The sequence below is a fragment of the Rhodanobacter umsongensis genome (assembly GCF_042654965.1).
GTDB classification, from domain to species: Bacteria; Pseudomonadota; Gammaproteobacteria; order Xanthomonadales; family Rhodanobacteraceae; genus Rhodanobacter; species Rhodanobacter umsongensis.
Genome location: NZ_JBHSMK010000002.1, coordinates 952,748 through 1,063,852, shown reverse-complemented (window position 1 = coordinate 1,063,852; position 111,105 = coordinate 952,748). Strand labels below are relative to the sequence as shown.

The 111,105-nt window shown below is 66.6% G+C and carries 106 protein-coding genes, 1 tRNA gene and 1 riboswitch (1 of these 108 running past the window's edge); of the genes, 65 read left to right on the top strand and 42 right to left on the bottom strand.

The window, feature by feature from the left end; all coding sequences use genetic code 11:
* Positions 1–256 precede the first annotated feature (256 nt).
* Together ACFPME_RS05110 and murA are read left to right on the top strand one after the other, a co-directional pair.
* Positions 257–496, top strand: a complete 240-nt coding sequence (locus ACFPME_RS05110; protein WP_377302855.1) for a BolA family protein — start codon at positions 257–259, stop codon at positions 494–496.
* 43 nt (positions 497–539) lie between these two features.
* Positions 540–1,799, top strand: coding sequence for a UDP-N-acetylglucosamine 1-carboxyvinyltransferase (gene murA, locus ACFPME_RS05105; RefSeq protein ID WP_377302672.1), 1,260 nt, complete (start codon positions 540–542; stop codon positions 1,797–1,799).
* 73 nt (positions 1,800–1,872) lie between these two features.
* Here murA and ACFPME_RS05100 read toward each other — a convergent pair whose 3' ends face one another.
* The 3 genes from ACFPME_RS05100 to purM all read right to left on the bottom strand — a co-directional run bounded on the left by ACFPME_RS05100 (position 1,873) and on the right by purM (position 4,473).
* Positions 1,873–2,586 carry a DUF3108 domain-containing protein gene (locus ACFPME_RS05100; RefSeq protein ID WP_377302670.1) on the bottom strand — a complete coding sequence of 238 codons (714 nt, stop codon included), beginning with the start codon at positions 2,584–2,586 and terminating at the stop codon, positions 1,873–1,875.
* A gap of 35 nt (positions 2,587–2,621) precedes the next feature.
* Positions 2,622–3,290: a phosphoribosylglycinamide formyltransferase gene (gene purN / locus ACFPME_RS05095; RefSeq protein WP_377302668.1), complete on the bottom strand. Its 669-nt coding sequence runs from the start codon at positions 3,288–3,290 to the stop codon at positions 2,622–2,624.
* Between the two features lie 139 nt (positions 3,291–3,429).
* A complete protein-coding gene (gene purM / locus ACFPME_RS05090) occupies positions 3,430–4,473 on the bottom strand; it encodes a phosphoribosylformylglycinamidine cyclo-ligase (RefSeq protein ID WP_377302666.1) in 1,044 nt (347 codons plus the stop codon).
* Positions 4,474–4,631: 158 nt separating this feature from the next.
* Between purM and ACFPME_RS05085 the strand changes: the two genes are divergently transcribed.
* The 3 genes from ACFPME_RS05085 (at position 4,632) to hda (ending at position 7,595) form a co-directional block, all read left to right on the top strand.
* Positions 4,632–5,615 carry a DUF2066 domain-containing protein gene (locus tag ACFPME_RS05085; protein ID WP_377302664.1) on the top strand — a complete coding sequence of 328 codons (984 nt, stop codon included), beginning with the start codon at positions 4,632–4,634 and terminating at the stop codon, positions 5,613–5,615.
* A gap of 103 nt (positions 5,616–5,718) precedes the next feature.
* Positions 5,719–6,891: an AI-2E family transporter gene (locus ACFPME_RS05080; protein ID WP_377302662.1), complete on the top strand. Its 1,173-nt coding sequence runs from the start codon at positions 5,719–5,721 to the stop codon at positions 6,889–6,891.
* Positions 6,888–7,595, top strand: a complete 708-nt coding sequence (hda, locus tag ACFPME_RS05075) for a DnaA regulatory inactivator Hda (RefSeq protein ID WP_377302660.1) — start codon at positions 6,888–6,890, stop codon at positions 7,593–7,595. Before ACFPME_RS05080 ends, hda begins: the two co-directional genes overlap by 4 nt.
* 53 nt (positions 7,596–7,648) lie before the next feature.
* On the opposite strand, the gene ACFPME_RS05070 is transcribed toward hda, so the two are convergent.
* Positions 7,649–8,452 carry an inositol monophosphatase family protein gene (locus tag ACFPME_RS05070; RefSeq protein WP_377302658.1) on the bottom strand — a complete coding sequence of 268 codons (804 nt, stop codon included), beginning with the start codon at positions 8,450–8,452 and terminating at the stop codon, positions 7,649–7,651.
* A gap of 112 nt (positions 8,453–8,564) precedes the next feature.
* Between ACFPME_RS05070 and ACFPME_RS05065 the strand changes: the two genes are divergently transcribed.
* Complete coding sequence (locus ACFPME_RS05065; protein WP_377302656.1) at positions 8,565–9,326, top strand: RNA methyltransferase; 762 nt, start codon at positions 8,565–8,567, stop codon at positions 9,324–9,326.
* Positions 9,327–9,378: 52 nt separating this feature from the next.
* Here ACFPME_RS05065 and ACFPME_RS05060 read toward each other — a convergent pair whose 3' ends face one another.
* Positions 9,379–10,701 carry a hemolysin family protein gene (locus tag ACFPME_RS05060; protein ID WP_377302654.1) on the bottom strand — a complete coding sequence of 441 codons (1,323 nt, stop codon included), beginning with the start codon at positions 10,699–10,701 and terminating at the stop codon, positions 9,379–9,381.
* 148 nt (positions 10,702–10,849) lie between these two features.
* Between ACFPME_RS05060 and ACFPME_RS05055 the strand changes: the two genes are divergently transcribed.
* Together ACFPME_RS05055 and ACFPME_RS05050 are read left to right on the top strand one after the other, a co-directional pair.
* On the top strand, positions 10,850–11,479 hold the full coding sequence (locus tag ACFPME_RS05055; RefSeq protein WP_377302652.1) for a DUF47 domain-containing protein: 630 nt from the start codon (positions 10,850–10,852) through the stop codon (positions 11,477–11,479).
* Between the two features lie 91 nt (positions 11,480–11,570).
* Entirely contained in the window at positions 11,571–12,683 is a 1,113-nt protein-coding gene (locus ACFPME_RS05050) for an inorganic phosphate transporter (RefSeq protein WP_377302650.1), read from the top strand.
* Positions 12,684–12,698: 15 nt separating this feature from the next.
* Here ACFPME_RS05050 and ACFPME_RS05045 read toward each other — a convergent pair whose 3' ends face one another.
* Positions 12,699–13,103, bottom strand: a complete 405-nt coding sequence (locus ACFPME_RS05045; protein ID WP_377302648.1) for a hypothetical protein — start codon at positions 13,101–13,103, stop codon at positions 12,699–12,701.
* Between the two features lie 95 nt (positions 13,104–13,198).
* On the opposite strand from ACFPME_RS05045, the gene ACFPME_RS05040 reads away from it, so the two are divergent.
* The 5 genes from ACFPME_RS05040 (at position 13,199) to ACFPME_RS05020 (ending at position 20,240) form a co-directional block, all read left to right on the top strand.
* On the top strand, positions 13,199–13,543 hold the full coding sequence (locus tag ACFPME_RS05040; RefSeq protein ID WP_377302646.1) for an MGMT family protein: 345 nt from the start codon (positions 13,199–13,201) through the stop codon (positions 13,541–13,543).
* 126 nt (positions 13,544–13,669) lie between these two features.
* Positions 13,670–15,487, top strand: a complete 1,818-nt coding sequence (gene recQ / locus ACFPME_RS05035; protein WP_377302644.1) for a DNA helicase RecQ — start codon at positions 13,670–13,672, stop codon at positions 15,485–15,487.
* A gap of 334 nt (positions 15,488–15,821) precedes the next feature.
* Entirely contained in the window at positions 15,822–17,246 is a 1,425-nt protein-coding gene (locus tag ACFPME_RS05030; protein WP_377302642.1) for a sugar porter family MFS transporter, read from the top strand.
* 183 nt (positions 17,247–17,429) lie between these two features.
* Entirely contained in the window at positions 17,430–18,452 is a 1,023-nt protein-coding gene (locus ACFPME_RS05025) for a LacI family DNA-binding transcriptional regulator (protein WP_377302640.1), read from the top strand.
* Between the two features lie 114 nt (positions 18,453–18,566).
* Complete coding sequence (locus ACFPME_RS05020) at positions 18,567–20,240, top strand: NAD+ synthase (RefSeq protein WP_377302638.1); 1,674 nt, start codon at positions 18,567–18,569, stop codon at positions 20,238–20,240.
* 181 nt (positions 20,241–20,421) lie between these two features.
* Here ACFPME_RS05020 and ACFPME_RS05015 read toward each other — a convergent pair whose 3' ends face one another.
* Positions 20,422–21,288, bottom strand: a complete 867-nt coding sequence (locus ACFPME_RS05015) for an outer membrane protein assembly factor BamD (RefSeq protein ID WP_377302637.1) — start codon at positions 21,286–21,288, stop codon at positions 20,422–20,424.
* A gap of 70 nt (positions 21,289–21,358) precedes the next feature.
* Between ACFPME_RS05015 and rluD the strand changes: the two genes are divergently transcribed.
* Positions 21,359–22,333, top strand: a complete 975-nt coding sequence (gene rluD / locus ACFPME_RS05010; RefSeq protein ID WP_377302635.1) for a 23S rRNA pseudouridine(1911/1915/1917) synthase RluD — start codon at positions 21,359–21,361, stop codon at positions 22,331–22,333.
* 69 nt (positions 22,334–22,402) lie between these two features.
* The gene (pgeF, locus tag ACFPME_RS05005; RefSeq protein ID WP_377302633.1) at positions 22,403–23,146 is read left to right on the top strand and encodes a peptidoglycan editing factor PgeF; all 744 of its coding nucleotides are present in this window, start codon (positions 22,403–22,405) and stop codon (positions 23,144–23,146) included.
* Between the two features lie 5 nt (positions 23,147–23,151).
* Here pgeF and otsA read toward each other — a convergent pair whose 3' ends face one another.
* The 3 genes from otsA to otsB form a co-directional block, all read right to left on the bottom strand.
* Positions 23,152–24,516: an alpha,alpha-trehalose-phosphate synthase (UDP-forming) gene (gene otsA, locus ACFPME_RS05000; RefSeq protein WP_377302631.1), complete on the bottom strand. Its 1,365-nt coding sequence runs from the start codon at positions 24,514–24,516 to the stop codon at positions 23,152–23,154.
* 127 nt (positions 24,517–24,643) lie between these two features.
* Positions 24,644–26,497 carry a glycoside hydrolase family 15 protein gene (locus ACFPME_RS04995; RefSeq protein ID WP_377302630.1) on the bottom strand — a complete coding sequence of 618 codons (1,854 nt, stop codon included), beginning with the start codon at positions 26,495–26,497 and terminating at the stop codon, positions 24,644–24,646.
* 9 nt (positions 26,498–26,506) lie between these two features.
* A complete protein-coding gene (gene otsB, locus ACFPME_RS04990) occupies positions 26,507–27,298 on the bottom strand; it encodes a trehalose-phosphatase (protein WP_377302628.1) in 792 nt (263 codons plus the stop codon).
* 146 nt (positions 27,299–27,444) lie between these two features.
* On the opposite strand from otsB, the gene clpB reads away from it, so the two are divergent.
* Positions 27,445–30,036 carry an ATP-dependent chaperone ClpB gene (gene clpB, locus ACFPME_RS04985; RefSeq protein ID WP_377302626.1) on the top strand — a complete coding sequence of 864 codons (2,592 nt, stop codon included), beginning with the start codon at positions 27,445–27,447 and terminating at the stop codon, positions 30,034–30,036.
* A gap of 184 nt (positions 30,037–30,220) precedes the next feature.
* On the opposite strand, the gene ACFPME_RS04980 is transcribed toward clpB, so the two are convergent.
* Positions 30,221–30,952, bottom strand: coding sequence for a CsgG/HfaB family protein (locus tag ACFPME_RS04980; RefSeq protein WP_377302624.1), 732 nt, complete (start codon positions 30,950–30,952; stop codon positions 30,221–30,223).
* Between the two features lie 437 nt (positions 30,953–31,389).
* Positions 31,390–33,834 carry a TonB-dependent receptor plug domain-containing protein gene (locus ACFPME_RS04975; RefSeq protein ID WP_377302622.1) on the bottom strand — a complete coding sequence of 815 codons (2,445 nt, stop codon included), beginning with the start codon at positions 33,832–33,834 and terminating at the stop codon, positions 31,390–31,392.
* A 284-nt stretch (positions 33,835–34,118) separates the two neighbouring features.
* Between ACFPME_RS04975 and ACFPME_RS04970 the strand changes: the two genes are divergently transcribed.
* The 19 genes from ACFPME_RS04970 to ACFPME_RS04880 all read left to right on the top strand — a co-directional run bounded on the left by ACFPME_RS04970 (position 34,119) and on the right by ACFPME_RS04880 (position 49,982).
* Positions 34,119–34,445 carry an FmdB family zinc ribbon protein gene (locus tag ACFPME_RS04970; RefSeq protein WP_377302620.1) on the top strand — a complete coding sequence of 109 codons (327 nt, stop codon included), beginning with the start codon at positions 34,119–34,121 and terminating at the stop codon, positions 34,443–34,445.
* 101 nt (positions 34,446–34,546) lie between these two features.
* Positions 34,547–35,191: a DUF3011 domain-containing protein gene (locus ACFPME_RS04965; RefSeq protein WP_377302619.1), complete on the top strand. Its 645-nt coding sequence runs from the start codon at positions 34,547–34,549 to the stop codon at positions 35,189–35,191.
* A gap of 147 nt (positions 35,192–35,338) precedes the next feature.
* A complete protein-coding gene (gene aspS, locus ACFPME_RS04960) occupies positions 35,339–37,111 on the top strand; it encodes an aspartate--tRNA ligase (RefSeq protein WP_377302617.1) in 1,773 nt (590 codons plus the stop codon).
* 37 nt (positions 37,112–37,148) lie between these two features.
* Positions 37,149–37,778: an esterase/lipase family protein gene (locus tag ACFPME_RS04955; protein WP_377302615.1), complete on the top strand. Its 630-nt coding sequence runs from the start codon at positions 37,149–37,151 to the stop codon at positions 37,776–37,778.
* Positions 37,779–37,883: 105 nt separating this feature from the next.
* Positions 37,884–38,618 carry a YebC/PmpR family DNA-binding transcriptional regulator gene (locus ACFPME_RS04950; RefSeq protein ID WP_377302614.1) on the top strand — a complete coding sequence of 245 codons (735 nt, stop codon included), beginning with the start codon at positions 37,884–37,886 and terminating at the stop codon, positions 38,616–38,618.
* Between the two features lie 37 nt (positions 38,619–38,655).
* Positions 38,656–39,177, top strand: a complete 522-nt coding sequence (gene ruvC / locus ACFPME_RS04945) for a crossover junction endodeoxyribonuclease RuvC (protein ID WP_377302612.1) — start codon at positions 38,656–38,658, stop codon at positions 39,175–39,177.
* A gap of 58 nt (positions 39,178–39,235) precedes the next feature.
* On the top strand, positions 39,236–39,832 hold the full coding sequence (gene ruvA / locus ACFPME_RS04940; protein WP_377302611.1) for a Holliday junction branch migration protein RuvA: 597 nt from the start codon (positions 39,236–39,238) through the stop codon (positions 39,830–39,832).
* 17 nt (positions 39,833–39,849) lie between these two features.
* Positions 39,850–41,736, top strand: a complete 1,887-nt coding sequence (locus tag ACFPME_RS04935) for a potassium transporter Kup (RefSeq protein ID WP_377302853.1) — start codon at positions 39,850–39,852, stop codon at positions 41,734–41,736.
* 78 nt (positions 41,737–41,814) lie between these two features.
* Positions 41,815–42,864, top strand: a complete 1,050-nt coding sequence (ruvB, locus tag ACFPME_RS04930; protein WP_377302609.1) for a Holliday junction branch migration DNA helicase RuvB — start codon at positions 41,815–41,817, stop codon at positions 42,862–42,864.
* Complete coding sequence (gene ybgC / locus ACFPME_RS04925) at positions 42,857–43,276, top strand: tol-pal system-associated acyl-CoA thioesterase (protein WP_377302607.1); 420 nt, start codon at positions 42,857–42,859, stop codon at positions 43,274–43,276. Before ruvB ends, ybgC begins: the two co-directional genes overlap by 8 nt.
* Positions 43,277–43,309: 33 nt before the next feature.
* Positions 43,310–43,996 carry a protein TolQ gene (gene tolQ / locus ACFPME_RS04920; protein WP_377302606.1) on the top strand — a complete coding sequence of 229 codons (687 nt, stop codon included), beginning with the start codon at positions 43,310–43,312 and terminating at the stop codon, positions 43,994–43,996.
* A 14-nt stretch (positions 43,997–44,010) separates the two neighbouring features.
* The gene (tolR, locus tag ACFPME_RS04915; RefSeq protein WP_377302605.1) at positions 44,011–44,475 is read left to right on the top strand and encodes a protein TolR; all 465 of its coding nucleotides are present in this window, start codon (positions 44,011–44,013) and stop codon (positions 44,473–44,475) included.
* The gene (gene tolA, locus ACFPME_RS04910; RefSeq protein ID WP_377302604.1) at positions 44,462–45,406 is read left to right on the top strand and encodes a cell envelope integrity protein TolA; all 945 of its coding nucleotides are present in this window, start codon (positions 44,462–44,464) and stop codon (positions 45,404–45,406) included. The genes tolR and tolA overlap by 14 nt, the downstream gene beginning before the upstream one ends.
* Before the next feature lie 8 nt (positions 45,407–45,414).
* Positions 45,415–46,731, top strand: coding sequence for a Tol-Pal system beta propeller repeat protein TolB (gene tolB / locus ACFPME_RS04905; protein ID WP_377302603.1), 1,317 nt, complete (start codon positions 45,415–45,417; stop codon positions 46,729–46,731).
* 252 nt (positions 46,732–46,983) lie between these two features.
* Positions 46,984–47,490, top strand: coding sequence for a peptidoglycan-associated lipoprotein Pal (pal, locus tag ACFPME_RS04900; RefSeq protein WP_377302602.1), 507 nt, complete (start codon positions 46,984–46,986; stop codon positions 47,488–47,490).
* Positions 47,490–48,359 (top strand): tol-pal system protein YbgF, encoded by an 870-nt coding sequence (gene ybgF / locus ACFPME_RS04895; protein WP_377302601.1) that lies wholly within the window; start codon positions 47,490–47,492, stop codon positions 48,357–48,359. Before pal ends, ybgF begins: the two co-directional genes overlap by 1 nt.
* A 10-nt stretch (positions 48,360–48,369) precedes the next feature.
* Positions 48,370–49,059: a 7-carboxy-7-deazaguanine synthase QueE gene (gene queE, locus ACFPME_RS04890; protein WP_377302600.1), complete on the top strand. Its 690-nt coding sequence runs from the start codon at positions 48,370–48,372 to the stop codon at positions 49,057–49,059.
* A 96-nt stretch (positions 49,060–49,155) separates the two neighbouring features.
* Entirely contained in the window at positions 49,156–49,842 is a 687-nt protein-coding gene (gene queC, locus ACFPME_RS04885) for a 7-cyano-7-deazaguanine synthase QueC (protein WP_377302599.1), read from the top strand.
* 64 nt (positions 49,843–49,906) lie between these two features.
* Positions 49,907–49,982 (top strand) — tRNA-Lys (locus ACFPME_RS04880).
* A gap of 39 nt (positions 49,983–50,021) precedes the next feature.
* Here the strand turns inward: ACFPME_RS04880 and ACFPME_RS04875 are convergent.
* The 3 genes from ACFPME_RS04875 to ACFPME_RS04865 are packed head-to-tail and all read right to left on the bottom strand — an operon-like array spanning position 50,022 to position 53,103.
* A complete protein-coding gene (locus ACFPME_RS04875; protein ID WP_377302597.1) occupies positions 50,022–50,738 on the bottom strand; it encodes a TVP38/TMEM64 family protein in 717 nt (238 codons plus the stop codon).
* On the bottom strand, positions 50,735–51,295 hold the full coding sequence (locus tag ACFPME_RS04870) for a nucleoside deaminase (RefSeq protein WP_377302595.1): 561 nt from the start codon (positions 51,293–51,295) through the stop codon (positions 50,735–50,737). Before ACFPME_RS04870 ends, ACFPME_RS04875 begins: the two co-directional genes overlap by 4 nt.
* Positions 51,296–51,324: 29 nt before the next feature.
* On the bottom strand, positions 51,325–53,103 hold the full coding sequence (locus ACFPME_RS04865; protein ID WP_377302593.1) for a glutamine--tRNA ligase/YqeY domain fusion protein: 1,779 nt from the start codon (positions 53,101–53,103) through the stop codon (positions 51,325–51,327).
* A gap of 116 nt (positions 53,104–53,219) precedes the next feature.
* Between ACFPME_RS04865 and ACFPME_RS04860 the strand changes: the two genes are divergently transcribed.
* Both ACFPME_RS04860 and ACFPME_RS04855 read left to right on the top strand, forming a co-directional pair.
* Entirely contained in the window at positions 53,220–53,495 is a 276-nt protein-coding gene (locus ACFPME_RS04860) for a putative signal transducing protein (RefSeq protein ID WP_377302591.1), read from the top strand.
* A 49-nt stretch (positions 53,496–53,544) separates the two neighbouring features.
* Complete coding sequence (locus ACFPME_RS04855; RefSeq protein WP_377302589.1) at positions 53,545–54,063, top strand: adenine phosphoribosyltransferase; 519 nt, start codon at positions 53,545–53,547, stop codon at positions 54,061–54,063.
* A gap of 78 nt (positions 54,064–54,141) precedes the next feature.
* On the opposite strand, the gene ACFPME_RS04850 is transcribed toward ACFPME_RS04855, so the two are convergent.
* The 4 genes from ACFPME_RS04850 to ACFPME_RS04835 form a co-directional block, all read right to left on the bottom strand.
* Positions 54,142–54,741: a hypothetical protein gene (locus ACFPME_RS04850; RefSeq protein ID WP_377302587.1), complete on the bottom strand. Its 600-nt coding sequence runs from the start codon at positions 54,739–54,741 to the stop codon at positions 54,142–54,144.
* Between the two features lie 2 nt (positions 54,742–54,743).
* Positions 54,744–55,727: a LysR substrate-binding domain-containing protein gene (locus ACFPME_RS04845; RefSeq protein ID WP_377302585.1), complete on the bottom strand. Its 984-nt coding sequence runs from the start codon at positions 55,725–55,727 to the stop codon at positions 54,744–54,746.
* Positions 55,728–56,087: 360 nt separating this feature from the next.
* Positions 56,088–57,986, bottom strand: a complete 1,899-nt coding sequence (locus ACFPME_RS04840) for a S8 family peptidase (RefSeq protein WP_377302583.1) — start codon at positions 57,984–57,986, stop codon at positions 56,088–56,090.
* Positions 57,987–58,036: 50 nt separating this feature from the next.
* Positions 58,037–60,439: a YadA family autotransporter adhesin gene (locus tag ACFPME_RS04835; protein WP_377302581.1), complete on the bottom strand. Its 2,403-nt coding sequence runs from the start codon at positions 60,437–60,439 to the stop codon at positions 58,037–58,039.
* Positions 60,440–60,648: 209 nt separating this feature from the next.
* Here ACFPME_RS04835 and ACFPME_RS04830 point away from each other — a divergent pair, with 209 nt between their 5' ends.
* Positions 60,649–62,430 (top strand): sensor histidine kinase, encoded by a 1,782-nt coding sequence (locus tag ACFPME_RS04830; RefSeq protein ID WP_377302579.1) that lies wholly within the window; start codon positions 60,649–60,651, stop codon positions 62,428–62,430.
* On the opposite strand, the gene ACFPME_RS04825 is transcribed toward ACFPME_RS04830, so the two are convergent.
* A complete protein-coding gene (locus tag ACFPME_RS04825) occupies positions 62,412–63,128 on the bottom strand; it encodes a response regulator transcription factor (protein ID WP_377302577.1) in 717 nt (238 codons plus the stop codon). The two genes, ACFPME_RS04830 and ACFPME_RS04825, sit on opposite strands and share 19 nt — an antisense overlap.
* 151 nt (positions 63,129–63,279) lie before the next feature.
* On the opposite strand from ACFPME_RS04825, the gene ACFPME_RS04820 reads away from it, so the two are divergent.
* Positions 63,280–65,982 (top strand): M1 family metallopeptidase, encoded by a 2,703-nt coding sequence (locus tag ACFPME_RS04820; protein WP_377302575.1) that lies wholly within the window; start codon positions 63,280–63,282, stop codon positions 65,980–65,982.
* Between the two features lie 88 nt (positions 65,983–66,070).
* Here the strand turns inward: ACFPME_RS04820 and ACFPME_RS04815 are convergent, their stop codons facing one another.
* Entirely contained in the window at positions 66,071–66,541 is a 471-nt protein-coding gene (locus tag ACFPME_RS04815) for a hypothetical protein (RefSeq protein ID WP_377302573.1), read from the bottom strand.
* Positions 66,542–66,779: 238 nt separating this feature from the next.
* On the opposite strand from ACFPME_RS04815, the gene ACFPME_RS04810 reads away from it, so the two are divergent.
* Positions 66,780–67,742 carry a hypothetical protein gene (locus ACFPME_RS04810; RefSeq protein ID WP_377302572.1) on the top strand — a complete coding sequence of 321 codons (963 nt, stop codon included), beginning with the start codon at positions 66,780–66,782 and terminating at the stop codon, positions 67,740–67,742.
* Between the two features lie 111 nt (positions 67,743–67,853).
* On the opposite strand, the gene ACFPME_RS04805 is transcribed toward ACFPME_RS04810, so the two are convergent.
* The gene (locus ACFPME_RS04805) at positions 67,854–68,570 is read right to left on the bottom strand and encodes a hypothetical protein (protein WP_377302570.1); all 717 of its coding nucleotides are present in this window, start codon (positions 68,568–68,570) and stop codon (positions 67,854–67,856) included.
* 121 nt (positions 68,571–68,691) lie between these two features.
* On the bottom strand, positions 68,692–69,705 hold the full coding sequence (locus ACFPME_RS04800) for an NADP-dependent oxidoreductase (protein ID WP_377302568.1): 1,014 nt from the start codon (positions 69,703–69,705) through the stop codon (positions 68,692–68,694).
* A 217-nt stretch (positions 69,706–69,922) separates the two neighbouring features.
* On the opposite strand from ACFPME_RS04800, the gene ACFPME_RS04795 reads away from it, so the two are divergent.
* Positions 69,923–74,080 carry a hypothetical protein gene (locus ACFPME_RS04795; RefSeq protein WP_377302566.1) on the top strand — a complete coding sequence of 1,386 codons (4,158 nt, stop codon included), beginning with the start codon at positions 69,923–69,925 and terminating at the stop codon, positions 74,078–74,080.
* Complete coding sequence (gene prmC / locus ACFPME_RS04790; protein WP_377302564.1) at positions 74,073–74,894, top strand: peptide chain release factor N(5)-glutamine methyltransferase; 822 nt, start codon at positions 74,073–74,075, stop codon at positions 74,892–74,894. Before ACFPME_RS04795 ends, prmC begins: the two co-directional genes overlap by 8 nt.
* Positions 74,895–75,049: 155 nt before the next feature.
* Here the strand turns inward: prmC and ACFPME_RS04785 are convergent, their stop codons facing one another.
* From ACFPME_RS04785 to dxs, 3 genes are all read right to left on the bottom strand, one after another.
* Positions 75,050–75,337, bottom strand: coding sequence for a hypothetical protein (locus tag ACFPME_RS04785; RefSeq protein ID WP_377302562.1), 288 nt, complete (start codon positions 75,335–75,337; stop codon positions 75,050–75,052).
* Positions 75,328–76,536 (bottom strand): DUF6861 domain-containing protein, encoded by a 1,209-nt coding sequence (locus ACFPME_RS04780; RefSeq protein WP_377302560.1) that lies wholly within the window; start codon positions 76,534–76,536, stop codon positions 75,328–75,330. The genes ACFPME_RS04785 and ACFPME_RS04780 overlap by 10 nt, the downstream gene beginning before the upstream one ends.
* A 259-nt stretch (positions 76,537–76,795) precedes the next feature.
* Positions 76,796–78,685: a 1-deoxy-D-xylulose-5-phosphate synthase gene (dxs, locus tag ACFPME_RS04775; protein WP_377302558.1), complete on the bottom strand. Its 1,890-nt coding sequence runs from the start codon at positions 78,683–78,685 to the stop codon at positions 76,796–76,798.
* A 137-nt stretch (positions 78,686–78,822) separates the two neighbouring features.
* Between dxs and ACFPME_RS04770 the strand changes: the two genes are divergently transcribed.
* Positions 78,823–79,329: a low affinity iron permease family protein gene (locus tag ACFPME_RS04770; protein ID WP_377302556.1), complete on the top strand. Its 507-nt coding sequence runs from the start codon at positions 78,823–78,825 to the stop codon at positions 79,327–79,329.
* Here ACFPME_RS04770 and ACFPME_RS04765 read toward each other — a convergent pair.
* A complete protein-coding gene (locus ACFPME_RS04765; RefSeq protein WP_377302554.1) occupies positions 79,326–79,943 on the bottom strand; it encodes an HNH endonuclease in 618 nt (205 codons plus the stop codon). The genes ACFPME_RS04770 and ACFPME_RS04765 overlap by 4 nt on opposite strands.
* Before the next feature lie 238 nt (positions 79,944–80,181).
* Here ACFPME_RS04765 and ACFPME_RS04760 point away from each other — a divergent pair, with 238 nt between their 5' ends.
* Positions 80,182–80,964 carry a SapC family protein gene (locus ACFPME_RS04760; protein ID WP_377302552.1) on the top strand — a complete coding sequence of 261 codons (783 nt, stop codon included), beginning with the start codon at positions 80,182–80,184 and terminating at the stop codon, positions 80,962–80,964.
* An 83-nt stretch (positions 80,965–81,047) separates the two neighbouring features.
* Here the strand turns inward: ACFPME_RS04760 and ACFPME_RS04755 are convergent, their stop codons facing one another.
* On the bottom strand, positions 81,048–81,521 hold the full coding sequence (locus ACFPME_RS04755) for a GNAT family N-acetyltransferase (protein ID WP_377302550.1): 474 nt from the start codon (positions 81,519–81,521) through the stop codon (positions 81,048–81,050).
* Positions 81,522–81,686: 165 nt separating this feature from the next.
* Between ACFPME_RS04755 and ACFPME_RS04750 the strand changes: the two genes are divergently transcribed.
* Positions 81,687–83,129, top strand: coding sequence for an RNB domain-containing ribonuclease (locus tag ACFPME_RS04750; RefSeq protein ID WP_377302548.1), 1,443 nt, complete (start codon positions 81,687–81,689; stop codon positions 83,127–83,129).
* Positions 83,130–83,147: 18 nt separating this feature from the next.
* On the opposite strand, the gene ACFPME_RS04745 is transcribed toward ACFPME_RS04750, so the two are convergent.
* The 3 genes from ACFPME_RS04745 to ACFPME_RS04735 are packed head-to-tail and all read right to left on the bottom strand — an operon-like array spanning position 83,148 to position 85,724.
* On the bottom strand, positions 83,148–83,438 hold the full coding sequence (locus tag ACFPME_RS04745; protein ID WP_377302546.1) for a hypothetical protein: 291 nt from the start codon (positions 83,436–83,438) through the stop codon (positions 83,148–83,150).
* Complete coding sequence (locus tag ACFPME_RS04740; RefSeq protein WP_377302544.1) at positions 83,429–83,641, bottom strand: YbdD/YjiX family protein; 213 nt, start codon at positions 83,639–83,641, stop codon at positions 83,429–83,431. The genes ACFPME_RS04745 and ACFPME_RS04740 overlap by 10 nt, the downstream gene beginning before the upstream one ends.
* A 10-nt stretch (positions 83,642–83,651) precedes the next feature.
* The gene (locus ACFPME_RS04735) at positions 83,652–85,724 is read right to left on the bottom strand and encodes a carbon starvation CstA family protein (RefSeq protein ID WP_377302542.1); all 2,073 of its coding nucleotides are present in this window, start codon (positions 85,722–85,724) and stop codon (positions 83,652–83,654) included.
* Between the two features lie 170 nt (positions 85,725–85,894).
* On the opposite strand from ACFPME_RS04735, the gene ACFPME_RS04730 reads away from it, so the two are divergent.
* Complete coding sequence (locus ACFPME_RS04730; RefSeq protein ID WP_377302540.1) at positions 85,895–86,695, top strand: DUF4197 domain-containing protein; 801 nt, start codon at positions 85,895–85,897, stop codon at positions 86,693–86,695.
* A gap of 123 nt (positions 86,696–86,818) precedes the next feature.
* Entirely contained in the window at positions 86,819–87,358 is a 540-nt protein-coding gene (def, locus tag ACFPME_RS04725) for a peptide deformylase (RefSeq protein ID WP_377302538.1), read from the top strand.
* A 31-nt stretch (positions 87,359–87,389) separates the two neighbouring features.
* On the opposite strand, the gene ftrA is transcribed toward def, so the two are convergent.
* Positions 87,390–88,409: a transcriptional regulator FtrA gene (ftrA, locus tag ACFPME_RS04720; protein WP_377302536.1), complete on the bottom strand. Its 1,020-nt coding sequence runs from the start codon at positions 88,407–88,409 to the stop codon at positions 87,390–87,392.
* A 67-nt stretch (positions 88,410–88,476) separates the two neighbouring features.
* Between ftrA and ACFPME_RS04715 the strand changes: the two genes are divergently transcribed.
* From ACFPME_RS04715 to ACFPME_RS04700, 4 genes are all read left to right on the top strand, one after another.
* Positions 88,477–88,884, top strand: a complete 408-nt coding sequence (locus tag ACFPME_RS04715; RefSeq protein ID WP_377302534.1) for a rhodanese-like domain-containing protein — start codon at positions 88,477–88,479, stop codon at positions 88,882–88,884.
* 114 nt (positions 88,885–88,998) lie between these two features.
* Entirely contained in the window at positions 88,999–89,454 is a 456-nt protein-coding gene (locus tag ACFPME_RS04710) for a GNAT family N-acetyltransferase (RefSeq protein WP_377302532.1), read from the top strand.
* 75 nt (positions 89,455–89,529) lie between these two features.
* A complete protein-coding gene (locus ACFPME_RS04705; protein ID WP_377302530.1) occupies positions 89,530–90,726 on the top strand; it encodes an acyltransferase family protein in 1,197 nt (398 codons plus the stop codon).
* Between the two features lie 61 nt (positions 90,727–90,787).
* Positions 90,788–91,018 carry a hypothetical protein gene (locus ACFPME_RS04700; RefSeq protein WP_377302528.1) on the top strand — a complete coding sequence of 77 codons (231 nt, stop codon included), beginning with the start codon at positions 90,788–90,790 and terminating at the stop codon, positions 91,016–91,018.
* A gap of 31 nt (positions 91,019–91,049) precedes the next feature.
* On the opposite strand, the gene pyrF is transcribed toward ACFPME_RS04700, so the two are convergent.
* The 5 genes from pyrF to ACFPME_RS04675 all read right to left on the bottom strand — a co-directional run bounded on the left by pyrF (position 91,050) and on the right by ACFPME_RS04675 (position 95,723).
* A complete protein-coding gene (gene pyrF / locus ACFPME_RS04695; protein WP_377302526.1) occupies positions 91,050–91,868 on the bottom strand; it encodes an orotidine-5'-phosphate decarboxylase in 819 nt (272 codons plus the stop codon).
* Positions 91,869–91,971: 103 nt separating this feature from the next.
* On the bottom strand, positions 91,972–93,639 hold the full coding sequence (gene ettA, locus ACFPME_RS04690; protein ID WP_377302524.1) for an energy-dependent translational throttle protein EttA: 1,668 nt from the start codon (positions 93,637–93,639) through the stop codon (positions 91,972–91,974).
* Between the two features lie 97 nt (positions 93,640–93,736).
* On the bottom strand, positions 93,737–94,354 hold the full coding sequence (locus ACFPME_RS04685; RefSeq protein ID WP_377302522.1) for a TetR/AcrR family transcriptional regulator: 618 nt from the start codon (positions 94,352–94,354) through the stop codon (positions 93,737–93,739).
* The gene (locus ACFPME_RS04680; protein ID WP_377302520.1) at positions 94,351–94,665 is read right to left on the bottom strand and encodes a Rossmann-fold NAD(P)-binding domain-containing protein; all 315 of its coding nucleotides are present in this window, start codon (positions 94,663–94,665) and stop codon (positions 94,351–94,353) included. Before ACFPME_RS04680 ends, ACFPME_RS04685 begins: the two co-directional genes overlap by 4 nt.
* Positions 94,666–94,718: 53 nt before the next feature.
* Positions 94,719–95,723, bottom strand: a complete 1,005-nt coding sequence (locus tag ACFPME_RS04675; RefSeq protein WP_377302518.1) for an aldo/keto reductase — start codon at positions 95,721–95,723, stop codon at positions 94,719–94,721.
* A 169-nt stretch (positions 95,724–95,892) separates the two neighbouring features.
* Between ACFPME_RS04675 and glyA the strand changes: the two genes are divergently transcribed.
* The 4 genes from glyA to ribD all read left to right on the top strand — a co-directional run bounded on the left by glyA (position 95,893) and on the right by ribD (position 99,562).
* Positions 95,893–97,146 (top strand): serine hydroxymethyltransferase, encoded by a 1,254-nt coding sequence (gene glyA, locus ACFPME_RS04670; RefSeq protein WP_377302516.1) that lies wholly within the window; start codon positions 95,893–95,895, stop codon positions 97,144–97,146.
* A 9-nt stretch (positions 97,147–97,155) separates the two neighbouring features.
* Positions 97,156–97,854, top strand: coding sequence for a CTP synthase C-terminal region-related (seleno)protein (locus ACFPME_RS04665; protein WP_377302514.1), 699 nt, complete (start codon positions 97,156–97,158; stop codon positions 97,852–97,854).
* A gap of 2 nt (positions 97,855–97,856) precedes the next feature.
* On the top strand, positions 97,857–98,369 hold the full coding sequence (nrdR, locus tag ACFPME_RS04660) for a transcriptional regulator NrdR (RefSeq protein WP_377302512.1): 513 nt from the start codon (positions 97,857–97,859) through the stop codon (positions 98,367–98,369).
* A 131-nt stretch (positions 98,370–98,500) separates the two neighbouring features.
* A complete protein-coding gene (gene ribD / locus ACFPME_RS04655; RefSeq protein WP_377302510.1) occupies positions 98,501–99,562 on the top strand; it encodes a bifunctional diaminohydroxyphosphoribosylaminopyrimidine deaminase/5-amino-6-(5-phosphoribosylamino)uracil reductase RibD in 1,062 nt (353 codons plus the stop codon).
* 1 nt (position 99,563) lies between these two features.
* Here the strand turns inward: ribD and ACFPME_RS04650 are convergent, their stop codons facing one another.
* Both ACFPME_RS04650 and ACFPME_RS04645 read right to left on the bottom strand, forming a co-directional pair.
* Positions 99,564–99,701 (bottom strand): hypothetical protein, encoded by a 138-nt coding sequence (locus tag ACFPME_RS04650; protein WP_377302508.1) that lies wholly within the window; start codon positions 99,699–99,701, stop codon positions 99,564–99,566.
* A 31-nt stretch (positions 99,702–99,732) separates the two neighbouring features.
* Positions 99,733–100,743: a zinc-dependent alcohol dehydrogenase family protein gene (locus ACFPME_RS04645; protein ID WP_377302506.1), complete on the bottom strand. Its 1,011-nt coding sequence runs from the start codon at positions 100,741–100,743 to the stop codon at positions 99,733–99,735.
* 97 nt (positions 100,744–100,840) lie between these two features.
* On the opposite strand from ACFPME_RS04645, the gene ACFPME_RS04640 reads away from it, so the two are divergent.
* The 9 genes from ACFPME_RS04640 (at position 100,841) to ACFPME_RS04600 (ending at position 108,020) form a co-directional block, all read left to right on the top strand.
* Positions 100,841–101,752, top strand: a complete 912-nt coding sequence (locus tag ACFPME_RS04640; protein ID WP_377302504.1) for a LysR family transcriptional regulator — start codon at positions 100,841–100,843, stop codon at positions 101,750–101,752.
* A gap of 107 nt (positions 101,753–101,859) precedes the next feature.
* A riboswitch (FMN riboswitch) is annotated at positions 101,860–102,028 on the top strand.
* Positions 102,029–102,158: 130 nt separating this feature from the next.
* Complete coding sequence (locus tag ACFPME_RS04635) at positions 102,159–102,800, top strand: riboflavin synthase (protein WP_377302502.1); 642 nt, start codon at positions 102,159–102,161, stop codon at positions 102,798–102,800.
* A 65-nt stretch (positions 102,801–102,865) separates the two neighbouring features.
* A complete protein-coding gene (ribBA, locus tag ACFPME_RS04630) occupies positions 102,866–103,957 on the top strand; it encodes a bifunctional 3,4-dihydroxy-2-butanone-4-phosphate synthase/GTP cyclohydrolase II (protein ID WP_377302500.1) in 1,092 nt (363 codons plus the stop codon).
* Positions 103,958–104,040: 83 nt separating this feature from the next.
* Positions 104,041–104,991, top strand: a complete 951-nt coding sequence (gene ldcA / locus ACFPME_RS04625) for a muramoyltetrapeptide carboxypeptidase (protein WP_377302498.1) — start codon at positions 104,041–104,043, stop codon at positions 104,989–104,991.
* Between the two features lie 45 nt (positions 104,992–105,036).
* Positions 105,037–105,501, top strand: a complete 465-nt coding sequence (gene ribH / locus ACFPME_RS04620) for a 6,7-dimethyl-8-ribityllumazine synthase (protein ID WP_377302496.1) — start codon at positions 105,037–105,039, stop codon at positions 105,499–105,501.
* Positions 105,498–105,944, top strand: coding sequence for a transcription antitermination factor NusB (gene nusB, locus ACFPME_RS04615; protein ID WP_377302494.1), 447 nt, complete (start codon positions 105,498–105,500; stop codon positions 105,942–105,944). Before ribH ends, nusB begins: the two co-directional genes overlap by 4 nt.
* A complete protein-coding gene (locus ACFPME_RS04610; protein ID WP_377302492.1) occupies positions 105,944–106,489 on the top strand; it encodes a GNAT family N-acetyltransferase in 546 nt (181 codons plus the stop codon). Before nusB ends, ACFPME_RS04610 begins: the two co-directional genes overlap by 1 nt.
* A gap of 41 nt (positions 106,490–106,530) precedes the next feature.
* Positions 106,531–107,499, top strand: a complete 969-nt coding sequence (thiL, locus tag ACFPME_RS04605) for a thiamine-phosphate kinase (RefSeq protein WP_377302490.1) — start codon at positions 106,531–106,533, stop codon at positions 107,497–107,499.
* Complete coding sequence (locus ACFPME_RS04600; RefSeq protein WP_377302488.1) at positions 107,496–108,020, top strand: phosphatidylglycerophosphatase A family protein; 525 nt, start codon at positions 107,496–107,498, stop codon at positions 108,018–108,020. The genes thiL and ACFPME_RS04600 overlap by 4 nt, the downstream gene beginning before the upstream one ends.
* 109 nt (positions 108,021–108,129) lie before the next feature.
* On the opposite strand, the gene ACFPME_RS04595 is transcribed toward ACFPME_RS04600, so the two are convergent.
* Together ACFPME_RS04595 and ACFPME_RS04590 are read right to left on the bottom strand one after the other, a co-directional pair.
* Positions 108,130–108,363 carry a hypothetical protein gene (locus ACFPME_RS04595; RefSeq protein WP_377302486.1) on the bottom strand — a complete coding sequence of 78 codons (234 nt, stop codon included), beginning with the start codon at positions 108,361–108,363 and terminating at the stop codon, positions 108,130–108,132.
* Positions 108,360–109,004 (bottom strand): class I SAM-dependent methyltransferase, encoded by a 645-nt coding sequence (locus ACFPME_RS04590; protein WP_377302484.1) that lies wholly within the window; start codon positions 109,002–109,004, stop codon positions 108,360–108,362. The genes ACFPME_RS04595 and ACFPME_RS04590 overlap by 4 nt, the downstream gene beginning before the upstream one ends.
* Positions 109,005–109,165: 161 nt before the next feature.
* Here ACFPME_RS04590 and ACFPME_RS04585 point away from each other — a divergent pair, with 161 nt between their 5' ends.
* Positions 109,166–109,741 (top strand): TetR/AcrR family transcriptional regulator, encoded by a 576-nt coding sequence (locus ACFPME_RS04585; protein WP_377302482.1) that lies wholly within the window; start codon positions 109,166–109,168, stop codon positions 109,739–109,741.
* A 158-nt stretch (positions 109,742–109,899) separates the two neighbouring features.
* Here ACFPME_RS04585 and ACFPME_RS04580 read toward each other — a convergent pair whose 3' ends face one another.
* Positions 109,900–111,105: the 3' portion of a methyl-accepting chemotaxis protein gene (locus tag ACFPME_RS04580; RefSeq protein WP_377302480.1), read on the bottom strand. It continues 387 nt past the right edge of the window; 1,206 of the gene's 1,593 nt are visible here — the last part of the coding sequence; the start codon falls outside the window, past its right edge; it ends in the stop codon at positions 109,900–109,902.

Below are 111,105 nucleotides of genomic sequence, written 5' to 3'. Positions count from 1 at the left end.
GCATCCGGGTCCAGGTCGATCGGGGCAGGCGGGGCGATACGTGCGTTCATGGACACTCGGGAAAGGGGGCGGATACCGCTGAAGCCGGGGCGAAAATGATGCCGGTGGCAGTGATCAGGAACCGCCGTCATTTCTGCGCCAGCGGATTTCCATTACCATGGCATGTCCGCATTTTAACGTCATAAGTCAGCGCAATGGATTCCGGCGACCGGGAATCCACCTCGCTGCCGACGGAAGCTCCCGCATGGAACACCCGATGGACCCAGCCAGCATCCAGGCAATGATCGAAAATGGCCTGCCCGGCGCGCAGGCGGAGGTCAGCGGCGCCGATGGCGTGCATTTCGAGGCCACCGTGGTGGCCAGCCAGTTCGCTGGCAAGTTGCCGCTGGCGCGGCATCGGCTGGTGTATGCCACGCTGGGTGAGCTGATGGGCGGCGCGATCCATGCGCTGGCGCTGAAAACCCTGACACCCGAGGAAGCCACGGCGCGCCGTTGATGGCTGCAGCCGCACTTCCCCCTCCTGTTTACCAAGGACAACGATGGCCAAGATCCTGATCAGTGGCGGCACGCCGCTCCATGGCGAGGTCGGCATTTCCGGCGCCAAGAACGCCGTGCTGCCGATACTTGCCGCCTGCCTGCTGGCCGATGAGCCGGTCAGCATCGGCAACGTGCCGCACCTGCACGACGTCACCACCTTCATCGAGCTGCTCGGCCAGATGGGCGTGCAGCTGGTGCTGGATGACCGCATGAAGATGCATGTCGACCCGCGTACCACCAGCACCTGCGTGGCGCCCTACGACCTGGTGCGCACGATGCGCGCCTCGATCCTGGTGCTCGGCCCGCTGGTGGCGCGCTTCGGCCAGGCCGAGGTGTCGCTGCCGGGTGGCTGCGCGATCGGTTCGCGTCCGGTCGACCAGCACATCCGCGGCCTGCAGGCGCTGGGTGCCCAGATCACCGTCGAGAACGGCTACATCAAGGCGAAGGCGTCGCGGCTGAAGGGCGCACGCATCGTGATGGACATGGTCACCGTCACCGGTACCGAGAACATCATGATGGCCGCCACCCTGGCGCAGGGCACCACGGTGATCGAGAACGCCGCGCAGGAACCCGAAGTGGTCGACCTGGCCCACTGCCTGATCGCGATGGGTGCCCAGATCGAAGGCGCCGGCACGTCGACCATGGTGGTCCATGGGGTCGAGCGTCTGCACGGCGCCGAGTACGAAGTGCTGCCCGACCGCATCGAGACCGGCACTTTTCTGGTGGGCGCGGCCATGACGGGCGGCAAGGTGCGCACGCGGCACGCGCGGGCCAACACGCTCGACGCCGTGCTGGCCAAGCTGGAAGAAGCTGGTGCGCACATCTCCACCGGCGACGACTGGATCGAGCTGGACATGGGCGGGCGTCGACCGAAGGCGGTCAACATCAGCACGGCGCCGTACCCGGCGTTCCCCACCGACATGCAGGCCCAGTTCACTGCACTCAATTGCGTGGCCGAAGGCACCGGCATAGTCACCGAGACGGTGTTCGAGAACCGCTTCATGCACGCGCACGAACTGCAGCGGCTCGGCGCGGACATCCGCCTGGAAGGGAATACCGCGATCGTGCAGGGGGTCGCCCAGATGAGCGGTGCACCGATCATGGCCACCGACCTGCGCGCCTCGGCCTGCCTGGTGCTGGCCGGCCTGGTGGCCAAGGGCGACACCATCGTCGATCGCGTCTACCACATCGACCGCGGCTACGAGAACATCGAGGAAAAACTTGGCGTGCTCGGCGCGAAGATACGCCGCCTGCCGAACTGAGCGGGTCAACGCCAGGAAGGAGAAAGCCCGGCATCGCCGGGCTTTTTCTTGTTGAGCGGGAGCAAGTCCGAGGTCAGCCGGAGTTGGCTTGGTAGCTCACCAGCTCCATCGTCAGATCACCGCCATCGTGCTGCGACAGTTTCACCGGCAGCGGATAACGAGCCGGCACGTACCACGCGCTGAAGCCGCGCTCGGCGTCGGTGCGGTCGATCCGGTCGGCGTTGAAACTGCCGGCGGGGACCTTGATGGTTTCCTTGCCGGTGACCTTGAAACTCTGCGTCTGTACCTGCTGGCGCACGGCGACCGGCAACGTGACCTGCTGGCTGCCATCACGCAGGGCCAAACCCAGCGCCAGCGCCGTGGTATTGCGTTCGACCATGCCGGGGCTGGCCGGATAGGCTTGTGCGCCCTTGCCCTCGTCGACGGTCACCTGATGCGTGGTCCAGTCCACCGACAAGTGCCGCTGCTTGTTCTTGATGCCTGTCTGCAACTGGTAGTCGTAGCCGATCGCTTCGGGCACATCGCCTTTCCAGCGGAAGCGCGAAGTCTCCTTCATGCTGGCGCCGAGCATGGCCGCCAGTCCGCCGGTGCTTTTGACGTCCTTGCTGTAGATCCATTCGCCATTGCCGGCGGCGCGCAGCGTGATGGTGGCAACGCCCATCGGTTCGCCGCCCTGGGACACGTTGTAAATGGCGGTGAAGGCAGGGGGAGTCGTGGCGATGGCGGCCTGCATCGAGAGCAGCAGGCCGAGGCCGAGTAGCGGGGCAAACGCGGTTCGGATAGTCATGCGCCGAGTCTGCCGGTGGCGGGCTGAACCGCGGATCACTTCGTCGACAGCTGACCGTCGTCGCCCAGCGTCAGCGGCCTCAGCAGGGGCTGGCCGTCGAAAAGCGGCGCGTGCTCGTGCCATTGCAGCCGCTGGCTGACCAGCAGGCCCAGCACGGCGGGCAACAACCGGTGCTCCAGCGGCAACAGGCGCTGCGCCAGTTGCTGCTCGTCGTCGCCGGCTTCGATCGACAGGCGCGCCTGCGCGATCACCGGGCCGCCGTCCAGCTCGGCCGTGACGAAGTGCACGCTGGCGCCGTGCTCGCGGTCGTTCGCTTCGAGCGCGCGGCGATGGGTATGCAGACCGCGGTATTTGGGCAGCAGGGAAGGATGGATGTTGATCATCCGGCCGATCCACGGCGTCAGCGCCTCGCCGTCGAGGATGCGCATGAAGCCGGCCAGCACCAGCCATTCGGCCCCGCTGGCGGCGAGACGGGCGAACAGGTCATGGTCGAACGCGCGACGGTCGGGATAGCTGCGCGGATCGAGCGCCAGCGTGGGGATGTTGGCCGCCTCGGCCAGGCGCAGTGCGCCGGCGCCGGCCTTGTCGCTGGCAACCAGCACGAAATCCACCGGCAGGTCGCCGCGTTCGCGCGCGGCGAGCAGCGCGGCGAGGTTGCTGCCGCGGCCTGAAGCGAGGACGGCGATGCGGGAGGGAGATGACATGGGGTGGTTCTCTGTCGTTCGCCCTGAGCGTAGATCCGCTGGATCGGAGTCGAAGGGCCCGGCACGGCGGTGCCTTCGGCCTCGCTGCGCCTCGCTCAGGGTGAACGATGTCCGGCGCAACGCGGGTTGGCACGATGCCTCAGCCGATATGTACGCGCTCGTCGCCCTGCGCCGGCACCACTTCGCCGATCACCGCACTGGCCAGGCCATGCGTGGCCAGCAGCGCCGATGCGGACGCCACGGCGTCCTGCGGCAGGATCACCGTGAAGCCGATGCCGCAGTTGAAGGTGCGCCACATTTCCTCGCGTGCCACGTTGCCTTCGCGCATCAGCCAGTCGAACACCGGCGGCAGCGTGATGGCGGATGCGTCCAGCGCGATGCCGAGGCCGTCGGGCACCACGCGGATGATGTTTTCCTTGAGGCCGCCGCCGGTGATGTGGGCCATGCCGTGCACGGTTCCGCTCTTCAGCAGGTGCAGCATCGACTTCACATAGATGGTGGTCGGCGCCATCAGCGCATCGACCAGCTTGACCCCGTCGAGGTCGAGATCCAGCCCGCCGTTGTCCGGCGTGCAGCCGGCGCGATCGAGGATCTTGCGCACCAGCGAATAGCCGTTCGAATGCGGACCGGATGAGGCCACGCCGAGCACCACGTCACCGGAAACGATCGCCGCACCGGTCAGCATCTGCGACTTCTCCACCGCGCCGACGGTGAAGCCTGCCAGGTCGTACTCGCCCGGCGGATACATGTCAGGCATCTCGGCGGTTTCGCCGCCGATCAGCGCGCAACCGGCCAGCTCGCAACCCCGGGCAATGCCGCCGACCACGGCCACGGCGGTGTCGACGTCCAGCTTGCCGGTGGCGAAATAGTCGAGGAAGAACAGCGGCTCGGCACCCTGCACCAGCACGTCGTTGACGCACATGCCGACCAGGTCGATGCCGATGGTGTCGTGCCGGTTCAGGATCTGCGCCAGCTTCAACTTGGTACCGACGCCATCGGTGCCGGACACCAGCACCGGCTCCCGGTAGCGGCCGCTCAAGTCGAACAGGCCGCCGAAACCGCCCAGGCCGCCCATCACCTCGGGACGAACCGTGCGCTTGACCAGCGGCTTGATGCGTTCGACCAGCGCATTGCCCGCGTCGATGTCGACGCCGGCGGCGCGGTAGGTGAGGGCGTCAGACATGGCGAAAACCGGCGTGGATGAAACGCGCAAGTTTAGCAGTATGCGGCGCCGGTGCCGGGGCGGGCCCCGGTTTGCGTCGTCGCAGTCTTGCTCCGATGGACGCTGGGAGCGCGATTGGGCAGACTTCCCGGGAGTTTCTTTCGAAGAATGCCACGTCCATGCGCCTGTCCCGCTTGCTGATCGCCACCCTGCTGCTGGTTTTTGCCGCACTGCCCCCGTTGCATGCCCAGGCTTCGGGTTCGCCGTATTCGGTCGTCGTGCCGGTGGCCGATACCAGCGATGCCCAGCGCGACCAGGCGTTCGCCACCGCGCTCGGGCAGGTGCTGACACGGGTGGCTGGCGGGCAGGATCTGCGCAGCAACCCCGGCTATGGCGATGCACTGGGCAAAGCCGGCTCGATCGTGCAGAAGTTCCAGTACCAGCGCGCCGCGACCGGCCTGATCCTGGACGTGGAGTTCGAGCCGGGGTCGGTGCGCCGGCTGGTATCGAAACTGGGCGTGGCCAGCGCAGGCATCAAGCCGCCGGTTCTGCTGCTGGTTCAGGGCAGCGACGGGAGCCTGTTCGACCAGGCGGCACTGGCAAGCCTGGCCGCGGCCGCCGCCGCACGCGGAACCAACGTGGTGTACCCGGACGCCGCCAACCCGCCAGACCCGGCCAAGGTCGCCGCGGTGGATTCTGCGGCGCTGGCGGCCATCAACCGGCAGTACCACACGGGCCTGGTGCTGCTTGGCAAGCTGCACGGCAGCAGTGCCGACTGGACCCTGATTTCCGGCGGCCAGCCGCAGCGCTGGAGCAGCCACGGCGCGACCGAGGATGCCTTGCTCGGCGATGCAGCCGGCGGCATGGTCGACCGCATCGGCAAGCAGCTCAACGTGGTTGGCGCAGGTCCCAGCGAGGGCAAACTGTGGATCAGCGGGCTGGCTTCGGCGGCGGATTACGCCAATCTGCTGAACGCGTTGCAGGCCGATCCTGCGGTCAGACAGGTGACGACCGTGGGCGCCGAGAACGACGCCGTGCTGCTGTACGTCAAAGCCTCGTTGCCGATGACCGGGCTCGCGGCGAACCTTGCCGCCGGTGGCCATCTGCTGCTGCAGGGTGAGCCGCACGCAGGCGCCGACGCCAACCTGCGCTGGCTGCATTGAGCCGGCCTCCCGCAGCGAACCCGGAAGCTGCCCGACGCGCCGAACGTCGCGGGCGTCGATGTCACCGGTCGAGCCGGACCACTTCGTTTCCATGAGCACGCCCATGACGTCTGATACTTCACGCCGCTGGCAGCTGTTCGCCATCACGGCGGTCATCGTTTACCTGCTCTGGCTGCTGGCGCCGGTACTGATGCCCTTCGCGGTGGCGGCCATGCTGGCCTACCTCGGCGATCCGCTGGCGGACCGACTGGAGCGGCTGGGGCTCAACCGCGCCTGGGCGGCCACCATCGTCTTCGTGGTGCTACTGGTGGCGGTGTGCGGCGTGCTGCTGCTGCTGATACCGCTGATTGCCCGCCAGGTCGAAAATCTCATCGAGAACCTGCCGCGTTACGGCGACTGGGCGCAGAACGTGGCGTGGCCGTGGCTGCAGGCGCGCCTGCATCTGGATCCGCACACCTTCGACAGCGACCGACTGCTGACCGGGATCAAGGAACACATCGGCTCGATCGGCGGCGTCGCCACGGCGGTGCTGGGCAGGGTGTCGCGCTCGGGCCTCGGCATCGCGATGTGGCTGACCAACCTGGTGCTGATCCCGGTGGTGGCGTTCTACCTGCTGCGCGACTGGGATCGACTGGTGGCCACGATCGACCGTACCCTGCCACGCTCGATTCAGCCGACCATCGCGCATCTGGCCCACGAATCGGACAAGATCCTCGGCGCGTTCGTGCGCGGCCAGCTGCTGGTGATGCTGGCACTGGGCGTGTTCTACGGCGCCGGGCTGGAACTGGCCGGCTTGTCGGTGGGGCTGTTGATCGGCCTGGTCGCCGGCCTGCTCAGCTTCGTGCCGTACCTGGGCTTCATCATCGGCTTCGTCGCCGCGATCATCGCCGCGCTGGTGCAGTACGGCGACTGGGCCCATGTGCTGGTGGTCTGCGGCGTATTCGTGATCGGCCAGTTGCTGGAAGGCTACGTGCTGGTGCCCAAGCTGGTCGGCGACAAGATCGGTCTGCATCCGGTGGCGGTGATTTTCGCGGTGCTGGCCGGCGGCTATCTGTTCGGCTTCCTCGGCGTGCTGCTGGCGTTGCCGGCGGCGTCGGTGATCATGGTGCTGCTGCGCTACCTGCTTGAGCGCTATCGCATGAGCGAGCTGTACAACGAAGCGGGGCCGGACGATCCTGTGATTGCCGAAGCGGACGTCACGGTGCATCGCGATGGCGAGGTCGACGCGGTCACTACGGTCGCGCCAGCTCCGCAGGGCGACCGAGCCGAGCCATGATTCCGCAGTTGCCGCTGGCCCTGCGCTGGCCACGTCGCCAGCGCTTCGAACATTTCCATGCGGGTGCCAATGCCGCTGCGGTGGCCGCGGTGCAGGTACTCGCGCTGGAACCTGCTGCGCCATGGGTCTACCTGCACGGCGCCAGCGGCAGTGGTCGCAGTCATCTGCTGATGGCGGCCTGCCAGGCGGCCAGTGCTGCCGGTCGGCGCGTGCAGTACCTGCCGCTGGCGGCATTGAGCGACCACGCAGCAGCCCTGCGCGGGGTCGGCGGCAGCGAACTGCTGGCGCTGGACGATCTCGGCGCCATCGCCGGCAACCGCGAAGCGGAACATGCACTGTTCGACCTTTACAATCGCGCCCGCGCCGAAGGCAGCGCGCTGCTGTTCGCCGCCGATGCCACACCGACCCAGCTCGGCATCGAACTGCCCGACCTGCGCTCACGCCTCGGTGCCTGCACCCAGTTCGCATTGAAGCCGCTCGACGACGACGAACGCCGCACCGTACTGAAAGCGCAGGCCGCCGCGCGCGGCATCGAACTGGACGACAGCGTGCTGGACTGGCTGTTCGCACGTCGCGCGCGCGATCTCGGTGCGTTGCTCGACCTGCTGGACAAGCTGGATGTGGCATCGCTCGCCGCGCAACGGCGGATCACGGTGCCGTTCCTGCGCGGGTTCCTGCGTGAAGGCGGCGAAACGGCGCCCTGAGAACAGCGAAGGCGCCCAGGAGCGCCTTCGTTCATTGCTCGTTGAAACACCGCTCAGGCCTTGAGCAACCCCGGCGTCGCCTGCTGCCCGATCGCATCGACCATCGCCTTGGCTACGTTGAGGTTGCCGGCGATGATGTTGCCGCTGGCGGGGATGCCATCGCGGCCGGCGAAGTCGCAGTAGCGCCCGCCGGCTTCGTGCACCAGCAGCACGCCGGCGGCCATGTCCCACGGCTTCAGGCCGATCTCGAAGTAGCCGTCGTAGCGGCCCGCGGCGACGTAGGCCAGGTCCAGCGCGGCGGAGCCGGAGCGGCGGATGTCCTCGGCCTGGCCGAGGATCGCGCGGGTCATGTCCAGCTGCGGCACCAGGTGCTCGCGCTGACGGAACGGGAAGCCGGTGGCGATCATCGCGCCGCCCAGGTTCTCGCGTTTGGATACGCGCATGCGGCGGTCGTTGAGGTAGGCGCCGTCGCCCTTGCTGGCGGTGTACAGCTCGTCGCGCAGCGGGTCGAATACCACCGCGTGGATCGGCACGCCTTTTTCCAGCAGCGCGATCGACACGCAGAAGTGCGGGATGCCGCGCAGGTAGTTGTGGGTGCCGTCCAGCGGGTCGATCACCCAGGTCAGCGGACCCTTGCCGGTCGCGCCGCTCTCCTCGGCGAGGATGGCATGGTCGGGGTAGGCGCGGCGCAATTCCTTGATGATTTCCGCCTCGGCCAGCTTGTCGACCTCGGAGACGAAATCCAGCTGCTGCTTCTCGACGATGTTGAGGCCGTCGATGCGGTTCATGTAGCGCAGGATCACATTGCCTGCAGAACGCGCGGCGCGCGCCGCGATCGTGACGTGTGGTCTGGCCATGGTTTCGACTTTGGAAGAGAGCGGGGTTGCGGCCGGCCATTCTAGCAGAGGCGGGCCTGAGCCGCCCCGTGTCCACTATCCTTGGGGCTCCAGCCGCCAAGCCGTTCTCCGCATGACCGATCTCCACAACCTCGCCGCCCGCGTCCGCTACGTGCTGGTGCGCACGTCGCATCCGGGCAACATCGGCAGTGCGGCGCGGGCGATCCGCACGATGGGATTCGAGCGGCTGGAGCTGGTGGCGCCGGCGCGCTTCCCCGACCGCGAAGCCAGTGCGTTGGCAGCCGGTGCCGACGACGTGCTGGCGCATGCCCGGATTCATGAAGAACTGATCGATGGTCTTGCCGGCAGCAGTCTGGCGCTGGGTCTATCGGCACGTCGGCGTGGAGTGAATCTGCCGGAGATATCTCCACGGGAGGCTGCGCAGCAGGCGCTCGCGGCCACGGCGCGCGGCGAACAGGTGGCGCTGGTATTCGGCAACGAGCGCACCGGGCTCGAGAACGAGGAGCTCGCGCGCTGCCACGCGATGGTGCGGATTCCCAGCGTGGACGATTTCAGCTCGCTCAATCTGTCGCAGGCGGTGCAGGTGATGGCCTATGAACTGCGTGTGGCGATGCTCGGCGACGCACCTGCGCCCACGCCGACCGTGCGCGACGACCCCCCGGCGGACGCGGCGCGCATGGAGCAGTTCTACGTGCATCTGGCGCAGACGCTGGACGATATCGAGTTCCACAAGGGGCGCGAGCCGACCACGATCATGCTGCGCCTGCGCAAGCTGTTTCAGCGCGCGCAGCCGGACGAACGCGAACTGCGCGTGCTCCACGGGATTCTTGCCGACGCGCAGCGGATGGCAGGATTGGCGAAGAACGACAGGTAACCAGGCTCCGCCCTCTCTCCCTTGTGCAGGCAGGGGAGGAGTCGAGGCTCGACTACTGCTCGTCGTCCGACAGCTCCATCGATGGTGCCGGGGTGACCAGCAGCTTGTCGATGCGCGCGCCATCGAGATCGACCACCTCGAAGCGGATACCGCGCCAGGCGAATACTTCGCCGGTCTGCGGCACGTGACCCAGGGCGGTCATCACCATGCCGGCGACGGTGCGGAAATCGTGTTCATCCTCGCCCGGCAGCTCGCTGATCTGCAGCAGTTCGCGCAAGTCGTCGGTGGACAGGCTGCCGTCGATCAGCCAGCTGCCGTCGGCACGCTGCATGATCGGGCTGTCCTCGGTGCCGCCGCCGTGACCGATCTGGCTGGCGCCGACCACCGCCGCCAGCAGGTCGTTGACGGTGACCACGCCTTCGATGTCGCCGTACTCATCGACCACCAGCGCCAGTGGCGTCTCGGCGTCGCGAAACTCTTCCAGGAGATCCAGCGCGCGAGCGGTGGCAGGCACGAACAGCGGCTTGGACAAATGCTCGAACAACTCCAGCTTGCCGTCGGCAAAGCTGTGCAGCAGGCGCTTGACCTCGACCACGCCGACCACGTCGCTCTCGTCGCCGCGATAGACGGGGTAGCGCGAGTACGGCGTCTGCCGCAGCACGTCGATGTTCTCCTCGAGGGTGCCGGCGGTGTCCAGCCAGGCGATGCGCATGCGCGGGGTCATCACGCTGTCGACCGTGCGGTCGCCCAGCCGCAGCACGCGGTTGACCATATTGTGTTCGTCGGGATCGAGCACACCCTGTTCGGCGCTTTCGGCCACCAGCAGGCGGATCTCGTCTTCGGTCACCACACCGCGGCCGTGCTGGTTGACCCGCAGCAGCCGCAGCAGCAGGTTGCTCGATACGTTCAGCAGCCACACGAACGGCGCGGTGATGCGCGACAGCACCAGCATCGGAATCGCCACGTACGACGATACTTTTTCAGGCGCCGACAGCGCCAGCCGCTTGGGCACCAGCTCACCGATCACGATCTGGATGAACGAGATCAGCACGAAGCCCAGCACGATCCCGAGAATGCGGGTGTACGGCAGCAGCCAGGCCAGCTGGCCGCCGCGCAGGGCATCGGCGATATGGCCACCCAACGCATCGCCGGCGACGGCGCCGGTAATCAGCATCACCAGGGTGATGCCGACCTGCACGGTGGACAGGAAATGCTCCGGCGCCTCGGCGTGGCGCAGCGCCAGCGCGGCCCTGCGGCTGTTTCTGGCCATCTGCTTGAGGCGGCCTTTGCGCGATACCACCAGCGCCATCTCCGACAGGGCGAAGAAGCCATTGCACAGGGCCAGCACGAGGACGAGCGCGATTTCGGTCAGCATCGCGGTGTTGATGGAGGAGGGCGCATGGGCACAGTGTAAGGGCAGCGGGGCCCTCAACTCACGCACGGCGATGCCGGGGCGGTGATGCAGGGCAGCACGGCGGTCCTGTAACATCCCTGCCATCCCGTTCTCTCAGGCATGGCACCGCATGTTCTCACTGCAGACGATCTTCGGCAAAGGCGACAAGTTCTACGGCCTGCTCGAACAGAGTGCCGCTACCGCCCATGAAAGCGCCAAGGCCCTGCACGAGTTGCTGACCAAGCCCGGCGGCGGTTCGGTGATGGCCGCGTTCACCGCCACCCGCGCCCGCGAAAAGGAACTGGCCGCCCAGATCAGCGAGGGGCTGGTGAACACCTTCGTGACCGCGCTCGACCGCGAAGATATCGAAGCGTTGAATTCGGCGCTGTACAAGATTCCCAAGACCATCGAAAAGTTCGCCGAACGCTACGAGATCGTGGCTGACCGCCTGACCGGGGTGGATTTCGCCCAGCGCGCGCGGGTGCTCGAGCGTTCCAGCGAGGTCGTTGTCGAGATGATCGGCGAGTTGCGCCGCGGCCTGCGCATCGACCCGGTCAAGAAGCTGCAAGATCGCCTGCAGGCACTGGAGTCGGAAGGCGACCGCATGCTGCTGGCACCCTATCGCACGTTGTATGTCGAAGGCGGGGACGTGATGCGCGCGGTGCTGGCCAAGGATCTGTTCGAGCTGATCGAAAAGGCGATCGACAAATGCCGCGACGTCGGCAACATCGTCTATTCGATCGTTCTCAAGAATTCCTGAGGCCGCGCCCCGTGACCCTGCGCATCCCGCATTCGCCGGCCATCGTGCTGCCGGCACCGCATCTCCGCGTGCGCCCGACCGGGGGGCGCGCATGAGCATCGTCATCGCCGTGGTGGTGATCGCGCTGGTCTTCACCTACATCAACGGTTTTCACGACACTGCCAATTCCATCGCCACCGTGGTGGCGACCAAGGTGCTCACCCCCGGCCAGGCCGTGTTGCTGGCGGCTGGCACCAACCTGGTCGGTGCGTTCATGGGCACTGCGGTGGCGGCCACGATCGCCTCCGGGCTGATCAATGCCGGCGTGATCGAGATGAGCTCGCAGTTGCTGATCTGCGCGCTGCTCGCGGCGATCGTGTGGAACCTCATCACCTGGTGGCTGGGCCTGCCGTCCAGCTCCAGCCATGCGCTGGTCGGTTCGCTGGTCGGCGCGGCACTGGCCGCGTCGGACAACAACTTCTCTTCGGTGATCTGGGTCGAGGGCAGCTGGCTGAAAGGCCATGGCGTGATCCCCAAGGTGATCATTCCGATGGTGCTGTCGCCGGCCGCAGGTTTCATCATCAGTTTCCTGCTGATGGGCGGGTTGTATGCGCTGTTGGCGTGGTTCGCGAACCGGCAGGGCTGGTCGCGCCGGTTCGGACGCACGCCATTCGTCAACTTCTTCTTCGGCAAGGCACAGATCGTGTCGGCCAGCGCGATGGGCGTGGCACACGGCATGAACGACGCGCAGAAGAGCATGGGCATCATCGCGCTGGCGCTGGCCGGCGCCACCGCGGCGCATCAGTTCGATCACTTGCCGGCCTGGCTGGGCTTCCTGCGCATCGCCGAGAATCCCGCCGGCGGTTTCGCCATCCCGGTCTGGGTGAAGGTGGTCTCCGCGCTCACCATGGCCGCCGGCACCGCCGGTGGCGGCTGGCGCATCATCAAGACGCTGGGCCACAAGATGGTCAAGCTGCATCCGATCAATGGCTTTGCGGCCGAGACCAGTTCGGCGCTGGTGATCCTCACTGCCTCTGCGTTCGGCATTCCCGTGTCGACCACCCACAATGTCTCGGCGTCGATCATGGGCGTGGGGGCGGCCAAGCGCTTCAACGCGATCCGCTGGTCGGTGGTCGAAAGGATGGTGTGGGCGTGGATCCTGACCCTGCCGATCACCGCGCTGCTGGCCTACGGGCTGGTGATGGTGTTCCGGCTGGTGTTCTGACGGAGCCCGTTTTTCCTACAGCGAGTCGCTGCCGTTGGCGATCACCTGTTCCAGTTGATCGCCGAGCACGCCCAGTTCGCGCACCACGCGCTGCAGCTCGGCGGCATCGAGAAACTCGTACGGACGGTTTTCGCACAGGTGCAGATAGGGTGAACCGTCCAGGTCGGCAACCGCCAGAAAACCGGTGCGCTGCTGCCAGTTGAAGCGCAGGCAGCGGTTGGGATCGGTGCCGGAGAGCGGTCCGATTGGCGTGGATATGCGCAGGTAGCGCCGCCCCGATTCGTCCTCCAGTTCCGCCAGATAGATGCCCTGGCAACGGTCCTGCGCCAGGTCAAGATCGAAACTGATCAGATACGGATCGTTGTGACGCAGCTCGTGCTGGCTGCCGATGTGGGAACGCACGGCTTCGAAGTGACGCATGCGGCGGCTTCCGCTGGCGGGGGCGCTGCTACTCTGCCACGTCTGCCTGCCTGCGTCGCGTCAAGTTCGAATGAATCCAGTCGGAATGAATCGGCATGAACCCTGAGGTCGCCAACCGCATCTACGCCGCCATCGCCGCGATTCCACCCGGCCGTGTGGCCAGCTACGGCGCCATCGCGGCCCGTGCCGGCGTGCCGGGCCGGGCGCGGCTGGTGGGGAGGCTGCTGGGCGAGGTTCCCGAAGGTTTGACGTTGCCGTGGTACCGCGTGTTGCGTTCGAGCGGGCACATCGCGATGCCGCCGGGCAGTCGCGGGTTCCGCGAGCAGTCCCGCCTGCTGCGCGCCGAAGGGGTCGAGGTCCGGAACGGCCGCGTGCCGCTGTCGCGCTTCGGCCTGGACGGTGATCTCGACCGTGCGCTGTGGGGCATGCCGTCGTTCTGATCACGCGCCTCACCACGGGTGAGGGTGCTCGCGGTGAATCCACGTACGGCGTGCAAGCCCATCGGCTACTGACGAATGGGCGCCGCGCCGACGGCTGTCTGCATGTGGTTTGTTACCATGTTGCCGATGAATGCTACCGCCCTCGACCTGCTTCAAAGCGTTTTCGGTTACCCCAGTTTCCGCGGCCAGCAACAGGCGGTCGTCGAACATCTGCACGATGGCGGCGACGCGCTGGTGCTGATGCCCACCGGCGGCGGCAAGTCGCTGTGCTACCAGATTCCCGCGCTGCTGCGCCAGGGCACCGGCATCGTGGTGTCGCCGCTGATCGCCCTGATGCAGGATCAGGTCGACGCCTTGCGCGAAGCCGGCGTGGCCGCTGCGTATCTCAACTCCAGCCTGGGTGCCGAAGAGCAGCGCGAGGTCGAGCGACAGCTGCTGGCGGGTGAGTTGAACCTGCTTTACGTGGCGCCCGAGCGGCTGCTCACTTCGCGCTTCCTGAACCAGTTGGAACGTACCGAGGTGGCGCTGTTCGCGATTGACGAAGCGCATTGCGTGTCGCAGTGGGGACACGATTTTCGCCCCGAATACCGCGAGCTGGCGATCCTGCACCAGCGCTTTCCGCAGGTGCCGCGGATTGCGCTTACCGCCACCGCGGATCCGCGTACGCGCGACGAGATCGTCGAGCGGCTGTCGCTGCAGGCTGCCCGTCAGTTCGTCTCCAGCTTCGACCGGCCCAACATCGGCTACCGGGTCGGCCTGCGCCACAACGCCAAGCGTCAGCTCACCGAGTTCCTGCAGGGGCATGAGGGTGAATCCGGCATCGTGTACTGCCTGAGCCGCAAGAAGGTGGACGACACTGCCGAATGGCTGGCCGAGATGGGTGTCGAGGCCCTGCCGTATCACGCCGGTCTCGATGCGCCGACGCGGGCGAAGAATCAGAAGCGTTTCCTGCGCGAGGATGGCGTGGTGATGGTTGCCACCGTCGCGTTCGGCATGGGCATCGACAAGCCTGACGTGCGTTTCGTGGCGCACCTGGACTTGCCGCGCAGCATCGAGGGCTATTACCAGGAGACCGGTCGCGCTGGCCGCGACAGCCTGCCGGCCGAGGCGTGGATGATCTACGGCCTGTCCGACGTGGTCACCATGAGCCAGATGATCGCGCAGTCCGAATCGGCCGACGACCGCAAGCGGGTCGAGCGGCAGAAGCTGGAATCGCTGCTGGCCTACGCCGAGGCCACCGATTGCCGTCGCCAGCTGCTGCTCGGGACGTTTGGCGAGATCTATGCCGGCCCTTGCGGTCATTGCGACAACTGCGTTGCGCCGCCGAAAACCTGGGACGCCACGGTGCCCGCGCAGAAGGCGTTGTCGGCGGTGTATCGCACGGGTCAGCGCTTCGGTTCCGGTCATGTGATCGACGTGCTGCGCGGCGAGGAAACCGAGCGCGTGCTGAGTCTGCATCATCATCAGCTCAGCACGTTCGGCATCGGTGCCGAGATGGACGAGAAGCAATGGCGCTCGGTGTTTCGCCAACTGCTTGCCGCCGGCCTGCTGGAAGCCGACGCCGAGGGTTACGGCACCTTGCGCCTCACCGCCGCCAGTCGCGCCGTGCTCAGCGGCAGCAAACCGGTGAAGCTGCGCGAGGATGCCCGGCCCGAGCGCGGCAGCCGCCGTCGCCGTGACAGCAAGGTCCCCACCGGCGGCAGCCTCGGCATCGAAGCCTACGAGCAGTCGATGTGGGATGAACTGCGCGCCCTGCGCGCGCAGCTGGCCAAGCAGCAAGGTGTGCCGCCGTACGTGGTATTCCACGATGCCACCTTGCTGGCGATGTTGCGCGCGCTGCCGGCGGACGAGGGCGAGCTGGCCACCATCAGCGGCGTCGGCGAAGCCAAGCTCAAGCGTTATGGACGCGATTTCCTCGCGGTGATCAACGCGCCGGCGGGATGACTCTCGCCTTGTGGCCGGCTCTCCTGCTCAAGCTCGGGTCGTTCACCTCAAGCGCGGGTCGGCCGGGTTGAGGTCGAAGGGCTGCGCACTTCGGGCCGCGGCCTTCCGGCTTCTTCGCTGCCGAACGAGCAGCCCTCCACTTGGCTGCTGCCCGTGCGCTTGGCCATGCTCTGGGTGAACGGAGCGGGATGAGGGGCAGTTGCTGGAAGCGGGACGGGTTCTGCGATACAAGACGTACCGGCGCGGCCGCTGCATACGTATTCAGCCGGACAGTGGAAAGACCACAGTGCAGACTCGGACGCACATCTTCGATGCCATGACGTGGGGAGACGCAATGAGCACAGTAGACGCGACAGGTGATGGGCTGGGCCAACGCGCCACCGTGCGGGTGGTGCTGATTTCGGCAGCGGCGGCGCTGGGCGGCTTCCTGTTCGGCTTCGATACGGCAGTGATCAATGGCGCCGTCGACGCGATCCGTGGCGGCTTCGCGCTGGATGCGGCGCAGACCGGTTTCGCAGTGTCGTGCGCCCTGCTCGGTTCGGCGCTGGGCGCATGGTATGCCGGCATGCTGGCGAACCGCTTCGGCCGCGTGCGCACCATGCAGGTGGCGGCCGTGCTGCTGGTGGCTGCCGCGCTGGGTTCGGGCCTGGCCTGGAGCGTGTGGAGCCTGATCGCATGGCGGCTGGTCGGCGGCATCGGCGTGGGCGTGGCTTCGGTGATCGCACCGACCTACATCGCCGAGGTATCGCCGGCGTATATCCGTGGCCGGCTGGGCTCGATGCAGCAGCTGGCGATCGTGCTCGGCATCTTCGCCGCGCTGCTCAGCGATGCGTGGCTGGCCGGCGTGGCTGGCGGCGCGGCGGCGCCGTTGTGGCTGGGGTTGGCGGCGTGGCGCTGGATGTTCCTGGTGGCGACGCTGCCGGCGCTGATCTACGGCACCTTGGTGCTGGGCGTGCCTGAATCGCCGAGGTACCTGGTGGCCAAGGGCTGTCTGGCCGAAGCGCGGGCCGTGCTGCGCAGCGTGCTGAACATGCACAGCGAGGCGGCGCTGGACACCAAGTTGAGCGATATCGAAGTCAGCCTGCGTTCGGAGCACAAGCCGCGCCTGAGCGACCTGCGGGGCAAGGCGGCGGGCCTGCTGCCGGTGGTGTGGATCGGCATCCTGCTGTCGGTGTTCCAGCAGTTCGTGGGCATCAACGTGATCTTCTACTACTCGTCCACCTTGTGGCATTCGGTCGGCTTCAGCGAGGCCGATTCATTCACCATCACCGTGGTCACCTCGATCGTCAACGTGCTGGTGACCCTGGTGGCGATCGCGCTGGTCGACCGCATCGGGCGCAAGCCTCTGCTGGTGGTCGGCTCGGCCGGCATGGCGATCACCCTGGGCGCGATGGCGTGGTGCTTTTCGCAGGCCACCGGCAGCGGTGCCACGTTGAGCCTGCCCGGCGCGACCGGCATGGTCGCGCTGGTCGCCGCGAATGCCTATGTGGTGTTCTTCGGCGTGAGCTGGGGGCCGGTGGTGTGGGTGCTGCTGGGAGAGATGTTCCCGAACCGGATCCGCGCCACCGCGCTGGCGGTGGCTGCGGCGGCGCAGTGGCTGGCGAACTTCGCCATCACCAGCACGTTCCCGGCGCTGGCCGAGCTGGGCCTCAGCTTCGCCTACGGCCTGTACGCAGGCTTTGCGCTGCTGTCGCTGCTGTTCGTGCTCGCCGGGGTGCGCGAGACCAAGGGCATCGAGCTGGAGGACATGCGCGCGTGAGGACGGTGCACCACCCGGCCTGCGCCAGTGCTGCCGGCGTGGTGCCCCATCACTGGCGTTGCACCGGGCAGCGCCGGACGGATTGCGACAGCCGCCGCGCAAAGCGGTTAGGATTCGGAGTGACCGGTCAGCTGCCGGCTGGTGTCACGTTGTCCGATCAGACCCTCCCGGATCAGGCCACCGATGAAGGTAAAAGCCACATCGATCGACATTGCCCACCTCACCGGGGTGTCCCAGGCCACGGTGTCGCGTGCATTGCGGGGCAGTCCGCTGGTCAATGAGGAAACCCGGCGGCGCATCCAGGCTGCCGCCGAACAGCTGAACTACAAGGTCGACAAGAACGCCTCCAATTTGCGCCGGATGCATGCAGGCACGCTGGCGCTCTTGTTTTTCGAAGACCCCACCGCCGACGAATCGCACATCAACCCATTCTTCCTGTCGATGCTCGGCTCGATCACCCGCGCCTGCGCGCTGCAGGGTTATGACCTGCTGATCTCGTTCCAGCAGTTCTCGCATGACTGGCACGCCGACTTCGCCGACAGCAAGAAGGCCGACGGCCTGATCCTGCTCGGCTACGGCGACTATCTGGCGTATACCGACAAGCTGGAAAAACTGGTTGCCCAGGGCACGCGCTTCGTACGCTGGGGCGCCGTGCTGCCGGACCAGCCCGGCGTGTCGATCGGCTGCGACAACTTTCGTGGCGGCCAGGCGGTAGCCGAGCATCTGTTGGAACGGGGCTGTCAGCGCATCGCCTTCCTCGGCGATGCATCCAGCCACTATCCGGAGTTCTTCGGCCGTTATCGCGGCTACGTGGATGCCCTGCAGCAGGCGCGCGTGGAGGTCGACCCGGCGTTGCAACAGAACGCCGAAAGCACCGAGCGCTCCGGCTACGAGGCGATGCGCATGCTGATCACCCGTGAGGTGGGCTTCGACGCCGTATTCGCCGCCAGCGACCTGATCGCGATCGGTGCCATGCGCGCGCTCAGCGATCACGGTCTGCGCGTGCCGCAGGACGTCGCGCTGGTCGGTTTCGACGATATCGCCACCGCCAGCTTCGTCAACCCGCCGCTTACTACCGTGTTGCAGGACACCCGGCAGGCCGGCGAAGTCCTCGTCGACAGCCTGCTTGCGCTGATCCGCGGCGAACCGGTGGACAGCGAAGTACTGCCCGTGAAGCTGATGGTGCGGCGCTCAAGCCTGCGCTAGGCGGATGCTTCGCGGGAATGGCTCCCCGTTCGCCTGGCGCGCCCCTGAAAGCAGGCGCCGTGCCCGAAGATTCCATGCCCATTATCATGGGCAATTCCCCTCGGCATTGCGCCCATGACTACTCCATTCCGCTTCGCGCTGGCCCAGTTCGATTTTCCCGTCGGCGCCGTGGCCGCCAACGCGGCCAGGGCGCGCGAGCTGATGGCGCAGGCCAGCGCCGGGAGCGCGGCGTTCATCGCCTTTCCGGAGCTGGCCCTGAGTGGCTATCCGCCGGAGGACCTGCTGCTGCGCCCGAGCTTCCTTGCTGCCTGCGCCAGTGAACTGGCCGCGCTGGCGACCGCGGCGCACGGCATCGTTGCGCTGATCGGCCATCCGCACAGCGAGGGCGAGGTCTACAACGGCGCCAGCGTGCTGCGCGACGGTCGGGTGGAGTGCACCGCGCACAAGCAGGCGTTGCCGAACTATGGCGTGTTCGACGACAAGCGCTATTTCCGCCCCGGACATGAAACGGTCACGTTGCTGGTCGACCACGTGCGCATCGGACTGCTGATCTGCGAGGACGTGTGGCAGCCGGAGCCCGCGGCGCAGGCCGCGGCGGCGGGTGCCGAGTTGCTGCTGGTGATCAATGCGTCGCCTTGGGATGGGGCCAAGCAGGCCGATCGCGAAGCCGTGCTGGTCGCGCGCGCGCTGGAAACCGGTTGTGCAATCGCCTACGTCAACATGGTCGGCGGGCAGGACGAGGTGGTTTACGACGGCGCCTCGCTGCTGGTGAACGGGAATGGTTCGATTGCCGCGCGGGCACCGGCATTTGTCGACGCGTTGCTGTGGGCCACCTTCGATCCGGCCACCCGTACGCTGCATGCGGACAACTGGCCGCTGGCCGCCGACAGCTCGGTCGAAGCCACGCTGTATGCCGCGCTTGTGCGCGGCATCCGCGACTACATCGACAAGAACGGTTTCGGCGGCGTGCTGCTGGGGCTCTCCGGCGGCATCGACTCGGCGTTGACGCTGGCGCTGGCGGTCGATGCGCTGGGTGCGCAACGCGTCACCGCGGTGATGATGCCGACACGCTACACCTCGCAGCTGTCGCTGGACGGCGCACGCGCGCAGGCGGACATGCTTGGCGTGGACTACCACGTGATCTCGATCCAGCAGACCTGCGAATCCTTTCTGGCCGCGCTGGCGCCGGCGTTCGGGGGCAAGGCTGTCGATACCACGGAGGAGAACCTGCAGTCGCGCACCCGTGGCGTGATGCTGATGGCGCTCTCCAACAAGCACGGCCGCCTGCTGCTGGCGACCGGCAACAAGAGCGAGATGGCGGTGGGCTATGCCACGTTGTATGGCGACATGTGCGGCGCCTATGCGCCGCTGAAGGATGTCTACAAGACGGTGGTGTACCGGCTGGCGCGCTGGCGCAATCAGGCCGCGGGCAGGGAAGAGGGAACGGGCAACCAAGACCCCGATGCCCATGGTGCGCCCGTGGGGTTCCCGATTCCGATGGAAGTGATCGACCGCCCGCCGTCGGCGGAGTTGCGCGACAACCAGACCGACCAGGACTCGCTGCCGCCGTACGACGAGCTGGATGCGATTCTCGAACGCTTCATCGAGGGCGAGCAGTCGCAGGCCGACATCGTGGCGGCGGGCCATGACGCCGGCACTGTGCAGCGTGTGGTGCGGCTGGTGCTGCTGAACGAGTTCAAGCGCCGGCAGGCGGCGCCCGGCCCGCGGGCGACAACCCGCGCGTTCGGCCGTGAGCGGCGCTATCCGATTACTTCAGGGTGGCGTTGACCCTCGAAGCAGAGGGTTGCCACGAGGACAACGAGGCCATCCGTAGGGCGCGTTGGCCTCTTTCCCCTGAGCGTGGGGCCGGCCGGTCCAAGAAAAAAGCCGGCCATAAGGCCGGCTCTGTTGCGTATCCACGCGGGCACCTTCCCGCACCGTCATCGTCCCGGAGGGACGCCGGCGCCGCTCAATGATGGCCCGAGAACGGCACCAGCTTGCGCAGGGTGGACGGCGCATGCGGCCACTTGGCGTCGCTGAGATAGGGGTGGTTCGGGTAGTTCAGCGCGAGCACCTGGCGGGACTGGTCGGCCAGGGTCTTCTGGTCCAGCGCCAGGTAGCTGCGGGTGAGAATCGCCAGCGCGTCGCCGGTCTGCGGCGCCTGCTGGTAATGCTCGATCACATACTGCGAGCGATCGGCCGCGGCGATGTAAGCCTTGTTGCGCAGGTAGAACTCGGCCACGTTGATCTCGAACTGGGCCAGCACGTTGCGCAGGTAGATCATGCGCTGGCGTGCATCGGCGGTGTACGCACTGTCGGGGAAGCGCCGCGACAGCTCGGAGAAGTCGTCGAACGCCTGCAGGTTGTAGCCTTGGTCGCGGCGGGCTTCGGAGCCGCCGCGGCCGATGAAGCGTTCGATCACGCCGCTGGTGCGATCGAAATTGATCAGGCCGCGCAGGTAATAGGCATAATCGACATGTTTGTTGGTCGGATACGTCTTGATGAAGCGGTTCACGGTCGACAAGGCATCATCCGGCTGGTTGTCCTTGTACTGCGAGTAGGCCAGGTCGAGCTGGGCCTGTTCGTTGTACTCACCCGACGGGAAGCGCGCGATCAGGCGCTGGTAGGCCTTGCTGGCGGCGGAGTAGTCGGCATTTTCCATCGAGGCATGCGCGTTGTTGTACAACGCGTCCACCGGCATGTTGTCGATGGTGTCGTGTTTTGCCTTGAACATCGAACAGGCGCTCATCGCCACGGCGAGCACGAGCACGGCAAGCACCTTGAGGGCAGGCAATTTGAACATCGGCAGCTTGGACAAGCCCATTGGTAGGCGCATAGGAATGAATTCGGATGTTTGAACGAAAAGGCATGATAGCCGAAACCGGCCGCGGCCCGCGGAGCATGGCATGACCACCATCCGGCACGAGGCCGAGGTGCCGCTGGCCGCCGCAGGACGCAGGTTCGACCAGGCTTTGGCCGAGATGTTCCCGGACTATTCGCGTTCGCGGCTCAGCGGCTGGATCAAGTCCGGGGCGGTCACCCTCGACGGCGCGCAGGCGCCGCCGCGGCAACTGCTGCGCGGTGGCGAGCAGGTACGGCTGCAGGTCGAACTGGAAACCGAGGTGACCAGCGCGCCCGAGGACATTGCGCTGAACATCGTGCACGAGGACGAACACCTGCTGGTGCTGAACAAGCCGGCCGGGCTGGTGGTACACCCCGGCGCCGGCAATCCGGCCGGCACCCTGCTGAACGGGTTGCTGCACCACTATCCGAAGCTGGCCGAGCTGCCGCGCGCCGGTATCGTGCACCGGCTCGACAAGGACACCTCCGGCCTGATGGTGGTGGCGAAGACCTTGCCGACCTGTACGGCGCTGATCGACCTGCTGTCGCGGCACGAGGTCGAGCGCCAGTACGAGGCGGTGGTGCTCGGCACGATGGTGTCCGGCGGCACGGTGGACGAGCCGATCGGCCGCAGCATGGGCGACCGCCTGCGCCAGGCGGTGCGTGACGAGGAGGACGGCAAGCGCGCCGTAACCCACTATCGGCTGCGCGAACGGTTCCGGGCGCACAGCCTGCTGCAGTGCCAGCTGGAGACCGGCCGCACGCATCAGATCCGCGTGCACCTGGCGCACGTGGGCCATCCGCTGATCGGCGACCCGTTGTACGGCGGCGGCCTCAAGTTGCCGAAGGGCGCCAGCCCCGAGCTGATCGCCGTGCTGCGCGGATTCCGCCGGCAGGCGTTGCATGCCGAGAAGCTGTCGTTCCTGCATCCGGCCACTGGCGAGGCGCTCTCGTTCACTGCCGAGCGGCCGGCCGATCAACTGGCGCTGATCGAGGCGCTGCGCGCCGATCTGGCCGAGCACGGTTCGGATCACTATTGAGGCAGCGGCAGAAACCGGAGCAGCGCGTATGCGATGCTTTCAACTCCCCCTTTCCGATTTCCGGATCTGATGACCGAGACCTGGATTTTCCCCGACTGGCCAGCGCCGCCGCAGGTACATGCGGCCGTCACCACACGCCAGGGTCCGGGAATCTCCGCGCCGCCGTACGATCGCTTCAACCTCGGCCTGCGCAGCGGGGAGGCGGCGGATGTGGTGGACGCCAACCGCAGTGCGTTGCAGCAGGCGCTGGCCTTGCCGGCGGCGCCACGCTGGCTGCGCCAGGTGCACGGCGTCAACGTGGCCGAGCTCGGGCCGCTGCGCAGTGCCGACGAACCGCAGGCGGATGCCGCGGTGTCACACATTCGCGGCACCGTGCTTTCGATTCTCACCGCGGACTGCCTGCCGGTGTTGTTCTGTGCCGATGACGGCAGCGAGGTCGCCGCGGCGCATGCCGGCTGGCGGGGCCTGGCCGAAGGCGTGCTGGAAGCCACGGTGCAACAGTTGCAGACGCCGGCCGCGCGCCTGCTGGCCTGGCTGGGTCCGTGCATCGGCCCGGCGTCATACGAGGTGGGCGATGAAGTGCGCGCCGCGTTCATGGCGCGCGGCGCGAACGCAGCGGCCTGCTTCATGTCGACCCGCCCTGGACACTGGCGCTGCGACCTGGCCGGACTGGCGCGCCAGCGTCTGGCGGCGACGGGCCTCACGCGGATCCACGGCGGCGGTTTCGACACGCGCGCCGATCCACGTTTCTATTCCTACCGCCGCGATGGTGCCCGCAGCGGCCGGTTCGCCAGCCTGATCTGGCTCGCGTAGGAACCTCAGCGCCCCAATGCCTGCAGAAACGCAACGCGCCACGCGGTGATGTCGTGCTTCTGCAGCACCGTCATCATCGCGTTCCAGCGCTGACGGCGTTCGGCCAGCGGCATGTCGAGCGCACGCTGCAGCGCGTCAGCGACTTCCTCGGTGTCGGCGGGATTCACCAGCAGGGCATCGGTGAGTTCTTCCGCGGCACCGGCGAAGCGCGAGAGCACCAATACGCCGGGATCGTTCGGGTCCTGGCAAGCCACGTACTCCTTGGCGACGAGGTTCATGCCGTCGCGAAGCGGGGTCACCAGGCCGACCCGGGCGCTGCGGTAGTAGCCGGTCAGCAAGCGATGCGGGAACGACTTGTTGATGTAACGGACCGGCGCCCAGTCCGGCGCGGCGTACTTGCCGTTGATGTGGCCGGCGCTGCGCTCCAGCTCGCGGCGGATCTGCCGGTATTCCCGCACGGCACCACGGGAGGGTGGTGCAATTTGCAGGAAAGTGATGTGCCGATGCAGCGCGGGCTCGCGTTCGAGCAGCCGCGCATACGCCTGGAATCGCTGGGGCAGCCCCTTGGAATAGTCCAGCCGGTCGACGCCGATGATCAGCAGGCGGCCTTCCAGGCTGTCGCGCAACTGGCCGATCTCACGGTTCGACAAGGCGGCGCGCGCCATCTCGGCGATGCCATCGGTGTCGATGCTGATCGGAAACGCCGCAGCACGGAACAGACGTCCGTTCGCGCTGCGCATGCGACCGTCGCGGCGCATCGTGGCGCCTGCTTCGTGCAGAAAATAATCCTCCAGTGCGCGCAGGTCGCGGGCCGCATGCACGCCGATCAGGTCGTAGCTGGCCAGCGTTTCCAGCAGCTCGCGATGGTTAGGCAGCGCGATCAGCAGGCCAGCGGCGGGGAGCGGCGTGTGCAGGAAGAAGCCTATGCGGTTCCTCACCCCGCGTTTGCGCAGCATCGCGGCCAGCGGAATCAGGTGGTAGTCGTGCACCCAGATGACGTCGTCGGGTGCAATGAGCTGCCGCAGGCGGTCGGCGAAAATCTCGTTGACCCGCAGATAGCCTGCCAGATGGCTGCGCTGATAATCGACCAGGTCAGGCCGGTAGTGCAGGATCGGCCACAGTGCGCCATTGGCGAAGCCGAGATAGAAATCGGCATGGTCGGCGCGCGACAGGTCCACGGTGGCGTAGTCGACCATTCCGTCGCGCAACCGGTGCACCTCGGCGGCGGTCTCGGCGGCCAGCTTTCCGCTCCATCCGAACCACAGGCCGCCGTGTTCGCGCAGGGCCGCCTGCAGTGCCGAGGCCAGGCCGCCAGCGGCGGCCTGGCGCGGCAGGGCGACGCGATTGGACACCACGATCAGGCGACTCATCGGGAGGGCTCCCGGCGCGGCGCGCCACCGACGGCGCTGCCCTGATCTTCAGGCCGACCCGGATCGCGCGGCCGACGGACTCGCTGCGGAGTCCCGATGCCCGACTCCAGGCTACCCATTGGCCGCTTCACAACGCATCCTCCCAGCGTCGAGACAGCCGCATTGCGGCCTGGATCAGGCCGACCATCGAATAGGTCTGCGGGTAGTTGCCCCAATGCTCGCCGCTGGCTGGCGCAATGTCCTCGGACAGCAGTCCCAGCGCATTGCGCTGCTTCAGCATGTGCTCGAACATCGCCCGCGCCCGTTCCTTGCGGCCGGTGGCGGCGAGTGCCTCGATGTACCAGAACGTGCAGATGTTGAAGCTGGTTTCCGGCGCGCCGAAATCGTCCGGTGCGAGGTAGCGGAACAGATAGTCTCCCCGGCCCAGAGCGGCGCCGATCGCATCGACGGTCGCGATGAAGCGGGGGTCGCTGGCTTCGACGAAGCCGATGTCGGCCAGCAGCAGCAGGCTGGCATCCAGGTGTTCGCCGTCATAGGCATCGACGAAGTGGCCCAGCTCTTCGTTCCACGCCCGCGCCTCGATTCGCGCGTGCAGTTGCACCGCCTCCTCGTGCCAGTAGCGCGCGCGGTCGTCCAGCCCCAGTTCGGTGGCGATGTGCGCCAGCCGATCGCAGGCGGCCCAGCACATTGCGGCGGAGTAAGTGTGCACGGCGACGCGGCCGCGATATTCCCACAACCCCGCATCGGTCTGCTCGGCCATGCGCAGCGCCATCGTGCCCATCCGTTCGAGCCGGCGAAACGTCACCTCGTCGCCGCGATGCTCCAGCCGGCAGTCGAAGAAAAGCTGCGCCGAGGCGAGCACGACCGAGCCGTAGACGTCGTTCTGCCGTTGCCGCCAGGCATCGTTGCCGACCCGAACCGGGCCCATCCCCCGATAGCCCTGGAGGGTATCCACCTGACGTTCGGGCAGTTCGCTTTCGAAGGTGATGCCGAACACCGGGCCAAGCTCGGTCAGTTCCTTGCTGGCGACCAGGTTGAACGCGAAGCGGATGTACTCCTCCATCGTGCGCGTGGCGCCCAGCCGGTTGAGCGCGCGCACGGTGAAGGCGGCATCGCGCAGCCAGCAGTAGCGGTAGTCCCAGTTGCGCACGGTGCCACCGGACTCCGGGATCGAAGTGGTCAGCGCCGCCACGATCGCGCCGGTGGCCTCGTACTGGCACAGCTTCAGCGTGATCGCCGCGCGGATCACCGCGGCCTGCCATTCGTAGGGAACCGACAGGTAGCGCACCCATTCGCGCCAGTAGTCCAGCGTGCGCTCCAGCGCCAGGTGGACGAAGTCGGCGACATTGTCGTTGAGCGTCTCGTCGGGGCCGAACACGAAATGCGCGGGCCGGTCGAGGCCGAAAGCCAGGCCGCGCTCGATCAGCGGCGTGGCCACGTCGCTGGTCAGGCGTTGCACCACGTCGCTGAGCAAGTAGCGGATGTGGTTGCAGCCCGAGGTGGTTTGCGCCACGCGTGCGCCGTAGTCGCATAGCGGGCGCATCCGCACGCGTATCCGGGGCGATCCGCTGAGGGGCGCCACCCGGCGGACAAGCATCTCGGGATGATATAGACGTCCATATGAGCGGTACCGCGGCGCGAAATCGGTGATCTCGATCGCGCCGCCATGGTGATCGAACAACCGTGTCACCAGAACCGCGGTATTGACCAGGTAGAACTGTTCGGTGCGTTCGAGGTCCTCCAACTCGATCACCCAGTCGCCGCCCCCGCGCGTGGGCGAAAGCAGAGAGCAGAAGCTGGCATCGGCATCGAAGCGCGGCAGGCAGCACCAGACAATGCGTGCTTCGCGATCGATCAGGGCGGCGACGCTGCCATTGCCGATCACGCCCAGCTCGAGGCTGGCGCGCAGCGGAATCTCCGTCGGTGCACGCTCCTTCGGCGCGCTATCCGTTCGCGTACTCTCCTGCGGGAAATCGGGCATGGGCGGGGCTCAATGTGTGAGCGCGTCGAGGACGCGGGACAGCCAGGCTTCCGCCGCGGCGGGACCAGGCAAGGTGAACTCCGCCAGGCTGGGCTGACGGGTGCCGATCCGGACGCTGAGTCCGTGCCGGCTGTTGATGCTGGCGAATGCGTGTTCATCGGTGAGGTCGTCGCCCAGGTAGACCGGCCGACGACCAGCAAAGGGCGCGCGCTGCAGCAGCTCGAGCACGGCGTGGCCCTTGTCCATGCCGACGGGCTTGAACTCCAGCACCAGGTTGCCCGGTTGCAATTCGTAGCCGGGCAGCTGTGCCACCAGTGCCGCTGCCGCTTCGTGCAGCGACGCCCACTGGGCTGGCGCGCGGCGGCAATGCAGGGCGATTGCTGCCTGTTTATCCTCCATCTGCACGCCTTCGAAATGCCCGGCCAACGCTCGCGCGGCCTCACGCATGTGCGCCTGATCCGCGGGGACGACCGCGAAGTTCCTGCGGCCGCCATCGGCGTGGCGCAACTGCAGCCCGTGCAGCCCGGCAGCGGCCCAGTGCGAGGCGGCGAACATGCGATCGAGGTCGGCCAGTTCACGCCCGCTTACCAGCGCCAGCGCGCCATCGAGCGCCTGGTGCAGTGCATGCAGCAGCGCCAGCAGCGAGGCGCCGGGGCGGACCGACAGCGGGTCGTCCGCAAAATCGAGCAAGGTGCCATCGACGTCCAGAAATACCGCCCAGCACGCGCCGGCGTCGGGCAAGGGGGGCGGTGGCAGCGGGTCGCGAGGTGCGCAGGCGATAGCGGGGATGGCCGTTGACATCGTCATCACCCTAACAAACCGAATGTGAAAATCGTCTCTGTGCGCGCGCGGTGAGCTTGATTCGCCACGCAGCGACCGCACTTTGCTGGCAGTGACGGGGCGGCAGTCGGATCCTCAGGCGCAAATCACCAGACGGAATCATCACCATGCGGATGGACAAACTCACCTCGCGTTTCCAGCAGGCGCTGGCTGACGCGCAGTCGCTGGCCGTGGGCCGCGACAACAACATGCTGGAACCGGCCCACGTGATGGCCGCATTGCTCAGCCAGCAGGGCGGCTCGACCGCTCCGATGCTGACCCAGGCTCAGGTCAACGTGCCGACGCTGCAGCAGCGCGTCAACGACATGCTGGAGCGGTTGCCGAGGGTCAGCGGGCAGGAGGGCAACATCAATCTGGGCAACGACCTCAACCGACTGCTCAACCTTACCGACAAGCTGGCGCAGCAGCGCGGCGACCAGTTCATCGCCAGCGAGCTGTTCGTGCTGGCGGCGCTTGACGACAAGGGTGAGCTGGGCGCTGCGCTGAAAGCGGCAGGTGCGACGAAGCCAAATCTCGAAGCGGCGATCGAGAAACTGCGCGGCGGCGAGAAGGTGCAGAGCGAGAACGCCGAGGAGCAGCGCCAGGCGCTGGAAAAATACTGCATCGACCTGACCGAGCGTGCCGAGCACAACAAGCTGGACCCGGTGATCGGCCGCGACGAGGAGATCCGCCGCACCATCCAGGTGCTGCAGCGGCGCACCAAGAACAACCCGGTGCTGATCGGCGAGCCAGGCGTCGGCAAGACCGCCATCGTCGAGGGCCTGGCCCAGCGCATCATCAAGGGCGAGGTGCCCGAGGGCCTGCGCGACCGCCGCGTGCTGGCGCTGGACATGGGCGCGCTGATCGCCGGTGCGAAGTTCCGCGGCGAGTTCGAGGAGCGCCTGAAGGCGGTGCTGAGCGACCTGTCCAAGCAGGAAGGCCGGGTGATCCTGTTCATCGACGAACTGCACACCATGGTCGGCGCCGGCAAGGCCGAGGGCTCGATGGATGCCGGCAACATGCTCAAGCCGGCGCTGGCCCGCGGCGAGCTGCACTGCATCGGCGCCACCACGCTGGACGAATACCGCAAGTACGTCGAGAAGGACGCCGCGCTGGAGCGGCGTTTCCAGAAGGTCTTCGTGGGCGAACCGTCGGTGGAAGACACCATCGCGATCCTGCGGGGGCTGAAGGAACGCTACGCGGTGCATCACGGCGTCGAGATCACCGACCCGGCGATCGTCGCCGCGGCCACGCTGTCGCACCGCTACATCGCCGATCGCCAGCTGCCGGACAAGGCGATCGACCTGATGGACGAAGCCGCTTCGCGCATCCGCATGGAGATCGACTCCAAGCCGGAGGAGCTCGACCGACTGGAGCGCCGGCTGATCCAGCTGAAGATCCAGCGCGAGATGCTGAAGAAGGAAAAGGACAGCGAATCGAAGCAGCGCCTCGCCGACCTGGAAACCGACATCGGCAAGCTCGAGCGCGAGTTTTCCGACTTGAACGAGATATGGAAGTCCGAGAAGGCCGCGTTGCAGGGCACGACGCGGGTGAAGGAGCAGATCGAGCAGGCGCGGCAGGACCTGGACGCTGCGCAGCGCCAGCAGGACTACGCCAGGATGAGCGAGATCCAGTACGGCAAGCTGCCTGAGCTGGAGAAGCAGCTGGCCGCTGCGCAGGCCGCCGAAGCGCAGGATTTTCAACTGGTGCAGACCCGCGTCACCGCCGAGGAGATCGCCGAGGTGGTCAGCCGCTGGACCGGTATCCCGGTCAACAAGATGCTGGAAGGCGAGCGCGAGAAGTTGCTGAAGATGGAGGACGCGCTGCATGCCCGGGTCGTCGGCCAGGACGAAGCGGTGCATGCGGTGTCGGATGCGATCCGCCGCTCGCGCGCGGGGTTGTCCGATCCGAACCGCCCGAACGGCTCATTCCTGTTCCTTGGCCCCACTGGCGTGGGCAAGACCGAACTGTGCAAGGCGCTGGCGGAGTTCATGTTCGACACCACCGACGCGATGGTGCGCATCGACATGAGCGAGTTCATGGAGAAACATTCGGTGAGCCGGCTGGTGGGTGCGCCGCCGGGCTATGTGGGTTATGAAGAAGGCGGCTACCTGACCGAGGCCGTGCGCCGGCGGCCGTACAGCGTGATCCTGCTCGACGAGGTGGAGAAGGCGCATCCGGACGTCTTCAACATCCTGCTGCAGGTGCTCGACGACGGACGTCTCACCGACGGCCAGGGCCGCACCGTGGACTTCCGCAACACCGTCATCGTCATGACCTCGAACCTCGGCTCGCAGATGATTCAGGACGCGGCCGACAGCGGCGGCGATGCGGAGGAGCAGTACACCCAGATGAAGGCGTCGGTGATGGGCGTGGTGCAGGCGCACTTCCGGCCTGAGTTCATCAACCGGCTGGATGAGATCGTGGTGTTCCGTCCGCTGGACAAGACGCAGATCCGCGCCATCGCTAGGATCCAGCTGGCCTATCTGGAGAAGCGCCTGGCCGAGCGTCAGCTGAAGATGGAGGTCAGCGACGATGCGCTGGCTCTGCTTGGCAACACCGGCTTCGACCCGGTATATGGCGCACGGCCGCTGAAGCGGGCGATCCAGCAGCAGTTGGAGAACCCGCTGGCCAAACAGATTCTCGAAGGCCGTTTCCAGTCGGGCGACACGGTCGAGGTCGCCGCCGAGGGCGGGCAGCTGGTGTTCCGCAAGGGTTGAGGTTGGCCGCGCGCGAATGCGCGGCTTCGATCAGGGAAGTACGCAGTCCGCGAAGCGGACCCATCGGGGGCAGCATGGAGCTGCCCCGCGGCCTGCTAAGAGCCAAAGGGACGCCGCCGTGTCCGCCATGCTGTACGGCGCCGGGGACTGCCCCCGGTTCGCCGCACGGCTTCGTCGCAAGCCGTCAGTCGAGGTCGAGCGTGTCCTTGCTGCTCTGGCGCCGACGCTGTTCCTTCTGCTCGTAGCGGGCTTCGCAGCCGTCGCGCTTGACCATCGTGCAGTCGAGGTAGTCGGTGGCCTCGATCAGCGCCGCCCGCACCGCCTTGCTGGCGGGGGTCTTCTTCGCATGGGCAAAGTCGCCGCCGACCCCGCTGATGTAACCGCGCAGGTTCATGCCGCCGCTGGAGCTGCGGCCTTCGACGGTGCGCGCATACACCACTTCGGACGTCTCCGCGTCGACCACGCGTAGGTCGATCGCGATATATGCCTCCGACTTGCCGCCGCCCACCCGGAAGCCGGCGATATTGAGGCCGCCGCCGGTGTTGGAGGTGTCCTCGGTATAGGCGCTGACGCTGCCGGTGACCAGGTACTGGGCACCGGTGATGTTGCCGGTGTGCGGGCTGCTTCCCGGTCGCATGCGGGAAGAGGCGGCCAGGTCCTGCTCGGCCAGCACGGCGTCGATCTTCTGCCGCTCGATCACCTTGAAGTCGCCGGTGGCGCTCAGCTCGTTGCTGAGCACGTCGGCAAGCTGCCTGCCCACATCGCCGTTCCACCAGTTGGCGGAGCTGGTCTCGTTCGTGAAGTCGATCACGGCGACGGTCATCGTCGGCGCCTCGCGGGCCATGGAGGCACCGCCCATGGTCAGTGCCAGGGCCAGTGCCACGCCCAGCATGCTTGTACGGTTCACAGGTTTCATGGATTCCCTCCAGTTGATGGCGTGGTGCTGTCCCCAATCAGTTGCCGGTCCTGCACTGACGCCGGCGCTGTTGCGCCGTGCCAAGTCGTGTACTGGATCCCCCTGGTGCCGGATGGCGAGTGTCGCGCGGGTGGCGAGGGCGAGGATGCCGTCGCGCGAACACGGGGGGATGCTGTCCATGCTGGATTGGCGTTGTCAAGTGACGGCCCGTCTGGGCCGTCACTTGACGCTGGGCGGGGCGATTATCCGGAGCTGCCGTCCTCCCGGCTGTCAGCGCGGGAGGCATAAGCTGTCAGCGAAATCCGTCAATGGCTGGCGGCGGGGATGACATGGAGCGGCGGGAGCCGGTGTCTGCGGCGCCGTCGGCGCCTGCCGATGGCGCCGGCAATGAAAAGCCCCGGTCCGGCCGGGGCTTTTCTCCTCCCCGCCGCAGGGGCTTACCAGCGGTACGCCACCTTGCCGTAGACATAGGCGCCGTTGAAGCCGAACGGCGAGAACACCGAGTAGGGGAAGGTGCCGTTGTTGTCGTTGTTGAGTGCGGCGGAGGCCTTGTCCGGATAGGTGTCGAACACGTTGTCGGCACCGAGGCTGAAGGTCCAGCGGTCGAGGCTGTAGTTCAGCGCCAGGTCCAGCAGCCATTTGCTGCCGTAGGTCTGGTCGAAGGTGGGGTTGGATGAGTTGTAGGCGGTGAACTTGTCGTAACGGGTCAGCGTACCGTTGAGGCTCCAGTTGCCCACGCTGTACAGGCCATTGAGGATCAGCTTGCTGCGCGGCGTGGTGTCGGCGAGCAGGCCGTACTGGTCGCGGCGGTCGATGCGCTTGAGGTTCAGGCCCAGCGAATCCAGGATCGCGGGATTCGGCTTGACGTCGGTGACCTTGTTCTTGTTGTAGTTGTAGCTCAGCGTGGTCTGCAGCGTGCCGGCCTGGCCGAAGTCGAACAGGTAGCTGCCGACCAGATCGACGCCGCGCGTGCGCGTGTCCACCGCGTTGGTGAAGTAGGCGATGCTGCTGTAGTTGGTGTTGGTGATGCCGTTCGCCGCCAGATAGGCCTGTACGGCCGGTGCGGTGATCGCCAGGTTGCTGGACAGGGTCACCCGGTTGTCGATGGTGATCTGATAGACGTCCACGCTGAGGGTCAGCGGATCGACTGGGTTCCACACCAGGCCGGCGGTGTAGTTGCGCGACTTTTCCGGCTTCAGCGGTTGCCCGCCCAGCAGCAGCGCGATCGGGCTGGTGGCGCCGACCAGGCCGGTGTTGTAGATGCCCGGGGCCAGGCCGGGAGGCGCATTGCCCGGGCCGTAGTACAGCGATTGCGTATACGCGTAGAACTGCTGCGCCAGCGAGGGCGCGCGGAAGCCGGTGGAGGCGCTGGCGCGCAAGGCGAAGCGGTCGGTGAAGTCGAAGCGACCGGCCAGCGAGCCGGAGGTGGTGGTGCCGAAGTCCGAGTAGTCCTCGTGGCGCACGGCCAGCGACGTGCCCAGGCGGTCGGTGAGATTGGTTTCCAGGCTCAGGTATTCGGCCACGCTGTGCCTGGCATGCGAACCGGCGTTGGCCGGCTGGTAGCCGCCGAAGCCCTGCGCGCCGCCGGATACGCCGGACGTGCCGACGTAGTAGGAAGCGGGGTCGCCGGCGACGATCTCGTAGCTCTGGCGCAGGTACTCGGTGCCGAAGGCCAGGGTGACCGGGTTGGGCAGCCAGCCCACCGACAGCTCCTTGGCGAGGTCGATGTCGAAGGATTGCTGGGTGGCTTTCAGGATGCCGTCATGGAAGCGGGTGGGGCTGCTGCCGAAATCATTCAGGAAGGCGCGGTTCACGCTGTTTTCGGTGGCGTACGAGACCCGGTTGGCGCCGTAGTTGCCGCTGATGTCCCAGCGCCACCCGCCGCTGGTCTTGCCGCGCAGGCCGGCCACCAGCGACTGGTCGGTCGAGTCCGAATTTTCCAGCGGCAGGTAGCCGTCGGGGTAGATCGTGGGAGCGGAGTTGCTGTTGGTCACGCTGCGGAAGAATGCCGTGGACGTGCTGTCGCGCTTGCCGTAATGCCCGAACGCGTATAGCTGCACGCCCGGGCTGAGGTCGTACTGGCTGTTCAGGAAGAGGTTGTGATCGCGCACGGCGGGGTCGCCGAAGCGCTGACGCACGCCGTCCTGCGGGCGCCGGCGATCCACGCCGGCGCGATTGGTGATGTTCTGGTGGCCTTCCTGCAGGCTGAAACGCAGCCAGCCCTTGTCGTTGTTCAACGGCAGGCCGAAGTTGGCCGAGCCCTGCCAGATCTGGCCGTCGCCGGCCGAGTACTGCCCGCCGCTGAGTTCCACGTCGCCGCCGGTGGCGCCCTTCTTGAGCACCACGTTGATCACGCCGGCGATCGCATCGGAGCCGTACTGGGCCGAGGCGCCGTCGCGCAGCACTTCGATGTGGTCGATCGCTGCCATCGGGATGGTGTTGAGGTCCACCGCCTGCGAGCCGCGCCCGAGTACGCCGTTGGTGACGATGATCGCGCCCGGATGCCAGCGCTTGCCATCGACCAGCACCAGCACCTGATCGGGCGAAAGGCCGCGCAGTTGCGCGGGCCGCTGCGAATCGGCGGTATCGGCAGCCGATGGGCGCGGAAAGGTCAGCGACGGGATGATCCGCGCCAGCGCGGTGGACAATTCGCTGGTACCGGTCTGCTGCAGTACCTTCGCCGACACCACATCGATCGGCGTCAGGGAGCTGCTCTCGGTCCGATTGTCGGCGCGCGTGCCGGTGACGATCACCGCGCTGAGCTGCTTAGCCTTGGCTGGCGGCGGCGCGCCGGTGTCCTGCGCCACGGCAGGGCCGGCCAGGGCCAGCAGCAGGGTGGCGGGCAGCCAGGCCGGCGCGACCGGGTGGGGACGTTTGCTCATGAATGAACTCTCCGGGGTCAGGGGCTGTTGCGTCGCAACAATCGCAGCCTAGTGAGGTGAGCCGTCCACGTCAATGGACGTATAGACGGCTATATCGATATGCCTGGTCGGATGACAAAGTGCCGCTCATTGCGATTCGCCGGCCCGGTCCATCCTTGCAGGGCCGCAGGCTACTCCCGCGGCAGGCCCGGCGCGACAGGATGGATGGGACGTTGAAATCCGGCCAGACGGGCCGATAATGACCAGCTGCCAACCCTCCGCGGGCTGGACTGTCTGGAGTTTCCATGCCCATCTACGAATTCGAATGCAGCAGCTGCGGCCACCGTTTCGATCGGCTGCAGAAATTGTCCGATACCGATCCATCCATTTGCCCGGCGTGCGATGCGCCACATCTGCGGCGCAAGGTCAGCGCACCGTCGTTCCGGCTGGCCGGCAGCGGCTGGTACGAAACCGACTTCAAGAAGGACGGCGACAAGAAGCGCAACCTGGCTGAAGGCTCCAGCGTTGAAGCCAAGCCGGAGGCTCCCGTGGCCGCCACGCCAGCGCCGCCCGCCGCGACGCCGGCACCCGCACCCGCGCCTGCAGCCAGCAAGGCGACCGGCAGCGACTGAATGGCGGCTGGCCGCAGGCGCAAACCGACGGCCGCGACCGGTGATGGTTCGGGTACGGTTTGTCAGCCGCGGTGACGCGGTATCAACCTTGGAGTCAGGCCATGCATGCATTACAAAGGATTCTGCTGGGCGCGGCGGCGGGCCTGCTGGCCGCGCTTTCGGCGACGGTGCCCCGGCCTGCACAGGCTCAATCGCAACAGGCGATCCGCTGCGAGAGCATCGATGGCCGGTTCAACCGCTGCGCCGTGCCATGGAACGACGCCGAGCTGGCGCGGCAGGAATCGAAAGGCGCGTGCATCCGCGACCAGAGCTGGGGCGTTGACCGGCAGGGGCTGTGGGTCGATCGCGGCTGTCGCGGGCAGTTTGTCGAGGCTCGCCGGGGCTGGAACGATCGCGACGACCGCGGCGGCTATCGGGGCGACGATCGAGGCGACTATCAAGACGGCTATCAGGGCAGCCGTCGGGACGACTATCAGGGCAACTATCAAGGCGGCCATCGAGGCGAGGACCGCGGTGGCTGGCGCCCCGGCCCGGGTTGGGATCGCCAGATCCGCCTGCAGTGCGACAGCAACAAGAAGCGCTATCAGATGTGCGAGGTCGATGTCGGCCGGCGTGGTCACGTCCAGCTGGTGAATCAGATGTCCGACACGCGGTGCACCGAAGGTTACAGTTGGGGTTGGAACCGCGCCGGGGTATGGGTGAATCACGGCTGCCGCGCCCAGTTCGTGATCGATCGACGCTGGTGACGACCCGCCTGCCGGTAGCCGCGGAGCGTCCCGCGGCGCCGCGCAGGACCCGTCTGCCAGCATCGCGGTGGTAAGATTCCGGGCCTTTTCCATCTGATTTTTCCATCTGAATCGGCCGCCTTGCGGCCCGCCCGGAGTTTCAAGCGCATGCGCACGCATTACTGCGGCCTCATCGATGAGTCGCTGGTCGACCAGACCGTCACCCTGTGCGGCTGGGTCAACAAGATCCGCCTGCAGGCCCATGTCGCCTTCGTCGACCTGCGCGACCACGAAGGCCTGGCGCAGATAGTCATCGAGCGCGACAACGTGGCGGGGTTTGCGGCCGCCGGCGACATCGGCAACGAGTACTGCCTGCGCGTCACCGGCACGATTCGCCGCCGGGTGTCGGTCAACGACAAGCTGAAGACCGGCACGATCGAACTGGTAGCCGACACGGTGGAGGTGCTCAACTCCGCGAAGGATCTGCCGTTCGCGCTGCACGAGAACCCGAACGAGGACATGCGGATGACCTACCGCTACCTCGACCTGCGCCGTCCCGAGATGCAGGCGATGATGCGCAAGCGCATCCGACTGGTGCAGGCGCTGCGCCGCTACCTCGACGAGCGCGGCTTCCAGGACGTGGAGACGCCGATCCTGACCAAGGCCACACCCGAAGGCGCGCGCGATTACCTGGTGCCCAGCCGCGTGCATCCGGGCCAGTTCTACGCATTGCCGCAGTCGCCGCAGCTGTTCAAGCAGATCCTGATGGTGGCCGGCTTCGACCGCTACTACCAGATCGCCCGCTGCTTCCGCGACGAGGACCTGCGCGCCGACCGCCAGCCGGAGTTCACCCAGCTCGACCTCGAGTTCGCCTTCGTCGGGGAAAAGGACGTGCAGGACTTCGTGGAGGAACTGATCCGCCACGTGTTCAAGGAAGTGCAGGGCGTCGAGCTCGATGCCACGTTCCCGCGCATGACCTGGGCCGAGGCGATGCGTCGCTTCGGTTCGGACAAGCCGGACCTGCGCATCGCGCTGGAGCTGGTCGACGTCGCCGACGCGGTGAAGCACATCGAGTTCAAGGTGTTCGCCGAACCGGCGAACGACGCCGGCGGCCGTGTTGCCGCGCTGCGCGTGCCCGGCGGCAGCACGCTGTCGCGCAAGGACATCGACGGCCTGGCCGAATATGCCGCGCGCTACGGGGCGAAAGGCCTGGCCTGGCTCAAGGTCGAGGACCTGGCGAAAGGCCGCGAGGGTATCAACTCGCCGGTGGCGAAGTTCCTCGACGACTCGGCGCTGGACGGCGTGCTCCGGGCGACCGGTGCGCAGACCGGCGACATCGTGTTCTTCGGCGCCGGCGGCTGGAAGACCGTCACCGACTTCATGGGCGCGCTGCGGCTCAAGCTCGGCAAGGATCGCGGCCTGGTCGAGAACAGCTGGAAACCGCTGTGGGTCACCGATTTCCCGATGTTCGAGTACGACGCCGAGGCGCAGCGCTTCGTCGCCTTGCATCATCCGTTCACCGCGCCGAAGGTGGACGACGCCGCGCAGCTGCGCGCCGACCCGCACAACGCGGTGAGCCGCGGCTACGACATGGTGCTGAACGGCAACGAGATCGGCGGCGGCTCGATCCGCATCCACCGGCCGGAGATGCAGAGCACGGTGTTCGACCTGCTCGGCATCGGTGCCGAGGAGGCCGAGATGAAATTCGGCTTCCTGCTGAAGGCGCTGAAATTCGGTGCGCCGCCGCATGGCGGGCTGGCGTTCGGGATCGACCGCATCGCCGCGCTGCTGGCCGGCACCGAGTCGATCCGCGACGTCATCGCGTTCCCCAAGACCACCAGCGCGCAGGATCTGATGACCGACGCGCCGTCGCCGGTGGGCGAGCCGCAGTTGAAGGAATTGCACGTACGCGTGACCGCCAGCAAGGAGGTCGCCGGCTGATCCGGCGATTGCCCGTGCGGACTTCCGGCGGCATGCCATGAGCGAGCACGTGATCCTGCTGCATGGCCTGTGGATGCGCGGCTTCGCGCTGTCCATGCTGCATCGCCGGCTGATCGAGGCGGGCTTTCGGGTGCATCGCTTCGACTACCTGAGCGTCGCTGCCACCCAGCAGCGCATTCTCGACCGCCTGCAGGCACGCATGGCGGCGCTGGGGGCGGAGGGCGAAGCGGTGCACCTGGTCGGTCACAGCCTGGGCGGCCTGCTGGCCTTGCGCGCCTGTCTGGAGGGCGAGTTGTTGCCCGGGCGGATCGTCTGCCTCGGTTCGCCGCTGAAAGGCAGCGCCGCCGCCCGCGGTTTCGCCGCCTGGGGGCGTGGCGGCGAGGTATTGCTCGGACACAACCGCGAGCTGCTGGAGCAGGGTTTCGAGCGCTGGGACGGGCCGCGCGAGGTAGGCATGATTGCCGGCTGCACGCCGCTTGGTCTCGGCGCCATGCTGGGCCATTTTGCGGGCGAGCACGACGGTACCGTGGCGGTGGAGGAAACCCGCCTGGCCGGGCTGACCGCCCATTGCGTGGTCGAGGTGAATCACACTGGCCTGCTGTTTTCCGCCGAGGTGGCGCAGCGCGTCGCCCGGTTCCTGCGCCAAGGCCGATTCGAGGCCGAATGAGCGGCAGGAGCTGCGCTCTTTCGCCTCATGCCGGGATTCCGGCACGCGAGCCGAAATCAGGTAAAATTCCCGGTTCGTTCATCGGAACCAGGCGCAGGCACTGTCATGGGTAGAGGCCCGTCCATCGAAGGTCGCAAGAATGCCGAAGACGCCAAGCGCGCCAAGGTGTTCACCAAGCTGATCCGGGAAATCACCGTAGCGTCGCGTTCTGGCATGGCCGATCCCGCGCTCAATCCACGCCTGCGCGCCGCGGTCGACAAGGCGTTGGCGGCGAACATGACACGCGACACCATCGATCGGGCGGTCAAGCGCGGCTCCGGCGCCGACGACGGCGCCGACATGCACGAGCTGCGCTATGAAGGCTACGGGCCGGCCGGCATCGCGCTGATCATCGACTGCGTCACCGACAACCCGGTGCGCACGGTGGCCGACGTGCGCCACGGGTTGACCAAGCATGGCGGCAATCTGGGCACCAGCGGCTCGGTGGCATTCCAGTTCAGCCGTTGCGGCGAGCTGGTGTTCGCCTCCGCGGGCGATGCGGCGCTGGAGGAAAAGATCCTCGAAGCCGCGCTGGACGCCGGCGCCGAGGACGTGATCAACGAAGCGGGCGAGAGCAGTGTACTGTGCGCGCCGGAGAACTTCGAGGCTGTGCAGAAGGCGCTGCTCGGCGCCGGGCTCAACCCGCTGCGCGCGGACGTGGTGATGCGTCCGGCCAATCGTGTGGAGATCCCCCCCGAAGCGCAGGAGACCTTGCTCGATCTGCTCGACTGGCTGGAAGAACTCGACGACGTGCACGAGATCTATCACAACGCCGTGTTGCCGCCCGAGGCCGCCGAATAAGTCGCGAGGCCAGGCGCCTTTCGCATCGCATCGGCAGATGACCCGCATTCTAGGTATCGACCCGGGCAGCCAGCGTACTGGCGTGGGCATCATCGACGTGGATGGTGCGGGCAAGCTCACGCACGTGTTCCACGGTGCGCTGGTGGTGGCCGGTGAGGCCACGTTTCCGCTGCGCCTGAAACGCATCTTTGACGAGCTGTGTGACATCATCGCCGCGCATCAGCCGGCCGAGTGCGGGATCGAGCGTGTGTTCATGGCGCGCAACCCGGACTCGGCGCTGAAGCTGGGCCAGGCACGAGGCGCCGCGATCTGTGCGGTGGTCAGTCGGGGAATCGCGGTGCATGAATACGCAGCAACCGAAGTGAAGCAGTCCGTGGTTGGCAGCGGCCGCAGCGACAAGACCCAGGTGCAGCACATGATCGGCGTGCTGCTCGGCCTGAAGGGGCCGCTGCAGGCCGATGCCGCCGATGCGCTGGCCATCGCCGTCACCCACGCGCACACCCGCGCCAGCCTGGCCCGCGTCGGCATCCCGCGCACGGCCTGGAGGCGGCGGCGGTGACCACTGACATGAAGACGGCGCCGACCAGGCGAGCGTCGACCAAAGGAAGACAGGGCCGATGATCGGACGTTTGCGCGGCATTCTGGTCTCCAAGCAGCCGCCATCGCTGCTGGTGGAGGTCGGCGGCATCGGCTACGAAGTCGAGGCACCCATGTCCACGATCTACGACCTGCCGGGACTCGGCAAGGAAGTGGTCCTGCTCACCCATCACGCGGTGAAGGAGGACAGTGTCACGCTGTACGGTTTCCTGCATGAGAGCGAGCGCGCGCTGTTCCGCAGCCTGCTGAAAGTCAGCGGCATCGGCGCAAAGATCGCGCTGGCGGTCTTGTCCGGCGTATCCACCGATCATTTTGCGCGGCTGGTGCACGCAGGCGACATCGTGGCATTGACCAAGATTCCAGGAATCGGCAAGAAGACCGCCGAGCGCATCGTCGTCGAGCTGCGCGACCGCGTCGACGGCCTTTCCGGTCCGCCTGGCGGATCGATGCACGCCGCCGGCGCACCGCTGGATGCCGCCGGCGAAGCCGCCGTGGCGCTGCAGCAGCTCGGTTACAAGCCAGTCGAAGTCAGCCGGCTCGTGCAGAAGGTCGCCGCCGAAGGCGACACCGCCGAAGCGATCATCCGCAAGGCATTGCGCGCGGCACTGGGGAGCTGACCGTGACCCAGGAGCATATGCAGGCCGAACTGCCGTCGGAAGCCCGTCGCCGATTGACGGCGCTGGCGCTGGGCGCGATCGGCGTGGTGTTCGGCGACATCGGTACCAGTCCGCTGTACACGATGAAGGAAACCCTGGGCACGCACGGCATGACGCCGACGCCGCCGGCCGTTCTCGGCGTGCTGTCGCTGGTGTTCTGGTCGCTGATCATGGTGGTGTCGCTGAAATACGTCACCTTCGTGATGCGCGCGGACAACAAGGGCGAAGGCGGCATCATGGCGCTGATGGCGCTGGCCCAGCGTTCGGTGAGCGGCTCGGCGCGGGCGCGCTGGGTGCTGGCCGCATTCGGCATCTTCGGTGCGGCGCTGTTCTACGGCGATGGCGTGATCACCCCGGCGATTTCGGTGCTCGGCGCGGTGGAAGGCCTGGAAGTGGCCGCGCCCGGGCTGGGCAAATATGTGGTGTGGATTGCGCTGGCGATCCTGCTGGCGATGTTTGCGGTGCAGCGACATGGCACGCACAAGGTCGGCAAGGCTTTCGCGCCGGTGATGACGTTGTGGTTCGTGGTGCTGGCGGTGCTCGGCGTGCGCCAGATCATCGCCAACCCGCAGGTGCTGTATGCGATCAATCCGTGGCATGCGGTGCGCTTCTTCGTCAGCCACGGCGATACCTCGTTCATCGCGCTGGGTGGCGTGGTGCTGGCGCTGACCGGGGCCGAGGCGCTCTACGCGGACATGGGCCATTTCGGCAAGAAGCCGATCCGGTTCGCCTGGTTCGGTTTCGTGCTGCCCTCGCTGCTGCTCAATTATTTTGGCCAGGGCGCCCTGCTGCTGGGCAACCCGCGGGCGATCGAGAGCCCGTTCTACCTGATGGTGCCTGAGGCGCTGCTCTATCCGATGATCGCGTTGTCGGCCGCTGCCGCGGTGATCGCGTCGCAGGCGGTTATCTCAGGTGCGTTCTCGATGACCCGCGAGGCGATGTCGCTGGGTTACTCGCCGCGCATGGCGGTGGTGCACACCTCGCGCGAAATGTCCGGGCAGATCTTCGTGCCATGGGTGAACCGGCTGCTGATGGTGCTGGTGATCCTGGCCGTGCTTGGCTTCCGCAGCTCCGACAACCTGGGCGCCGCCTATGGCATCGCGGTGACCGGCACGATGACGATGACCACGCTGCTGGCGCTGGTGGTGGCGCGCAAGCGCTGGAAATGGAGCCTGCCGGCGGTGATCCTGGTCGGTGTGCTGTTCCTGATCATCGACCTGTCGTTCTTCGGCGCGAACCTGCTGAAGATCGCCCGCGGTGGTTGGTTCCCGCTGGTGCTGGGCGTGGTGATCTTCACCGTGATGACGACCTGGCGTCGCGGTCGCGAATTGGTGGTGCGCGAGATCAAGCAGGGTGGACTGGCGCTGACGCCGTTCATCGAGAACATTGCCGAGCACCCGCCGCTGCGCGTGCCGGGAACTGCGATCTTCCTCACCGCGAACCAGCACGCGGTGCCGCACGCGCTGCTGCACAACCTCAAGCACAACAAGGTGCTGCACGAACGCAATGTGCTGTTGACGGTGGAGACGCTGGAAACACCGGTGGCGGATGCCGACGAGCGCATCGAGATCACGGCGCTGGAAGGCAACTTCTTCGGGCTGGAACTGCGTTTCGGTTTTGCCGAGGATCCGAACATCCCGCTGGCGCTCACCCTGTGCACGCGCGAGGGCCTCGGCTTCGACATGATGGACACCACATTCTTCCTGTCGCGCGAAACCATCGTCGCCGACGCGCGCCGCCCCGGCATGGCGCTGTGGCGCGACAAGCTGTTTGCGTTCCTGTCGCGCAACGCGATGCCGGCCACCGCGTTCTTCCAGATACCGGGCAACCGGCTGATCGAGCTGGGGGCCCAGGTGGAGATCTGAGTTGTCGAGCCTCGTGTATCGTGGGCCTGCGCAGTGGCTCGCGCGCTTCCCGAATCCCGATCGACGAATCCCGACACCATGACCGAGCACCGCATCATCACCGCCGCCGCCCAGTTCGACGACGACGCGCTGGAAGCCACCATCCGGCCGAAGCGGCTGACCGAATATCTCGGCCAGCAGGCGGTGCGCGAGCAGCTGTCGATCTATATCGAGGCTGCCAGGAAGCGGGGTGGCGCGCTGGATCACGTGCTGATCTTCGGACCGCCAGGGCTGGGCAAGACCACGCTGAGCCATGTGATCGCCAATGAACTGGGCGTCAACCTGCGCTCCACCTCCGGTCCGGTGCTGGAGCGCGCCGGCGACCTGGCGGCGCTGCTGACCAATCTCGAAGCCAACGACGTGCTGTTCGTCGACGAGATCCACCGCCTGTCGCCCGTGGTCGAGGAAGTGCTCTATCCGGCGATGGAGGATTTCCAGATCGACATCATGATCGGCGAGGGCCCCGCCGCACGCTCGATCAAGCTGGACCTGCCGCCGTTCACCCTGATCGGCGCGACCACCCGCGCCGGCATGCTCACCGCGCCGTTGCGCGACCGCTTCGGCATCGTGCAGCGGCTGGAGTTCTATACCGCCGACGAACTCACCGCGATCGTGCGTCGCGCCGCGAAGATCCTCGGCATCGTCTGCGCGCCGGAAGGTGCGCAGGAGATCGCCCGCCGTTCCCGTGGCACACCGCGTATCGCCAACCGCCTGCTGCGCCGGGTGCGCGATTACGCCGAAGTGCGCGCCGGCGGGGAGATCACGCTGCCGGTGGCGCGTGCCGCGCTGGACATGTTGAAGATCGACCCGGAAGGTTTCGACGAACTCGATCGGCGCCTGCTCACACTTATCGTCGAGAACTTCGATGGCGGCCCGGTCGGCGTAGAGTCCCTGGCCGCCGCGCTGAGCGAGGATCGCGGCACGCTCGAGGACGTGGTGGAGCCGTACCTGATCCAGCAGGGCTACCTGATCCGCACAGCCCGCGGACGCATGATCAGCGCCAAGGGATGGCGCCATCTCGGGCTGGCGCCGCCGGCGCGTCAGGTACAACCGGCGGACCTGTTCGATGCGGGCTTGGGCGATGTCTGAAGTCTCCCCGAGCCCTGCTTTCAGCTGGCCGGTGCGGGTCTACTGGGAGGACACCGATGCGGGCGGCGTGGTCTATCACGCCGGCTACCTGCGTTTCATGGAGCGCGCCCGCAGCGAGTGGATGCGCGCGCTGGGCGTCGACCAGATGGCGTTCAAGCAGGCCACCGGGCTCGCCTTCATGGTGCGCGACATGCACATCGATTTCCTCAGGCCCGCCCTGCTGGATGATGAACTGTCGGTAACGGTGGAAGTTAAAGAATGGCGAACAGCCAGTATCCTGTTCACCCAAACGATCATCGGGATGGACGGCAGTTGCCTGATCCGCGCAAGCGTGCGGGTGGCTTGCGTCGATCTGCAGCGCATGCGGCCGGCACCGATTCCAGCCGACCTGATCCCGCAACCTGCACCCTAGACAACCAAGCGAACGGCGGAGAACCTTCAAGCAATGAACGGTGGACTGAACATTTTCACGCTGATCGCGGATTCAAGCGTGCCGGTGCAGCTGGTGCTGCTGGTGCTGCTGGTGTTCTCGTTCCTGTCCTGGGTGATCATCATCCGCAAGTACACCCAGACCAAGGCAGCGATGGAAGACGCCGAGGCGTTCGAGGAGCGCTTCTGGTCTGGCGGCGATCTGGCCCAGCTGTTTCGCGAGGTGAGCAATCGCGGCGGCAACAACGGCGGCATCGAGAACATCTTCGAGTCGGGCTTCCGTGAGTTCGCTCGCCAGCGTCAGCGCAAGACTTCCGATACCCGCAGCGTGATCGAGGGCTCCGAACGCGCCATGCAGGTGGCGGGCACGCGCGAGATCGGCCTGCTCGAACGCAACCTGGAGTTCCTCGCCAATGTCGGTTCGATCAGCCCGTATGTGGGCCTGTTCGGCACCGTGTGGGGCATCATGGGCGCGTTCCAGGGTTTGGGTGAAATGAAGGACGTCACCATCGCGGTGGTCGCGCCGCACATCTCCGAGGCGCTGATCGCCACCGCGATGGGCCTGTTCGCCGCGATCCCGGCACAGTGGGCGTACAACCGCTATGCCACCAAGGTGGAGCGGATTGCTTCGCGCTATGACGTGTTCCAGGAGGAGTTCTCCTCCGTGCTGCAGCGGCAGATCCAGACCGACGACGTCGCCTGAGCGGAGCAGCAGCCATGCGAACCTCCGGGCGCCAGCGGCGCTACAAGCTGAAATCCGAAATCAACGTCGTGCCGTACATCGACGTGATGCTGGTGTTGCTGATCATCTTCATGGTCACCACGCCGATGATGAAATCCAACGTCGACGTGAACCTGCCGCAGGCCGACGCCAAGTCGTTGCAGGACAAGAAGGACCCGGTACTGGTGACGGTCAAGCAGGACGGCCAGCTCTTCCTCACCCTGCCCGGCGCCGAGAAGGAGCCGCTGGACACCGATGCGCTCAAGCTCAAGGTGGGCGCGTTCGTGCGCCAGAATCCGGGCGTCAACGTGCTGGTGGCCGGCGACGACCAGGGGCACTATGGCGGAGTGGTCAAGGTGCTTGCCGACCTGCAGCAGTCAGGCGTCACCAAGGTGGGGCTGATGGCGCAGCCCGTCGCCTCCGATCGTCAGGACAAGAGCACGTCCAATGGACGAAAGTAAGGCGACGCCGAAGGCGGTCGTACTTTCCGCCATCCTGCATATTGGCATCGTGGGTTTTCTGTTCCTCGCGATCCTGCCGTGTTCGAGTTACGAGAGCGCCTTCCAGGCGCTGCACCTGCCGACGTGGATGAATCCGATCACCTGTTCCAAGCCGCTGGAACTGCAGGGCCCGATCATCGAGGCCACCCTGATCGGCCCCACCGGCAGTCCGCCGCCGAAGGCCGTGAAGGCCAAGCCGGTTCCCAATACCGTGCCACCACCGCCCGCCGTGCCACCGCCCACACCGCCGCAGCCTGAAACGCCCGTGGTCAAGACGCTGCCGCCGCCGCCCGAGCATGTCGATGTGGTGGACCAGGAGCGTGTGGTCGAGGATGCGGCACTGAAAGCGGAGGATGCCAAGAAGCTGCAGGAAGAGAAGGAACGTCAGCGGCAGGCCGAGCTGGATGCACAGGCGGCCAGGAAAAAAGAGGAAGAGAAGAAAAAGATCGATGCGCTGTTCGCCAAGATGGATGCGGCTTCGGCGCAGACCAAGCAGCTGGACAGCAAGGCGAGGCAAGCCAAACAGCAAATGGAAGACCTGAAGAACGCGCAGGACGACGGTCAGCCCGATCTGCCCGCCGCGGCCCAGCGCCAGACCGGCAACAACAGCCTAAACAGCAATCTGGCCGACGAATATGCGGCGGCCATTCAGAATGCGGTCACGCCCAACTGGCTGCGGCCGGATAACATACCGGCAGTTCCGTGTCAGGTTCATATCGTGCAATCGCCCGGTGGCGACGTGATGAGTGCCACCGTCGATTCGAGCTGCCCGTACGACGATGCCGGCCGGCGTTCGGTCGAAAATGCGGTGCTGCGAACCAAGACCCTGCCTTACAAGGGTTTTGAAAGCGTGTTCCAGCGCAACCTTACCTTCACCTTCAGGCCGCAATGATCAAGCCCATGCGCAAACTCAGCTCAAGCTTCGCCGTCATCCTGCTGGCCATCGCGGCGTTGCTCGCCGGCCCCGCAACTGCCCAATCCCTGAATGTCGACATCGTCGGTGGCGTGAAGACCGCCACGCCCATCGTGGTGGTGCCGTTCGCCCAGGCCGGCGGTGCGCCGCTGTCCACCGATGTCGCGGACGTGATCCGCAACGATTTCAACCGCTCCGGCAAGTTCCGCTCGCTGGCCAAGAGCGACATTGTCGAGTTCCCCGCCAAGGGCGCGGACATCAAGTTCGCCACCTGGCGCCTGCTCAAGCAGGACTACATCACCGTGGGCCGCATCAGCGATGCCGGCGGCGGCATGCTGCGGATCGAGTACGAGCTGTGGGATGTCAACAAGCAGCAGAGCCTGCTGGCACAGGCATTCACCGTACCCGCCGGCGACCTGCGAGGCGTGGCGCACCAGATCGCCGACCAGATCTACCAGAAGATCACCGGCGTGCGCGGCGCGTTCTGGACCCGCATTGCGTACATCACCGCTGTCGGGCTGGGCAACAACACGACGTATTCGTTGCTGGTGGCCGATTCGGATGGCTATAACCCGCAGGTGGTTGCGCGCTCGAAGGAGTCGCTGCTGTCGCCGTCATGGTCGCCGGACGGCAGAAAGATCGCCTACGTGTCCTTCGAGAGCGGCAATTCTAATATCTACGTACAGGACATCACCACCGGATCGCGCCAGCTGGTGGAATCGCATCGCAAGGGCATCAACGGCGCGCCGGCATGGTCGCCCGACGGCAGCAAGCTGGCGGTGGCGTTGTCTTACGTCGGCAACCTCGAACTGTTCGTGCTCGACCTGGCCAGCCATCAGGAAACCAGGCTGACCAACAGCCTGTCGATCGACACCGAGCCGGTATGGGCGCCGGACGGCCAGAGCATCTATTTCACCTCCGACCGCTCGGGCCGGCCGCAGATCTATCAGGTCGCCTCCAGCGGCGGCTCGGCGCAGCGGGTGAGCTTCCAGGGCCAGAACAACGCCGAGGCCTCGGTGAGCTACGACGGCAAACAGATCGCGATGGTACAGGGCAACGGGAACGTGTATCGTATCGTGGTCATGGATCGCAGCCTGGGTGACCAGGTGCGACCCCTCTCGCCGGGTCCGATCGACGAATCCCCGAGTTTTGCGCCAAATGCCAGCATGCTGTTGTACGCCGCTACCGAAGGACGTCGCGGCGTGTTGTATGCCGTTTCAGCCGATGGTCTGGTTCGCCAGCGCCTTGTACTTTCCGATGGCGATGTGCGCGAACCTGCCTGGGGTCCGTACCGACAACATTGATTTTTTTTACATGCTGCTGCGCGCAGGCGCGGCGGCAAGATGCCCAGGGATAGGGCCCGAACAGCGCCTGCCGGCGCGTTTCGGTTTCCGGTTGTGGCGCTTTGCCGCGCCATCGCCAGTCAGAACGGTCGTGCAGCGGCACGCACGGCCGTTCTTTCAAGTGTCAAAATAACAGCCGGTCAACCGGCGTCAGCTGTCCCGTAATCCCATCGTCATCGTTTGTCGGAACTCAACTCGTTAAGGAACGTCACCATGAATAAGACCGTTCGCGTCGCCCTGGTTGCCCTGCTTTGCGTAGGCGCGGCCGCTTGCTCCAAGAAGCAGGAAGTCAAACCGCAGCCTGCCCCGGAGCAGACCACCCAGACCCAGGCTCCTGTGTCGGATGGCAAGTACACCCCCGCCGATCTCGATACCGATGCCTGCCTGCGTCAGCGCGTCGTGTACTTCGATTTCGACAAGACCGAGATCAAGCCGGAGTTCCAGCAGATCATGGCGTGCCACGCCAAGTACCTGCAGGATCGCCCGACCTCGCACATCCGCCTCGAAGGCAACACCGACGAGCGTGGCACGCGTGAGTACAACCTGGGTCTCGGCGAGCGTCGTGGCAACGCCGTTTCCAGCGCGCTGCAGGCAGCCGGTGGTTCGGCCAGCCAGCTCGAGACGATCAGCTACGGCAAAGAGAAGCCGGTGTGCCGTGAGCACAACGAGGACTGCTGGGGCAAGAACCGTCGCGTCGAGATCGTCTACACGGCGCAGTAATGATGAAGCGACTGGCTAACAGCTTTGCGGCCAGGATCGGCATGGCGGGCGCGATTGCGTCCGCCATGCTGTTCGCGTTTCCGGCATTCGCGCAGGACTCGCGGCTGAGTCTCGCCGACCGTGTCGCGCGGCTGGAGCAGCAGGCACAGAACAAGGACCAGTCCGGTATCGGCATGGTCAACCAGATGCAGCAGTTGCAGGCCCAGGTGCAGCAACTGCAGGGTCAGCTCGAGGAACTGCAGCACCGGATGCAGACCCTCGAGGACAAGAACAAGGCCCAGTATGGCGACCTCGACTCCCGTCTGGGGCGTCTTGAAGGTGGCAATGCGGGCACCGGTGCCGCAGCGGCCAACGGCTCGCCGCCGAAGGCCCCGGCCGTGCAGCCGGCCACTCCGGCGGGCGGTGCGGCAGGGTCAGCGGCGGCAAGCAACCATGCGGCCCAGCCGTCGAAAGGTCAGCCGACTGCCGCAGGCGCGGCCGACCCGGCGGCAGCCCAGGCAGCCTACGACGTGGCGTTCAAGGCCATCCGCGCGGGCAACTACGTGGAGGCATCCCGCGGTTTTCGCAGCTTCATCCAGCAGTATCCGAACCACCCGCTCGCGCCCAATGCCTGGTACTGGCTGGGTGAGTCGTACTACGCCACCACCAACTATCCGGTGGCGCTGGAATCGTTCCAGCGGCTGTTGAGCCAGTTTCCGCAGAGTGACAAGGCAGCCGACGCGCTGCTCAAGGTCGGCTACAGCCAGCTTGAGCTCAAGCAGGGTGACGCGGCCAAGGCGACGTTGACGAAGGTCACCACCCAGTATCCGGGTTCCAAGGCGGCCAGTCTGGCCCAGGAACGGCTGCGCCGCCTGCAGTCGGGCAACTGAGCTGGTAACGATGAGCGGCAATGACGCACGCGTGGCGTCCACCACGCCTGCAGCGGTCGCTGAGCGCCTGCGCATCACCGAGGTATTCCACTCGATCCAGGGTGAGGCCGATGCGATCGGCTGGCGCACCGTGTTCGTGCGCCTCACCGGCTGCCCGCTGCGTTGTGTCTGGTGCGATACCGAGTATTCGTTCTACGGCGGCAATTGGCATGCGATCGACGACATCCTCGCCGAGGTGGCATCGTACGCCGCCCACCACGTCTGCGTGACCGGTGGCGAGCCGCTGGCGCAGAAGCGCTGCCTGATCCTGCTGCAGAAATTGTGCGATGCCGGTTACGAGGTATCCCTGGAAACCTCCGGTGCGCTGGATGTTTCCGCCGTCGATCCGCGCGTGCGCAAGGTGATGGATCTCAAGGCCCCGGACTCGGGTGAGAGCGGGCGCAACCTGTGGTCGAATCTCGATCATCTGCTCCCGCATGATCAGCTCAAGATCGTGATCGCCAGCCGCCGCGACTACGATTGGGCGCGTGCGATGCTGGCCGAACATGCGCTGGCCGAGCGCTGCATGGTGCTGTTCTCGCCGGTACATGGCGCGGTGCTGCCGCGTGAACTGGCCGAATGGATCATTGCCGACCGCTTGCCGGTACGGTTTCAGATGCAGTTGCACAAGCTGCTTTGGAACGACGCCGCGGGGCACTGAACGGCCGATGCAAAAGAAGGCGTTGAATGGCGCGCCGGCCTGTGTTGCCGGTGGCGTTTGCGGCTGGTGACCGGTCACTTCCGAGTGGAATACAACATGTCCAAAGATGGGTTGCGCAAGGCTGTCGTACTGGTTTCCGGCGGCATGGATTCGGCCGTCACCATCGCGCTTGCGCGCGAGCGGGGCTACCAGGTGCATGCATTGAGCGTGGCCTATGGACAGCGGCACAACTCGGAACTGGCGGCGTCCAGTCGCGTATCGCGCATGCTCGGCGCGGTGGAACACAAGATCGTCGGGATCGACCTGCGCAGCATCGGCGGTTCGGCGTTGACGGCTGACATCGACGTGCCGCTCGACACCTCCGACGGCAATGACATTCCCGTGACCTACGTGCCGGCACGCAACACGATCATGCTGTCGATCGCGCTGGGCTGGGCCGAAGTGCTGGGTTCCAGCGACATCTGGTGTGGCGTCAACGCGGTCGACTATTCCGGCTATCCGGATTGCCGTCCGGCGTTCATCGAAGCGTTCGAGGTCCTGGCGAATGTCGCCACCAAGGCCGGCGTCGAAGGCGCGGGCATACGCATCCATGCGCCACTGATGCGCATGAGCAAGGCAGACATCGCTCGCGAGGGCCTGCGTCTGGGCGTGGATTTCTCAGCCACGGTCAGCTGCTATCAGGCCGACGATGACGGCCGGGCGTGCGGTCATTGCGATGCCTGTCGATTGCGCGCGCAGGGTTTCCGCGAAGCTGGCCTGATCGATCCCACGCGTTACATCTGAGCTTCACGGATGCGGTTGCTTGTGCCGCTGTCGCGCAGCCCGTAAAATTGTCCGCTTGCTTGATGGGTCGTTAGCTCAGTTGGTAGAGCAGTAGACTTTTAATCTATTGGTCCCGGGTTCGAATCCCGGACGACCCACCAGTTTTCCGGAGCGCCCGTCGGGCGCTCTTTTTTTTGCCGCTACTCCGAGTGGCTGCCGGGTTGCCGGTAGCGGCGGGTAAGGCGGCCGATCAACAACGGCAGCAGCGCCAGCAGCGCGATGGCACCCATCGGCAGCAGAACGTCGCGGTGCATGAACAGGCCGACGCCGAAGCTGTCGCTCTGGCTCATCGCATCGCCCAGGCCCGCGCCGATCGACGTTTCGAAGATCAGCGTGATGGTACCGCCGAGCCAGCTGGCACCCAGGAACAGCCACAGCGGACAACGCAGCCAGGCCAGCGCGATGGTGACCGCGCCGAATGGCACCACCGGCACGAAGCGCAGAAACATGGTGTAGCTGACCGGATGCCGTTCAAAGCCATGTCGCAGCCGCGCCACCAGCGCAGGCGGCTGGCGGCTGCCCGCGCCGAACGCGTAACGGCTGGCGAGGTACAGGATCAGCGAGCCCAGGGTCAGCCCGACCGACGAAGAGAGGGTGGCGTCGAAGACTCCAAACGCGAAGCCGCCGGCAAGTATCACCACGATGGTGCCGGGTATGCCGGTGCAGACGGTGAGTGTCAGCAGGCCGATATAGGCCAGCCGGCTCAGCCAGGGGTGTGCGGCGATCTGCAGCTGCAATTCCGCTTGGTGCACCACCAGCTGCCGTGGGCTCAGCTGGTCCAGCGAGCCGGAGGCGAACAGCACGATGCCTGCCAGTATCAGCAGGACCAGCGGCAGCGCGGCGCGCCAGCGGCTCAATACGATGGACCGCTGGTGCCATAGGTGGCCAGCACGCTGCGTGCCTGGCCGCGCAGGATATCGCGGCGCACGGCGATGTGGCGGCGTTCCAGCTGACCGATCCAGTCGGCCGGCAGCGGGCCTTCATCGAACTCTATGAGCTCCTCGACATCCTCGGCTCGGGCGCCGATCAGCAGCTCATCGATCCCCGCCCATACGCTGGCGCCATAGCACTGGCAGCAAGGCTGCGAACTGGTAGCCAGCACGTAATGGCCGCCATCCTCGTTCAGCCGATGCCGGCCGAGCCGCGCCTGGGCGATCATGATCACCATCATTTCGGCGTGCGCCACCGAGCAACTTTGCGGCACAACGCGATTCACGCCCACGGCGACCAGCCGGCCACTGTGGCTGTTGAACACGGCAGCGCCGAACGGGCCGCCGCCGCCGCGCTCCACATTCTGCCGCGACAGCTCGATCGCCAGCCCGACCCGTTCCTCGTCGGTCTGGTAACGCCGGTTGCTGTCGGCAACATCGCCGATCCACGGTGGCAGGGTCAGATGAATTTGCAGCGGCAGCATGTGCTTGCTCCGTTCGTGGCGCGGACCGGCTACTGGCCGGCCGGCTTGGTCCATGCGTCGCGCAAGGTGACGGTGCGGTTGAACACGGGAGACCCAGGGCGATGGTCGGCACGGTCGGCCACGAAGTAGCCCAGTCGCTCGAACTGGAAGCGCTGCTCCGGATCGACGTTGGCGGCGGCCGGCTCCAGCCATGCCTGCACCACGCGCTTGGCCAGCGGGTTGACATGATCCAGCCAGCTCTTGCCGTCTTCCTCGCTGTCCGGCGCGGCCACGTTGAACAGGCGGTCGTAGAGGCGCACCTCGGCGGCGATGGCGTGCTTCGCGCTGACCCAGTGGATGGTGCCTTTCACCTTGCGGTCGGCGCCGGGCATGCCGTGGCGTGTTTCCGGATCGAGCGTGCCGTGCAGCTCGATCAGGTTGCCGTCGGCGTCCTTGATGATCTGCTCGCACTTGATGATGCCGACGCCGCGCAGGCGAACTTCACCATCCGGCTTCAGCCGATGAAAGCCCTTCGGCGGCACTTCGGCGAAATCCTCGCGTTCGATCCACAGCTCGCGCGCAAACGGCACCGCGCGCGTACCGAAACTGTCGTCCTTCGGGTGGTTGGCGAAGGCCAGGTTTTCCTCGTGGTCCTCCGGCAGGTTCGTCAGTACCAGTTTCAGTGGATCGAGCACCGCCATGCGCCGCGCCGCCGTGGCGTCCAGGTCTTCGCGGATGCAGCCTTCCAGCACCGCGTAGTCGATCACGCTGTTCTGCTTGCTGACGCCTACGCGGTCGATCAGCAGGCGCAACCCGGCCGGGGTGAAGCCACGCCGGCGCAGGCCGCGCAGCGTATTCATGCGCGGGTCGTCCCAGCCATCCACAAAGTTCTCGTTCACCAGCTGCGCCAGCTTGCGCTTGCTGGTGATGCAGTAGCTGAGGTTGAGCCGCGAGAACTCGATCTGGCGCGGCTTGGCCGGTACCGTCGGCAGGCCGGCATCGAGCAGCGGCTGCCACAATTCGGGGTGACTCGGCAGGTCGACCCTGTCGACGAACCAGTCGTACAGCGGCCGGTGATCCTCGAACTCCAGCGTGCACAGCGAATGGGTGATGCCTTCCAGTGCATCGGAGAGGCAGTGCGCGTAGTCGTACATCGGGTAGATCGGCCACGCGTCGCCGGTGTTCTGGTGGGCGATCGTGCGGATGCGGTAGATCGCCGGATCGCGCATGTTGATGTTGCCCGCAGCCATGTCGATCTTCGCGCGCAGCGTCCTGCTGCCGTCGGCGAACTCGCCCGCGCGCATGCGGCGGAACAGGTCCAGGTTCTCCGCCACGCCGCGCTCGCGATACGGCGAGTTGCGGCCGCCCTGGGTCAGCGTGCCGCGGTACTCGCGCATCTGCTCGGCGTCGAGGTCATCGACGTAGGCCACGCCGTCCTCGATCAACTTCAATGCGCAGCGGTAGAACACCTCGAAATAATCCGAGGCGTGGCGCAGTTCGTGCCAGTCGAAGCCCAGCCAGCGCACGTCGTCCTTGATGCCTTCGACGAACTCGGGGTCTTCCTTGCCGGGATTGGTGTCGTCCAGGCGCAGGTTGCACCAGCCGCTGAACTCGGCGGCGATGCCGAAGCTGAGACAGATCGCCTTGGCGTGGCCGATGTGCAGATAGCCGTTCGGCTCGGGCGGGAAACGGGTGTGGATGGCGGCGTGCTTGCCCGAGGCCAGGTCGTCGCGCACGATCTGGCGGATGAAATCCTGATGTGGCGCCGCCTGGTGTGGAACCGCCTGATGCGGGATGGCCGTGGGCGTGGCGGGGCGGTCAGTGGACATCGGGCGTGGCTCGCAGACGATAGCGGAAACATCCCAGTTTAACCTGTCGCCGCCATCGGGCGCAGGCCGTCGGGGACGCCTTGCCCCGCGTGGCTGCACGGGTTAGCGTGCAGGCCATGCACATCATCTATCGCGCCGAGAACCTGTTCGATGCCCATCTGGTGAAGGATGCGCTGGAAGCGGAGAGCATCCCGGCATTCATTGCCGGCGAGTACCTCACCGGCGCGATCGGCCAACTGCCGGCCATGGATTACATGGCGGTGATGGTGCCCGAGTCGAGCCTGGCTGTGGCCCGGGGCATCGTGAGCGAGGTCGAGGCCGGACTCAGCGAGGCGCGGCTGGCCATCCAGGACGACGACCGCTCCGGCGACCCGCTGCCGGCACCCTGCTGATTGCTGCGGCGGCGCGAATTCCGAGTTTGCGACACCTCCGGGAACCCTCATGCAAGATCTCGCCGCACTGATCCGCGCCGTGCCGGATTTCCCCAGCCCGGGCGTGATGTTTCGCGATGTCGCCCCGTTGCTCGCCGATGCCGCTGCGTTCGCGCACTGCATCGATGCGCTGGCGGAGCCGTGGCAGGGCCGCGGCGTGCAGGCGGTGGGTGGCATCGAGGCGCGCGGTTTCATCTTCGGCGCCGCGCTGGCACAGAAACTGCGCGCCGGCTTCGTGCCGCTGCGCAAGCCCGGCAAGCTGCCGCCGCCGGTGGTATCGGTGGAATATCAGCTCGAGTACGGCAGCGATCGACTGCAGGCGCAGCGCGATGCGCTGAAGCCCGGCGAACGGGTATTGCTGGTCGACGACGTGCTCGCCACCGGCGGCACATTGGCGGCGGCACGGCGGCTGGTCGAACAGCTCGGCGTCGACTTGGTGGGCGCCAGCGTGGTCATCGAACTGCCCGGACTGGGCGGGCGGGACCGCTGGCCAGGCAACAAGCCACTGCATAGCGTGCTGCGTTATTGACCTGCACCGATCGCTTGCGCCATCGGCCATGGCGTACCGCGGGCGCAAACCGGTTTGCCGCAGAACTTGCCGCGCCGCCTACGGCGCCATCACGCCGATGCTCTCCACGTAGACCAGTTCGCATGCCCCCGCGCCGGTATCGTCGCGGGTCATCGAGGTGTTCCAGTGCCAGCCATCGCTGCGGCTGGCGTCGACCAGAAAGCCTTGCAGATGGATCAGCTGGCCCTGGCGCACCTGTTCGAGCTGGCGCTTCACGTCGGGATCGGCGGGAATCATGTGCATGTTCGCGCTGGAGGTCTCGATCTCGCGGCGCGGGATCGGAAACTCATTCACATGCCAGTAGTAGAAGCGGCCGGACTGGCTGATGTCGATCTTCGCCAGGACGTCGGTGTCCGACATGCGACCCCAGCCGAGCGCGAGGTCTACCGGGATCAGCTCGGCATCGGCGCCCCAGGAGTAGTCCTTGCGCGAAAGCACGCGCGCGGTGATGTCGAATTGGGCGCGGGTGGTCAGGGTGATGTCGCCGCGTTGCAGTTGCGCGCCATGGTCGAGGTCGATCTGCGCGGGCAGGTCGGCGGCGAGCACACCCGGCAGCGGGTGCAGCGGGCGGTGACGCCAGTGCGATAGCGCGCCCAGGCACAGCAGGAGCGCAGCGGCACCGAGCAGCAGCCTGCGCACGTTCAGGCGAAACCGTTCCGGCGCGCCGTGTTGCGTGTCGGCGGCGAGGCTGCTGTCGACGGCATGGCGGTGGCGGCCGTATGGGCATCCAGCAGATCGGCCGGCAGCTGCCGGAGGACTACCGCCAGACGCTGGAGAAATCCGTCCATCGCTGAACTCTTGCGCCAGACCATCGCGATGCGCCGGCTCGGCGGGTGGCCCTTGAACTCGATCAGGTGCAGGTTGGCCACCGGGGCCACCGGCGGCTTCACCGCCGTGACCGGCAGCAGGGTGATGCCGACGTTCGCCGCCACCATCTGCCGCAAGGTTTCCAGGCTGGTGGCGCGGAAGCCGCCGCGCTCGCCCGCGCCGGCCATGTGGCATACCTCCAGCGCCTGATCGCGCAGGCAATGGCCGTCCTCCAGCAGCAGCAGGTTCTGGTTGGACAGGTCGCCCAGTTTCAGCTGGCCGCGTCGGTGCGCCAACGGATGTTCGGCCGATACCGCCAGCAGGAACGGTTCCTCGAACAGGAATTCCCGGTGCAGGCTGTCCTCGTGCAACGGCAGGGCGAGGATGCCCGCATCCAGCTTGCCCTCGCGCAACAGGCGCAGCACCGCTTCGGTCTTTTCCTCGACCAGCAACAGCTCCAGCTTGGGAAACGCCTTGCGCACCAGCGGCAATACATGCGGCAGCAGATACGGCCCCAGCGTCGGAAAAATGCCCAGCCGCACCGTACCCGATTCCGGATCGAGCGTGCGCCGGGCCACGCCGCGGATCTGCTCGATCCCATTGAGCACGTCGCGCGCGCGGATCACGATGTCGCGCCCCACCTCGGTCAGCAGCACCTTGCGCGGCGTACGTTCGACCAGCGGCACGCCCAGTTCCTCCTCCAGCTTCTTTATCTGGGTGGACAGGGTCGGCTGGCTGACGAAGCAGGCCTCGGCCGCGCGTCCGAAATGCCGGTGTTCGGCCAGCGAAACCAGATACTGGAGATCACGCAGGTTCATGGTCATCCTCGCAATAGCCTTGCGCTATGGGCGGGATGGTAACAATCAATGAAGGCAATACAAGCGAAGGTTCCACCGCGCCCACGTCGTTTGTTTGCGACGCCCTTGCGCCGAAGCTCGCTCTCCCGCCCTATGCGCGGGTTCTTCCAGGCAGCGAAGTTCAGCTTCGCCGCCCTTCCTCTATCCCGGGACTTCCGGGGCCGGGTCCGTTGACCGTGGCCGCGCCCTGGATACCGGGTCGGCGCCTGTGCCTTCCGGCACACGATCGGCAGGTCCCGGGCCGAAGCCCGCTGCAGACCGCCAGCCAGCCGAAGACCCCGGCGCGAGCCGGGGTCTCATCACGTCGACGATGAACGCCGGCTACTGCGTATAGATGCCCAGCAGCGAGAGGCCGCTGTAGCTGCTCACGCCTACCACGCGGATGTAGTAGGTGGTGGCCTGCGGCTTGGCGATCAACACGGCTTCGGCATTGCCCGGACGGGTCGACTTGAAGTCCGCATCGCTGCCGTTCTCGCCCGGAGCGATGCCGGCCTTGACGAACAGCGATACGTCGCCGGTGCCGCCGAAGCTGCGCAGGGTGAGGTTCTTCGCACCGGCTGGCACGTTGAGCGAATAGAGCTGCGAATCGCCGCTCGCACCCGCCTGGCCGCCCTGCAGCACGCCAGGAGCGAGCGGAGTGGCCGATTCGTTGCCGCCGCCGTTCAGTGCCTCGATCACGGCGGCGTAGGCATCGACAATGCCGGTGCCGATCGGCCGGTCGGCCTTGACCGGAAACGGTCGCGCGGTCCGCGCCAGCAGATTGCGGATCTGCGCCGGGGTCGAGATCGGCAGTCCAGCCTGCGCCTCGGCACTCAGGATCAGTGCCACGGCGCCACTGACGTGCGGTGCAGCCTGCGAGGTGCCGGCCATGCCGCCATACACGGCCTCCGCGGGCACCGTAGTGCCCTTGTTGATCGCCGACCACACGAAGCCGGTCGGATTGGCCAGGGTGCCGGTATTGGGATCGTCGTCCGTGTAGACGCCGCCGCCCGGTGCGGCGATATTCACGCGGGTGCCGTAGTTGGAGTAGAACGCGCGCTTGCCGGTGATGCCGCTGGACGCCACGGTAATGACGCCGGGACAGCTGGCGGGGGTGAAGTTGGCCGCATCCGCATTGCTATTGCCGGCCGACACCACCACCGTGGCGCCACGCGAAATCGCACCGGCGATCGCCTGGCCGCTGACATCGTCGGCCGAGCATGCGCCGCCGCCGCCCAGGCTCATGTTGATGACCTGCGCCGGATGCAGGTTATCCGGCACGCCATCGACGTGGCCACCCGACGCCCATACGATGCCGTCGGCGATGTCGGAGGTATAGCCGCCGCAATGGCCGAGCACGCGCACCGGCAGCACCTTCGCGTTGTGCGCCACGCCGGCCATGCCCACGCCGTTGTCGGTCAGTTCGGCGATCGTGCCGGACACGTGGGTACCGTGCCAGGTGCTGTCCTCGGGCGGATGGGAAGCGCTCGTGCACTCGCTCAGCCACGGTTCCTGCGTGGTCCAGTCGCCGGTGTCCCAGCCGCCAGGCACGCGGCCGTCCACAGCACGGCCGGAGACGAAGCGATCATTGATGAAGTCGTAGCCGGCATCGGCCAGCGACAAATCCAGATCCGGATGCTGGGTGATGCCGGTGTCGAGCACGGCAACCGTGATGCCGGTGCCATCGGCCAGCTCCCACGCCCTTTCGACGTCGGCGCCGCCGGTCGGGTTGTTGAAGTGCCACTGGTAAGTGGCATGCATCGGATCGTTCGGTGCCCCCGGCAGCAGTGCGGTCGGCCGCATCGTGGCCGTGGCCGGGATATCACGCACCGGATGCATCAGTGCGTCGATTTCGACGTGGGCTACCGCCGGGTCGGCGGCGATCTGCGCCATCAGGGTGCTGGCCTCGCTCTGCGTGAGCTTGCGCGAGGTGCGTACCAGCTCCGCCCCCACCGCCAGCTTGCGCTGGTAGCTGACGCCCAGCGGCGCGACGGTGGTGCGCCTGCCTGATGCGGCGTTGATACGGGTGCGGCTGATCGCGGCGCCGATGTTCTGCACCGCTGCATTGCGGCTGTTGCGCTCGGTACTGCCGTCACGATAGGTGACGATGAAGCGGTCGTACCGACCGTTGATGGTGAGTGCGCTGGCGTTGTAGGTGCCGCCGGCGGCGTGTGCTGCCGGCAGGACCAAGGCGAGTGCCACGGCGAGGGTGGCCAGACGGCAAGTACGCAATGTTTTCATGGAGGGTTTCCGATAGGACGGCAGTGGCTTGGGAAGAGGGCAGAAAGGCATCACAGGTCCACGCCGAAGCCGATGCCGGCGGAATTCTCGGAGCCGCTGAAGGCACCGCCGATGCTGAGGCGGGCGCGTTCGCCGAGGGGCGCCGCGTAGCCGACGGCGAGTGCGGCCTGGCCGTTCTGAACGCCGGCACCCATGGCCAGGCGGCCACGTGGATTGGTTACGCCACCGGCATTGATCGCCATCTGGGTATTCGCCGCACCGATCGCGCCGAGCTGGTCCATGCGGCGATCCTGCTGGTGGAAGCGGTCGTCGACCTGACCCCGGAAACCGTCGAATTCGCCGCGGCCCAGCAACTGCGAGAATCTCTGGTCGGTATAGGACTTGGCGGTAGCCAGAGCCTCGTTGACCTGGCTTACGTTGGCCGCATCGGTGGGCGCGGTGCCCTTGGCCACCCGGGTGAGCTGCCGCTCGTGGCCGGACGAACCCACTGCCACGCTGTTGGCGCGATCGGCGATCGACCCGGCGCCCAGCGCCACGCTGTTGGCGGCGGTGGACTGCGCGCCCTGGCCGAGCGCGGTGCCGGATGCGGCGGTGACCGAGCTGTCCGCGCCCACTGCCACGGCGTTGGTAGCCGCGGCGCTGATGCTGGAATGGCTGCCCAATGCCGTGCTGCCGTCGGCGCCGACGCGGGCGCCGGTGCCGACCGCCGTATCGCGGCCGTCGGTGGCCACGCTGCCTTTGCCCACGGCCAGACCGTTGCCGCTACCCACCGGAACCGTGCTGCCCGGGTCGCCCACGTGCTGCTGCAACTGACCGATGCTTTGCAGCGCGCCGCTCAATGCGCCGTCGAGGGCGCCAAGGGCATCGCCGACATTGCCGTAGCGACCGCCCTGCACGAGGTAGGACGGCGCCACCAAACTGCCGCCGCTGAAGCTGGCTCCCCCGCCAAGAGCCGCAGCCATCGCCGCGCCATGGGTGTTGGCGCCGTCGCCCACACCGGCAATGGCTTTGTTCAACTGGTCGAGGTTGACCGCGTCGGTAGCCTCGGTGCCGGCAGCCACATTGATGATCTGGCGAGTGAAGGCCGCATGCGTGCTGTTGTCCCAGCTGGTCCAGACCGACGAGGCGCCTACCGAGACCACATTGTCGCGGTCGGCCAGCGAGCCCGCGCCCAGGGCCGCGCTGTTCTCGCCGGTGACCATGGTGTAGTTGCCCAGGGCCAGGCCCCCCGTGCCGAAGGCCTGGGCCTGGTTGCCGATGGCGACGGCGTAGTCGGCGTCATCGGGGTTGCCGTTGGATAGAACACAGATCCAGCAGGGCTCGCCGGGGTCGCCAACGTAGGGGCGCTGACCGCCGGTTTTCGCACCGGCGCCCAGCGCGATGCTGCCCAGGCCCTTGGCTTGGGCGAGATAGCCGCTGGCCACGGATTCTTCGCTGTAAGCGTAGGCGCCGTTGCCCAGTGCGACCGCCGCTATGCCAAGAGCGTAGCTGTTGGCGCCCAGTGCGGTAGCCCATCCGCCGCTGGCTTCCGCGTTGTTGCCGATCGCGGTGTCGAAACCGTCATTGCTGGCCGCTATCGCATAGCCGCCGATCGCCGTGGCGGAGTCGCCTTGGGCGATGCTGCTGGCTCCATAGGCAGTGGCGTGTTCGCCATAGGCTTGCGTGTGGTAGCCGACGGCAGACGACCACAAGCCATCGGCAGTGCTGTAGACGCCGAGCACGGTGGAGGCGTCGCCCAGGGCGCGGGCGTCGAGGCCGACGGCGATGCTCTGGCCACCGCTGGCGCTGGCGCCCGCGCCGGCGGCGAGACTGTAATCGGTGGCGGCGTTGGCGCCGGGGCCGATGGCGGTGGCGCCGTAGCCGCCGGCGCTGGTCTGCATTTCGATCAGGGTTTGGTGGCTCGGGTCGTTGGGATCGGGCACCCACACATAGGTGCCGATGGCCACCGCGGATTCGGCGCTGACCAGGGTGCCGTAGCCGATGGCGGTGCCATAGTCCGCCGTGGCCACGGCCATCGGACCGAGCGCCGAGGCGTAATTGCCGTAGGCGCCGCTGAGCGAGCCGAGGGCCAGACTGCTGTCGCCGAAGGCCTGGCTGCCATAGCCAAATGCACTGCTTTCCTGCCCGCCTGCGGCACTGAGCGCGCCAGCGGCAACGGCGTGGGTGCCGGAAGCGTCGGCATCTTCGCTGCCGTCGGCCGCGCCGTCGCCCTGGAAGTAGCCGCTGCCCTGGATGGCGGATGCCGTCGCGTCGGTTTCTGGCGCGAGGCGAGCGAGCGTTGACACGGTCTGCGCCACGCTATGATGCGAAGCGATCGATGGACTTTCGCCGGCCAGTGTCAGCCGCGGTACGACCAGGGCCAGCGCGATCATTGCAACCAGGTGCAGGCGGCGCGGGGCATTGGCCAGCGGATGGCGCGTTGGGCGGATCGTTGTGCGATGGATCGTATTCAAGGTGGGTTTCCTCGGGAAAGTTGCATGGCGGCTCGTCGCATGGCGCGCGCAGCCGCTGCGTAAGGCTGTTGCGATTCATCTGGGTGCCGGCCCCGCCAGCGGTTGACGGAGCGCCGACAAATCCGTCGCTTGTTATAGAGGCGCGTGTCGTGAGGGACACGCACGAATCTGCACGGACGTTCACCAACGCTCACGGGGATGCGACAGGCATGAGGACGAACAGGCTGCATGCGGCTCTGGACTGGCTGCGCGAAGTGCCCGTGGCCGATGTGCTCGAGCGGCGCCACGCGCCCGTGCTGCAGCTGTTGATGCTTTTCATTGTGTTCAGCCTGCCGGCCAACTGGTGCTATCACCTGTTGCTGGTGCGCGCGCCGACGCGGCGGGACGTGACGCTCGACGTGGCGGTCGACGTGCTGGTGTGGGGCATGGCCTGGCTCAGCCTGGCGCTGATCCGCCGCGGCCGGCTGCGCACCGCCATCGCGCTGTTCGTGGGCGCCATGCTCACCGCCCTGACGGTGATGTATCTCTCCATCGGCCTGACCCGGCAATTGCTGGACCAGACCTATCCCGTGCTGACCATCGTGCTCGGTGGCCTGGTGCTCGGGCGGCGGGCGCTATGGCTGATCTATGCATTGCTGATGGCGATGTTCTGCGCCGGTGGCGTGGTCGATGTGATGGATCTGGGTCAGCGCGCCTATCCCCGGCCATGGCTCGGCGCAGCCAACCTTCCTTCGCTGGCACTCAGCTATTTCGTGATCACCCTGGTGCTCGACCGCTGTGTCGCAGCGATGCGCAACAGCCTGGACGAAGCGCATCGGATGAGCGGCGCCCTGGCCGCGGCCAACGCATCGCTGCGCGAGGAGATGGGCGCGCGCGAACGGGCCCGGGAGAAATTGATCCACGCCCAGAAGATGGAGACGGTGGGGCGGCTGGCCAGTGGTGTCGCGCACGACTTCAACAACGTGCTGGCGGTGATCGCCGGTTACGTGGAGCGGTCGCAGACCAGCGGCGACGCGGGCCAGTTGCGCCAGGCGATCCACGGGGTGTCGACCGCGACCCGGCGCGGCATGGCGGTCAGCCGCAAGCTGCTCAGCTTCAGTCGGCAGGACAGTTCGCGACCGGAGGTGTTCGACATCGCCGAGGCCGTGAGCGAGGTCGAACCCATGCTGCGCCAGCTGTTCAGCACTGGGGTGAGTTTGCAACTGGAGATCGCCGCGGAGACCACGTCGATCCGCATGGACCGCGGACAGTTCGAGCTGATATTGCTCAACATCGCGGCCAACGCGCGCGACGCCATGGAAGGGAGCGGTCATTTCCAGGTGACCGTGGGGCCGTGCGCGTCGGCGACCAGCGGTGCGCACGGCGTGGCGCTCAGCCTGGGCGATGACGGCTGCGGCATGAGCGAGGCGGTTCGCGCGCGCGTATTCGAGCCCTTCTTCACCACCAAGTCGGCGGAGATCGGCACGGGCCTTGGCCTGGCCGTGGTGCGCGATGTGATCCATGCCTGCGGCGGCGAGATCGCCGTGGAAAGCAGCGTGGGTCAGGGCACCACGTTCCGGTTGTGGTTTCCGCGCGCTGCAGAGCAGTGCCGGGCCGAGCCCGGAAGGCAGGCCGTGCGCGTGCTGCTGGTGGAGGACGACGACGAACTGCGCGAGTTGCTGCTCGCGGCGCTGGACGATGCCGGTTGCGTGGCGCTGGGGGCAGGTAGCGCGAGCGACGCCGGGCGACTGCTGGCCGAAGCGGGTGATTCGCTGGAAGTGGTCGTGACCGATTGCCGCATGCCCGGTGGCGACGGCAGCGGCCAGTTGCGCTGGCTGGATACGGCCGTGTTGCCGGTGGTGTTGATTTCCGCCAGCGGGGAAGCTGAGGCGCGTCGTCTGCGTGGCAACGGGCTTGACGTGGAATACCTGCCTAAACCCTTCCCGCCGACCCTGCTGGTGGAGCGCGTGCGCGCCATCGCGCGGCGGTACGATCAGCGCAACATCACGTAGCCGGTGCCGCGCACCGCGCGCAGCGGCAGCGCTTCGCCACTGCCGTCGGCGATCTTGCCGCGCAGCCTGTGCACCAGCATCTCCAGACGGTGCGGATCAAAATCGTAGGCATTGTCGGTGAGCGTGGCGATCAGTGTTTCGCGTTTTACCGGCGTGCCGGGCGACGCCATCAGCAGGGTCAGGATGCATCGCTCCGCCTGCGTCAGCGCGATGCTGTGGTCGGCCGGTGAGCGCAGGCACCAGCCATCCGTATCCAGCCGCCATTGGCCCGGCGCCGGCCCGGAAGCGGCTGGCCGCAGGCGGCGGGCGAGGCTGTGCAGGGTTGCCGCCAGCTCGGCCAGCACCACCGGTTTGGACAGATAGGCGTCCGCACTCTCGCTGAGCCCGCGGATGCGGTCGGCGCTGGTGGTGTGGCCGGTCAACATGACGATGCCCACTGACGAGCTGCCGCGCAGACGTTGTGCCACGCTGAAGCCGTCCTCGTGGGGCAGCCCGATGTCCAGCACCACCATGTCGAAGCGTCGGCCGAGCATGTGCCGATACAGCTCGTCCGCACTGCCGGCACCGCAGACGTCGAAACCGAAGTCGCGCAAGCCAGGCAACAGGATCGTTTCGCGCAGCTCGATGTCGTCCTCCAGTACGGCGATGCGCAATGCGTTGGAGGGCGTGCCGGCGATGGACGATGGATGGGCGCTCATCAACGGCTTCAGTTCAGGCGATGGATCGACCGGGGACTATAGCGCAGCCGGTCGCGGGCTCTGGCGCCACCGCCAGCCTGTGCCTTCTGGCACTGGGTCGAAAGTCACCCCGCCCCTAGCGTTGGAGTTCTCCACTTTCGGGAAACGCCCCATGCGCCGTCTTGTCCGCCCCCTCCTGCTCACCGCGCTTGCCACTTGCTGTGGCGCGGCGCTTGCCGCCACTGCCGATCAGGCACCGCAAGGCCGGTTGCCGGGTTGGGCGGTGCCGCAGTCGTACCAGCTCGCGTTCAAGGTCGATCCGGCGCAGCAGGATTTTTCCGGCACCACCACGATCAAGGTCAAGCTGACCCAAGCATCCGATCATCTGTGGCTGGACGGCAGCGAGTTGAAGGTGTCGAAGGTGGCCATCACCGACGCCGCCGGCAAGGTGCATGTCGGCAAGTACGTGAGCGTGGAGCCGAAGGCCGGCGTGGTGCGGGTGGATTTCGGCAGCACGCTGAAACCGCAACAACTGACCCTGAAGTTCGAATACACCGCGCCGCTCAACGCGCAGTTGCAAGGCCTGTACAAGGTCACCGCCAAGGGCCAGCCGTATGCGATGACGCAGATGGAGCCGATCAGCGCGCGCTTCGCGTTCCCCGGCTTCGACGAGCCGGGCTTCAAGACCCCGTTCGACCTCAGCATCACCGTACCCGACAGCCAGGCGGTGGTGGCGAACACCGATCAGGTGAAGGAGCAACCCGCCGGCAAGGGCTGGAAAACCGTCACGTTCGCGCAGACGCTGCCGTTGCCGACCTATCTGGTCGCGTTTGCGGTCGGCCCATGGGACATCGTGGCCGGCCCCGACATTTCACCGGATGCGTACCGTGCCAAGCCGCTGAAGCTGCGCGGCGTCGCTGCCAAGGGCGAAGGCCACCGCATGCAGCACGTGCTGGGCGAGACCCCCAGCATCATCCATGCGCTCGAGAACTACTACGGCTTCGGCTATCCGTTCGGCAAGCTCGATCTGCTCGCCGCACCGGACTTCGAGGCCGGCGCGATGGAGAACCCTGGCCTGGTGACGTTCCGCGACTGGCTGCTGCTGCTCGACAAGGATTCCCCCGCGCGCAACGTGCAGGGTTCGTTCAACGTCACCGCGCATGAGCTGGCCCACCAGTGGACTGGCGATACGGTGACCACCGAATGGTGGAACGACATCTGGCTCAACGAGGCCTTCGCCACCTGGATGCAGCAGAAGGTCACCATGGAAGTGCATCCGGAGTACCGCGCCGATCTCGACCGCGTGCGCGGCGCGCAGGGCGCGATGAGCAACGACAGCCTGGTCAGCGCGCGCAGCATCCGCCAGCCGATCACCGGCAACGGCGACATCATGACCGCGTTCGACGGCATCACCTACCAGAAGGGTGCCGGCGTCATCGCCATGTTCGAGAACTACGTGGGCGAGAAGACGTATCAGAAGGGCATGCGCGCCTACATCCAGAAACAGAAATTCGGCAACGCCACCGCCGATGACCTGGTCTCGGCGATCGCCACGGCGGCCGACAAGGGCGATGCGTTCAAACATGCGTTCAAGAGTTTCCTCGACCAGTCCGGCGTGCCTTACGTGACGACCAGGCTGGAGCAGAAAGACGGCAAGACCGTGCTGCACCTGAGCCAGAGCCGCTACCTGCCGATCGGCAGCGCCGGCGATGCAAAGCGCATCTGGGGTGTGCCGGTGTGCGTGCGTTACGGCACCGCCGCTGACGGCAAAGACAATGCACCGTCCAGCAAGGTCAGCTGCGACATGCTCGATCAGGCCACCGGCTCGATGACGCTGCCTGGCGCCAGCAACCCGACCTGGGTGATGCCGAACGCGAACGCCAGCGGCTACTACCGTTTCAGCCTCGGCAAGGCGGCCCTCGCCGGTCTGGTCAAACAGGTCGGCAAGCTCAGCGATGCCGAACAGCTGGCCTACGCCGATGCGGTCGACGCGAGCTTCCGCCACGGCGACCTGGACGCCGGCGACGTGCTGACCGCGTTGCAGCCGTTGACCGGGTCGAAGATCCGCGACGTGGCCACCGCGCCGCTGGACCAGCTCGCCTGGATCTATCGCCACGTAGCCACCACCGATGCGCAGCGTGCGCGGCTGGCCGCCTGGGCAAAAGCCGCCTATCTGCCGCGTCTGGAACAGCTGAGCTACCAGCGCAAGGCGGGCGAGCCGGAGGAAGACTCGCTGATGCGCAGCGAGCTGGCCGGCAGCCTCGGCTTCGGCTTCAAGCTGCCGGAGGTCCGCGCGGCCCTGCTCAAGCAGGGTGAAGCGGCGCTCAAGCCGACCGCGGCCGGCCACCTGAATCTGGCCGCGGCCGATCCGGACCTGCTCGGCGATGCGCTGGGCATGGCTGTGCAGGAACACGGCAAGAGCGCGGTCGACGCGTTGATCGCCGAACTGCCCAAGACCAGCGATCCGGCCTTGCGCAACGGCATCCTCGGCGGGTTGGCCAGCGTGGAAGACCCGGCGCTGACCGAGCAGGTGCGCAACTTCGCGCTGACCAAGCCGGTCAAGGTCGGCGAGATGGCCATGCTGCTGCGGGCCGGTCGCAACACGCGGGCCCAGCGCGATGCGATGTGGACGTGGTTTACCGCGCACTACCAGCAGATCCTCGATCGCACCGGCAGCTTCTCCGGTGGCCGCCTGCCGTCGCTGGCCGCTGGCGGCGGTTGCAGCACGGCCGAATACGACCGCCTGCAGGCGTTCTTCAAGACCCGCGAAAAGGATGCCGCCGGCATCGGCCGCGGCCTGGCGCAGATGGGCGAATCGATCCAGCTGTGCAGCGCGCTGAAGGCGAAGCAGGATCCGGCCGCGATCCTGCGCTGAGCGGCAAGGTGGAACCGAAACAGCCGGCACGCGCAGCGTGCCGGCTGTTTCATTTTCGTGGGCCGAAGAGCCCTTGGGCCAGCCGTTGTCAGGTCGTGGCGACGACATCCTCAGGCACGTTGGCCTCGATCCAGCCGGTGATGAAGACCTCCAGCGCCACCCGTGGCGGCACTTCGATTCCGGTCTCCCGCGCGAACGCCGCCGCCGCCCTGATGAAAGATTGCCTCGATTGGCTGGAGGCTTGCCGCGCGGCGGCCTGCTGCTGCCGCAGTTGGACGATCTGCGGCGACGGCTGGCCCGGCCGCGCGAACTTCTGGTACCGCCGCAATTCATCGGCCACCACGTCGGTATCGAACGACGCCTGCAGCACGGCGTGACGCGCCTTCAGCAGCTGGATCAGATGGCTAGCAGCTGGCGTCGGTCGGCCGGAGTCCCCCTCTATCAGAAGGACGCGGGCAAGCGACGGCGGCAGCGCGCCCGCAGGCACGGGCGCGGATGCGTTGATGCGCTCCAGCAGGCTCAGGAAGCCGGCGTGGGGGAAGGGCTTCGGGGTTGCCATGGGAGCCTGGTTCTGGAGAGGTTGGACGATACGTCCTTCATGGGCGGGATGCCACGGCGGCGTCGAAAGCCGCCGGGTAACGGCAAGCGATCATGCGGCACGCCGGCGTCTGGCATTCCTTCTTGTTGGCCCTAGAATCTCCACGTAGCGCGGACGTCTTCCGCTGCAGCTCATGGCCTGCCTGCGGCGACGTCATTCCACACAACGTGTTCCACCGGCATCGCCTACAGGGGGCTTGATGATCGAGCTGGAAATCCAGGGCCTCTCGGAAAATCGGGAGGGCCTGCTGATCGAGGTCGGCCGACTCGTCATGGCCAGCGGATTCACCTTGCAGCGGCAGCGTCTGCAACAGGATCACCACGGCATCCTGCTGACGATGGTCGTGCGCGGACCACCGCGCAAGAAGCGGACGCTCGAGGCGGCGCTGGACGCCTGCGACCGCTTCATCAGCGTCAAGGTTTTTCCCTTCGTCGAGGGCGAGCCAAATCCACATTTCGCCGCGTCGCCCAAGCGGGTGGGATCGGCGGCCGTGGTCCCGCCGGCGGTGGCCGTTGCTTCGACAGCAGCCGTGCACGCCGCGACGCCGATGGCTGAGGACCGGATCCGGAACGTCGAGCCGGTCGCGGCATCCGCGCCGGAGCCGCCTCGCGAGCCGCCGGCGGAGCCGGAGTTCGAATTCATCCTGCCCACGCCGCGCGCGTCCGCACCGGCGCCCGCGCCCGTGGTCACGACACCGTTCGTCGAGCTGGTGCCGCTGGAGCCGGATGCAGCGGCCGTCGAGAAGGCGCTGCGGGAACTGGAGTACGACTACCCGCAGATCGTGCCGCAGCTGCTGGCGCTGGCGCACTCGGTCGCCGCAGGCGCACGCGAATCCTCGCTCGCGCTGGCGGGGCAGCGCGCGGGTGCGTGGGTGTTCGCGCGCGAGTACGCGCTGGATGACGGGCTGGATTTGCGCGAGGCAATCGAGCACATCGGGACCCCCGCACTGCGCGCGCTGGTCGAGGTCGACCAGCAGGGCGCCCAGCTGCATATCCGCGACAGCCCGCTGTGCACGGAAGACGGCCATTCCGGCTGCAGCTTCTTCAGCGGTTTCCTGGAAGGGCTGCTCGGGCCGGCCATCGCACCCGGTGGGTTGTCGATCTTTCCAGTCTGTTGCCGGAGTTACGGGGCGGACGAGTGTGTGTTGGCGATTTCGGATTGAGTGAATGTGGCAGCGGAGAAGTGTCCTGCTGGTAGTTGAAGCAGAGTAGAGCTTTCGCCCTCCTTAGGCGCACGAAAGCCTTTCAAAGGAAGCTAGCAGATCTGCGGACTCCTAATGACCAAACATGGACATTGCTCTCTGCGCCGCAGGATCCTTGGAAGACGCTGATACGTTCCAATTGGCAACTGCCATCCCAAGATCATCCATGCAAGCTGTAGAAATTTTGTCCATGCAACTGGTCTTGGCCGGTAAGAATGCAGGCAACAAATTAACTAAAGCAATCCACTTCGAGTTGGGTTCGAACATCGGATTCGCCTCGACTTGATCAGCTCGGTCTTTAGCTAGTCGACCAAGCGTTATATCTGGATCGTCACAGTCACTCAACCAAACCAATCCATCTTTCGCACCAGCATGAACCGCACATGCGAGAAGGACGGCATCACTCTTCTCTTGGACCAGTGCCATTTGAGAGCCGCATAGACTTGCTTGCACACCTCGAAACTTTGCCACCGCACAGGAACTCGATGGCTGCTTCTCAATCGCCATGAGCTTGCCGGCGACGATTGCGACCTTGTTACGATAGTGGACATCGGCGGCCGCCGCATCCGCTTTGTAGGCCCGGGCCAGATCGATATCCCGCACGCTCAGAGCAAGCAATGGCCGGTAGTAGTCATAACCGCGGCCACCCACTAGATACTCATGAACCTCAGACAAAAACACATTTGCCATCAGAGTGTGCTGCTGCGGACTCAGCTTCGAAGCTGCCGCAGGGAAAGATGCGATGGGCTGCATCACCGTCAGCATTAATAACATCCAGAATGATTTCATCGACCGTGTACCCCATCTTCAAACTATACGATCAATGCGTCGTACGCGCACGATGGACTCCCTTGGCGATTCTCGCTGATCTCAGCGTTATCTGAACGCAGAACTCAGAGAGCATTGCCCATCATGCCTGCGCAGCCACCCGCAACACCAACTTCCCCCGATGACTCCCATCAAACAACCGGTTGAGCACCTCCGGCGCATTCTCCAACCCCTCCGCCACCGTCTCCTCCGCCTTCAACTTCCCCTCGCGAATCCATCCGCCCAGCGCCTGCACGGCCTCGCGCGTCTTGGTGTAGTCGAGCACCAGAAACCCGCGCATGCTCAGGCGCTTCATCACGAACACGCCGAAGTCGTCGCTGGGGCGTTCGGTGCTGTTGTAGCTGGAGATCAGGCCGCATAGCGCGACGCGGCCGCCGATGACCATGCGCGAGAGCACCGCGCGCATCACTTCGCCGCCCACGTTCTCGAAGTTGACGTGGACGCCGTCGGGGGTGGCCGCTTTGAGTTGCTGCTTGAAGTCGGCGGCCTTGTAGTCGACGGCGGCGTCGAAGCCGAGTTCGTCGGTGAGGTAGCGGCACTTGTCGGCGCCGCCGGCGATGCCGACGACGCGGGCGCCCATGATCTTGCCGATCTGGCCGGCGACGGAGCCGACCGAGCCGGCGGCGGCGGAGACCACCAGTGTTTCGCCGGGTTGCACCGGGGCGATCTCGGTGAGGCCGTAGTAGGCAGTGACGCCGTTCATGCCGGCGGCGCCGAGCAGGGTGGGGAGCGGGATGCCGGGGTCGGCGGGCAGGCGCACGTAGCCATTGGCGTTTTCGTGCAGGACCAGGTAGTCCTGCCAGCCGGTGACGCCCTGCACCAGGTCGCCTTCGTGGTATTGCGCCGAGCGCGACTGCACCACGCGACCCAGGCCGAGCGCGCGCATCACTTCGCCGATCGCCACCGGCGGCAGGTATTGCGGGATGTCGCGCATCCACACGCGGTTGGTCGGGTCCATCGAGATGTACAGCACGCGCACCAGCACTTCGCCGTCCTTCAGCGCGGGCACGGGCTGTTCGACCAGGTCGAAATCCTCGCGCCGGACCAGGCCTTCGGGGCGCGTCTTCAGGCGCAACTGGCGATTGATCAGGGACATGCGGTTCACCGTGATGAGGACGAGGCGGATCGCATTCCACTATACGGCGCTGTCGTTATCGCCATGTAACCCCTTTGTGTCGACGACTGCGTTCAATCATTGATCGGAAATGTTGGTGCGCGGACACCCCGAGGGCGCGACCGGGGCCGGGCAAGGCTGTTTGACTGTCGCGTTCCACTTACACTGTGCCGGCCGCACGGCACACAGGGAGAACTGCATGCTTGCTCGAATGCTCGGACTGCTGGGTCTGTGGCTGCTGCTCGCCACACCGTTGCCGGCACAGGATGTACCGCCGCCGTTGCGCGACTGGCAGAGCTGGGTGCTGCATGACGTGCCGCAGCACGACTGTCCGTTCCTCGCCAACCAGATGCCGGGCGAGGGCAGCTATCAGTGCGCCTGGCCCGGTCGGTTGATCATCGATGCCGGCAAGGACGGCGGGCGTTTCAGCCTGGACGTGCACGTGGATGCGCCGAGCTGGGTGGCATTGCCCGGTGACGCGAAGGCCTGGCCGCAGCAGGTCGGTGCGAACAACCAGCCGGCCACCGTGCTGGAGCGCGCCGGCCAGCCGATGCTGTGGCTGACACCTGGCGACTATCAATTGCGCGGCACGCTGCCGTGGACGGCGCGTCCGGCGCGCTTGCGCGTGCCGGCGTCGATCGGGCTGGTGGCGCTGAGCGTCGATGGCGCGGCGGTGACGCGCATCGAACGCAATGGCGAACAGCTCACCCTGGGCGAGGCTGCCGCCGCGCAGCGCGCCGCTGACGCGCTGTCGCTGCGCGTCTATCGCCGCCTCGCCGATGGCCTGCCGGCCACACTGGAAACGCAGCTGCAGTTCAACGTCACCGGCAGCGCGCGCGAGCAATCGCTCGGCCCGGTGTTGCCGGAGGGTTTCGTGGCCACCGCCTTGTCCGGCGACCTGCCGGCACGGCTGGAGAACGATGGCCGGTTGCGTGTGCAGCTGCGGCCAGGCCAGTGGACGGTCACGCTTGCCGCGCGTGGTGTCGCGCCGCTGGGCAAGGTGGCGCTGAAGCTGCCGACGGCACCGTGGCCGCGGCAGGAAATATGGAGCTACGACGACGATCCCGCCCTGCGCAATACCCGCGTGGAAGGCAGCGCCACCGACGCGGCCCAGGCTGGCGTGCCGGGCGAGTGGAGCGAGCTGCCGGCGTTCGTGCTGGACGACGGCGCGGGCCTGGCGATCGAGCAGGGCACGCGCGGCGACGAGGGCGGCAAGGGCGACCAACTGCACCTGCAACGCCAGCTGTGGCTGGACTTCGACGGCGGCGGCTTCAGCGTGGCCGACCGCCTCAGCGGCGAACTGCGCCATCACCAGCGCCTGGACGTGGCGGCGCCGTGGCAATTGCAACGAGCCAGCCAGGGCGGCGAGCCGCTGCTGGTCAGCAAGGGCGAGGGTGGCGGCAGTGGCGTCGAGTTGCGCGAGCAGCGGCTCGATCTCGACGCCGGCCTGCGCCTGCCCACGCACCGCGGCGCGATGCCCAGCTCCGGCTGGCAGCTGCCGCTGGAAAGCATCGACGCCACCTTGCACCTGCCGCACGGCTACCGCCTGCTCGGCGCGACCGGCGTGGACCGCTCGCCCGATTCGTGGGTCGGCCAGTGGAGCCTGCTCGACCTGTTCGTGGTGGCCCTGATCGCGCTGCTCGCCGGCCGTCTGCTGGGTTGGCCGTGGGCGCTGCTGGCGGCCGGCTATCTGGCGCTGGCGCAGCATGAGCACACGGCACCGCTATGGACGCTGGCCGTGACGCTGGCACTGGCGCTGCTGCTGCGCGCCTTGCCGGAAGGGCGGCTGCGCACGGCGGCGCGCGCCGGTGCGGTGGCGATCTTTGCGCTGGCGGTGCTGTGGACGCTGCCGTTCGCCGCGGCGCAGTTGCAGTACGCGCTGCATCCGCAGCTGGAAGGCGGCAGCCAGGGCGGCCGGATCGTCACGGCGGAATACGCCGAGCAGGCTGCACGGGAACAGGCCAATGCAAATGCACAGATGAAGGTGAAGCAGCAGGCGGGGCCGCTGCCGCTTCCCGCGCCGCCCGCACCGGCACCGGCGGCGGATGAGATGAGTTCGTCTGCATCATCGGCTCCGGGTGTGGTGTCACGCGATGGGTCGAGCGCGACATTGTCGGCAGTCACTGCTTCCGCTGCAGGTGTCCAGAATCTGGGTAGTGGATCGGTCGGTGTCCGCAATGACATCGACAGCCGCAGCGTGATCCAGGCCGGCGCCGGCATGCCGAGCTGGAATCAGGACAACGACTACCGGCTCGGCTGGTCCGGCCCGGTGACCGCGGAGCAGAGCACCCGGCTGGTGATCGCGCCGGCGTGGCTGGTGCGGCTGCTGCGGGTGGTCATGGTGGGACTGCTGGCGCTGCTGCTGGCGAAGCTGGTGCCGCTGCTGCTGACGCCTCTGCGCGGCCGCTGGCGCGACTGGCGCGGCGGTGCTGCGGTGGGCGGCGCCTTGCTGGCCATCGCGCTTTTGCCCGCTGGCGTGCATGCGCAGAATCTGCCCAGCCAGGATTTGCTGAACCAGCTGCGCGACCGGCTGACCGAGGCGCCGAAGTGCGCGCCGGCCTGCGCCGCCGTGGCGCAGGCGCAAGTGCAGGCCAGCGGCGACACGCTGGATGTCGCCTTGGAGGCGCATATCGGCGCCGCGGCCGCGCTGCCGTTGCCGCAAGCCGATGACGCCTTGCAACTGCTCGACGTCGGCGTGGACGGCCACGCGAATGCACCGCTGAGTCGTCGCGGCGATCAGCTGCTGCTGCGGCTGGAGCGCGGCGTGCATCGGGTCAGCCTGCGCTACCGCATCGGCGCGACCGACAACGCCAGCCTGCGCTTCGTGCTGCGCCCGCAGCGCATCGCGTTCAGCGGCCAGGGCTGGTCGCTGGCTGGCGTCGACGATGGCCGTCCGCTGGGCGACAGCATCGCCTTGCAGCGCATGCGCACGGCCAGCGACGGCAAGGATTTGCCGCCCGCGCAGAGTTTCCCGCCCTATGTGCGGCTGACCCGCCGCCTGCAACTGGGCGTCGACTGGACGGTCGAGAACACGGTCGAGCGCATCGCCCCGCAGGACGGCGGTTTCAGCGTCACGCTGCCGCTGCTGCCGGGCGAGCACCCGCTGGGCGACGACGTGCTGGTGAAGGATGGCCGCATCAGCATCACTTTCAACGCGAGCAGCGGCGCGGTGCGCTGGAGCAGCCGCCTCGACCATGCGACGACGCTGGCGCTCACGGCGCCGGCGCTGGGCGAGCGTGCCGAGGTGTGGGCCATCCACGCTGCACCGATGTGGCACGTGGACGCGAAGGGCGTGCCGACCAGCGCCAGCGACGACGGTCTGCTGTACCAGCCGTTGCCCGGCGAAAGCCTGCAGCTGGCCTTCAGCAGGCCGGTGGCGATCGCCGGCCACAGCCTGGCGTTCGATGGCGTGCAGGTAACCAGCCGTGCCGGCGAACGCGCCACCGAAACCACACTGAGCCTGCGCGCGCGCAGCACGCGTGGCGGCGAGCACGCGATCAGCCTGCCGGCCGGTGCCGAGTTGCTGGATGCGAATCGTGACGGCGAGCCGATCAACCTGGCCGTGCGCGACGGCAAGTTGAGCCTGCCGCTGCTGCCGGGCGAACACGGCTACACGCTGCGCCTGCGCGAGCCGCACGGCGTCGCCGCCCGCACGCGCACGCCGGTGTTCGCGCTGCACGCGCCGGTGGCGAACGTCGATCTCGCGTTGCAGCTGCCGCAGGATCGCTGGGTACTGTGGACGTGGGGGCCGGCCACCGGCCCGGCGGTGTTGTACTGGTCGCAACTGGTCGTGCTGCTGTTCGCCGCGTGGCTGCTGGCGCGCTACGCGCCGACGCCGCTGCGTTTCCGCCACTGGCTGCTGCTGGGGCTGGGTTTCTCCGCGTTCGCCTGGAGCGCCTACGCGCTGGTGGTGGTCTGGCTGATCCTGCTGGGCCTGCGCGCGCGCAGCACGCCATCGGAGCAACTCGGCAGCACGAAGTTCAACCTGATGCAGCTGGGCCTCGCGCTGCTCACCCTGCTGGCGCTGGTGGTGCTGATCGGCGCGGTGCCGAAGGGCCTGCTTGGCCTGCCGGACATGCACGTGGCCGGCAATGCGTCCAATGCGTGGAACCTGCGCTGGTTCGCCGACCAGAGTGCCAATGCGCTGCCCGCCGGCGGCGTGTTCAGTGTCTCGCTGTGGGTGTACAAGCTGGCCATGCTGGCGTGGGCGCTGTGGCTGGCATGGTCGCTGATCGACTGGCTGCGCTGGGCCTTCGACGCGTGGACGCGCGGCGGCTACTGGCGCAAGCCCGCGCCGAAGCCGGGCGCGGCGCCGCCGCAGCTGCCGCCGTCGGCGACGGAGCCGCCGCATGCCTGATGTCCGCAGCATGCTGGCCGCCGCCGCCGAGCGGCTCGGCGAGCGTGTCGACGCCGAGCTGCTGCTGCTGCATGTGCTGCAGCAGCCGCGCAGCTGGTTGTTCACGCATGCCGACGACGTGCCGGACATGGACGTCCAGACGGCTTACGCCGCCCTGGTCGAACGCCGAGCCGCGGGCGAGCCGGTGGCCTATATCACCGGCCGGCGCGGCTTCTGGTCGCTGGATCTGGAAGTGAGCCCGGCCACGCTGATCCCGCGCCCGGAAACCGAGTTGCTGGTCGAACTGGCGCTGCAGCGCCTCCCACTCGTCGCCATCTGCAACGTGGCCGATCTCGGCACCGGCAGCGGCGCGATCGCCCTGGCGATCGCGCGCGAGCGGCCGCGCGCGCGGGTGGTCGCCACCGACGCCAGCGCCGCCGCACTCGCCGTCGCCCAGCGCAACGCGCAACGCCACGCCATCGGCAACGTCGCCTTCGTGCACGGCGACTGGCTGGCGCCACTCACCGGCCAGCACTTCGACCTGATCGTCTCCAACCCCCCGTACATCGAAGCCGCCGACCCGCATCTGACGCAGGGCGACCTGCGCCACGAACCCGCCAGCGCCCTGGCCTCCGGTCCCGACGGCCTCGACGACATCCGCCGCATCGTGCGCGACGCCCGCGCCCACCTGCACCCCGGCGGCTGGCTGCTGTTCGAACACGGCTGGAACCAGGGAGCCGCCGCCCGCGCGCTGCTCGCCGAGTCCGGCTACACCGAAGTATTCACGAAGCAGGATCTGGAGTCGCGCGATCGGGTGAGTGGTGGGCGGTGCTGATGACTGGCCAACGTAGATTGGGAGAACCTATTCAGGCGCCCCGTTCACGCAGGTCTCCCGCTTTCATGTGCGTCTGGCCACGGTAGCACCCCTCTCAGCGGGTGTGCTTGAAATCGTAGTCGGCGGGCTTCGATGACGTTTAAGTGCTCTGATATTTAAAGCGCCGTGATCTCTGGAAATGAGAGGCCTACCTCATCGGTATCGCTGATAAAACCCTCGGTTGCTGGATTATGTGGCGTCCTCGGCGAGTACCAGTACCGAAGCGATGGCAATTCGGATTCAATGCGCTGCTTGGCAAGTGGCGATAGCCCTTTCCGCATGTGTACGACTTGGCGGACCTTGCTCCACCCCTCGGATATCTCCGCCAGGAAGTTTCCCTCCTCTATGGCGATTTCTGCGGCGCGGAAAATTTGCCTGGATTTTATATTATCCATCAGTTCCATAGTTGCACCTTCCCCACAAGTCGTAATTTGTTTCCATAGTCGCCGATAAAAAATTGTTGGGATCCACCCTTTCCAAATGCGGGATTCGCAAGGGCTTGGCCTGTGGGGATTTCAATTTCTTCCAGCACTTGGTAAATCCCGACTTCGGGTCTGTAGCCGAATACAGGGTGCGGTGCCACCTGCAGTCCGCGGAAAAGTTTGGCACTGTTCCTGCCGGAGTCAAGTATTGCCCTCTGAGTGGTGTAATAGGGTGATTGACCAGGCAGGCCACCATAAACGCGACTGCCTTTTGGGATCGTTGTCATGCTCCAATTGTCCGGCTTGTATCCCGCGCTTGTTTGGTTCTGTTGTGCCGCGGTTATCTCCGGGTGGATTTTTATTGCTGAATCTTGCTTGTTGAATGATCGACCTTTCGTCGAACCGGTCTGCGAGCCGCTGGTTTTGGAACCGTTGGCTCCTGACGGTTCGATCTTTTCGCGAGCCCGCAGCCGCGGCTCCGCCTTCAGTTTCCCCTCGTTCCTGACCATCCATTCCGCAAACTTCGGGCCGACCTTGCTGCTGCGCACGCTATCGGCGAGTTCGCGCATGCTGCCGCGACCTTTGGCGAGATAGGCGACGATGCCCATCAGCAGGAGGACGAAGACGGCAACGTGGGCGCGAGCGATCTTTTCGGCGGCGTGGCCGACGGCGAGCCGGTCGACGCGGACCGGTTGTTGCGGCAGCGGTGGCGGGGTGGCGGCCAGCCAGGCCTGGCGGATGCCGGCCCAGTAGTCGCGGGCGATGTCGGGCATGTCCTTGACGACGTACTCGGCCAGCGCCTTCAGGCCCATGGCGATGAGGATCCATTCACCGACCTGCGCGCCTGCGCCGGCGCCGACGACGACACCAGGGATCGCGCCGACCCCGGCGCCGCCGATGCTCCCGGCGACGCCGCCGATCAAGGCGCCGCCGCCGGTAGTCGTGAGCATGACGATGAGGCACTGGCGCAGCACGGCGACGATGTCGTCCACGACGCCCTGGAGGTCCAGCTCGCGGAAGTCGCGAAGGATCCAGTACGCCGCCAGTCCCTCGGAAAGCCGGATCGCCTGCTGCGCGCTGCCGGCGCGCGCCGAGATCAGTTTCGCCTGGCCGCGGATGCCGGTGGTGTGCCGGCTGGCCCAGTGTTCCAGTTGCTGCCACGAGTCGAGCATCCCGCCCATCGATACTCCCTGTGCGCACGATTCCTGTGCCTGGGCCGCAAGGTAGCTCAACGACCTCGGCCAATATCCCGCACCCGTTCAGGGAAATGCTGTCAGCCGCTGGCGTGTATTACTCCGCGTTCTTGCCGCCCGCGTGTAGGCAAAATCTGTCGACGAGTGAGCACGGCCTGCACCTGCATGGGAGGGCGCACGATGTTCCCGCTATCCGGCCCTGGTGGATCTGCGGCGGATATGGGTAGCGGCTACCGGAATGGCCGGTTCAGGCGCTGGCCTGGCTCTGCAGCCCCGCCTGCGGGAAGCGTGCGCGGATCGCGTTGCGGATGCCGGGCAGGTCGAGGCCGGCCATGCTCAGCACTTCCTCGCGGCTGCCGTGTTCCAGATAGATGTCTGGAAGGCCGAGATGCAGGATCGGCAGGGTGATGCCATGCGCGGCCAGGCACTCGGCCACGGCGGAGCCGGCGCCGCCGGCGATCGCGTTGTCTTCCAGGGTGACGAAGCCATCATGGGTTCTTGCCAGCTCCACGATCAGCGCCTCGTCCAGCGGCTTCACGAAGCGCATGTTGACCAGGGTCGCGTCGAGCTCGGCGGCGACCGTGGCGGCCGGCGCCAGCATCGCGCCGAAGCTGAGCAGGGCCAGGCCATGGCCGCGCCGGCGCAGCTCGGCCTTGCCGATTGGCAGCGTGTCGAGCTCCTGATGGATCGCGGCGCCGGGGCCGTTGCCACGCGGGTAACGCACCGCGGCCGGGCCGTGGTGCTGGAAGCCGGTGCTCAGCATCATGCGGCACTCGTTCTCGTCGGCCGGCGCCATGATCAGCATGTTGGGCAGGCAGCGCAGGAAGGTGAGGTCGAAGCTGCCGGAGTGGGTAGCGCCGTCCGGGCCGACCACGCCGGCGCGGTCGATCGCGAAGGTCACATCGAGATTCTGCAGCGCCACGTCGTGGATCGCCTGATCATAGGCGCGTTGCAGGAAGGTGGAGTAGATCGCCACGACGGGCTTTGCGCCTTCGCACGCCATGCCGGCGGCCAGGGTGACCGCGTGCTGTTCGGCGATCGCCACGTCGAAGTAGCGCTGCGGGTATTCCCTGGAGAAACGCACCAGTCCGGAGCCTTCGCGCATCGCCGGGGTGATCGCCAGCAGGCGTTCGTCGGCCGCGGCCTGATCACACAGCCAGTCACCGAAGATATCGGTATAGGCCGGCCTGGCCGGGGCGTTCTTCTTCACCAGGCCGGCCTGCGGATCGAACGGGCCGACCGCGTGGTATTCGATCTGGGCCTGTTCGGCCGGCGCGTAGCCCTTGCCCTTGGTGGTGATCACGTGCAGCAGCTGCGGGCCAGGCAGGTTCTTCACCGTGCGCAGCGCCTGCAGAAGTTGCGGGATGTTGTGGCCGTCGATCGGACCGGTGTAGTGGAAGCCGAGTTCCTCGAACAGCGTCGAGGGTACGAACATGCCCTTGGCGTGTTCCTCCCAGCGCTTGAAGAAGCGGCCCATGAAGGACTGCTTCGGAATCGCCCGTTTGGCCCGCTCGCGCCATTCGTTGAGCCGGCGGCTGGCCATGGCGCGGGCCATCATCTTGGTCATCGCGCCGACGTTTTCGCTGATCGACATGCCATTGTCGTTGAACACGACCAGCATGTCCGGCTCGGCGTCGCCGCCGTGGTTGAGCGCCTCGAACGCCATGCCGGCCGTCATCGCGCCGTCGCCGATCACCGCCACGACCTTGCGGTGGTCGCCCTTGCGCTGCGCGGCGAGCGCCATGCCCAGCGCGGCCGAGATCGAGGTGGATGAATGGCCGACGCCAAAGGTGTCGTACTCGCTTTCCTCGCGGCGGGGAAACGGGGCCAGGCCGTCCTTCTTCTTGATCGAGGTGATGCGGTCGCGGCGGCCGGTGAGGATCTTGTGCGGATAGCACTGGTGGCCGACGTCCCACACCAGTCGATCGTGCGGCGTGTCGAACTCATGGTGCAGCGCCACGGTCAGCTCCACCACGCCCAGGCCCGCGCCGAAGTGGCCACCGGAGCTGGCAACCGCTTCGATCAGGTACTGGCGCAGTTCGTCGGCCACGGCAGGCAGTTCGTCATCGGGGACGAGGCGCAAATCCGCCGGTGTCTCGATCGGTGCCAGGTGCGGGTAATGGGAGAGGTCGTTCATCTGCGTATTGTTGGCCCAGCGCCCGGGCGGAGCAAGGGCGCGGCCGTGAAGGCATCGGTCTATTCAGGGCGTTGCGCGTGCACATCCAGCATACGAGCGAGGTTGCATGCTGCCGGAGACCCTTCAGGACGCCAGCCATGGCCACTCTTTCACAGCATTTTCGCCAGTTTGCCGAAGTGACGGCCCGCAGCACCGGCCGGCCGGCGGCCTTTCTGCTTGCCGTGCTGGTGGTGGTGGTGTGGGCGGCGACCGGTCCGCTGTTCCACTTCGGCGACACCTGGCAGCTCGTCATCAACACCGGCACCACCATCATCACGTTCCTGATGGTGTTCCTGATCCAGAACAGCCAGAACCGCGACAGCGCCGCGTTGCAGATCAAGCTGGACGAGCTGATCCGTTCGACCGCTGCGCACAACAGCCTGCTGGATCTCGAGGACGCGGACGAAGAGACGCTGGAACGCATTCGTGAGAACTACCGCAAGCTGGCCAGCCGCAAGGAGAGCGCACGGGCTGCGGCGAGCAAGAAGGCCGGCGAGGAAGAGGTCGCCGAAGAAGCCTGCGCCGAGGTCGAGCAGATCGATCACGAGCTGGAGAGGCACCGCCAGAAGCAGGCCGCCGAGAACGGCAAGAGCAGTCGCGACTAGGCGATGCCGACCTGATCAAGCCGATCGCCGCGGCGCTGCCGTGGCAGCCGGCTCACCAGGAACTCCATCTGGTCGGCCAGAATGTTGCGGTTGGACAGGATCAGGTGCTCGACCCAGCTCGGCCGGTACGGTACGGCCAGCAACGGCATGTTGGCCTGCTGTGGGGTGCGGTTGCTCTTGCGCAGGTTGCAGGCAAGGCAGGCGCTGACCACGTTCTCCCATTCGTCCTTGCCGTGTTTCGAAATCGGCAACACGTGGTCACGGGTCAGTTCGGCGCGGCTGAAGTGCTCGCCGCAGTACAGGCAGAGGTGGCGGTCGCGGGCGAACAGCGCGGTATTGGTGAGCGCGGGGGCCGGATCGATCGCATGCTCGCGGCAATGGCCGGTGCTGGCGATGATCGGGTGCAAATCGATGTGGCTCTGCGCGCCGAGCAGGCGGTTGTGGCCGCCATGCACGGTGAGGCAGGGGTCGCCCAGCGTCCAGGCGACGGCATCGCGGACATACAGGCAAACCGCGTCCTGCCAGCTGATCCAGTCGAGGATGCGGCCGGTGGCGTCCAGTGACAATACGCGGGTCGCGTTGAGATCGGCCCGACTTGGCACTTCCATCAGCATGTAGATCGTCCTTCAGCCTGGGCTTCGAAAGAGCGCTTCGATAATGCGGAATGCTTGGTCCGTGTCAGCATAGAACAATTTCATTGCAATTCGCAGGCGAATACGGCAGGGCTGCCGTGGCGCGGCAGTCGCCGCCGCGCGGAAGCGCTGATATGATCACCAGTCAACACAGACCTGACGCCGGGTTTGGTAGGGGCGCTTGGTGGTGACCCGGCACGGCGGGGCAGAGGTAAGTAACGTGGCTGAAGTTCTTTTCTACGAGCAACCGGTGCCGCTCAACCGCGCCGAACACAAGGATCTGCGCCTGAAGGGCGTGCCGAACGTGAAGTTCGCGATGAACGCGCATTCGGTGCCGCTCACCGGCGTGGAGTTCGGCATTGCGGCACGCGATCTGCTGATCGTTTTCGCCGGCACCGACATGGCCAGTTCCGGCCCGGTGGCCATGCTGGGCCTGCGCCAGAACGAAAACCTGTATGTCGACGCCGAAGGCCAGTGGGCGCCGAATACCTACATGCCCGCCTTCGTGCGCCGCTACCCGTTCGTGCTGGCCGAGAAGCCGGCCGGGCAGGAGGGCGACGACTTCACCGTGTTCCTCGACGAACGCTATGAGGGCTTCAACAGCAGCGAGGGCGAGCGCCTGTTTCTGGAAGACGGCAGCGACAGCGAAATGCTGGCCAAGGCGGTCGGCTTCCTCGGCGAGTTCCAGCAGAATGTCGCGCGTACCAAGTGGTTCATGGAGCAACTGCTCAAGCATGACCTGCTCGAGCCGCGCAATGTCCGCCTGCAGAAAGAAGGCAAGGACGGCAAGGAAGGCAAGGCGATCAATCTCAATGGTCTGTACGTGGTCAGCGAAGAAAAGCTGCGCGCACTGGACGAGAAGGTCACCCATGAGTTCCTGCGCGAAGGCGTGCTGGGTTGGGTTTACGCGCACCTGCTCTCGCTGGCCAACATCGACCGTCTGGCCCAGCGGCTGGACGAGCGCGAGCAGGCCGAGGCAGCTGCCGGCGGCCTCGCCAACTGATCGCGCCATCCGTCGACATGATCGCGAAGAAGCCGCCCGAGGGCGGCTTCTTCGTTTCCCGGGTCATCGCGGTCCGCTGATCGTCAGCGTATCGGCTTGGCCAGCCGGAGCAGGTCGGGCGCGTAGCCGGCGGCTTCGTAAAGCGCCCGGGCCCGATCGTTGCCTGGAAACACGGCCAGCGTCACCAGCTGGCAATGATGTTCGCGCGCCCATGCCTCCGCGTGTGCCAGCAATGCCTTGCCGACACCGCTACCTTCATGTTTCGGCGTCACGGCCAGATCGGAAATGTGGCAATTGCTGCGGCCGGTGAAGAAATCGGCGGTGCGCTGCAGGTGGATGAAACCGACCCGTTCGCCATCGGCGTCCTCGGCCACGAACAGGTAGCTGTTGGCCGGTTGATCCTCCAGGTGCCGCAGCAGGTCGTTGCGGATGCCCTCGATGCATTCGTGACGCCGCCGCCATGGCGGCAGGTTGAAGTCCACGAAGCGCGGTACCAGCGCAAGGATGAAATCGTCGTCGTCTTCGGCCAGACGAATCAGCAGGGACGTATCGGTCATGGGGAGTCGATGGAGTGGCGGAGGTATCGACGCCGTTTCTACACCTTGTGCGGTGACCGGGGAAGTCCCTGCCGACCCGTGTATATTTTTTGAAAGCCGCAACAACCGGCAGGGCGAGGCAACGACCCTGGATCATCGACAGACACTGCGCCAGGGAATTCGCCCGTGCCGACAACCACCCGCCGCATCCGCATCCAGCCCAGCGACGACAACGTGCTCGTGCAAGGCATGCGCGACATCCGGAGTCAGCTGAAACTGCCGCTGGCGTTTCCGCCGGAGGTCGAGGCCGCGGCCGCCCAAGCCGCCGCCAATCCACGGCTGCCGGAGCTGGATCGCACCGACATCGCGCTGATCACGATCGACCCGCCGGAGTCGATGGATCTGGATCAGGCGATGTACGTCGAGCGTACCGACGGCGGTCATCGGGTGTACTACGCGATTGCCGACGTCGCCGCCTTCGTCACCGCCGGTGACCCGATCGATCTGGAGGCGAACCGGCGCGGCGAGACGCTGTATGGCGCGAATGCCAAGATCCCGCTGCATCCCAAGGTGCTGTCCGAAGGCGCCACCTCGCTGCTGCCCGGTCAGCAGCGTCCTGCCTTGCTGTGGACGATCGAGCTGGACAGGGCCGGCGAGATCGCCGCCATCGACGTGCGGCGTGCCAGGGTCAGCAGCCGCGCCAAGCTCAACTATGCCAGTGTGCAGCAGCAGATCGACGCCGGCACAGCCGATCCGATGTGGGCCGTGCTGCGCGAGATCGGCGAGCTGCGCAAGCGGCGCGAGCAGGCGCGCGGCGGCATCAGCCTGCCGCTGCCGGAGCAGGAAATCGACGTGGTCGACGGCCGCTGGTCGCTGGCATTCCGCGCGCGCTTGGCGGTCGAGGACTGGAACGAGCAGATCTCGCTGCTGACCGGCATGGCCGCGGCGCAGCTGATGGTGCAGGCAAGGGTCGGCCTGCTGCGCACCTTGCCCGCACCCGAGCCGCAAGCGCTGCAACGCTTGCACATCACCGCCAGGGCGCTCGGTATCGACTGGGCGGATGGCTTGAGCTATCCCGAGTTCATCCGTACGCTCGACCCATCGAAGGACACCCATGTCGCCATGCTGACTGCCTGCACCACGGTGCTGCGCGGCGCCGGCTATACGGCATTCAATGGCGAACTGCCGGCACAGCCGATGCAGTGGGCGGTGGCCGCGGAATACACCCATGCCACCGCACCGCTGCGCCGGCTGGTCGACCGCTACACCGGCGAAGTCTGCGTGGCGCTGTGTGCGAAACAATCGGTGCCCGACTGGGCGCTCGCCGCGTTGCCGGGCCTGCCCGCCACGATGCAGGCTTCCGGCCACCGCGCCAGCCAGTACCAGAATGCCGTGCTCGATCTGGCCGAAGCCGCAGCGCTGGCGCCGCGTGTGGGCGAAACCTTCGCTGGTTCGATTGTTGAAGTTGCCGCCAATGCACCCACCAAGGGTGTGGTCATCGTGCGCGATCCGGCGATCGAAGCCAGCGTGTCGAGCACCGCCAGCCTGTCGCTGGGGGCCGACGTCGAGGTCAGGCTGGTCGAGGCCGATCCGGTCAGGCGCAGCACGCGTTTCGAGTTGGCCGGCTGACCGGCATGCATGCGGCGATCAGTGAACTCCTGCGCGGATCGCCTTGGAGAAGTCGTCGCCTGGAGCCGCGTTTCCCGCCCGGTCGGCAATGCGACCGCGCTGACGCAACTGCTCGATCGGAACACTGCGGCCCGGCGCACCGCCCAATCCCGGATCTGTCTGCCGGGCCATGCGGTAGACGATCGTCGTGAAGTTCGAGGTGATCGTGTTGGAGAACTCGGGCGCATCGGACAACGTGTTCGCAGCCTGCACCCAGGATGATCGTGCCGAGAAGCGGGAGTCGGACGAAGCGCCGCCGCTCAGCAGCACCGGCCGCCGCCGCCCCTGTAGCGCGCTGCCTGCCGCTCGCGGAAGAATGCCTTGTAGTCGGGTACTTCGCGATCGGGATGGTGGTTGCGCAGGTGTCTCACGTAGGCGTCGTAGTCGGGTATGCCGCAGCAGAGGCGGGCTGTTTGCACCGCCCATTTCCAGCCGGGCTTGAGCGAGTTGAGAACCTGCATCGGCACGTTCATGGTCGGGCCCTCAGGGAGTGACGCTGCTGAGCGCCACGTACGGTTCTTCGTGTGCGGTGGGGCGATTGGTCTGCCAGGCGCTGATCAGTGCGCGCAGGCAGAACAAGACCATGGTCACGATCAGCAGCATGAACAATCCGGTCAACGCCATGTCGACGTAGTTGTTGGTGACGATGCGGCGCATCTCCACTGCCGTCTTGGCCGGCGCCAGCAACTGGCCCTGCTGCATCGCGGCCGAGTATTTGTTCGCGGCAGCGGTGAAGCTGATCGGGCCGGTGAGCTTCTGGTAACCCGCGGTCAGCGTGCAAACGATCAGCCACAGCGCCGGGATGCCCGGCACCAGCACGTAGCGCTCGCGTTTCAGCTTCACCACCACCACGGTGCACAGCATCAGCGCGATCGCGGCCAGCATCTGGTTGGCGATGCCGAACAACGGCCACAGCGTGTTGATGCCGCCGAGCGGATCGACCGCGCCCTGATACAGAAAATAGCCCCAGATGAAGACGCAGATTGCGGTGGCCAGCAGGTTGCCGGTCCATGATTCGGTTTCCTGCAGCGGCTTGTGGATCAGCCCGGCGATCTCCTGGATCATGAAGCGGCCTACGCGGGTGCCGGCGTCCACCGTGGTGAGGATGAACAGCGCTTCGAAAAGGATCGCGTAGTGGTACCAGAACGCCATCATGCCGCCGCCGGGCAGGATGTTGTGCAGCAGCTGGGCCATGCCTACGGCCAGCGTCGGCGCACCGCCGGCGCGGCTGAGGATGCTGTTCTCGCCGATATTCTTGGCCGTCTGAATCAATTCGTCCGGCGTCACCACGAAGCCCCACTGGCTGATCGTGGTGGCGGCGTCCTGCACGGTGGTGCCGATGATCGCGCTGGGCGCGTTCATCGCGAAGTAGACACCCGGGTGCAGCGAGGCGGCGGCGACCAGCGCCATGATCGCCACGAACGCCTCCATCAGCATGCCGCCGTAGCCGACCAGGCGTGCCTGGCCTTCATTGGCGAGCAGCTTGGGCGTGGTACCGGAGGCGATGATCGAATGCCAGCCGGAGACTGCCCCGCAGGCGATCGTGATGAACAGGAACGGAAACAGGTTGCCGGCGAATACCGGGCCGCTGCCGTCGATGAACCGGGTCACGGCCGGCATCTGCAACATCGGCGCGGACAGGAAGATCGCCAGCGCCAGCAGCGCGATGGTGCCGATCTTGAGGAAGGTCGACAGGTAATCGCGCGGCGCCAGCAGCAGCCACACCGGCAGCACCGACGCGCAAAAACCATAGGCGATCAGCAGCCAGGCAAGAGCCCTGGCGTCGAAGTCGAACAGCGTTGCCAACGTAGCCGATTCCGCCACGTAGCGACCCAGCCAGATCGAGACCAGCAGCAGCACCAGGCCGATGATCGACACTTCGAGAATCCGGCCCGGCCGGAACCAGCGCAGGTACGCGCCCATCAGCAGCGCGATCGGAATCGTGGCGGCCACCGTGAAGGTGCCCCACGGACTGTGCGTGAGCGCCTTGACCACCACCAGCGCCAGCACTGCGAGCACGATCATCATCAGCACCAGCACGCCGATCATCGCCACGACGCCGGGCAGCGGCCCCAGCTCCTCGCGCAGCATGTGGCCCAGCGAACGGGCATCGCGGCGCAGCGAGAGTCCGAGGATCATGAAGTCCTGCACCGCGCCGGCAAACACCACGCCGAACAGGATCCAGATCGTCCCGGGCAGGTAGCCCATCTGCGCGGCCAGCACCGGGCCGACCAGCGGACCGGCGCCGGCAATGGCGGCGAAATGGTGGCCGAACACCACCCATTTGTCGGTGGGCACGTAGTCGAGGCCGTCGTTGCGCAGCACGGACGGCGGTGCGCGGGTCGGATCCAGCTGCAGCACCGAGTGCTCGACGAACTTGCCGTAGAACCGGTAGCCGATCACGAAGATCGCGATCGACGCGGCGACCAGCCAGATCGCGTTGATCGGCTCACCCCGGCGCAACGCGACCACGCCCAGGCAGAACGCGCCGACGATGGCGATGGCGACCCACATGATCTTGCTGGCCGGACTCGGCTTGGGGATGACGGCTTGCATGGGCGCTCTCCTCGGCAATGCCGCAAGAGTCGTACCGTCGATGACGGTGGTCAATCCCGAAACCGGTCGGGCGGCATTAGCCATTGGTCGAATAGGGCAGTCGCCGCTGGTGGCTCCGGCAAGCTCCTGCAGGAATACACTGGTCTCCTGCCCGCTCCAAGGAGTACGTCATGCGCAATTTGCTTCGCCATGGTCTGCTGGGGCTTGCCCTGGCCGCGGCCACGTTGCCGGTGACCGCCGCCGGCTCGGGCCAGTTCAAGGATCTGCTGAACAAGGTCAAGTCGTCGACACACGGCTCGAAAGCCTCGCTCGGCAGCAACCTTCCCACCAGCGACATCGCTTCCGGCCTCAAGGAAGCCCTGGCCAAGAGCACCACCAATGCGATCAACAGCCTGGGTCGGGACGGCGGCTTCTGGAACAACGCCAAGGTGCGCATTCCGCTGCCCGGCAAGCTCGAGCAGGCCGGCAACCTGGCCCGCCAACTGGGGCAGGGCGCCAAGGTCGACGCGTTCGCGCTGAGCATGAACCGGGCGGCGGAAAAGGCGGTGCCGCAGGTGGCGCAGATTTTTGGCGACGCCATCCGCAATATGACGCTGAGCGACGCGCGCGGCATCCTCACGGGCGGCGATCACGCGGCCACCGAATTCTTTCGCCGGGTAGCCGGCGATGCGCTGACTGCACGCATTCGTCCCATCGTGGCCAAGGCCACCGACAGCGTCGGCGTCACCCAGAAGTACAAGGCCTTCACCGCCGGCATGGGCGGCGGCGCCCTGGGTGGCGCGCTGGGTTCGCTGGGGTCCCTGGGCGGCCACGCATCGAACAAGGGCGGCGGCTCGCTGGATCTGGACGACTATGTGACGTCGAAGACACTGGACGGGCTGTTCACCGAGATCGGCGATCAGGAGCAGTCGATCCGGCATAACCCGGCGGCACGCACCACCGACCTGCTGAAGAAGGTGTTCGGTGGTTGAACCCCGCCTGCGGGCACCAGGCTTTGCCCGGCGTCGGGCGGCTGAGGTGCACGGCCGCTCCGCTTGCATACCGGCCGCAGCGGCACAATTTCCCAGGCAACGGCGTTCGAACGCGAGGCACGCATGATCCGCGAAATCCTGAAAATGGGCGACCCCCGCCTGCTGCGCATCGCGCCGCTGGTGCCCGACGCCATGCTCGGCACCGCGGAACTGGATGCGCTGATCGCCGACATGTTCGACACCATGCACGCTGCCGAAGGCGTCGGACTTGCCGCGCCGCAGATCGGCGTCGACCTGCAACTGGTGATCTTCGGCTTCGACAATAACGAACGCTATCCCGAAGCGCCCGCGGTGCCGCGCACGATCCTGCTGAACCCGGTGATCACGCCGCTGTCGCAGGACATGGAGGAAGGCTGGGAAGGCTGCCTGTCGGTGCCCGGTCTGCGCGGCGCGGTAAGCCGTTACTCGCTGATCCGCTACGAAGGCATCGACCCGCAAGGTGTGCGCATCGAGCGTACGGCCGAGGGCTTCCACGCCCGTGTGGTACAACATGAGTGCGACCACCTCATCGGCCGGCTGTATCCCTCGCGCATCACCGATTTCAGCAAGTTCGGCTACACCGACGTGCTGTTTCCTGACATGGATCCCGCTTTGGACGAATGATGTGAGGCGTCCGATGGCGCGTGGCGGTCCGTCAGCCGCGGCGGATCCGTTGCGGTTGTGCGAAGCGGGCCTTGTAGCTGCTCGGACTGATGCCCAGCCTGCGGCGGAAGTGGTGGCGCAGCGTGATCGCGCTGCCGAAGCCGCATTCGCCCGCGATGGCGTCGATGGACAGTGAGGAACTTTCAAGCAGCTCACGCGCGCGGTCCACTCGCGCTGAAATCAACCAGTCCGCGGGGCTCATGCCAGTGGCTTCCTTGAAGCGGCGCATGAAGCTGCGTTCGCTCATCGCCGCCATTGCGGCCAAGGTGGCGACGGATTGATTCGCCGCCAGTCGTCGGTGCATGCTGTCGATCACCTTCGACAGTGCACCCGCCTCACGCTTGTGCACCGGCCGTTCGACGAACTGCGCCTGGCCGCCGTCGCGATGCGGAGGTATCACCAGCCTTCGTGCTACCTGGTTGGCGACGTCGGGGCCGTGATCGCGGCGAACCAGGTGCAGGCACAGATCCAGACCCGCGGCGCTGCCGGCGGAAGTGAGCAGGTGGCCCTCGTCCACGTACAGCACCGCCGGGTCGACCGTGATGCGTGGATATGCGCGTTGCAGCGCCTCGGCGTAGCGCCAATGGGTGGTCGCGCGCCTGCCGTCCAGCAGGCCGGTGGCCGCCAGCACAAACGAACCAGAGCAGATCGACAACAGGCGTGCACCGCGGGCATGCGCCTCGCGCAAGGCGTTCAGCACACGCGTGGGCACCGGCACGTCGATGCCCTTCCAGCCGGGGATGATGATGGTGCCAGCCTCGACCAGTCGATCCAGCCCAGCATCCGCAACGACCCGCAGGCCATGCTGTGCGTGCAGGGTGCCGCGTTCCGCTGCACAGGTTTCGAAACGGTACCAGCCCGGCTGCAGCTCCGGCCGTGGCAGGCCAAAAATCTCGGCGGCGCAGGCGAACTCGAACCCGCATAGGCCGTCATAGACCAGCGCGGCGACCAGCGGATTGATGGCTTTGGTGGTTCGGCAGCGAATTGGCAGAATTTGATCTAATGGTGGCATATCAGCCAATTGTGCGCTTGCCGGCGGAATCCAACAATGAGTCTCCCGATCAGCCCAAGGAGCCATCATGTCAAACGCCGTCACCCGGGTCGCCGCCGCTTCGCCCGCGCAGGCATTGCAGCACTTCGAGGCAGAATTCACCTTCGAGACCGATTGCTGGGATACCCACGATGCCATGGGGCAGGAGAGTCCGGGCTTTGTGCTCGTTGACGCACGCAGTGCCGCGCTCTATGAGCGCGGACACGTTCCCGGCGCGGTGAACATCCCGCATGGCAAGATCATCGAGTCGCGTTTAGTGAAGTATCCCGGGTCGACCCTGTTCGTGGTGTATTGCGCCGGCCCGCACTGCAACGGCGCGGCACGCGCTGCGGTTCGGCTGGCTCGGCTGGGTCGGCCGGTGAAGCTGATGGCCGGCGGTGTCGCCGGTTGGCTCGACGAAGGTTTCGAACTGGCAACCGGTCCCGGCCATGACTGAATCACTGCATGACGAAGCTCGGCTGACGTTGCTGAGGGCGACCAGCGATGTGCTGCCTGACGTGTTCGATCGTGTGGGCCACGAAGACATGCATCGCACGGCTGTGGCGGCGCCATGAGCGCGACATGCCTGGTGCGACGTGCGCAGCCGGGTGACCTGGATGCGCTGCTGATGCTGTGCACTGAACATGCGCGTCACGAGGGCACGGAGCATGCGCTTGCGGGCAACGCCGGGGCACTGGCACAGGCGCTGTTTTCGACGCCGCCGCGGTTGCACGCGTGGGTGGTGGAGGCACGAGGGCAACTCGTCGGATATGCCACGGCCAGTGCCGAGTTCTCCACTTGGCAGGCCGGCGAGTTCCTGCATATGGATTGCCTGTTCGTGTGCGTGGGCTGGCGCGGCAACGGCATCGGCGCTGCGCTGATGGAGGCACTGGTCGATTTCGCCCGCTGCGAAAATTTCATGGAAATCCAGTGGCAAACGCCTGACTGGAACGTGGATGCGGCACGCTTCTATCGCTGGCTCGGCGCCGAGGAAAAGCGCAAGCGACGATTCTTCCTCGGCACCTAGCCAATCCGGCGGTGGAGTTGCCGGCCACGCGGCGGTCGCGGATGATGCCGCACTCCCGCGAAAATATCCCCTGACATGCCGCCAGCAGAATCGGTCCCGGCACACGATACCTCCACCCGCAATCCCGGCATCGACCTGTTGCGCGGCCTGGCGATCGTGCTGGTGGTGTTCAACCACATCGGCCTGCGCATCCCGCTGAAGAAAACCGCGCTGGCCGACGTACTGCCGACGTGGTTCCTGAGTCGGCTGAACTACAACGGCTACGAGGCGGTATTCGTATTCTTCGTGATCTCCGGGTTCCTGATCGCGGGCAACGCATTGCGCCGCTGGGGCAGTCTCGGGCAGATCGATATGCGCGCGTTCTATGCACGGCGTTTTGCGCGCATCATGCCGTGCCTGCTGATGCTGGTGGCCGTACTCAGCGTGCTGCACCTGTTGGCCATGCCGGACTACACGATCGCCCGCGTCGGCCAGTCGCTGCCGCGCGCGATCGTTGCAGCGCTGGGCCTCCATCTGAACTGGTACGAGGGGCGGACCGGCTATCTGCCGGGCAATTGGGACGTGCTTTGGTCGTTGTCGATCGAGGAGCTGTTCTATCTCGGCTTTCCGTTGCTGTGTCTGCTGACGCGGCACCGCGCGATGCTCGTGCTGGTGCTGGTGCTGCTGGCTTTGTCGATGCCATGGACGCACGCGGCTTTGAGCGGAAACGAGATATGGCAGGAAAAGGCCTATCTGCCGGGCATGTCGGCGATCGCGATCGGGGTGCTCGGCGCGTTGCTCGCAGCGCGCTCCCGAACGCTTCCAGCGAGCACCACCGCCTTGCTGGGGTGGTTGGGTGCGGTCGGTCTGGTCGCGACGACGATCGATGGCGCGACGATGTGGCATCTGCTGCGCGACGGCTACATGCTGCTGCTGACGCTCTCGGTGCTGTGTCTGCTGCTGGCCTGCGAGCAACGCCAGCGCCGCGGCGACTGGCATCCATGGCGGGCACCGGGCTGGCTGCGCTCGTGGGGACGGCTCAGCTACGAGATCTATCTGAGCCACATGTTCGTGGTGTTCGCGGTGGTGCGCTGGTTCAAGCTCGGCGGCGCCGATGAGCGGTGGGGTTTTCTGTGGTATTTGCTGGCGCTGCCGTTGTGCTGGCTGCTGGGCGCGGCAGTCTTTCGCTGGTTGTCGTCACCGTGCGAACGCTGGCTGGGTCAGCGTCTTGCCAGGACGCGTATCGAGCCGAACGCGACGCGTCCAACAACCGCCGAACTTCCGGTAGCGTAAGCTGCACCAGGGCGGCTATCCGCCCGGGAGAAGTTCGGTGAAGAAAGAAGATGAAACGCACATGCAGATCGTCTCTGCGGATATCAGCTCGGAATCACTCACGGGCATGGTGATTTTTCGGCCGCATTGCGTATCGCGATCGGGCCGGAACGTGTCGGAAACCAAGACGGGAAACTGGTACGCGCTGCGTCCGGCCGAGGTGCGAAGCTTCGCGCGGGCGTTGCTGGATGCGGCCGATGCGCTGGACCTGAAGGCGAAAATGCTGCAGGCGGCGAAGATGGCGACGGGTTGACGGGTTGCGCGCGGGTATCCGCGCGCGACATTCAGCCAAGCCGGTATGGATTGATCGTGTCGCGCAATGCCTGTGTCGCCCTGCGGGCGGCGTCGGCGAAATCCTCGCCCTGACCGGCATAGAGGATGGCGCGTGAGGAGCTGATCAGCAGGCCCGTGCCATCGGCGGTGCGGCCCTGACTGACGACCGCCGCCACATCGCCGCCCTGCGCGCCGATGCCCGGCACCAGCAGCGGCATCTCACCGACCAGCGCGCGTACTTCACCGAGTTGTTCCGGCCAGGTGGCACCAGTGACCAGGGCACAATTGCCATGGCTGTTCCAGTCGCGGGCGATGATCTGTGCCACGTGCTGGTAGAGCGGCTTGCCGCCCACGTCGAGATCCTGCAGGTCGGCCGCACCCGGGTTGGAGGTGTGGCACAGCAGGATGACGCCCTTGTCGGCGCGGTCGAGGAACGGCTGCACCGAGTCGCGGCCGAGATACGGGTTCAGCGTTACTGCATCGGCCCCGTAGCGGTCGTATGCCTCGGTGACGTAATGCTGCGCGGTGCTGCCGATGTCGCCGCGCTTGGCATCCAGGATCACCGGTATGCCCGGATGGCTCGCATGGATGTGCGCGATCAACCGTTCCAGTGCGTCTTCGGCGCGCAACGCGGCAAAGTGTGCGATCTGCGGCTTGAACGCGCAGACCAGGTCGGCCGTGGCATCGACGATGGCGCGACAGAATTCGAACACGGCGTCGGGTGCACCGCGCAGATGCGCGGGAAACTTCGCCGGTTCCGGATCGAGCCCGACGCAGACCAGCGAGTCGTTGCGGGTCCATGCCTGCCGCAGGGATTGCATGAAGTGCATCGTGGTCCCCGATTGAGGAGTGAGTGAAGAGGAGTGAGAAAGGAGAGTGGGTGTGAGCTCGTGCTTTCTCTCACTCCTCACATCCCTTCACTCACTCCCGCCTTCAGGCCAGCTTCTTGTATTTCACGCGGTGCGGCTGCGCGCCTTCCTCGCCGAGGCGGCGCTTCTTGTCGGCCTCGTACTCGTTGTAGTTGCCGGGGAAGAACTCGACGTGCGAGTCGCCCTCGAACGCGATGATGTGGGTGGCGATGCGGTCGAGGAACCAGCGGTCATGCGAGATCACGATCGCCGAGCCGGGGAATTCGAGCAAGGCGTCTTCCAGCGCGCGCAGGGTCTCCACGTCCAGGTCGTTGGACGGCTCGTCAAGCAGCAGCACGTTGCCGCCCTGCAGCAGGGTCTTGGCCATGTGCAGGCGGCCGCGCTCGCCGCCGGACAGGCTGCCGACGATCTTCTGCTGGTCGGTGCCCTTGAAGTTGAAGCGGCCGATGTAGGCGCGCGACTGGATCTCGAAGTTGCCGATGGTGATGATGTCCGAACCGCCGGAGACTTCCTGCCACACGTTGTTCTTCGGATCGAGCGCGTCGCGCGACTGGTCGACATACGCCAGCTTGGTGGTGAGGCCCAGCTTCACCTCGCCCGAGTCCGGCGTTTCCTTGCCCATGATCATCTTCATCATGGTGGATTTGCCGGCGCCGTTCGGGCCGATCACGCCGATGATGGCGCCCGGCGGCACCTTGAACGACAGGTCCTCGATCAGCACGCGGTCGCCGAACGACTTGGTCACGTTCTTGAATTCGATCACCTCCTGGCCCAGGCGCTCGCCCGGCGGAATGAAGATCTCGTTGGTCTCGTTGCGGCGCTGGTAGTCGACCGAGTTCAGTTCCTCGAAGCGGGCCAGGCGGGCCTTGCCCTTGGACTGGCGGCCCTTGGCGGCCGAACGCACCCACTCCAGCTCCTTCGCGATCGCCTTCTGGCGCGACTTCTCCTGGTTCGCTTCCTGCTTCAGGCGGGCGTCCTTCTGCTCCAGCCATTCGGTGTAGTTGCCCTTCCACGGAATGCCGCGGCCGCGGTCGAGTTCAAGGATCCACTCGGCGGCGTTGTCGAGGAAGTAGCGGTCATGGGTGACCGCCACCACGGTGCCGGGATAGTCGTGCAGGAATTTTTCCAGCCAGTCCACCGACTCGGCGTCCAGGTGGTTGGTCGGCTCGTCCAGCAGCAGCATGTCCGGCTTGGACAGCAGCAGGCGGCACAGCGCCACGCGGCGCTTCTCGCCACCGGAAAGCGGGCCGATGACCGCGTCCCATGCCGGCAGGCGCAGCGCGTCGGCGGCTACTTCGAGTTGGCGCTCCAGCGCATGCGCATCGTTGGCGGCCAGCAGGTTTTCCAGTTTCTCCTGCTCCTTCGCCAGCTTGTCGAAATCGGCGCCGTCCTCGGCGTAGGCGGTGTAGACCTCTTCCAGCCGTTTCTGCGCGTCGAGGATTTCCGACACGCCTTCCTCGACCACTTCGCGTACGGTCTTTTCCGGATTCAGGTCCGGCTCCTGCGCCAGGTAGCCGATCTTGGTGCCCGGCTGCGCGCGCGCCTCGCCCTGGAAGTCCTTGTCAACGCCGGCCATGATCCGCAGCACGGTGGACTTGCCCGCGCCGTTGACGCCGAGCAGGCCGATCTTGGCGCCGGGGAAGAAGCTGAGCGAGATGTCCTTGATGATCTGGCGCTTCGGCGGGACGGTCTTGCTGACCCCGTTCATGGTGAAGATGTACTGCGAGCTCATGCAACCTCCGAAGGCGTGCGCCGCGCCGGTGGATCGGCACGGAAAGGGGAATTCGTGAAACCGCACATCATAGCAGTTTGTGCCGGCGTTCCGCGGGTCAGCCTGCCGATTTGCGGCGCCGGGGCGGCGCGGTTGTCGGCGCCAGGCCGGCCAGCAGCAGGTCGACCAGTTGCGCGAAGGCGGCATCTTCGCCCGGCGTGCCCCACAGGTGTGCCATGCCGGGGTAGTGGAAGCGCGAGGTGGCGTCGAAGATCGCCAGTGCGGTGGCCCTGGCATCCACCTGGCGGAAGTCGCCGCTGGCCACGCCCGCGGCGACGATCGAGGTGATCTGCTCGCGCAGGTGTTCGACGTGCTCGCCGATCACCTCCCGCGCATCCGCAGCCAGGGCGCCATAGGTGGCGAACAGCTCCGGTTCGCCCAGCGCCTTGTCGCGCTTGATCGAGCGCAGCGTGGCCAGCCACTGGCGCAACCGCGCCGGCGGCGCGGTGCGACTGGCGGCGATCGCGCGCAGCGGTGCCATCATCCGCTCCAGCCAGCCGCGCAGCACCGCGTCGCGCAGCGCCGCCTTGCTGGCGAAATGACGGTACACGCTGCCGTGGCTCACCCCGAGCGCCTGCGCCACGTCGACCACGGTGGCCTTGCCGCGACCGTAGCGGCGCAACACCTCCTCGGCAGCGGCGAGGATGCGTTCGGGGGTCAGCGCGGAGTCGTTCATGCCGCCGATTCAAGCATGTCCAGGCGGGCCAGGCGACCTTCGCGCTGTGCCAGGGCCACCTCCGGACGCAGCTTCCCCACGAACCACGCGGCGCGCATATGGGCGCGTGGCAGCGCATCGAGCGCCTGTTCCAGCAATTGCAGCCGCGTGATCAGGCCGAGATCACGCGGACCCTGGACGCCGACGGACGACAGCGCCCCGGCCCAGGCCGGAGCCCTTGCCCTGTCGCGCACGACGAGGCGGGTGCGCTGGCCGTTGTCCAGCCGATGCCTGGCGGTGGCGCCGCCGGCCTGGCCGGTGATGTCCATCATGGCGTGGATGCGGTTTCTCTCGGGTGGCTCGAAGGGAGTGGGACGGCGCCGCTTCAGTGCGCACCCCGTTCGCTGTCGAGCATGGCCATCTGCGCGGCAGCGTAGCGGTCGCCTGCGGCAGCGTCGGACGGCACCGCGCGTTCGATTGCGTCGAGATCGTCCGCGCCCAGCGTCACGTCGAGCGCACCGAGTGCCTCGCCCAGGCGTTCGCGGGTGCGTGCGCCGACCAGTGGCACGACGTCCGTGCCGCGCGCCAGCACCCAGGCGATCGCCAGTTGCGCCACGCTGCAGCTGCGTGCGTCGGCGAGGCCGCGCAGCACATCGACAAGCTGCAGGTTGTGTTCGAGGTTGTCGCCCTGGAAGCGCGGGCTGTGCTGGCGGAAATCGCGTGCATCGGTGCTGCGATCCTTCTTCCAATGGCCGCTGATCAGTCCGCGCGACAACACGCCATAGGCGGTGACGGCAATGCCCAGTTCGCGGCACACCGGCAGGATCGCCCGTTCGATGCCGCGCGAGATCAGCGAATACTCGATCTGCAGGTCGCCGACCGGCAGCACCGCATGGGCGCGGCGGATCGTATCCGCGCCCACTTCGGACAGGCCCAGCTGGCGCACGTAGCCGGCCTGTACCAGCTCGGCGATGGCACCTGCGGTGTCCTCGATCGGCACGCCCGGATCGAGCCGGGCTGGGCGATAGACGTCGATGTAGTCGGTGCGCAGGCGCTTGAGTGAGTACGCCAGCGCGGTCTTCACCGCCGCCGGGCGCGCGTCGAAGCCCAGCCACGCGCCGTCCGGACCACGCTGCGCCCCGAACTTAACGCTGAGCTGGTAGCTGTCGCGCGGGCGACCGGCCAGCGCCTCGCCGAGCAGCAGCTCGTTGTCGCCCATGCCGTAGAAGTCGCCGGTGTCGAGCAGGGTAATGCCGGCCTCCAGCGCGGCATGCACGGTGGCGATGCCCTCGCTGCGGTCCGCCTTGCCGTAGAGGTCGGACATGCCCATGCAGCCGAGGCCGAGTGCGGAGACTTGCGGGCCGTTCCGGCCCAGCGCGCGATGTTTCACTGGTGCACCTGCGTGGCATGGGGAAGGTGATCGTATTAATTGTGATGACAGATTTCAATATTTGTCATCATGTCGGTCCGGGACCAGGCCAAGTGCCGCATTGGTGGCTGGAAAAGCGCGCCGCGGCTACACTTCGGGACTTGCCCGCCCGCCACTTCACGAGGTCAGAATGTTCCCCAAGGACTGCACGATTGCCGGTTACGACGACGAACTGGCCCAGGCCATTGCCGATGAAAGCCAGCGCCAGGAAGATCACGTCGAGCTGATCGCGTCGGAGAACTACGCCAGCCCGCGGGTGATGGAAGCGCAGGGTTCCAAGCTCACCAACAAATACGCCGAGGGCTACCCGGGCAAGCGCTACTACGGTGGCTGCGAATACGTGGACGTGGCCGAGAAGCTGGCGATCGAGCGGCTGAAGCAGTTGTTCGACTGCGACTACGCCAACGTGCAGCCGCACTCCGGCTCGCAGGCGAACCAGGCGGTGTACCTGGCGCTGCTGCAGCCGGGCGACACCATCCTGGGCATGAGTCTCGCGCATGGCGGCCATCTCACCCACGGCGCCAAGGTCAACATCAGCGGCAAGCTGTTCAACGCAGTGCAGTACGGCGTCGACGAGAACGGCCTGATCGACTACGACGAAGTGCAGCGCCTGGCCACCGAGCACCAGCCGAAGATGCTGGTCGGCGGTTTCAGCGCCTACTCGCAGGTGGTCGACTGGGCGCGCATGCGCCGGATCGCCGATTCGGTCGGCGCGCTGTTCTTCGTCGACATGGCCCACGTCGCCGGCCTCGTCGCTGCCGGCGTGTACCCGAGCCCGCTGCCGCACGCGCACGTGGTCACCTCGACCACCCACAAGACCCTGCGCGGCCCGCGCGGCGGCATCATCGTGAGCAAGGGCGCGGGTGAGGAGATCGAGAAGAAGCTGCAGTCGATCGTGTTCCCCGGCATCCAGGGCGGCCCGCTGATGCACGTGATCGCGGCCAAGGCGGTCGCGTTCAAGGAAGCGCTGGAGCCTGCGTTCACCACCTACCAGACCCAGGTGGTGAAGAATGCCAAGGCGATGGCGAAGACTTTCATGGCACGTGGCTACAAGATCGTTTCCGGCGGCACCGAGAACCACCTGATGCTGGTCGACATGATCGGCAAGGACGTCACCGGCAAGGCCGCCGAGGAGGCGTTGGGCAAGGCGCACATCACGGTCAACAAGAACGCCGTGCCGAACGACCCGCGCAAGCCGTTCGTCACCTCCGGCCTGCGCGTGGGTACCCCGGCCGTCACCACCCGCGGCTACGGGGAAGCGGACGTGACCGAACTGGCGAACTGGATCTGCGACGTGCTGGATGCGCCCGCCGACGAGGCGGTGATCGCCCGCGTGCGCGGGAACGTCACGGCGCAGTGCAAGAAGTTCCCGGTCTACGGCTGAGCCACCGGCATGTACGCCCTGCAGGTCGGATTGATCGGCGACCACAGCGATGAGGTGGTCGCCCATCGCGCCATTCCGTTGGCATTGGACATGGCGGCCGCCGCCTGTGGCGCGACGGTCGAGCCGATCTGGATACCGACCGACCAGGTCGGTGATGGCGCCGCGCTGGCGGAGTTCGACGGACTCTGGTGCGTCCCGGCCAGTCCGTACCGCAGCATGGAAGGCGCGCTCGCGGCGATCCGTGTGGCGCGCGAGCGGCACGTCCCGTTCCTGGGCACCTGCGGCGGTTTCCAGCATGCCGTGATCGAATATGCGCGCAACGTGCTTGGCTGGGCCGACGCCGAGCATGCCGAGACGGCACCGCAAGCCCGCCGCCAGGTGATCGTGCCGCTGCTGTGCGCGCTGGTCGAGGTGACCGATGCAGTGCACCTGGCCGAGGGTTCGCGGCTGGCACGGGCCTATGGTGTCGATGCGATCGCCGAGGGTTATCACTGCAGCTACGGCTTGAGTCCCGATTTCCGTGAGGCGCTTGCGGATGGTCCGCTGCGGGTCTGCGCCGTGGACGCCGCCGGCGAGGTTCGCGGCATCGAACTGGAGGGCCACCCGTTCTTCGTCGCCACCTTGTTCCAGCACGAGCGAGGTGCCTTGCAGGGGCGGGTGCCGCCCGCCGTGCGTGCTTTCGTGCAGACGATGGTCGACACTTACTGACCATGCATTGTCCTTTCTGCCAGCACGAAGACACCCGCGTGATCGACTCACGGCTCACCGAAGACGGCGCCAGCGTGCGCCGTCGGCGCGAGTGCGAGCAGTGCGGCGAGCGCTTCAACACCTACGAAACGGCGGAGCTGAAGCTGCCGACGATCGTGAAGAGCGGCGAGCGGCGCGAGGTGTTCGACGAGCGCAAGCTGCGGGTGAGCTTCGAGCGCGCCTTGCAGAAGCGGCCGGTGGCCAGCAATGACGTGGACAGCGCCGTGCGCACCATCATCAACGACCTGCGCCGCAGCGGCGAGCGCGAGGTGCCGTCGCGCCAGCTCGGCGAACTGGTGATGCGCGAGCTGAAGAACCTCGACCAGGTCGCCTACGTGCGTTTCGCCTCGGTCTACCGCAAGTTCGAGGACGTGCACGCGTTCCGCGAGGAGATCGAGAAGCTGGAGCGCGACCTGCCCGGACTGGCCGACTTGCAGTTGCCCTTGCTCGGCGGCGGCAGGCGTGAAGGCAAGTGACCTCACCGTAGGAGCGCACCCTGTGCGCGAATGATGTCACCGCATCGCAAGTTTTCCGCGCACAGGGTGCGCTCCTACAAAGGCGCGGCGTCGTGACCGATTCTTTTTTTTCGGCTATTGACCACGCTCACATGGCGCACGCCCTGCGCCTGGCCGAACGCGGTCTGTGCACCACCCAGCCGAATCCGCGCGTGGGTTGCGTGATCGCGCAGGGCGCCGAGGTGGTCGGCACGGGTTTCCACCAGCGTGCCGGCGAGCCGCATGCCGAGGTATACGCGCTTCGCGAAGCCGGCGAGCGGGCGCGTGGTGCCACCGCCTATGTGACGCTGGAGCCCTGCGCGCACCACGGCCGCACGCCGCCTTGCGCCGATGCGCTGGTTGCCGCCGGCGTGAAGCGGGTGGCGATCGCCGCCGAGGATCCATTCCCGCAGGTCGACGGCCGCGGCATGAGCCTGCTGCGCGCTGCCGGCATCACCGTCGATGCCGGCCTGATGCGCGAGGCGGCGCGCGAACTCAACATCGGCTTCTTCAGCCGGATCGAGCGCAGCCGTCCGTGGGTGAGGGTGAAGCTGGCGATGAGCCTGGACGGCCGCACCGCGCTGGCCAGCGGCGAGTCGAAGTGGATCACCGGCGAGGCGGCGCGTGCCGACGTGCAGCGCTGGCGCGCGCGCAGCTCGGCGATCCTCAGCGGCAGCGGCACCGTGCTGGCCGATGACCCGCGGCTCACCGTGCGCCTGCCCGAAGGCGAGGCGTTCGCGCCGCCGTTGCGCGTGATCCTCGACCGCCAGCTGCGCACGCCGGCCGGCAGCCACGTGCTGGACGGATCGGTGCCCACCCTGCTGCTGCATGGCGCGGCGGCGTCCGCTGCGGACGAGCGCTTCGCGCGGGTCGAGCGGATCGCGCTGGCCATGTCGGGCGATGCCCTGGACCTGCGCGCCGTGCTCGCCCTGCTGGCCGGCCGCGGCTGCAACGAAGTGCAGGTCGAGGCCGGCCCGACCCTGTGCGGCGCGCTGTTCGCCGTCGGCCTGGCCGACGAGTTGCTGCTCTACGTCGCGCCCCTGCTGCTGGGCGACAGCGCGCGCCCGCTGCTGCACCTGCCCACGCTCGACGACATGGCCCGGCGCTGGCGGTTGCAGGTGATCGACCAGCGCATGCTGGGCCAGGACATCCGTCTGCGCCTGCGACCGAACTGATTCAATGCAAGCAGGCAGGAAAGCGCGGCAGCAGGCGGATGTCGGTTGACGCGTCGGTTGCGTGAACCGGCGTGGCGAGGGAGAGCAGCAGGGCGGACAGCAGCCTGTGCACGAAGCGGCCCGGAGAGGCGATGTACATGGCGGAAGTCCCTGCAAGCCGCAGCGGGGGCTCATGCCCGGAAGTCGATCGCGACCTTGCCGAAATGCTGGCCGGCGGCCAGGTACGCGAAGGCCTCGCGCAATTGTCCGAAGCCGAATATGCGGTCGATGACGGGTTCCATTCCGCACGCCTCGATCGCCGTGACCATTCGCTCGTGCGCCTCCAGCGACGCCACCGAGATGCCCTGCAACTGCACGCGCTTGAGGATCGCCCGGGTCAGCGGCAGGTTCGCGTCGCTGCCGCCGACAAAACCGACCAGGCCGATGAAGCCGTGCATGCGCACAGCCTCCAGTGACTGCGCCAGGCTGCCGCCGCCGACCGTCTCGACCACCGCGTCGACGCCGATGCCGCCGGTGGCTTCGCGCACCAGCGGACCCCATTGCGGGTGCTTCGCGTAATTGATGCCGACGTGGGCACCGAGCGCCTTGGCGCGTTCGAGCTTGCCGTCGCTGGAGGACAACACGATCACCCGTGCGCCGCGCAGCCGGGCGAACTGCAGCGCGAACAGCGAGACCCCGCCGGTGCCCAGCAGCAGCACGGTCTGGCCGGTGGTGACGTGGGCCTGCTCCAGCGCTTGCCAGGCGGTGAGCGCGGCGATCGGCAGAGTGGCCGCCTGCAGGCTGGACAGGTGCGTGGGCGCGCGTGTTAGCGAGTACTGGTCGAAGCAGGCCAGCTCGCGCATCGCGCCGTCGAACGGGCCGCCGATTTCCATGCCCTCCCATTCCGGTCGCATCGAGCCGGCGATCCAGCGCGACTTGTAGAACGTGGTGACGCGGTCGCCGGGCTTGAACCGAGCCACCGCTTCGCCGACCTCCAGCACCGTGCCGGCACCGTCGGATACCGGCACGATCGGCAACTGCACGCCGCGGTAGAGATCGCCGTTGACCAGCATCTGGTCGCGGAAGTTGAGCGAGGCCGCTTCCATCCGGACCAGCACTTCGCCGGGGCCGGGCCGCGGCGCGGGCAGGTCGACGGGATCCAGGTGATCCGGGCCGAACGCGGTGAGCTGGATGCTGCGCATGAGTTGCTCCTTGGCTGAAATGCGGAAGATGCGGCCATGGTCCGCTCGTTGCGCTTTTGTGATAATCCATCGCCATCGCATATCTTTTATTCATTCAATGAACAAGCCATTCGAGCTCACGCCGACCCGCCTGCGCCAGTTGCACGGCTTCGCTGCGGCGGCGAGGCGGCTGAATTTCTCGCAGGCGGCGCGCGAGGTCGGCTGCACGCCATCCGTGCTGAGCCGGCGCATCGCCGAGCTGGAAGACGCGGTGGGCGGCAAGCTGTTCCTGCGCACCACCCGGCGGATGACGCTGACCGCGCGTGGCGAGCAGTTGCTGGCGCATTGCCAGCGGCTGGAGGCTGTCGCGGCCGATCTCGCGGCCGACCTGCGCCCGCAGCGTGGCGAGCCTGCGGGGCGGCTTTGCCTGCACCTGCCGGCCGCCTACGGCCGCTACCGCATCGCGCCGCTGCTGGCTTCGTTCATGCGGCGTCACCCGCTGATCCGGGTGGAGGCGGTCTACGACGATGCCTATGTCGACATGGTCGAGGCAAAGATCGACCTGGCCGTGCGCGTGGGCAAGCTCGCCGACGCGCAACGGGTGGCGCGGCGGGTCGGCACGATGCGCCGCCTGCTGTGCGCCTCGCCCGAGTACCTGGGCGAGGTACCGCCACTGGTCGATCCCGCCGATCTGAAGGCGCACCGCTGCATCGCCTTCAGCGGCCTGCGCACCGGCACGTTATGGCAGTTCACCCGGCAGCGCCGGCGGCGCTCGGTGCGGATCGACCCGGTGCTGACCTGCAACGATGCGCAGGCCGTGCGTGACGCTGCGCTCGCCGGCGTGGGCATCGCACTGCAGGGCGATTACATGGCCGAGCCTTTGATCGCCGAAGGCCGCCTGGTCGAAGTGCTGCCGGACTGGCCGCTGAGCAGTTCGCCGATCCACCTGCTGTGGCTGCCTGGTGCGGATCGAACACCGGCGCTGCGGTACCTGATCGACGATCTGGTCGGCGCGTTGGCCGCGGAGTGAAACCCCGCCTTCGATCGTGCGCGAAACGGAACGCTGTTTCCCGCCGGCACGGCGGGCGCGGATGGCGGAGGTGGTAGACTGCCGCAGCCGGCTTGGCCGGCAGTACACGACGTCTTCAGGGCGGGGCGAAATTCCCCACCGGCGGTAGGCCTTTCGAGGCGAGCCCGCGAGCGCTTCCGGTCGCACCGGAAGGTCAGCAGATCCGGTCCAATGCCGGAGCCGACGGTTGGAAGCGGGTGACCGCTTCCTCACAGTCCGGATAAAGAGAAGACGGCACGGCGGACGCTTCGCGGCGTGCGCCTGGCCTCATGCCTTGGGGCGTTTTTCGCAGTTTTTGACGCGGGAAACGGTTCATGAAAGCCCATGCATCCATGCGGTCCATCGCCCTCCGTCCGGAGGTGCGCTGATGTTCACCGGCATCATCCAGTCCGTGGGCCGCATCGCGCGGCTCGAACCGCGCGGCGGCGACGTGCGCCTGGCCATCGATACCGCCGACCTCGACCTTGCCGACGTGCAGCTGGGCGATTCGATCGCCGTGTCCGGCGTGTGCCTCACCGCGATCGCGGTGGAGCCGCGCGGGTTCAGCGCCGATGTTTCCAACGAGACGCTGTCGCTGACCTCGCTGGGCCAGCTCACGCCGGGCGACCCGGTGAACCTGGAGAAGGCGCTGCGCCTGGCCGACCGGCTCGGCGGGCACCTGGTTTCCGGCCATGTCGACGGCCTCGGCAAGGTGGTCTCGATCACCCCGGACGGGCGCTCGCAGCGCTGGACGTTCGAGGTACCGGCGGCGATCTCGCGCTACATCGCGGCGAAAGGCTCGGTCTGCATCGACGGCACCAGCCTCACCGTCAACGAAGTCGCCGGATCACGATTTGGCGTCAATCTGATCCCGCACACGGTCGAGCACACCGCATTCCGCGCGCGCCGCGTGGGCGACGCGGTGAATATCGAAGTGGACGTAGTGGCCCGCTACATCGAGCGGCTGCTGTCCAGCGGCGAGACACCGCGGCTGGACGAGGCGTTCCTGAAACAGCACGGCTTCGCGTGATCCCCATTGCCGTCGTTCCAGCTTTCGCTGGAATGACGATTCCCCCCGTTCCCGGACCCCCGCCCATGAGCTTCAACACCATCCCCGACATCCTCGAAGACATCCGCGCCGGCCGCATGGTCGTCATCCTCGACGACGAGGACCGCGAGAACGAGGGCGACCTGATCATGGCGGCGCAGATGGTGCAGCCGGAGGACGTCAACTTCATGGTGCGCGAGGCGCGCGGCCTGCTGTGCCTCACGCTCACCGAGCAGCGCACGCGCCAGCTCGGCCTGCGCCCGATGGTCAGCGACAACACCTCCTCCTACCACACCAATTTCACCGTCTCGATCGAGGCGGCCGAGGGTGTCACTACTGGCATCTCCGCCCACGACCGCGCACGCACGATCCAGGTGGCGGTGAAGTCCGACGCGAAGCCGCAGGACCTGGCGCAGCCGGGCCATATCTTCCCGCTCACCGCGCAACCCGGCGGCGTGCTGACCCGCGCCGGCCACACCGAGGCCGGTTGCGACCTGGCCGCGCTGGCCGGGCTGGAGCCTTCGGCGGTGCTGATCGAGATCCTGCACGAGGACGGCTCGATGGCGCGGCGGCCGGAGCTGGAGATCTTCGCGCAGAAGCACGGCCTGAAGATCGGCACCATCGCCGATCTGATCCGCTACCGGCTGGAGACCGAGAAGACCGTGCAGCGCGTGCACGAGGAAGACGTGCAGACCGAGTTCGGTGGCTTCCGCCTGTACGCGTACCGCGACGCGATCCGGCGCGGCCTGCATTTCGCCCTGGTGCGCGGCGTGGTCGATGACGGCAAGCCGGTGCTCACCCGCGTGCATGTGCGCAATACCTTGTCCGATGTCCTGCACCTGCAGCGCGACGATCTCGGTCTCACTGTGACGTCGGCATTGCGCCGCATCGCCGACGAGGATCGCGGCGTGCTGCTGGTGCTGTCCGGCGAGGACACTCCCGAGGCGCTGCTGGCCCGGCTCAACCGCCAGCCGAGCACCCAGGGACCGGAAGAGGTGCAACAGCAGGAATGGCGCCAGCTCGGTCTTGGCGCACAGATCCTGGTCGACCTCGGCGCGCACCGCCTGCGCGTGCTCGGCACGCCGCGCAAGATGGTGGGGCTGGGCGGCTTCGGGCTGGAAGTGGTCGAGTACGTATGAGCCGCCATGTCCATGCCATCGGCTCGCCATGCGGCGGTGGCTCCGTCAACGCATAATCCGCTGACTTCCTGTTGAACCCGGCCATGCCTGAAACCCGTATTCGCCTGATCGCCCCTTCCGGCTATCCACACGACCCCGCTGCCCTGGCGCACGGTGTGGACCGGTTGCGTCACGCAGGGTGCATGGTGGATGGGCTGGAGGTGCTCGAACGCAGCGAATTGCGTTTCGCCGGCAGCGACGCCGAGCGCGCGGCCGATATCAATGCGCTGGCGTCGATGGAGACATTGCCCGATATCGCACTGGTGACCCGCGGCGGCTATGGCGCCTCCCGCCTGCTGCCGCATCTGCACTACGACGCCTTGCGCGAACGCTTGGCCGATGCGTCCACGCTGCTGGTGGGGCACAGCGATTTCACCGCGCTGCAGCTGGCGCTGTATGCAAAGAGCGGTTTGTGCACATTCAGCGGACCGCTGCTGGCCGATCTGGGCGGGGAGTCCTGCAGCGAGTTCACCTGGCAGCATTTCTGGGATGCCTTGACCTCTCCGGCATCCGCCGCGGCATGGTCGACCACGGCGACCAACCAGGTCGATGTGCGCGGCCCGCTGTGGGGCGGCAATCTCGCGGTGCTGTGCAGCCTGCTCGGCACGCCGTATTTCCCGCAGATCGATGGCGGCATCCTGTTCGTCGAGGATGTCTGGGAGCCGCCGTTCCGGATCGAACGATGGCTGTACCAACTGCATCTGTCCGGCGTGCTCGGCCGGCAGCGCGCCTTGGTGCTGGGCGACTTCAGCCACTGCCAGCCCGGTGCGCGCGACAACGGCTACGATCTGGCCGCGGCGTTCGCGCAGATTCGCGCGGTGGCTGGCATTCCGGTCGTGGCTGGCATGCCGCACGGCCATGGCACGAAGCAGCTGACCTTGCCATTCGGCGCTCAGGCGCGGCTGCGCGTGGGGGACGGCCGCGCGCAACTGGATTTCGCCGGCTATCCGCACCTCCATCGACCCGCGCCGGTCGGCGCCGTCGAAAACCCGTAAAATGGCCGACCAGCATGGGCTTGTCGCCCACAGGAACCGCACCGCATGAAGATCATCGAAGGCGATTTCGCCACGCCGGAAGGCCGCTTTGCCATCGTCGCCGGCCGTTTCAACGGCTTCGTCGTCGAGCCGCTGGTGGCCGGTGCGCGCGACGCGCTGGTGCGTCACGGCGTGAAGGACGACGCGATCGAGCTGATCCGCGTGCCGGGCGCGTGGGAGATCGCGCTGGCCGCGCACAAGCTGGCCCACTCCGGCAAGTACGCGGCGGTGATCGCGCTGGGCGCGGTGATCCGCGGTTCCACGCCGCACTTCGACTACGTCGCCGGTGAATGCGCCAAGGGCCTGGCCCAGGCCGCGTACAGCTCCGGCGTGCCGGTGGCGTTCGGCGTGCTGACCACCGACAGCATCGAGCAGGCGATCGAGCGTGCCGGCACCAAGGCCGGCAACAAGGGCGCCGACGCCGCGATCGCCGCGCTGGAAATGGTCAACCTGTACGGGAAGCTGGCATGAGCCAGCACCCGCAGGGCCTCGACATGCAGGCGCGCTCGCGTGCCCGCCGCCGCGCACTGCAGGCGCTGTACGCGTGGCAGTTGAGCGGCAGCCACATGAATGCGGTGATCGAGCAGTTCCGCCACGAGCAGGACATGGAAGTGGCCGATCTCGAATATTTCGAGGACCTGTTGCACGGCGTCGAGAAGTACGTCGATGCACTTGACGAGGCCCTGCGCCCGCACATCGACCGCGAAGTGGCGCAGATCGATCCGATCGAACGTGCCGCGTTGCGCCTGGCCGCGTACGAGCTGAAATTCCGTCCCGACGTACCGTACCGGGTGGTCATCAACGAGGCGATCGAGGTCACCAAGCGCTTCGGGGCCGACCACGGCCACAGCTACGTCAACGGCGTGCTGGACAAGCTGGCGGGCGAGTTGCGCGCCACCGAAAAACGCGGCTGATGGAGCCCGCCGGGGAAGGGCGCTACGAAGGCGCCGTGCCGGTGCTGGAAACGGCGCGACTGCGGCTGCGCGCCCACCGGATCGGGGACCACGCCGCCCGCACGGCCATGTTGTCCGATCCCGGGGTCACCCGTTATCTCGGTGGCCGCCCGCTCACCGGCGAGGAAGTGTGGCGGCGCCTGCTGCAGTTCATCGGCCTGTGGAACCTGCTGGGTTACGGCTACTGGGCAGTCGAGGAAAAAGACACTGGCCGTTACGTCGGCGACATCGGTTTTGCCGACTTCCATCGCGACATGCAGCCCTCGCTGGCTGGCATGCTGGAGTTCGGCTGGGTGCTGGCGGCCCACTCCCACGGCAAGGGTTATGCGAGCGAAGCGGTCGCCGCCGCCATGGTTTGGGGCGAGCAGCATTTCGGCGCGCTGCGTGCGGTGTGCATTATTGACCCGGAGAACCTGCCTTCGATTCGCGTGGCCGAGAAGGCCGGCTTCACGCTGTGGCAGGAAACCACCTATCACGACGCTCCCACCCTGGTCTTCAGCCGTTAGTTTCACCGGCTGGGCCTTCTTACCCGTGCAGGTCGTACGCCATGGAATTCCGACTGATCGAGCGTATCCGCGAACTCACCGCGCAGCCGCGTGACGACGTGCGGATCGGCATCGGCGATGACGCCGCGGTGCTGGCGGTACCGGGCGGACAGGAGCTGGCGGTCGCGATCGACACGCTGGTCGAAGGTGTGCATTTTCCGCGAGGCACCGCCGCGGCCGATATCGGCTGGAAGGCGCTGGCGGTGAACCTGTCGGATCTGGCGGCCGTCGGCGCGAGCCCGGCCTGGGCGCTGCTGGCGCTGACCTTGCCCGACGCCGATGCAGCCTTCGTCGAAGGTTTCGCCGAGGGTTTTGCGAAGCTGGCGCAATCGCACCGGCTCGCGCTGGTCGGCGGCGACACGACCCGCGGGCCACTCTGCATCAGTGTGGCCGTGCATGGCTTCGTGCCGCCCGGCAAGGCAATCGTCCGCGGCGGCGCGCGGGTCGGCGATGCGGTGCTGGTCACCGGCACGCTCGGCGATGCCGCCGCCGGCCTGCATGCGTTGCAGCACCCGCTGGGCGATGGCGACACCCGAGGCGGCCTGCGCGACTACCTGATCGAGCGGTTCAACCTGCCGACGCCGCGTCTGTCGGCAGGCGCCGCCTTGCGCGGCCAGGCAAGTGCCTGCATCGATATTTCCGATGGCTTGCTGGCCGACCTGAACCATATCTGCGTCGCCAGCGGAGTCGGCGCCGAAATCGATGCCGCGCTGCTGCCGCGCTCATCGGCGCTGATGGTGTTGTATGACGAGGCCAGCGCGCTGCAGTTCGCGCTGAGCGGCGGTGACGACTACGAGTTGTGCTTCAGCGTGCCCTCGCATCGGGTGGCCGATGTGCAGGCGGACCTGTCGCGACTCGGCTGCGGCGTGACCAGGATCGGTCGCATCGTGGAAGGCGCCGGTGTGCGCGTACGCGGCGTCGATGGCGAGTGGCTGGCAACGGATCGACCGGGTTGGGAGCATTTCGCGTGAGCGCGAAGAAAACACTGAGTGGGGAACAGCGCCGCGCCTTGCTGGCCACACCCGCCGGCTGGCTGGCCTGCGGCTTCGGCTCGGGCCTGGCGCCGGTGGCGCAGGGCACGTTCGGTTCGCTGGCCGCCCTGCTGCCATGGCTGCTGCTGCGCGAGCTGCCGCTGCCGCTGTATCTGGTCGTGTTGTTGATCGGCTTCGGCGCGGGCGTGTGGGCGTGCAACGTGGCCAGCCTCGCACTGGGCGTGGCCGACCACCGCAGCCTGGTGTGGGACGAATTCATCGGCCAGTGGATCGCGCTGACCCCGCTGCTGATTCCGGCACTGCTGCCGGCCAGCGGATTCGCCTGGTGGATGCTGCTGGCCGGCTTCGTGCTGTTTCGCCTGTTCGACGTGTGGAAGCCATGGCCGATCAGCTGGCTGGACCGGCGAGTGAAAGGCGGCATGGGGGTGATGATCGACGACGTGGTGGCCGGTGTCTTTGCCGCTGCGGTGCTGACATGCGGACTGCAGTTCTTGTCGTAGGAGCGGCCCAGTGCGCGATGCTCGTGGGGCCCTGCGTCGTGAAATCGCGGCGCGCCCGAGCCGGATCTTCCACGATCGCCGCGCATCGTCAGGCGCGGCAGCACAGACGTCACAGCGACGCCTCGTTGTCGCGCGCTGCTGCTGCGTCGGAGTCCTGTGCCTTCCGGTGCGACCATCGGGCCAGGCCGAGGTGCTTGGCGACGACAACCAGAGCTGTCATGCCGAGCGCGGCACCGACCGTTGAGTACGTGCCCAGGCGAAGGAACAGCGCGGCGTGCGCGGCAATGGCCAGGGCGACCCCGAGGGCAAGCAGCCAAGTGGGAAGTCGCAGATGGCGCCTCATTGATTGCCTTCCCATGTCGCCACGGTGAAATGCAGATCGCCCACGCCGACGTCACCGCTTTCCTGCATGCGGAAAGCGCTGCTGACCAGAAGCTCGCACACTTCCTCCACCTTGACGGAGCCATGGCGATGAACGTGCGCCAGCCACCCCTTGCGCCGACGTGGCGGTGCCTGGAAGTCCGCGATGAGAACGCGGCCGCCAGGCCTTAACACCCTCGCTATCTCCACCACACATGCGCGCCGAAGCAGTGGCGGCAGATGATGGAGCATCAAGGTACTGGACACGACATCGAAGCTGCGGTCGGGAAACGGTAGCGCTTCGACCGTGGCGACCCGGAAGTCTACTGACACGCGGCGCCTTTGCGCCTTGCGCGAGGCTTGTTCGATCATTTCCTTCGATGCATCGATACCGTGCACCGTGCCGCCGGCTCCGACGCGAGCCTTCGCGGCCAGCGCGAGAGAGCCCGTTCCGCAACCCACATCGAGGACCACCTCGTCGGGAGCCAATCTCGCTAACTCGACGAACCGCTCGTGCAATGCGCCGCCATGTCCCAGCGTCAGCAGTCGCACGACAACGTCGTAGTAGCGCGCATGTGAGCGCAGGACGAGCCCCTTCGTGGCGGGCGTTGAATCGGTCATCATCAAGGTGCCTTGCGATCGCCGCTTCTGCGGCGGTGCGCTAATGTGATGCTGGCAGGCCGATACGAAAAGGACAGTTATGGCCCGATTGTTCTGTTCCGGACAAGAAGCCGTAAGGTGTACGAGAGTATTTGGACCAGCACAGGCAGACTTCGGTGAGCGACATGCGAAAGACCGATTCCCGAGTAAGCAGGACCAAGCTCCTGCTGCACCGATCACTGGCGACGTTGATCCACGAGAAGAGCTATGACGCCATCGTGGTGAAGGAAATTCTCGCGCGCGCGAACGTGGCGCGATCGACCTTTTATGCGCATTTCGACGGCAAGGAGGAACTTCTCCTCAGTAGCATCCGGCACGTGCTCGCCGTCGCGCGCGATCGGCTGTCCGAATTGTCCGATCCGGTCGACAGGCTGCTTTATTTCAGCCTTCCCGTTCTGCAGCACATCGAGACACACCTTCAGCAGGCGCCCGTCGATGCGCCGCGGCTTGGCCTTCGACAGGTCCATCGGCGCCTTGAGAAAGTACTGATCGAACAGGTCGAAGCCGATATCCGGCGGACACCGCTTATGCGGGCCATGCCTGCCGTGCCACCCGAACTCTTGGCGAAACACCTCGTCACCACGTTCCTCGTGGTCGTTGACTGGTGGCTGCACCGCCGGCCAGTGCCGAGTGCGCGCGAAGCTGATGACTCATATCGAGCGTTGGTGGCGCCCATCTTGCGCGCGAACCGCCGCGCCTGAGTTGCCGGGCGGCAGCGGGGAACCTCGAAACCTCTGGTTTGGACCGTCGTCCCAGCGAAAATCTGGGAGCCAGCGTCTTTCCATTTCAGAGGCTTGAAGTCGCCGATGCCGCGCAAGAGCGATTCGACCCAATCCGCTTTCCCGATTGCCCGATACGGTCATGCGGCTTCCGCGTCAGGTACCAGTTTGAAGAACTCGACGCTATGTACGAGAGAAAGCGCCCGCTGTTGAACGGCGTCGGCGGCGGCCGCAGCCTCCTCCACCAGGGCGGCGTTGTTCTGGGTTACCTGATCCATCTGGCTCACTGCGCGGTTGACTTGCTGAATCCCAGTGGCTTGTTCGACGCTCCCACGGGCGATGGCGCCCACGGTCCGGGCAACTTCGTCGACGCCTCGCAGCAGTTGCCCAACCATCGATTCCGCATCGCCGATGCGCTGGGTTCCGCTCGCGACAATGGCAACCGATTCGTTGATGAGCGAGCGAATCTGTCCGGAGGCCGCACGCGAATTGCGTGCAAGGGACTGCACTTCGCCAGCAACGATGGCAAAACCACGGCCAGCCTCGCCGGCATGTGCCGCTTCCACCGCTGCGTTGATCGCCAGGATATGCGTCTGGGTGGCCAGCCGGTCCATCATTTCGGTGATCTCCGCGATCCGGCTCGAAACGCCGCGAATCTGCGCCATCGCCGCGACGGCCTCGGACATGGCGCCGCTACTCTGGCGGGCGGTTTCCGACGCCGACTCCGCCAGCGCACTCGCCTCCCGCGCGCCACTTGCATTGGAGCTCACGCTTTCCGTGAATTGCTGCATCGTGGCGGCGGTTTCTTCCAGCGCGGCCGCCTGCTCGCTCGTGCGTGCTGAAAGGTCGAGATTTCCCTTGGCGATCTGCTCCGTCGACACCGATATTTCCGACGCTTCCTTCCGAATGGCGCCGACCACGCGCTGCAGTTGCTCACTCATTTCGCCGAGGGCGGCCAGAAGCATGCCGGTTTCGTCACGGCTGGGTGTCTCTATCTGCCCGGACAAATTTCCCTGTGCCACGGCTTGCGCCAGCTTGACCGCTCGGCCGATCGGCACGGTGATGCTCTGCGTCAACAGCCAGGTGGCCAGCGCGCCGACGAGCAGCGCGCACACCGACGCCGAAACCAGAAGGCGAAGCGCGTCGCGAGCCGTCTTTTCCCTTTCATTATCGACAAGCGCGGAATCCGCGGCGGAGCTCTTCTTCATCGTGGCGACGAGGTCGTCGATGGCAGCAGTCGGCGCACGATCGATGCCTTTGACAAGACCATCGACCTCATGTGCCGTGGCTGGCTGCTTGGCGTCGTAGTGTGCCAGTGCCGCCAGGTACTTGGTCTGTAGATCGGC

Bases quoted from the DNA above. Each gene is read 5' to 3' on its own strand.
- ACFPME_RS05110 (WP_377302855.1), top strand. From the start codon at position 257: ATGGACCCAGCCAGCATCCAGGCAATGATCGAAAATGGCCTGCCCGGC.
- murA (WP_377302672.1), top strand. From the start codon at position 540: ATGGCCAAGATCCTGATCAGTGGCGGCACGCCGCTCCATGGCGAGGTC.
- ACFPME_RS05100 (WP_377302670.1), bottom strand. From the start codon at position 2,586: ATGACTATCCGAACCGCGTTTGCCCCGCTACTCGGCCTCGGCCTGCTG.
- purN (WP_377302668.1), bottom strand. From the start codon at position 3,290: ATGTCATCTCCCTCCCGCATCGCCGTCCTCGCTTCAGGCCGCGGCAGC.
- purM (WP_377302666.1), bottom strand. From the start codon at position 4,473: ATGTCTGACGCCCTCACCTACCGCGCCGCCGGCGTCGACATCGACGCG.
- ACFPME_RS05085 (WP_377302664.1), top strand. From the start codon at position 4,632: ATGCGCCTGTCCCGCTTGCTGATCGCCACCCTGCTGCTGGTTTTTGCC.
- ACFPME_RS05080 (WP_377302662.1), top strand. From the start codon at position 5,719: ATGACGTCTGATACTTCACGCCGCTGGCAGCTGTTCGCCATCACGGCG.
- hda (WP_377302660.1), top strand. From the start codon at position 6,888: ATGATTCCGCAGTTGCCGCTGGCCCTGCGCTGGCCACGTCGCCAGCGC.
- ACFPME_RS05070 (WP_377302658.1), bottom strand. From the start codon at position 8,452: ATGGCCAGACCACACGTCACGATCGCGGCGCGCGCCGCGCGTTCTGCA.
- ACFPME_RS05065 (WP_377302656.1), top strand. From the start codon at position 8,565: ATGACCGATCTCCACAACCTCGCCGCCCGCGTCCGCTACGTGCTGGTG.
- ACFPME_RS05060 (WP_377302654.1), bottom strand. From the start codon at position 10,701: ATGCTGACCGAAATCGCGCTCGTCCTCGTGCTGGCCCTGTGCAATGGC.
- ACFPME_RS05055 (WP_377302652.1), top strand. From the start codon at position 10,850: ATGTTCTCACTGCAGACGATCTTCGGCAAAGGCGACAAGTTCTACGGC.
- ACFPME_RS05050 (WP_377302650.1), top strand. From the start codon at position 11,571: ATGAGCATCGTCATCGCCGTGGTGGTGATCGCGCTGGTCTTCACCTAC.
- ACFPME_RS05045 (WP_377302648.1), bottom strand. From the start codon at position 13,103: ATGCGTCACTTCGAAGCCGTGCGTTCCCACATCGGCAGCCAGCACGAG.
- ACFPME_RS05040 (WP_377302646.1), top strand. From the start codon at position 13,199: ATGAACCCTGAGGTCGCCAACCGCATCTACGCCGCCATCGCCGCGATT.
- recQ (WP_377302644.1), top strand. From the start codon at position 13,670: ATGAATGCTACCGCCCTCGACCTGCTTCAAAGCGTTTTCGGTTACCCC.
- ACFPME_RS05030 (WP_377302642.1), top strand. From the start codon at position 15,822: ATGAGCACAGTAGACGCGACAGGTGATGGGCTGGGCCAACGCGCCACC.
- ACFPME_RS05025 (WP_377302640.1), top strand. From the start codon at position 17,430: ATGAAGGTAAAAGCCACATCGATCGACATTGCCCACCTCACCGGGGTG.
- ACFPME_RS05020 (WP_377302638.1), top strand. From the start codon at position 18,567: ATGACTACTCCATTCCGCTTCGCGCTGGCCCAGTTCGATTTTCCCGTC.
- ACFPME_RS05015 (WP_377302637.1), bottom strand. From the start codon at position 21,288: ATGCGCCTACCAATGGGCTTGTCCAAGCTGCCGATGTTCAAATTGCCT.
- rluD (WP_377302635.1), top strand. From the start codon at position 21,359: ATGACCACCATCCGGCACGAGGCCGAGGTGCCGCTGGCCGCCGCAGGA.
- pgeF (WP_377302633.1), top strand. From the start codon at position 22,403: ATGACCGAGACCTGGATTTTCCCCGACTGGCCAGCGCCGCCGCAGGTA.
- otsA (WP_377302631.1), bottom strand. From the start codon at position 24,516: ATGAGTCGCCTGATCGTGGTGTCCAATCGCGTCGCCCTGCCGCGCCAG.
- ACFPME_RS04995 (WP_377302630.1), bottom strand. From the start codon at position 26,497: ATGCCCGATTTCCCGCAGGAGAGTACGCGAACGGATAGCGCGCCGAAG.
- otsB (WP_377302628.1), bottom strand. From the start codon at position 27,298: ATGTCAACGGCCATCCCCGCTATCGCCTGCGCACCTCGCGACCCGCTG.
- clpB (WP_377302626.1), top strand. From the start codon at position 27,445: ATGCGGATGGACAAACTCACCTCGCGTTTCCAGCAGGCGCTGGCTGAC.
- ACFPME_RS04980 (WP_377302624.1), bottom strand. From the start codon at position 30,952: ATGAAACCTGTGAACCGTACAAGCATGCTGGGCGTGGCACTGGCCCTG.
- ACFPME_RS04975 (WP_377302622.1), bottom strand. From the start codon at position 33,834: ATGAGCAAACGTCCCCACCCGGTCGCGCCGGCCTGGCTGCCCGCCACC.
- ACFPME_RS04970 (WP_377302620.1), top strand. From the start codon at position 34,119: ATGCCCATCTACGAATTCGAATGCAGCAGCTGCGGCCACCGTTTCGAT.
- ACFPME_RS04965 (WP_377302619.1), top strand. From the start codon at position 34,547: ATGCATGCATTACAAAGGATTCTGCTGGGCGCGGCGGCGGGCCTGCTG.
- aspS (WP_377302617.1), top strand. From the start codon at position 35,339: ATGCGCACGCATTACTGCGGCCTCATCGATGAGTCGCTGGTCGACCAG.
- ACFPME_RS04955 (WP_377302615.1), top strand. From the start codon at position 37,149: ATGAGCGAGCACGTGATCCTGCTGCATGGCCTGTGGATGCGCGGCTTC.
- ACFPME_RS04950 (WP_377302614.1), top strand. From the start codon at position 37,884: ATGGGTAGAGGCCCGTCCATCGAAGGTCGCAAGAATGCCGAAGACGCC.
- ruvC (WP_377302612.1), top strand. From the start codon at position 38,656: ATGACCCGCATTCTAGGTATCGACCCGGGCAGCCAGCGTACTGGCGTG.
- ruvA (WP_377302611.1), top strand. From the start codon at position 39,236: ATGATCGGACGTTTGCGCGGCATTCTGGTCTCCAAGCAGCCGCCATCG.
- ACFPME_RS04935 (WP_377302853.1), top strand. From the start codon at position 39,850: ATGCAGGCCGAACTGCCGTCGGAAGCCCGTCGCCGATTGACGGCGCTG.
- ruvB (WP_377302609.1), top strand. From the start codon at position 41,815: ATGACCGAGCACCGCATCATCACCGCCGCCGCCCAGTTCGACGACGAC.
- ybgC (WP_377302607.1), top strand. From the start codon at position 42,857: ATGTCTGAAGTCTCCCCGAGCCCTGCTTTCAGCTGGCCGGTGCGGGTC.
- tolQ (WP_377302606.1), top strand. From the start codon at position 43,310: ATGAACGGTGGACTGAACATTTTCACGCTGATCGCGGATTCAAGCGTG.
- tolR (WP_377302605.1), top strand. From the start codon at position 44,011: ATGCGAACCTCCGGGCGCCAGCGGCGCTACAAGCTGAAATCCGAAATC.
- tolA (WP_377302604.1), top strand. From the start codon at position 44,462: ATGGACGAAAGTAAGGCGACGCCGAAGGCGGTCGTACTTTCCGCCATC.
- tolB (WP_377302603.1), top strand. From the start codon at position 45,415: ATGCGCAAACTCAGCTCAAGCTTCGCCGTCATCCTGCTGGCCATCGCG.
- pal (WP_377302602.1), top strand. From the start codon at position 46,984: ATGAATAAGACCGTTCGCGTCGCCCTGGTTGCCCTGCTTTGCGTAGGC.
- ybgF (WP_377302601.1), top strand. From the start codon at position 47,490: ATGATGAAGCGACTGGCTAACAGCTTTGCGGCCAGGATCGGCATGGCG.
- queE (WP_377302600.1), top strand. From the start codon at position 48,370: ATGAGCGGCAATGACGCACGCGTGGCGTCCACCACGCCTGCAGCGGTC.
- queC (WP_377302599.1), top strand. From the start codon at position 49,156: ATGTCCAAAGATGGGTTGCGCAAGGCTGTCGTACTGGTTTCCGGCGGC.
- ACFPME_RS04870 (WP_377302595.1), bottom strand. From the start codon at position 51,295: ATGCTGCCGCTGCAAATTCATCTGACCCTGCCACCGTGGATCGGCGAT.
- ACFPME_RS04865 (WP_377302593.1), bottom strand. From the start codon at position 53,103: ATGTCCACTGACCGCCCCGCCACGCCCACGGCCATCCCGCATCAGGCG.
- ACFPME_RS04860 (WP_377302591.1), top strand. From the start codon at position 53,220: ATGCACATCATCTATCGCGCCGAGAACCTGTTCGATGCCCATCTGGTG.
- ACFPME_RS04855 (WP_377302589.1), top strand. From the start codon at position 53,545: ATGCAAGATCTCGCCGCACTGATCCGCGCCGTGCCGGATTTCCCCAGC.
- ACFPME_RS04845 (WP_377302585.1), bottom strand. From the start codon at position 55,727: ATGAACCTGCGTGATCTCCAGTATCTGGTTTCGCTGGCCGAACACCGG.
- ACFPME_RS04840 (WP_377302583.1), bottom strand. From the start codon at position 57,986: ATGAAAACATTGCGTACTTGCCGTCTGGCCACCCTCGCCGTGGCACTC.
- ACFPME_RS04830 (WP_377302579.1), top strand. From the start codon at position 60,649: ATGAGGACGAACAGGCTGCATGCGGCTCTGGACTGGCTGCGCGAAGTG.
- ACFPME_RS04825 (WP_377302577.1), bottom strand. From the start codon at position 63,128: ATGAGCGCCCATCCATCGTCCATCGCCGGCACGCCCTCCAACGCATTG.
- ACFPME_RS04820 (WP_377302575.1), top strand. From the start codon at position 63,280: ATGCGCCGTCTTGTCCGCCCCCTCCTGCTCACCGCGCTTGCCACTTGC.
- ACFPME_RS04815 (WP_377302573.1), bottom strand. From the start codon at position 66,541: ATGGCAACCCCGAAGCCCTTCCCCCACGCCGGCTTCCTGAGCCTGCTG.
- ACFPME_RS04810 (WP_377302572.1), top strand. From the start codon at position 66,780: ATGATCGAGCTGGAAATCCAGGGCCTCTCGGAAAATCGGGAGGGCCTG.
- ACFPME_RS04805 (WP_377302570.1), bottom strand. From the start codon at position 68,570: ATGAAATCATTCTGGATGTTATTAATGCTGACGGTGATGCAGCCCATC.
- ACFPME_RS04800 (WP_377302568.1), bottom strand. From the start codon at position 69,705: ATGTCCCTGATCAATCGCCAGTTGCGCCTGAAGACGCGCCCCGAAGGC.
- ACFPME_RS04795 (WP_377302566.1), top strand. From the start codon at position 69,923: ATGCTTGCTCGAATGCTCGGACTGCTGGGTCTGTGGCTGCTGCTCGCC.
- prmC (WP_377302564.1), top strand. From the start codon at position 74,073: ATGCCTGATGTCCGCAGCATGCTGGCCGCCGCCGCCGAGCGGCTCGGC.
- ACFPME_RS04785 (WP_377302562.1), bottom strand. From the start codon at position 75,337: ATGGAACTGATGGATAATATAAAATCCAGGCAAATTTTCCGCGCCGCA.
- ACFPME_RS04780 (WP_377302560.1), bottom strand. From the start codon at position 76,536: ATGGGCGGGATGCTCGACTCGTGGCAGCAACTGGAACACTGGGCCAGC.
- dxs (WP_377302558.1), bottom strand. From the start codon at position 78,685: ATGAACGACCTCTCCCATTACCCGCACCTGGCACCGATCGAGACACCG.
- ACFPME_RS04770 (WP_377302556.1), top strand. From the start codon at position 78,823: ATGGCCACTCTTTCACAGCATTTTCGCCAGTTTGCCGAAGTGACGGCC.
- ACFPME_RS04765 (WP_377302554.1), bottom strand. From the start codon at position 79,943: ATGCTGATGGAAGTGCCAAGTCGGGCCGATCTCAACGCGACCCGCGTA.
- ACFPME_RS04755 (WP_377302550.1), bottom strand. From the start codon at position 81,521: ATGACCGATACGTCCCTGCTGATTCGTCTGGCCGAAGACGACGACGAT.
- ACFPME_RS04740 (WP_377302544.1), bottom strand. From the start codon at position 83,641: ATGAACGTGCCGATGCAGGTTCTCAACTCGCTCAAGCCCGGCTGGAAA.
- ACFPME_RS04735 (WP_377302542.1), bottom strand. From the start codon at position 85,724: ATGCAAGCCGTCATCCCCAAGCCGAGTCCGGCCAGCAAGATCATGTGG.
- ACFPME_RS04730 (WP_377302540.1), top strand. From the start codon at position 85,895: ATGCGCAATTTGCTTCGCCATGGTCTGCTGGGGCTTGCCCTGGCCGCG.
- def (WP_377302538.1), top strand. From the start codon at position 86,819: ATGATCCGCGAAATCCTGAAAATGGGCGACCCCCGCCTGCTGCGCATC.
- ftrA (WP_377302536.1), bottom strand. From the start codon at position 88,409: ATGCCACCATTAGATCAAATTCTGCCAATTCGCTGCCGAACCACCAAA.
- ACFPME_RS04715 (WP_377302534.1), top strand. From the start codon at position 88,477: ATGTCAAACGCCGTCACCCGGGTCGCCGCCGCTTCGCCCGCGCAGGCA.
- ACFPME_RS04710 (WP_377302532.1), top strand. From the start codon at position 88,999: ATGAGCGCGACATGCCTGGTGCGACGTGCGCAGCCGGGTGACCTGGAT.
- ACFPME_RS04705 (WP_377302530.1), top strand. From the start codon at position 89,530: ATGCCGCCAGCAGAATCGGTCCCGGCACACGATACCTCCACCCGCAAT.
- ACFPME_RS04700 (WP_377302528.1), top strand. From the start codon at position 90,788: ATGCAGATCGTCTCTGCGGATATCAGCTCGGAATCACTCACGGGCATG.
- pyrF (WP_377302526.1), bottom strand. From the start codon at position 91,868: ATGCACTTCATGCAATCCCTGCGGCAGGCATGGACCCGCAACGACTCG.
- ettA (WP_377302524.1), bottom strand. From the start codon at position 93,639: ATGAGCTCGCAGTACATCTTCACCATGAACGGGGTCAGCAAGACCGTC.
- ACFPME_RS04685 (WP_377302522.1), bottom strand. From the start codon at position 94,354: ATGAACGACTCCGCGCTGACCCCCGAACGCATCCTCGCCGCTGCCGAG.
- ACFPME_RS04680 (WP_377302520.1), bottom strand. From the start codon at position 94,665: ATGATGGACATCACCGGCCAGGCCGGCGGCGCCACCGCCAGGCATCGG.
- glyA (WP_377302516.1), top strand. From the start codon at position 95,893: ATGTTCCCCAAGGACTGCACGATTGCCGGTTACGACGACGAACTGGCC.
- ACFPME_RS04665 (WP_377302514.1), top strand. From the start codon at position 97,156: ATGTACGCCCTGCAGGTCGGATTGATCGGCGACCACAGCGATGAGGTG.
- nrdR (WP_377302512.1), top strand. From the start codon at position 97,857: ATGCATTGTCCTTTCTGCCAGCACGAAGACACCCGCGTGATCGACTCA.
- ribD (WP_377302510.1), top strand. From the start codon at position 98,501: ATGGCGCACGCCCTGCGCCTGGCCGAACGCGGTCTGTGCACCACCCAG.
- ACFPME_RS04650 (WP_377302508.1), bottom strand. From the start codon at position 99,701: ATGTACATCGCCTCTCCGGGCCGCTTCGTGCACAGGCTGCTGTCCGCC.
- ACFPME_RS04645 (WP_377302506.1), bottom strand. From the start codon at position 100,743: ATGCGCAGCATCCAGCTCACCGCGTTCGGCCCGGATCACCTGGATCCC.
- ACFPME_RS04640 (WP_377302504.1), top strand. From the start codon at position 100,841: ATGAACAAGCCATTCGAGCTCACGCCGACCCGCCTGCGCCAGTTGCAC.
- ACFPME_RS04635 (WP_377302502.1), top strand. From the start codon at position 102,159: ATGTTCACCGGCATCATCCAGTCCGTGGGCCGCATCGCGCGGCTCGAA.
- ribBA (WP_377302500.1), top strand. From the start codon at position 102,866: ATGAGCTTCAACACCATCCCCGACATCCTCGAAGACATCCGCGCCGGC.
- ldcA (WP_377302498.1), top strand. From the start codon at position 104,041: ATGCCTGAAACCCGTATTCGCCTGATCGCCCCTTCCGGCTATCCACAC.
- ribH (WP_377302496.1), top strand. From the start codon at position 105,037: ATGAAGATCATCGAAGGCGATTTCGCCACGCCGGAAGGCCGCTTTGCC.
- nusB (WP_377302494.1), top strand. From the start codon at position 105,498: ATGAGCCAGCACCCGCAGGGCCTCGACATGCAGGCGCGCTCGCGTGCC.
- ACFPME_RS04610 (WP_377302492.1), top strand. From the start codon at position 105,944: ATGGAGCCCGCCGGGGAAGGGCGCTACGAAGGCGCCGTGCCGGTGCTG.
- thiL (WP_377302490.1), top strand. From the start codon at position 106,531: ATGGAATTCCGACTGATCGAGCGTATCCGCGAACTCACCGCGCAGCCG.
- ACFPME_RS04595 (WP_377302486.1), bottom strand. From the start codon at position 108,363: ATGAGGCGCCATCTGCGACTTCCCACTTGGCTGCTTGCCCTCGGGGTC.
- ACFPME_RS04590 (WP_377302484.1), bottom strand. From the start codon at position 109,004: ATGATGACCGATTCAACGCCCGCCACGAAGGGGCTCGTCCTGCGCTCA.
- ACFPME_RS04585 (WP_377302482.1), top strand. From the start codon at position 109,166: ATGCGAAAGACCGATTCCCGAGTAAGCAGGACCAAGCTCCTGCTGCAC.